This window comes from Streptomyces sp. NPDC002889 (genome assembly GCF_042888425.1).
Taxonomy (GTDB): Bacteria; Actinomycetota; Actinomycetes; order Streptomycetales; family Streptomycetaceae; genus Streptomyces.
Genome location: NZ_JBIAPT010000025.1, coordinates 1 through 113,870, shown reverse-complemented (window position 1 = coordinate 113,870; position 113,870 = coordinate 1). Strand labels below are relative to the sequence as shown.

Annotated in this window: 98 protein-coding genes and 13 pseudogenes (1 of these 111 running past the window's edge); 55 read left to right on the top strand and 56 right to left on the bottom strand. The window is 69.0% G+C overall.

Features of this window, described 5'->3' with window-relative positions:
* Positions 1-3,243: the 5' portion of an ALF repeat-containing protein gene (locus ACFYWI_RS30720; protein ID WP_389238757.1), read on the bottom strand. Its footprint begins 9 nt before the window's first position; only the first 3,243 of its 3,252 coding nucleotides appear in the window; it begins with the start codon at positions 3,241-3,243; the stop codon falls past the left edge of the window.
* Between the two features lie 802 nt (positions 3,244-4,045).
* Here ACFYWI_RS30720 and ACFYWI_RS30715 point away from each other — a divergent pair.
* The 3 genes and pseudogenes from ACFYWI_RS30715 to ACFYWI_RS30705 form a co-directional block, all read left to right on the top strand.
* A complete protein-coding gene (locus ACFYWI_RS30715) occupies positions 4,046-4,543 on the top strand; it encodes a hypothetical protein (RefSeq protein WP_328394099.1) in 498 nt (165 codons plus the stop codon).
* Between the two features lie 134 nt (positions 4,544-4,677).
* Positions 4,678-6,216, top strand: coding sequence for an FG-GAP-like repeat-containing protein (locus ACFYWI_RS30710; RefSeq protein WP_389238754.1), 1,539 nt, complete (start codon positions 4,678-4,680; stop codon positions 6,214-6,216).
* 203 nt (positions 6,217-6,419) lie between these two features.
* A pseudogene (locus tag ACFYWI_RS30705) lies at positions 6,420-7,365 on the top strand (IS630 family transposase); the annotation flags it as partial.
* Here the strand turns inward: ACFYWI_RS30705 and ACFYWI_RS30700 are convergent.
* Positions 7,365-7,625, bottom strand: a pseudogene (locus ACFYWI_RS30700) (transposase); the annotation flags it as partial. The pseudogenes ACFYWI_RS30705 and ACFYWI_RS30700 sit on opposite strands and share 1 nt — an antisense overlap.
* 434 nt (positions 7,626-8,059) lie before the next feature.
* On the opposite strand from ACFYWI_RS30700, the gene ACFYWI_RS30695 reads away from it, so the two are divergent.
* The 3 genes from ACFYWI_RS30695 (at position 8,060) to ACFYWI_RS30685 (ending at position 10,614) form a co-directional block, all read left to right on the top strand.
* Positions 8,060-8,611, top strand: a complete 552-nt coding sequence (locus tag ACFYWI_RS30695) for a helicase associated domain-containing protein (protein WP_389238752.1) — start codon at positions 8,060-8,062, stop codon at positions 8,609-8,611.
* A gap of 135 nt (positions 8,612-8,746) precedes the next feature.
* On the top strand, positions 8,747-10,141 hold the full coding sequence (locus tag ACFYWI_RS30690) for a hypothetical protein (RefSeq protein WP_389238750.1): 1,395 nt from the start codon (positions 8,747-8,749) through the stop codon (positions 10,139-10,141).
* Complete coding sequence (locus tag ACFYWI_RS30685) at positions 10,138-10,614, top strand: HNH endonuclease (RefSeq protein ID WP_389238748.1); 477 nt, start codon at positions 10,138-10,140, stop codon at positions 10,612-10,614. Before ACFYWI_RS30690 ends, ACFYWI_RS30685 begins: the two co-directional genes overlap by 4 nt.
* 174 nt (positions 10,615-10,788) lie before the next feature.
* Here ACFYWI_RS30685 and ACFYWI_RS30680 read toward each other — a convergent pair whose 3' ends face one another.
* From ACFYWI_RS30680 to ACFYWI_RS30635, 10 genes and pseudogenes are all read right to left on the bottom strand, one after another.
* The gene (locus ACFYWI_RS30680; RefSeq protein ID WP_389238746.1) at positions 10,789-11,619 is read right to left on the bottom strand and encodes a hypothetical protein; all 831 of its coding nucleotides are present in this window, start codon (positions 11,617-11,619) and stop codon (positions 10,789-10,791) included.
* On the bottom strand, positions 11,603-12,094 hold the full coding sequence (locus tag ACFYWI_RS30675) for a hypothetical protein (protein ID WP_389238805.1): 492 nt from the start codon (positions 12,092-12,094) through the stop codon (positions 11,603-11,605). The genes ACFYWI_RS30680 and ACFYWI_RS30675 overlap by 17 nt, the downstream gene beginning before the upstream one ends.
* A 110-nt stretch (positions 12,095-12,204) precedes the next feature.
* Positions 12,205-12,498 (bottom strand): annotated as a pseudogene (locus ACFYWI_RS30670) (hypothetical protein); the annotation flags it as partial.
* Positions 12,495-13,664 carry a cupin domain-containing protein gene (locus tag ACFYWI_RS30665; RefSeq protein WP_389238744.1) on the bottom strand — a complete coding sequence of 390 codons (1,170 nt, stop codon included), beginning with the start codon at positions 13,662-13,664 and terminating at the stop codon, positions 12,495-12,497. The pseudogene ACFYWI_RS30670 and the gene ACFYWI_RS30665, both read right to left, overlap by 4 nt.
* A gap of 14 nt (positions 13,665-13,678) precedes the next feature.
* On the bottom strand, positions 13,679-13,813 hold the full coding sequence (locus ACFYWI_RS30660) for a hypothetical protein (RefSeq protein WP_389238742.1): 135 nt from the start codon (positions 13,811-13,813) through the stop codon (positions 13,679-13,681).
* Between the two features lie 64 nt (positions 13,814-13,877).
* Positions 13,878-14,081, bottom strand: a complete 204-nt coding sequence (locus tag ACFYWI_RS30655) for a hypothetical protein (RefSeq protein ID WP_389238740.1) — start codon at positions 14,079-14,081, stop codon at positions 13,878-13,880.
* Entirely contained in the window at positions 14,078-14,251 is a 174-nt protein-coding gene (locus ACFYWI_RS30650) for a hypothetical protein (protein WP_389238738.1), read from the bottom strand. Before ACFYWI_RS30650 ends, ACFYWI_RS30655 begins: the two co-directional genes overlap by 4 nt.
* Before the next feature lie 173 nt (positions 14,252-14,424).
* Positions 14,425-15,203 (bottom strand): annotated as a pseudogene (locus ACFYWI_RS30645) (helix-turn-helix domain-containing protein).
* 96 nt (positions 15,204-15,299) lie between these two features.
* Positions 15,300-15,824: a DUF6879 family protein gene (locus tag ACFYWI_RS30640; RefSeq protein ID WP_389238736.1), complete on the bottom strand. Its 525-nt coding sequence runs from the start codon at positions 15,822-15,824 to the stop codon at positions 15,300-15,302.
* Positions 15,796-16,059, bottom strand: coding sequence for a hypothetical protein (locus tag ACFYWI_RS30635; protein WP_389238799.1), 264 nt, complete (start codon positions 16,057-16,059; stop codon positions 15,796-15,798). The genes ACFYWI_RS30640 and ACFYWI_RS30635 overlap by 29 nt, the downstream gene beginning before the upstream one ends.
* Before the next feature lie 592 nt (positions 16,060-16,651).
* Here ACFYWI_RS30635 and ACFYWI_RS30630 point away from each other — a divergent pair.
* The 7 genes and pseudogenes from ACFYWI_RS30630 (at position 16,652) to ACFYWI_RS30600 (ending at position 23,913) form a co-directional block, all read left to right on the top strand.
* Positions 16,652-17,077: a hypothetical protein gene (locus ACFYWI_RS30630; protein ID WP_389238733.1), complete on the top strand. Its 426-nt coding sequence runs from the start codon at positions 16,652-16,654 to the stop codon at positions 17,075-17,077.
* The gene (locus tag ACFYWI_RS30625; RefSeq protein ID WP_389238730.1) at positions 16,992-18,137 is read left to right on the top strand and encodes a caspase domain-containing protein; all 1,146 of its coding nucleotides are present in this window, start codon (positions 16,992-16,994) and stop codon (positions 18,135-18,137) included. Before ACFYWI_RS30630 ends, ACFYWI_RS30625 begins: the two co-directional genes overlap by 86 nt.
* 46 nt (positions 18,138-18,183) lie before the next feature.
* Positions 18,184-18,468: pseudogene (locus ACFYWI_RS30620) on the top strand (transposase); the annotation flags it as partial.
* A gap of 50 nt (positions 18,469-18,518) precedes the next feature.
* Positions 18,519-21,101 (top strand): transcriptional regulator, encoded by a 2,583-nt coding sequence (locus tag ACFYWI_RS30615; protein ID WP_389238726.1) that lies wholly within the window; start codon positions 18,519-18,521, stop codon positions 21,099-21,101.
* 47 nt (positions 21,102-21,148) lie between these two features.
* Entirely contained in the window at positions 21,149-22,084 is a 936-nt protein-coding gene (locus ACFYWI_RS30610) for a hypothetical protein (RefSeq protein ID WP_389238723.1), read from the top strand.
* Between the two features lie 348 nt (positions 22,085-22,432).
* Positions 22,433-23,035: a hypothetical protein gene (locus ACFYWI_RS30605; RefSeq protein WP_389238721.1), complete on the top strand. Its 603-nt coding sequence runs from the start codon at positions 22,433-22,435 to the stop codon at positions 23,033-23,035.
* A 240-nt stretch (positions 23,036-23,275) separates the two neighbouring features.
* Positions 23,276-23,913, top strand: a pseudogene (locus ACFYWI_RS30600) (HAD family hydrolase).
* A gap of 1,135 nt (positions 23,914-25,048) precedes the next feature.
* On the opposite strand, the gene ACFYWI_RS30595 reads toward ACFYWI_RS30600, so the two are convergent.
* A complete protein-coding gene (locus tag ACFYWI_RS30595) occupies positions 25,049-25,825 on the bottom strand; it encodes a hypothetical protein (protein WP_389238719.1) in 777 nt (258 codons plus the stop codon).
* 11 nt (positions 25,826-25,836) lie between these two features.
* Positions 25,837-26,076, bottom strand: coding sequence for a hypothetical protein (locus tag ACFYWI_RS30590; RefSeq protein ID WP_389238717.1), 240 nt, complete (start codon positions 26,074-26,076; stop codon positions 25,837-25,839).
* Positions 26,077-26,608: 532 nt separating this feature from the next.
* Between ACFYWI_RS30590 and ACFYWI_RS30585 the strand changes: the two genes are divergently transcribed.
* Positions 26,609-27,523, top strand: a complete 915-nt coding sequence (locus ACFYWI_RS30585) for a WD40 repeat domain-containing protein (RefSeq protein WP_389238715.1) — start codon at positions 26,609-26,611, stop codon at positions 27,521-27,523.
* A 718-nt stretch (positions 27,524-28,241) separates the two neighbouring features.
* Here ACFYWI_RS30585 and ACFYWI_RS30580 read toward each other — a convergent pair.
* Positions 28,242-29,363 (bottom strand): hypothetical protein, encoded by a 1,122-nt coding sequence (locus ACFYWI_RS30580; protein ID WP_389238713.1) that lies wholly within the window; start codon positions 29,361-29,363, stop codon positions 28,242-28,244.
* A gap of 425 nt (positions 29,364-29,788) precedes the next feature.
* Between ACFYWI_RS30580 and murF the strand changes: the two genes are divergently transcribed.
* Entirely contained in the window at positions 29,789-31,207 is a 1,419-nt protein-coding gene (murF, locus tag ACFYWI_RS30575; protein WP_389238710.1) for a UDP-N-acetylmuramoyl-tripeptide--D-alanyl-D-alanine ligase, read from the top strand.
* Positions 31,208-31,534: 327 nt separating this feature from the next.
* Positions 31,535-31,906 (top strand): annotated as a pseudogene (locus ACFYWI_RS30570) (transposase); the annotation flags it as partial.
* Between the two features lie 326 nt (positions 31,907-32,232).
* Here ACFYWI_RS30570 and ACFYWI_RS30565 read toward each other — a convergent pair.
* The 4 genes and pseudogenes from ACFYWI_RS30565 to ACFYWI_RS30550 all read right to left on the bottom strand — a co-directional run.
* A pseudogene (locus ACFYWI_RS30565) lies at positions 32,233-32,731 on the bottom strand (transposase); the annotation flags it as partial.
* Between the two features lie 127 nt (positions 32,732-32,858).
* Positions 32,859-33,461, bottom strand: coding sequence for a hypothetical protein (locus tag ACFYWI_RS30560; protein WP_389238708.1), 603 nt, complete (start codon positions 33,459-33,461; stop codon positions 32,859-32,861).
* A gap of 1,053 nt (positions 33,462-34,514) precedes the next feature.
* Positions 34,515-35,102: a hypothetical protein gene (locus tag ACFYWI_RS30555; RefSeq protein WP_389238706.1), complete on the bottom strand. Its 588-nt coding sequence runs from the start codon at positions 35,100-35,102 to the stop codon at positions 34,515-34,517.
* Positions 35,103-35,806: 704 nt separating this feature from the next.
* Positions 35,807-38,239, bottom strand: coding sequence for a SpoIIE family protein phosphatase (locus ACFYWI_RS30550; protein WP_389238704.1), 2,433 nt, complete (start codon positions 38,237-38,239; stop codon positions 35,807-35,809).
* Positions 38,240-38,799: 560 nt separating this feature from the next.
* On the opposite strand from ACFYWI_RS30550, the gene ACFYWI_RS30545 reads away from it, so the two are divergent.
* Positions 38,800-39,030 carry a response regulator transcription factor gene (locus ACFYWI_RS30545; protein WP_389238702.1) on the top strand — a complete coding sequence of 77 codons (231 nt, stop codon included), beginning with the start codon at positions 38,800-38,802 and terminating at the stop codon, positions 39,028-39,030.
* 418 nt (positions 39,031-39,448) lie between these two features.
* Here the strand turns inward: ACFYWI_RS30545 and ACFYWI_RS30540 are convergent.
* Positions 39,449-39,987, bottom strand: a pseudogene (locus tag ACFYWI_RS30540) (RNA-guided endonuclease InsQ/TnpB family protein); the annotation flags it as partial.
* An 821-nt stretch (positions 39,988-40,808) separates the two neighbouring features.
* Entirely contained in the window at positions 40,809-41,795 is a 987-nt protein-coding gene (gene sbnA, locus ACFYWI_RS30535) for a 2,3-diaminopropionate biosynthesis protein SbnA (RefSeq protein ID WP_389238700.1), read from the bottom strand.
* Between the two features lie 716 nt (positions 41,796-42,511).
* Between sbnA and ACFYWI_RS30530 the strand changes: the two genes are divergently transcribed.
* The 4 genes from ACFYWI_RS30530 to sbnB are packed head-to-tail and all read left to right on the top strand — an operon-like array spanning position 42,512 to position 49,768.
* Positions 42,512-45,130, top strand: coding sequence for a Pls/PosA family non-ribosomal peptide synthetase (locus ACFYWI_RS30530; protein ID WP_389238698.1), 2,619 nt, complete (start codon positions 42,512-42,514; stop codon positions 45,128-45,130).
* A 31-nt stretch (positions 45,131-45,161) separates the two neighbouring features.
* Positions 45,162-47,672, top strand: coding sequence for an amino acid adenylation domain-containing protein (locus ACFYWI_RS30525; RefSeq protein WP_389238696.1), 2,511 nt, complete (start codon positions 45,162-45,164; stop codon positions 47,670-47,672).
* A 24-nt stretch (positions 47,673-47,696) separates the two neighbouring features.
* Entirely contained in the window at positions 47,697-48,701 is a 1,005-nt protein-coding gene (locus tag ACFYWI_RS30520; protein ID WP_389238694.1) for a TauD/TfdA family dioxygenase, read from the top strand.
* Positions 48,698-49,768, top strand: coding sequence for a 2,3-diaminopropionate biosynthesis protein SbnB (sbnB, locus tag ACFYWI_RS30515; RefSeq protein WP_389238692.1), 1,071 nt, complete (start codon positions 48,698-48,700; stop codon positions 49,766-49,768). The genes ACFYWI_RS30520 and sbnB overlap by 4 nt, the downstream gene beginning before the upstream one ends.
* A 494-nt stretch (positions 49,769-50,262) precedes the next feature.
* On the opposite strand, the gene ACFYWI_RS30510 is transcribed toward sbnB, so the two are convergent.
* From ACFYWI_RS30510 to ACFYWI_RS30495, 4 genes are read right to left on the bottom strand one after another with little or no spacing between them, the layout of a single operon-like run.
* Entirely contained in the window at positions 50,263-51,591 is a 1,329-nt protein-coding gene (locus tag ACFYWI_RS30510) for a UDP-glucose dehydrogenase family protein (protein ID WP_389238797.1), read from the bottom strand.
* Positions 51,592-51,632: 41 nt separating this feature from the next.
* The gene (locus tag ACFYWI_RS30505; RefSeq protein ID WP_389238690.1) at positions 51,633-53,609 is read right to left on the bottom strand and encodes a glycosyltransferase family 39 protein; all 1,977 of its coding nucleotides are present in this window, start codon (positions 53,607-53,609) and stop codon (positions 51,633-51,635) included.
* Positions 53,610-53,620: 11 nt separating this feature from the next.
* Complete coding sequence (locus ACFYWI_RS30500; RefSeq protein ID WP_389238688.1) at positions 53,621-54,625, bottom strand: glycoside hydrolase family 26 protein; 1,005 nt, start codon at positions 54,623-54,625, stop codon at positions 53,621-53,623.
* Positions 54,625-56,223 (bottom strand): glycosyltransferase family 2 protein, encoded by a 1,599-nt coding sequence (locus tag ACFYWI_RS30495; RefSeq protein ID WP_389238686.1) that lies wholly within the window; start codon positions 56,221-56,223, stop codon positions 54,625-54,627. Before ACFYWI_RS30495 ends, ACFYWI_RS30500 begins: the two co-directional genes overlap by 1 nt.
* A gap of 305 nt (positions 56,224-56,528) precedes the next feature.
* Between ACFYWI_RS30495 and galU the strand changes: the two genes are divergently transcribed.
* Together galU and ACFYWI_RS30485 are read left to right on the top strand one after the other, a co-directional pair.
* Positions 56,529-57,437 (top strand): UTP--glucose-1-phosphate uridylyltransferase GalU, encoded by a 909-nt coding sequence (galU, locus tag ACFYWI_RS30490; protein ID WP_389238795.1) that lies wholly within the window; start codon positions 56,529-56,531, stop codon positions 57,435-57,437.
* 416 nt (positions 57,438-57,853) lie between these two features.
* On the top strand, positions 57,854-58,429 hold the full coding sequence (locus ACFYWI_RS30485) for a hypothetical protein (protein WP_389238684.1): 576 nt from the start codon (positions 57,854-57,856) through the stop codon (positions 58,427-58,429).
* 148 nt (positions 58,430-58,577) lie between these two features.
* Here ACFYWI_RS30485 and ACFYWI_RS30480 read toward each other — a convergent pair whose 3' ends face one another.
* From ACFYWI_RS30480 to ACFYWI_RS30470, 3 genes are all read right to left on the bottom strand, one after another.
* The gene (locus ACFYWI_RS30480; protein WP_389238682.1) at positions 58,578-59,258 is read right to left on the bottom strand and encodes a DUF4230 domain-containing protein; all 681 of its coding nucleotides are present in this window, start codon (positions 59,256-59,258) and stop codon (positions 58,578-58,580) included.
* 253 nt (positions 59,259-59,511) lie between these two features.
* Positions 59,512-59,910: a DUF6221 family protein gene (locus ACFYWI_RS30475; RefSeq protein WP_389238680.1), complete on the bottom strand. Its 399-nt coding sequence runs from the start codon at positions 59,908-59,910 to the stop codon at positions 59,512-59,514.
* A 283-nt stretch (positions 59,911-60,193) separates the two neighbouring features.
* On the bottom strand, positions 60,194-60,427 hold the full coding sequence (locus tag ACFYWI_RS30470) for a hypothetical protein (RefSeq protein WP_389238678.1): 234 nt from the start codon (positions 60,425-60,427) through the stop codon (positions 60,194-60,196).
* A 666-nt stretch (positions 60,428-61,093) separates the two neighbouring features.
* Between ACFYWI_RS30470 and ACFYWI_RS30465 the strand changes: the two genes are divergently transcribed.
* Positions 61,094-62,215, top strand: coding sequence for a hypothetical protein (locus ACFYWI_RS30465; protein ID WP_389238676.1), 1,122 nt, complete (start codon positions 61,094-61,096; stop codon positions 62,213-62,215).
* Between the two features lie 282 nt (positions 62,216-62,497).
* Positions 62,498-62,764, top strand: coding sequence for a hypothetical protein (locus ACFYWI_RS30460; protein WP_389238793.1), 267 nt, complete (start codon positions 62,498-62,500; stop codon positions 62,762-62,764).
* A 55-nt stretch (positions 62,765-62,819) separates the two neighbouring features.
* Here ACFYWI_RS30460 and ACFYWI_RS30455 read toward each other — a convergent pair whose 3' ends face one another.
* Together ACFYWI_RS30455 and ACFYWI_RS30450 are read right to left on the bottom strand one after the other, a co-directional pair.
* A complete protein-coding gene (locus ACFYWI_RS30455; protein ID WP_389238674.1) occupies positions 62,820-64,133 on the bottom strand; it encodes a DUF6777 domain-containing protein in 1,314 nt (437 codons plus the stop codon).
* A gap of 572 nt (positions 64,134-64,705) precedes the next feature.
* Positions 64,706-66,157, bottom strand: coding sequence for a DUF2079 domain-containing protein (locus ACFYWI_RS30450; RefSeq protein ID WP_389238672.1), 1,452 nt, complete (start codon positions 66,155-66,157; stop codon positions 64,706-64,708).
* A gap of 411 nt (positions 66,158-66,568) precedes the next feature.
* On the opposite strand from ACFYWI_RS30450, the pseudogene ACFYWI_RS30445 reads away from it, so the two are divergent.
* A pseudogene (locus ACFYWI_RS30445) lies at positions 66,569-66,622 on the top strand (hypothetical protein); the annotation flags it as partial.
* A 126-nt stretch (positions 66,623-66,748) separates the two neighbouring features.
* Here ACFYWI_RS30445 and ACFYWI_RS30440 read toward each other — a convergent pair.
* The gene (locus ACFYWI_RS30440; RefSeq protein ID WP_389238803.1) at positions 66,749-66,925 is read right to left on the bottom strand and encodes a hypothetical protein; all 177 of its coding nucleotides are present in this window, start codon (positions 66,923-66,925) and stop codon (positions 66,749-66,751) included.
* Positions 66,926-67,088: 163 nt separating this feature from the next.
* Here ACFYWI_RS30440 and ACFYWI_RS30435 point away from each other — a divergent pair, with 163 nt between their 5' ends.
* Complete coding sequence (locus ACFYWI_RS30435) at positions 67,089-67,370, top strand: DUF1232 domain-containing protein (protein ID WP_389238670.1); 282 nt, start codon at positions 67,089-67,091, stop codon at positions 67,368-67,370.
* Between the two features lie 211 nt (positions 67,371-67,581).
* Here ACFYWI_RS30435 and ACFYWI_RS30430 read toward each other — a convergent pair.
* Together ACFYWI_RS30430 and ACFYWI_RS30425 are read right to left on the bottom strand one after the other, a co-directional pair.
* Positions 67,582-67,683, bottom strand: a pseudogene (locus tag ACFYWI_RS30430) (hypothetical protein); the annotation flags it as partial.
* A gap of 223 nt (positions 67,684-67,906) precedes the next feature.
* On the bottom strand, positions 67,907-68,101 hold the full coding sequence (locus ACFYWI_RS30425) for a transposase (RefSeq protein ID WP_389238791.1): 195 nt from the start codon (positions 68,099-68,101) through the stop codon (positions 67,907-67,909).
* A gap of 221 nt (positions 68,102-68,322) precedes the next feature.
* Between ACFYWI_RS30425 and ACFYWI_RS30420 the strand changes: the two genes are divergently transcribed.
* Positions 68,323-68,667 carry a hypothetical protein gene (locus ACFYWI_RS30420; protein WP_389238668.1) on the top strand — a complete coding sequence of 115 codons (345 nt, stop codon included), beginning with the start codon at positions 68,323-68,325 and terminating at the stop codon, positions 68,665-68,667.
* A gap of 648 nt (positions 68,668-69,315) precedes the next feature.
* On the opposite strand, the gene ACFYWI_RS30415 is transcribed toward ACFYWI_RS30420, so the two are convergent.
* Genes ACFYWI_RS30415 through ACFYWI_RS30405 form a run of 3 tightly spaced genes read right to left on the bottom strand, consistent with a single transcriptional unit; the run spans position 69,316 to position 70,305 of the window.
* Positions 69,316-69,693 carry a fic family toxin-antitoxin system, toxin component gene (locus tag ACFYWI_RS30415; RefSeq protein ID WP_389238666.1) on the bottom strand — a complete coding sequence of 126 codons (378 nt, stop codon included), beginning with the start codon at positions 69,691-69,693 and terminating at the stop codon, positions 69,316-69,318.
* Positions 69,693-69,932 carry a hypothetical protein gene (locus ACFYWI_RS30410; RefSeq protein WP_389238664.1) on the bottom strand — a complete coding sequence of 80 codons (240 nt, stop codon included), beginning with the start codon at positions 69,930-69,932 and terminating at the stop codon, positions 69,693-69,695. Before ACFYWI_RS30410 ends, ACFYWI_RS30415 begins: the two co-directional genes overlap by 1 nt.
* Positions 69,933-69,951: 19 nt before the next feature.
* On the bottom strand, positions 69,952-70,305 hold the full coding sequence (locus ACFYWI_RS30405; protein WP_389238662.1) for an ATP-binding protein: 354 nt from the start codon (positions 70,303-70,305) through the stop codon (positions 69,952-69,954).
* 907 nt (positions 70,306-71,212) lie between these two features.
* On the opposite strand from ACFYWI_RS30405, the gene ACFYWI_RS30400 reads away from it, so the two are divergent.
* Positions 71,213-71,548, top strand: a complete 336-nt coding sequence (locus tag ACFYWI_RS30400; protein WP_389238660.1) for a MerR family transcriptional regulator — start codon at positions 71,213-71,215, stop codon at positions 71,546-71,548.
* Between the two features lie 187 nt (positions 71,549-71,735).
* Here the strand turns inward: ACFYWI_RS30400 and ACFYWI_RS30395 are convergent, their stop codons facing one another.
* The 3 genes from ACFYWI_RS30395 to ACFYWI_RS30385 form a co-directional block, all read right to left on the bottom strand.
* Positions 71,736-72,170, bottom strand: a complete 435-nt coding sequence (locus tag ACFYWI_RS30395) for a DUF2267 domain-containing protein (protein WP_389238789.1) — start codon at positions 72,168-72,170, stop codon at positions 71,736-71,738.
* Between the two features lie 112 nt (positions 72,171-72,282).
* Positions 72,283-72,678, bottom strand: coding sequence for a DUF2267 domain-containing protein (locus ACFYWI_RS30390; RefSeq protein ID WP_389238658.1), 396 nt, complete (start codon positions 72,676-72,678; stop codon positions 72,283-72,285).
* A 109-nt stretch (positions 72,679-72,787) separates the two neighbouring features.
* On the bottom strand, positions 72,788-73,222 hold the full coding sequence (locus ACFYWI_RS30385; protein WP_389238654.1) for an Hsp20/alpha crystallin family protein: 435 nt from the start codon (positions 73,220-73,222) through the stop codon (positions 72,788-72,790).
* A gap of 127 nt (positions 73,223-73,349) precedes the next feature.
* Here ACFYWI_RS30385 and ACFYWI_RS30380 point away from each other — a divergent pair, with 127 nt between their 5' ends.
* Positions 73,350-73,997, top strand: a complete 648-nt coding sequence (locus tag ACFYWI_RS30380) for a type III effector protein (RefSeq protein ID WP_389238652.1) — start codon at positions 73,350-73,352, stop codon at positions 73,995-73,997.
* A 44-nt stretch (positions 73,998-74,041) separates the two neighbouring features.
* Here the strand turns inward: ACFYWI_RS30380 and ACFYWI_RS30375 are convergent.
* A pseudogene (locus ACFYWI_RS30375) lies at positions 74,042-74,155 on the bottom strand (transposase); the annotation flags it as partial.
* A gap of 668 nt (positions 74,156-74,823) precedes the next feature.
* Here ACFYWI_RS30375 and ACFYWI_RS30370 point away from each other — a divergent pair.
* Entirely contained in the window at positions 74,824-75,321 is a 498-nt protein-coding gene (locus tag ACFYWI_RS30370; protein ID WP_389238650.1) for a hypothetical protein, read from the top strand.
* Between the two features lie 21 nt (positions 75,322-75,342).
* Here ACFYWI_RS30370 and ACFYWI_RS30365 read toward each other — a convergent pair whose 3' ends face one another.
* Positions 75,343-76,212, bottom strand: coding sequence for an IS5 family transposase (locus tag ACFYWI_RS30365; RefSeq protein WP_389238648.1), 870 nt, complete (start codon positions 76,210-76,212; stop codon positions 75,343-75,345).
* A gap of 28 nt (positions 76,213-76,240) precedes the next feature.
* Positions 76,241-76,714: a hypothetical protein gene (locus ACFYWI_RS30360; protein ID WP_389238787.1), complete on the bottom strand. Its 474-nt coding sequence runs from the start codon at positions 76,712-76,714 to the stop codon at positions 76,241-76,243.
* Positions 76,715-76,765: 51 nt separating this feature from the next.
* On the opposite strand from ACFYWI_RS30360, the gene ACFYWI_RS30355 reads away from it, so the two are divergent.
* The 3 genes from ACFYWI_RS30355 (at position 76,766) to ACFYWI_RS30345 (ending at position 77,790) form a co-directional block, all read left to right on the top strand.
* Complete coding sequence (locus tag ACFYWI_RS30355; protein WP_389238646.1) at positions 76,766-77,089, top strand: hypothetical protein; 324 nt, start codon at positions 76,766-76,768, stop codon at positions 77,087-77,089.
* Between the two features lie 198 nt (positions 77,090-77,287).
* Positions 77,288-77,548: a type II toxin-antitoxin system Phd/YefM family antitoxin gene (locus ACFYWI_RS30350; protein WP_389238644.1), complete on the top strand. Its 261-nt coding sequence runs from the start codon at positions 77,288-77,290 to the stop codon at positions 77,546-77,548.
* Positions 77,545-77,790 carry a type II toxin-antitoxin system RelE/ParE family toxin gene (locus ACFYWI_RS30345; protein ID WP_389238642.1) on the top strand — a complete coding sequence of 82 codons (246 nt, stop codon included), beginning with the start codon at positions 77,545-77,547 and terminating at the stop codon, positions 77,788-77,790. Before ACFYWI_RS30350 ends, ACFYWI_RS30345 begins: the two co-directional genes overlap by 4 nt.
* Positions 77,791-77,996: 206 nt before the next feature.
* On the opposite strand, the gene ACFYWI_RS30340 is transcribed toward ACFYWI_RS30345, so the two are convergent.
* Positions 77,997-78,386: a fic family toxin-antitoxin system, toxin component gene (locus ACFYWI_RS30340; protein ID WP_389238640.1), complete on the bottom strand. Its 390-nt coding sequence runs from the start codon at positions 78,384-78,386 to the stop codon at positions 77,997-77,999.
* On the bottom strand, positions 78,383-78,679 hold the full coding sequence (locus ACFYWI_RS30335) for a DUF1778 domain-containing protein (RefSeq protein ID WP_389238638.1): 297 nt from the start codon (positions 78,677-78,679) through the stop codon (positions 78,383-78,385). Before ACFYWI_RS30335 ends, ACFYWI_RS30340 begins: the two co-directional genes overlap by 4 nt.
* A 630-nt stretch (positions 78,680-79,309) precedes the next feature.
* Here ACFYWI_RS30335 and ACFYWI_RS30330 point away from each other — a divergent pair.
* Positions 79,310-79,651, top strand: a complete 342-nt coding sequence (locus ACFYWI_RS30330) for a hypothetical protein (protein ID WP_389238636.1) — start codon at positions 79,310-79,312, stop codon at positions 79,649-79,651.
* A gap of 71 nt (positions 79,652-79,722) precedes the next feature.
* Positions 79,723-80,538, top strand: a complete 816-nt coding sequence (locus tag ACFYWI_RS30325; RefSeq protein WP_389238634.1) for a hypothetical protein — start codon at positions 79,723-79,725, stop codon at positions 80,536-80,538.
* Between the two features lie 34 nt (positions 80,539-80,572).
* Here ACFYWI_RS30325 and ACFYWI_RS30320 read toward each other — a convergent pair whose 3' ends face one another.
* Positions 80,573-80,710: a hypothetical protein gene (locus tag ACFYWI_RS30320; protein ID WP_389238632.1), complete on the bottom strand. Its 138-nt coding sequence runs from the start codon at positions 80,708-80,710 to the stop codon at positions 80,573-80,575.
* Positions 80,711-80,944: 234 nt separating this feature from the next.
* Here ACFYWI_RS30320 and ACFYWI_RS30315 point away from each other — a divergent pair, with 234 nt between their 5' ends.
* Positions 80,945-81,229 carry a WhiB family transcriptional regulator gene (locus ACFYWI_RS30315; RefSeq protein WP_389238785.1) on the top strand — a complete coding sequence of 95 codons (285 nt, stop codon included), beginning with the start codon at positions 80,945-80,947 and terminating at the stop codon, positions 81,227-81,229.
* A 1,750-nt stretch (positions 81,230-82,979) separates the two neighbouring features.
* Positions 82,980-84,758: an HAD family hydrolase gene (locus ACFYWI_RS30310; RefSeq protein ID WP_389238630.1), complete on the top strand. Its 1,779-nt coding sequence runs from the start codon at positions 82,980-82,982 to the stop codon at positions 84,756-84,758.
* Positions 84,759-84,790: 32 nt separating this feature from the next.
* Here the strand turns inward: ACFYWI_RS30310 and ACFYWI_RS30305 are convergent, their stop codons facing one another.
* The gene (locus tag ACFYWI_RS30305; RefSeq protein WP_389238628.1) at positions 84,791-86,959 is read right to left on the bottom strand and encodes a tetratricopeptide repeat protein; all 2,169 of its coding nucleotides are present in this window, start codon (positions 86,957-86,959) and stop codon (positions 84,791-84,793) included.
* A gap of 823 nt (positions 86,960-87,782) precedes the next feature.
* On the opposite strand from ACFYWI_RS30305, the gene ACFYWI_RS30300 reads away from it, so the two are divergent.
* From ACFYWI_RS30300 to ACFYWI_RS30290, 3 genes are all read left to right on the top strand, one after another.
* Positions 87,783-88,343 (top strand): hypothetical protein, encoded by a 561-nt coding sequence (locus ACFYWI_RS30300; protein ID WP_389238625.1) that lies wholly within the window; start codon positions 87,783-87,785, stop codon positions 88,341-88,343.
* Complete coding sequence (locus tag ACFYWI_RS30295) at positions 88,340-88,768, top strand: hypothetical protein (RefSeq protein WP_389238623.1); 429 nt, start codon at positions 88,340-88,342, stop codon at positions 88,766-88,768. The genes ACFYWI_RS30300 and ACFYWI_RS30295 overlap by 4 nt, the downstream gene beginning before the upstream one ends.
* A gap of 148 nt (positions 88,769-88,916) precedes the next feature.
* Positions 88,917-89,390 carry a hypothetical protein gene (locus tag ACFYWI_RS30290; RefSeq protein WP_389238621.1) on the top strand — a complete coding sequence of 158 codons (474 nt, stop codon included), beginning with the start codon at positions 88,917-88,919 and terminating at the stop codon, positions 89,388-89,390.
* Between the two features lie 148 nt (positions 89,391-89,538).
* On the opposite strand, the gene ACFYWI_RS30285 is transcribed toward ACFYWI_RS30290, so the two are convergent.
* Positions 89,539-89,730, bottom strand: coding sequence for a hypothetical protein (locus tag ACFYWI_RS30285; RefSeq protein ID WP_389238619.1), 192 nt, complete (start codon positions 89,728-89,730; stop codon positions 89,539-89,541).
* Positions 89,731-90,435: 705 nt separating this feature from the next.
* On the opposite strand from ACFYWI_RS30285, the gene ACFYWI_RS30280 reads away from it, so the two are divergent.
* Positions 90,436-90,834 carry a hypothetical protein gene (locus ACFYWI_RS30280; protein WP_389238617.1) on the top strand — a complete coding sequence of 133 codons (399 nt, stop codon included), beginning with the start codon at positions 90,436-90,438 and terminating at the stop codon, positions 90,832-90,834.
* A gap of 31 nt (positions 90,835-90,865) precedes the next feature.
* Here ACFYWI_RS30280 and ACFYWI_RS30275 read toward each other — a convergent pair whose 3' ends face one another.
* The gene (locus ACFYWI_RS30275; protein ID WP_389238615.1) at positions 90,866-91,495 is read right to left on the bottom strand and encodes a class I SAM-dependent methyltransferase; all 630 of its coding nucleotides are present in this window, start codon (positions 91,493-91,495) and stop codon (positions 90,866-90,868) included.
* 497 nt (positions 91,496-91,992) lie between these two features.
* Between ACFYWI_RS30275 and ACFYWI_RS30270 the strand changes: the two genes are divergently transcribed.
* Both ACFYWI_RS30270 and ACFYWI_RS30265 read left to right on the top strand, forming a co-directional pair.
* Complete coding sequence (locus ACFYWI_RS30270) at positions 91,993-92,169, top strand: hypothetical protein (RefSeq protein ID WP_389238613.1); 177 nt, start codon at positions 91,993-91,995, stop codon at positions 92,167-92,169.
* Positions 92,170-92,650: 481 nt separating this feature from the next.
* Complete coding sequence (locus ACFYWI_RS30265; RefSeq protein ID WP_389238611.1) at positions 92,651-94,519, top strand: DNA/RNA non-specific endonuclease; 1,869 nt, start codon at positions 92,651-92,653, stop codon at positions 94,517-94,519.
* 93 nt (positions 94,520-94,612) lie between these two features.
* Here ACFYWI_RS30265 and ACFYWI_RS30260 read toward each other — a convergent pair whose 3' ends face one another.
* A complete protein-coding gene (locus tag ACFYWI_RS30260) occupies positions 94,613-94,828 on the bottom strand; it encodes a DUF6207 family protein (protein ID WP_389238609.1) in 216 nt (71 codons plus the stop codon).
* Between the two features lie 552 nt (positions 94,829-95,380).
* Here ACFYWI_RS30260 and ACFYWI_RS30255 point away from each other — a divergent pair.
* On the top strand, positions 95,381-95,848 hold the full coding sequence (locus tag ACFYWI_RS30255) for a lamin tail domain-containing protein (RefSeq protein ID WP_389238607.1): 468 nt from the start codon (positions 95,381-95,383) through the stop codon (positions 95,846-95,848).
* Positions 95,849-96,116: 268 nt separating this feature from the next.
* A complete protein-coding gene (locus ACFYWI_RS30250) occupies positions 96,117-96,608 on the top strand; it encodes a lamin tail domain-containing protein (RefSeq protein ID WP_389238604.1) in 492 nt (163 codons plus the stop codon).
* Between the two features lie 926 nt (positions 96,609-97,534).
* Here the strand turns inward: ACFYWI_RS30250 and ACFYWI_RS30245 are convergent.
* Together ACFYWI_RS30245 and ACFYWI_RS30240 are read right to left on the bottom strand one after the other, a co-directional pair.
* Positions 97,535-98,614 carry a hypothetical protein gene (locus ACFYWI_RS30245; RefSeq protein WP_389238602.1) on the bottom strand — a complete coding sequence of 360 codons (1,080 nt, stop codon included), beginning with the start codon at positions 98,612-98,614 and terminating at the stop codon, positions 97,535-97,537.
* Positions 98,615-99,228: 614 nt separating this feature from the next.
* A complete protein-coding gene (locus ACFYWI_RS30240) occupies positions 99,229-100,383 on the bottom strand; it encodes a caspase domain-containing protein (RefSeq protein ID WP_389238600.1) in 1,155 nt (384 codons plus the stop codon).
* 192 nt (positions 100,384-100,575) lie between these two features.
* Here ACFYWI_RS30240 and ACFYWI_RS30235 point away from each other — a divergent pair, with 192 nt between their 5' ends.
* The 5 genes and pseudogenes from ACFYWI_RS30235 to ACFYWI_RS30215 all read left to right on the top strand — a co-directional run bounded on the left by ACFYWI_RS30235 (position 100,576) and on the right by ACFYWI_RS30215 (position 103,032).
* Positions 100,576-100,713, top strand: coding sequence for a hypothetical protein (locus ACFYWI_RS30235; protein WP_389238598.1), 138 nt, complete (start codon positions 100,576-100,578; stop codon positions 100,711-100,713).
* 335 nt (positions 100,714-101,048) lie between these two features.
* Positions 101,049-101,984, top strand: coding sequence for an SMI1/KNR4 family protein (locus tag ACFYWI_RS30230; RefSeq protein WP_389238596.1), 936 nt, complete (start codon positions 101,049-101,051; stop codon positions 101,982-101,984).
* Between the two features lie 273 nt (positions 101,985-102,257).
* Positions 102,258-102,356, top strand: a pseudogene (locus ACFYWI_RS30225) (IS5/IS1182 family transposase); the annotation flags it as partial.
* 40 nt (positions 102,357-102,396) lie between these two features.
* Positions 102,397-102,837 carry a hypothetical protein gene (locus ACFYWI_RS30220; protein WP_389238594.1) on the top strand — a complete coding sequence of 147 codons (441 nt, stop codon included), beginning with the start codon at positions 102,397-102,399 and terminating at the stop codon, positions 102,835-102,837.
* 48 nt (positions 102,838-102,885) lie between these two features.
* Complete coding sequence (locus ACFYWI_RS30215) at positions 102,886-103,032, top strand: hypothetical protein (protein ID WP_389238592.1); 147 nt, start codon at positions 102,886-102,888, stop codon at positions 103,030-103,032.
* Between the two features lie 433 nt (positions 103,033-103,465).
* On the opposite strand, the gene ACFYWI_RS30210 is transcribed toward ACFYWI_RS30215, so the two are convergent.
* Together ACFYWI_RS30210 and ACFYWI_RS30205 are read right to left on the bottom strand one after the other, a co-directional pair.
* A complete protein-coding gene (locus ACFYWI_RS30210) occupies positions 103,466-103,636 on the bottom strand; it encodes a hydrophobic protein (protein WP_389238590.1) in 171 nt (56 codons plus the stop codon).
* A 560-nt stretch (positions 103,637-104,196) separates the two neighbouring features.
* Positions 104,197-104,472 (bottom strand): hypothetical protein, encoded by a 276-nt coding sequence (locus ACFYWI_RS30205; protein WP_389238588.1) that lies wholly within the window; start codon positions 104,470-104,472, stop codon positions 104,197-104,199.
* Positions 104,473-104,676: 204 nt separating this feature from the next.
* Here ACFYWI_RS30205 and ACFYWI_RS30200 point away from each other — a divergent pair, with 204 nt between their 5' ends.
* On the top strand, positions 104,677-105,651 hold the full coding sequence (locus ACFYWI_RS30200; protein WP_389238586.1) for a DivIVA domain-containing protein: 975 nt from the start codon (positions 104,677-104,679) through the stop codon (positions 105,649-105,651).
* A gap of 171 nt (positions 105,652-105,822) precedes the next feature.
* Here ACFYWI_RS30200 and ACFYWI_RS30195 read toward each other — a convergent pair whose 3' ends face one another.
* Both ACFYWI_RS30195 and ACFYWI_RS30190 read right to left on the bottom strand, forming a co-directional pair.
* Positions 105,823-105,981, bottom strand: coding sequence for a hypothetical protein (locus ACFYWI_RS30195; protein ID WP_389238584.1), 159 nt, complete (start codon positions 105,979-105,981; stop codon positions 105,823-105,825).
* A 58-nt stretch (positions 105,982-106,039) separates the two neighbouring features.
* Positions 106,040-107,050 (bottom strand): alpha/beta hydrolase, encoded by a 1,011-nt coding sequence (locus ACFYWI_RS30190; protein WP_389238582.1) that lies wholly within the window; start codon positions 107,048-107,050, stop codon positions 106,040-106,042.
* A gap of 535 nt (positions 107,051-107,585) precedes the next feature.
* On the opposite strand from ACFYWI_RS30190, the gene ACFYWI_RS30185 reads away from it, so the two are divergent.
* Entirely contained in the window at positions 107,586-107,927 is a 342-nt protein-coding gene (locus tag ACFYWI_RS30185; protein ID WP_389238580.1) for a hypothetical protein, read from the top strand.
* Positions 107,928-107,960: 33 nt separating this feature from the next.
* On the opposite strand, the gene ACFYWI_RS30180 is transcribed toward ACFYWI_RS30185, so the two are convergent.
* Complete coding sequence (locus ACFYWI_RS30180) at positions 107,961-108,587, bottom strand: hypothetical protein (protein ID WP_389238578.1); 627 nt, start codon at positions 108,585-108,587, stop codon at positions 107,961-107,963.
* Between the two features lie 72 nt (positions 108,588-108,659).
* Here ACFYWI_RS30180 and ACFYWI_RS30175 point away from each other — a divergent pair, with 72 nt between their 5' ends.
* Both ACFYWI_RS30175 and ACFYWI_RS30170 read left to right on the top strand, forming a co-directional pair.
* Complete coding sequence (locus ACFYWI_RS30175; protein WP_389238576.1) at positions 108,660-109,253, top strand: hypothetical protein; 594 nt, start codon at positions 108,660-108,662, stop codon at positions 109,251-109,253.
* A 592-nt stretch (positions 109,254-109,845) separates the two neighbouring features.
* The gene (locus ACFYWI_RS30170) at positions 109,846-113,658 is read left to right on the top strand and encodes a hypothetical protein (RefSeq protein WP_389238574.1); all 3,813 of its coding nucleotides are present in this window, start codon (positions 109,846-109,848) and stop codon (positions 113,656-113,658) included.
* Positions 113,659-113,870: the final 212 nt, after the last annotated feature.

Sequence of the window (113,870 nt, the reverse complement as noted above, 5' to 3'; positions counted from 1 at the left end):
GAAGATGCCGATCACGGTAGTCGTGACGTCGTAGCCGATGTCCACGATCTTCTCACCGATGACCCTCTCGTCGATGCCTGCTCTGCGGAGCATGCTCCTCGTCAGCTTCGAATTGCCGATGAAGCTTCCGCCGAGCACGAAGAGGCCGAGAGCGGAATGGAACTCCTTGCTATCCCAGCCGTATCCCCAGCACGCCAGGCCGGCACTCACTCCTTGCAGACCCCAGGAGGCGAGTCCCGCCCCCGCAGCGATCGGACCCGCGACCGGCGCGGCCGGCGGGAACAGCGCCACGAGGCCGGCGACCGACGCGACAACGCCGGCACCGGTGCTCCAGTGGCCGACCGCCGACGACCAGTCCTTGGGGTCCGTGATGTCCTCAGGCCAGAGGCCGAACCACTTGGTGTCACCGGTCTTGTCGTCGTTCTCCGCGTTGTCGGCGGGGTTCGTCCCCGCCTGCGCCTGCTGCGCGGCCAGCTCGGCCGCCTTGCGTGCCGCCTCCCTGGCTTCCTCCACACGCTTCCTGACAGCGATCGCGCGCGCCTCGCTGGCCGCGACCGCCGCCGCCTTGGCGTCCTTGCCCGCCTGGATGGCGGAGGCCCGCGCCGCGGATGCCGAGGACTGCGCATTCACCGCGGACGCCACCGCCTGGGTGGCCGACGCCGACGCCTTGCGCATCGAGTAGTTGGCGCTCCGGGCCGCACCGCGCGCGGTAGCCGCCGCCGCCTTGGCGGCATTGGCCGACACCTGGGCGGCCGCGGCCGACCTGTCGGCGTCTTCGGCGTTGGTCTTGGCCTCGGCGGCCGAGTCGAGGGCGTCCTTGGCGTAACCGTCCGCCTTCGCCTTCCACTCGAGCGCCTCGTTGGCCGCGTTGCGGGCCTCCGCAGCAGCCTGGGAGGCACGCGCCGCGTCCTCCCGCGCCTTGGCGGCGACCTTCGCGGCGTGCGCGATGGCGGCACGCATGGCCGCCACGTGCGTGAGGTGGTCGTGGTCGAGCTGGGCGACGTAGTGCTTGTCCTGGATCACGAAGGCGCGCCGCATGCGCGACGAGCCCTCGAGGAGGATCTGCGCGGCCGACTTCATGTACGGGCCGCCGGTCTGCTGGAGACTGAGGATCTCGACCCGGTCGTCCTCCTTCGTCGCCTCGGCCCATTCGACGGCGAGGAAGCGGTGCAGGGCCTTGGCGCTGCCGTCGTTGAGGGCGGCCTGGGCCTTGGCCTGGACCGCTCTGCCCGGTGCGCCGTTCAGTACCTTCAGCACGGATATCCGGTAGTGCTCGAGCCCCGCTGCGATGGCGCCGGTGTCGAGGAACCGGGCTGCGGCGCCCGGAGTTTCGTCGACGAGCGTCCGGTGGGCGGCCTCCGCGATGTCGACCACGGACGCCGTCGCGAGGGACAGTACGTTCTCGCGGTCGTCCTGATCCAGGGCCAGGGTGCGGTCGGTGCTGATCCAGTTGACCACGTCCTCGTCCGTGCCGGCGAGCGCGTACTCGGCCGCCTCACGGGTCCAAGTGCCGCTCGAGACCAGCAGCTTGACGGCGGCCTGGCGGCCCGAGTCGACGGCCTTGACCGTGTCCCCGCTCAGCAGCGCCGACTCTGCGGCCGCGACCAGGTCCTTGGTCTCCTGGCTGAGCTTCTCCGCCTGAGTGCGCTGCGTCTCCATGAGGAGCGTGTCGTCGGCCTCGGCCTGCGTCTTGAAGCGGGCCAGCGCGATGCCTATTTCCTCGTCCTCGGTGATCCGGGTGGTTTCCGAGTCCCGGGCCGCCTTCTCCACTGCGATCGCTTCGTTGACCGCTTTAGTGGCCGTGTCGGCCGCCTTCACTGCGGCGGCGGCGTACTCGGTGGAGCGCTTGGCGTACTCGACCGCCTCGCCCGCGTGGGCCGCCGCCTCCTCGGCCGCGTCCGCGGCCTTGTCGGCGTGCTCCGCGGCGCTGTTGGCCGCGTCGCGTGCCACGGCAGCCGCGGACGCGGCACGGTTCGCCAAGGTCTGCGCGGTGCCGGCCGCGCGGGTGGCCCGCGCGGCGGCGGCGTTGGCCTCGGCGGCGGCGGCCCGCGCCTTGGCGGCCTGGGACTTGGCTGCGCCCGCCGCGTTGGCGGCGTCGGCCGCGGCGTTGGCTGCGCCCGCCGCGTTCTGGGCTGCGCCCGCGGCCGCTGAGCCGGCGGACGCCGCCTGCTGGGAGGCGATCGAAGCCTGGTGAGCGGCTCCGGCCGCGGTGCGCGCACGGGCTGCGGCGTTGCGGGCGCCCTGGGCCGCCGAGCGGGCGGCGGCCGCCTTGGACGCGTCCTTGGACGCGGCGATCGCGGCCCGGTAGGCGCGGGAGGCGGCACCGCCTGCGCTGGCCGCGGCTGCAGCCGCGGCCAGCGCCGCCTGCGCCGCGCGCCGCGAGGCGGACTGGGCGGTGCGCGAGGCGACGATGGCCGTGGACGCGGCGGCGGCGGCACCGTTCGCGGCGTTCGCGGCGTTGTTGGCCGCCTTCGCCGACTTCTTCACGTCCTGCTCGGCTGCTAGCGCCTCCGCCTTCGCCTCGAGGGCAGCCTCCTTGGCCTTCGCGGCGGCCTCCTTGGCCTCCTCGGAAGCGGCGACGGCCTTCTCCGTCGTCAGCTTCGCCCGCTTGCCCTCGCGCTCCACGATCTCGACCAGCTGCTCGATCGTCGCGGCCTCGTCGTCGCGGGCACGGGCGATGAACTGGCCGGACATCAAGAACCGGTCGATCGCATCGCGCGATCCGTCGTCCAGGGCGCGTTGCGCGTACTTCTTGACCTCCGGGGAGGCCGTGTTGAGGATGGTGGTGACCTTCACCCGGCTGTCCTCGTCCCGGGCGGTGTACTGGGTGTCCACCAGGAAGGACGTCAACGCGGCGCGGGTGTTCGTGTTCAGCGCCTTGCCGGCCTCCCGCTTCACTGCGGATCCGCTGTTGCTGCTTACCGAAGTCACCGCCACCCGGAGGTCCTCCATGACGGCGTTGGTGAATCCGTCGGCCATGTAGGCGGCGATCGCGCTGTCCCCTCCGGACAGGGCCGCGCTGGCCGAAGTCTGAACTCCCCTGCCCGACTTGGCGAGTCCGGCGAAGAGGGCCAGGCGGTTGTCCTGCGCCTTGGCCGCCGCCAGCTCCTGGCCGAGGAACGTGGAGACGGCAGCCGAACCACCCACGAGAGCGGCGGCGGCTGACTCGCGGACCGTCTGGCCGCCGAGCTTGTACTCCCACACGGCCTTGCCGCGGTCGGTATCGGGCAGGCCGGTGTCCACAGCGGTGGCCCCGGCAGCATGAGCGGGGCCGGCGGCCAGAGTGATGATCGACGGCAGGGCCGGGGCCGCGGCAGCCCCAGCCAGCGCGATTAGAATCCGGCGCCTGCTCCACAACGTTGACGACAAAACAACTCGCCCTTCCTGTGTGAATTACGGCGGTGCACGCGCAAACGGATACTGCGCCCAAATTCATGGCGCCTGCACACCAGCCAAGGCCGTGATGATTACACATCAATTTCTGCGACACATAGGGCGGCGGCTGCAAAATCGCTTTTGGCCCAGATTGCGACGTGATGTCGTTACTCAGCCCGTACGCACAATAAATTGCATCGAAAACCAGCCATCCATCGCCCGGAATCCACTAATCCAACATTTACCAAACCGTTATACGGGCGCATGCAACCAATTGGCGCTCGCAGTTCCCTGGTTTCAATTCTTGATCATTTCATTACCTACTCCAGTACAACCCGTCCGAACTGCCGAAACCTGACCGGGGGTCATGTCAGGAAACCAATGCGATTGCCCCGGTTCATCCAGTGGACATCGCCAAGGGCAGGTGAGTTCAATGGAAATAACGCCACGGCTTGAATGGGGGTAGAGCGCTCGACTCTTGCCTCTTCCTGTCGAGCCATCCAGGCAGCTGGCGCGTTGGCTTGAAGCCGTCCAGTTACTCAACCAAACATTCCGGCAAGCGTTTTCCCTTGCGGTCGTGAGCGGCGCGCTTCTTCATACGGAGTACGGGGCGGTGATGGGCATGGAAAAAACAGGGAAAGGAGCCGTGATCTAAGTGAGGGAACTTCGCATGAAACTCGTCACTCGTGTCCTTGCGACGGCGTGTGCCGCTGCTGTCGGAGCCGTCCTGTGGTCGACTTCCGCCTCCGGTGGGGGCGGCGACGACGTGGCGCCGGTTGCCGAGGGTGCGCCGGGCTACGCGGTGGAGGACTTCAGCTACCCGAACGCCGACAAGATCCTGGCGGAGCAGAACATCGTGCTGAAGCGCGGTGACGGCCGCATCGTGCTGGCCGACTGCGCGAGCGAGGCCGGGCTGCTCGAGGTGTGGGCCCGTGAGAAGGACAAGATCTGCTTCAAGGTCACCGGCAGCTCCGGGTTCCTGACGATGGAGATCCCGGCCGTGTACGGCGTGAAGGGGAGCGCCGAGCAGACCGCCGAGGTCGACATGACCGTCGGAACGGAAGAGAAGTCCTTCGACGTCGCCAAGGGGACCTGGACCGCGGTCGGCGAGAGCGCCGACCCCGAGGGGCGCGACCACATGCTCGTGGAGATCCGCACCTCCAAGTAGCGCCCCGGAACGGGTTGACGCCGCACCCGGCCGGCCTGCGTACCGGCCGACTTGTCTCCTTCCGAACCTGCCATCACAAGGAACCCACTGAAGCTGGTCGAACGCGATCAGCGCTCTACCTTCAGGGACACTTCATGACCGCGAAACGTTCACGCTTGATGTGGGCGACCGGCGCCGCCATCGCCCTCGCCACCGTGGCGACCGCCGCCCCCTCCTCTGCGCTCACCGGAGCTGACGCCCCGGCACAGCTGAATTACGTCGCGAAGATCAACGTCGGTGAGCAGACGGCCTGTACGGGGACGCTCGTCGACCCGCGATGGGTGTTGACCGCGGCCACCTGCTTCGCCCCGGACGGAAAGCCCACAGCCGGCAAGCCCGCCGTCGCCACCACCGTCACCATCGGCCGCACCGACCTGACCCAGACCGGCGGCAGCGTCCAGCAGGGCATCAGGCTCGTCCCGCACGCCGACCGGGATCTGGTGCTCGTCAAGCTCGCCACCAGGATCACCGATCCGGCCATCAAGCCCGTGCGGCTGGCGACCACACCCGCCACTACGGGCGAGGAACTGACGAAGGCCGGATTCGGACGTACCAAGACCGAATGGGTGCCGGACAAGCTCCACTCCGGCACGTTCACCGTCGCCTCCACCACGGGCACGACCGTGGACCTCAACGGCTCCGACACGGCCACCGTCTGCAAGGGCGACGCAGGCGGACCCGCCCTGCGCACCGTCAACGGCACCCCGGAACTCGTCGCCATCAACTCCCGCTCCTGGCAAGGCGGATGCCTCGGCAACGACCCCGCCGAAACCCGCACCAGCGCCATCGACACCCGCGTCGACGACATCGGCGCCTGGGTCGAGCACGCCACCTCCCGCAATCCGGACGACCTCACCGGTGACGGCAACGCCGACCTTGCGGCCGTCAAGAGCGATGGCATTCTCTGGATCTACCCCGGCGCCGGAAACACGAGCGGCAGCACCTTCGGCACCCGCTTCCAGGCCGGCACCAGCTGGCAGAGCCAGGACGTCATCACCGTCGGAGACCTCAACAACGACGGCAGCGGTGACCTCCTGACCCGTCAGGCCTCCGACGGCACTTTGTGGGTCTACCCCGGCACCGGAAAGCCGGGCATGGAGGCCCTCGGCACCCGCTACCAGGTCGGCAGGAGCTGGAAGTCCCAGGACATCACCCGCGCCGGTGACTTCAACAGTGACGGGCTCACCGACGTACTGACCCGCCAGGCCTCCGACGGCACTTTGTGGGTCTACCCCGGCACCGGAAAGCCCGGCATGGACGCCCTCGGCACCCGCTACCAGGTCGGCAACAGCTGGCAGAGCCAAGACGTCATCACCACCGGAGACCTCAACAACGACGGGCGCACTGATGTGTTGTCCCGCCAGGCCTCCGACAGCACCCTGTGGGTCTACCCTGGCACCGGAAAGCCCGGCAAGGACACCCTCGGCACCCGCTACCAGATCGGCAGGAGCTGGCAGACCCAGGACGTCACCCGCGCCGGTGACTTCAACAGTGATGGGCTCACCGACGTACTGACCCGCCAGGCCTCCGACGGCACTTTGTGGGTCTACCCCGGCACCGGTAAGCCGGGCATGGACGCCCTCGGCACCCGCTACCAGGCCGGCACCGGCTGGGGACCGTACCGCATCATCTGAGCGGCGGGGATGATCTCCGATTCTTCCCCGCACCCCTCTCAAGGGTGCGGGGAAGAGCCCCCGCCTTCCACAACTCGATACCCTTGCCACGGTCGGTGGCAGGAATATTGATCAGAAATGCTTTGGGTTCAGGCTCGTGATGGTGTGTGAGTGATCTGGGGGATGCGCGGACCTGGTCGCCGGGCGCGCAGGAGGCTGTGCGGTTGCTTGCGGTGTTCGCGCTGGTGGAGGGCCGGGACCGTGTGGTCGCCGCCCTGTTCAAGGATCGGCCAGGGCCGTGGACAACTGGTGGGCGAAGTGGCAGGCCGGTGGGCGGGACGCACTGCTGTCCCGTACCCGAGGCCGTCGCGCGGGGGAACATCAGGTTTTGTCCGAGGCCGAGCAGGCCGCCATCCGGCAGGCTGTTCTCGATCACACCCCCTGCGACCTGGGGCTTTCCGGTCATCTGTGGACACGCGGGTAGATAGGCGAGCTGATCTAGCTGTACCGAGTCCGCTTCACCGAGCCCGGCGTGGGCAAGTACCTCAAACGCTGGGGGCCTGACCTTCCAACGCCCCGACAAGCGGGCCGTCGAGCAGGATCCGGAAGCGGTCCGCCTCTGGCACGAGGAGACCTGGCCGGCGATCCGGGCCAGGGCGAAGGCGGAGAACGGTGAAGTCCTCTTCGCCGACCAGGTCGGCATCCGCTCGGACCAGGTCACCGGCCGCACCTGGGGTGCCAAAGGCGCGACGCCGGTCGTCCGCCGGACCGGGAACCGGTTCTCCGTAAACGCGATGTCCGCGATCAGCACCCGCGGCCGGATGCACTTCATGGTCTTCACCGAGTCGTTCGACGCGAAGGTCATGTGTCACTTCCTCGCCCGGCTCGTCGGGCACTTCGACCACAAGGTCCACCTGATCGTCGACCGGCACTCGACCCACCGCTCGAAGACCGTCCGGGCCTGGTTCGCCGACCACAAGGACGAGATCGAGCTGCACTTCTTGCCCTCGTACTCACCTGAGCTGAACCCGGACGAGCTGGTCAACGCTGACCTCAAACCTCAAACGCACCCTGCCGCACACTCACCGGGCCAGGAACCGGGCCGAACTCGCTGCTGAAACCCGCAGGTTCTTCCACCGCCGACAGCGCCAGCCCCACATCGTTGCCGGACCGATCGTCCCGACGACGAAGTCCCGCACGTCGTCACGAACCGCGTCCGCGTCCCAGTCCGCCTCGCCCAGCAGGCGCTGCATCCCGATCGGAAGCCGGTCACCGGCCCGCTCCGCCAGCGTCCAGCCGTTCTTCCGCTCCAACGGCGCGATCAGCCCCCGCATATACGCAAGCGCCCGCCCACGCGGCTCCGACCTCACGAAACGCGACGCGAACTGGGCATGCAACCCCGCCAGCACCCCGTCCCACTCCTCAACCAACCCACCCCGAGCTCAGTCACACACCAACTCAACCACACGGTAATGCCGGTCCACAGCCGAGCTCCGCTGCTGAAAGTGATCAAGAGGCCGCAGGGCCGGGACTCATCAGACCAGCCGTCCGCGGAGACGACGTCAGGGCCCTTGGACAGGATCCTGATGCACAGCTCCCGTACCCGATCAGGGCCCATGGTGCCCGCCTCTCTGGCCTGTTCGTACGTATGTCTGGTCACCACCCTAGGCTGGGAGACTGACATCCGCGTGCCTGGCATCTTCCGGCAACGGTTCCCTTCGCATGTGGCACGGACGGGGTAGTGGTCCACCTCAAGGGCCTGAATAACGAAGACGGCCACACGGCCGGCGACAAGGGGGCTCGCCGCGACTGGCGAACGACTCGCCCGCTGGCCGGACCCTAACGGGGCTCCTCGGCCTCCTCAGTGTCGGCGACGGCCCGCTGCCTGGCCGCTGCCTCGGCAGCCCCGTCCTGCCGGTGTGCCGCCCCATGGCAGAGTGATCACGTCGGACTGTCTGTGGTGGGGGAAGCACGTGAAGCGACATCTCAGCTCGGTGGCGGTTGCAACTATGGCCACGGTGGCACTGGCCGGCTGTGGCGGCAGCGGAGAGAGCGGAAGCCCATCGATGAACGGCCCGGACAGGTCTCCGTTCCATCAGGGCCCTACCGGACCCGGACAGCGACCGCGGCGACGACCCCGTCGCCTCCATGGACGACGAGCCTCGGTCTCGCACAGACCGCTGAACTACCCGCCGCCGCAAGGAAGCCGACGGTTCGGAACCGGGAGGGGGGCCTGGCGGCCGCACGCGCCTTCCACCATCGGGAAGGGCATCTCAACGTTCCTCAGCGGCACATCGAAGTCATCGACGGCGACCATGTACGTCTTGGGCAGTGGGTCAGCAACGCCCGTCGTCGTAAGGATCGCCTTCCCCCCGACCGCCTTCGTGTTCTCGATTCGCTCGGCATGCGCTGGTGAACCGCAATTCGGAAGCCGGAGCGGCACGGGCTGTGGGCTGAGCACACTGACAGTCTGCGTAGACACCAGGTTCACCCGTCCCCGAAGTCCACCCTTGTTCACACCGTCTCCTCACCACCTGGCATGATCCTCTCGATGCCGAGCACAACCAACGCCACGAGGAGCGGAGCCCCGCCGCCGTACGCCTCTCTCGCGGATGTCGTACGGCAGTTGGCGGAAGCACAGGGCGTGCCCCGTGAGCAGGCCCGTGCCGCCAACACATCAGTCCGGGCCGCTCTCGCCGCATGCGTGCGCGTCCATGACGAGGAATTCAGCCTGAACCTTCGCGTCGCTCCTGTGCGGCAGGGCCCCGCAGGCGTAGCCGCGTACCTGTTGCACGAATCGGACCGGCTGGGCCGACTGGCGATGAGCATGCCGCGGACACGCGGCGTCAGACTCCAGGACGAAGCCGCATGGACCTCCCTGGTATTCGTGCGCCACACACTCCATGCGGTCTCCCGAATCAGCCGTCGAAGCACGCCCAACCCGCACCCCGGAGGCCGGGCGACACTTTTCGACCAGCTGCCGTACCAGGCACTGCAGGGTCTCGCCCCCGTCGCCGTGTCGATGTCCCACGTGCATTCTGAGCGGGCGCGATGGGAACGTCTGTACAGAGCCCGGGAATCGGGGCTGCTCACAGGTTCCGAGCAGGCCATCATCGACTCGCAGACGTGCGACGATCAGCTCGAGTGGTTCATACATGACGCGAGGTCGAAGCAGCGATGGGCCGCACCGCTTTGGTCCGACTTCACGCCGCCAGATGAAGCAGCGTCCTTGGAGCCGGACCTGCCGACAACCGCACCCGATGCCGTCATCGACGCGCTGGAGGCGGAGGCGGCGCAGACGGCCGGTCTCAGTGTCGCCAAGCTGACCCGTCTGCGTTCGCGGGCGGGTGCGGCGGAATCTGCGACTCTCACCGCGGAAGAGCTGCGGGCCTTGCAGACCGCCGCCGCGAAACTGCAAGTACGCGCCGCAGCAACCGCTCGGCGGAACCCTCAGAGCCGTCCTGCGGACCTCCTTGACACCTACGTCAGGATCGCCCGGGAGAGATCCGTTCGCTTCACCACAAAGGTCGCGCTCGGCATCCTCGACGCCTGCGACGCCGCACCGGAGTCACAGGCCCAGCAGACAGCTTCCCATGCCGCCGCGCGGCACGTCCGCAGCACGCTGCCTGCCGGAAAACTCCAACTCATGTGCGAGGTGGACTACCTCGGATACGTGCGCGAACAGGTGGGCCAGGCACTCGAACACATCGAGCACGTGGTGCAGAGCAAGAGGATCGTGCTCATCAGCTCGCCCGAAGCGGCCGACACCGCGCTCCGACGCCTGAACGAAGCCTTCGGTGGAACATGTGTGCACACGAACGGACTCCTTGGCGAAGCTGTCAGAATTCCGCCCCCGAGCGAGTTCGGCATTCGTCTGCGACGTGCAAGGAGCTGTGACTGCGGGCGGCACACCACCGTCCCGACAACTGTCGAGGACGTCCTGTGACCAGTCCATTCCAGCAGCGCCTGAACAAGCACCTGGCAGACACGGTGCAGACAGCCTGGTTCGAACGCCGTTGCCTGGCGTGCGACTTGCTGCTCGCCCCATCGTGCGACGACGACTACTGCGGTGATTCCTGCTACCCGGTAAACCTCGTCGTTCCTGCCTTCGTCACGAAGACGCCGGCATCCCGCATCGGCGGCTTCCGACGGAGTTCAGCATCGAGGGCTCTTCCAGGAACACGGTTCGAGGACGTCGACCCCCTCGACATCATTGAGGCCGCCGACTGGCACTGCGAACTGTGCGGGGGCGCGATCCCCAAAGACGTCGACCGCTATGACCCGCAGGCAGCCACCGTGGACCATCACATGCCGCTCGCGCTCGGCGGCCATCATGTGCGCAGCAACATGCGGGCGGCACACCGACGCTGCAATACGAGCAAGAACGCTACGCACCCGACCGACCTCGACTACGGGTAAGCAGCGGCTGCCGCTGCACGCCGCCCAGCAGATGGGTCTTGACCGACAACACGGACACAGAGAGCGTCGAGCAGTAGCCGACGATCCATCGCGCCACCCGGGACCACTTTCCTGCACGTGGGTAGGCCCCGGGTAACCGCACCCAACCAGCTGCCCCCAGGCAGGCGCATGTCACTACCACGGCAGTTGGTGTCTCGTCTGGTCGAGAAACTGACGGACAGGCTCAGCGAGAGCGGTGTAGAACGGCGTGCGGTCGGCGGCCTGGAGCACCTGTGTGCAAACGGTCAGCTCGGCGACGCGGGCTTCGGGCCGGTCGAGGATGGGGGCGAGGGTTTCGCGGACGCGGGCGGCGGTCTTTGGAGCCCGGAGGGCGTACAAGTGGAGGAGCGCGGCGTCGAACCCGTACGGGGCGGCGCCCCAGCCCTCCCAGTCCAGGATCACGAGATCGGCGCCGGCGAGGTTGGCCCAGTGAAAATCCCCGTGAGCGGTGGACCATTCGATCGTGCCAACGGTGTGGCCGGTGAACTCGGGGACAGCCCGCCGGATGTACTCCTCGCGGACGCTGACGCGGTCGGTGGGGACAGCCGCGAGAGTCTCGAGTGCGCAGGAGAGATCGGTCAACCAGGGCTCGGGAAGCTCCACTTCGGCGTCCAGGACGGGGCTGCGGGAGTCGACGGCAGTCGGGGTGTACTCGTACAGCTCGGCCCGGTAGCTCCAGCCGTCCGTGCTCCAGTCGTGGATCTGACGGAGAACGGGGCGCGGCACGGTCACCGGGAGGACTTCCTGCGCGGTGCGGGGGCCCTCCCACAGCCTTCCCCCGGCCCGGTCGGCGCGCTCGCTGACCAGCCGGAGCCAGCCCCTGCCGGTGACGGCGCCGGAGAGGGTACGTCCGGCATAGCCCCAGACGGGCTCCTCAGCGATGTCGCGGACGGTGAGCGCGGTGCAGGCGATGGCCCGGGCACCGCGCATCCGGGTGGCGGTGGGTTCCTCAGGCTCCGAGAACATCGATCACCTTCCGAAGAGCGGAGGGAGCCAGCGGCGGCAGCGCGAGTGTGTCGCGGGCGGCGTCCCAGTGTGCCGGGTTGTGCGTGCCGAGGAGAACGCGTGTCACTCCTGGGGTGGACGCCACAACGCGCAGGGCGGCTTGCGCCGGGGTGAGGCCGGGCTCGATGAGGTGCGCGAGTTGGGCCGTGACCATGCCAGGCAGTTCGCCGCCGTGCAAGGGGGAGGAGACGAAGGCGGACAGGCCGCTGGCTCGTGCCTGGACAAGGGGGCCGCGGCCGTCCAGGGTCAGGATGATGGGGCGGGCCATGACGAGACTGACCGGGAGCTGGATCGCGCGCAGGTGATGCTCTCCCCGCCCTGCAGCCTCCCTGGCGAGGGCGAGGAGTTCGACGACGGAGAAGGCGCCGGTGTCCAGGCCCCTCCATGTGGCGACTCCGTACCCGCCGATGCGCCCGGCAGCGGCGTACTCCTCCATAAGTGCGAAGTCGTCCCGCAGGCTGGCGTGCAGCTCTGCGTAGCCGAGGGGGCGTGGTCAGGGTTGTGGACGAACACGATGTCGGCGTGGCCCAGGGTGGCCAGGGACCGGTCTGTCTGCCAGCGCAGAAATCCAGGGTGGAGGCTGTGTCCGGCAGCGGCCTCGTCGCGGGTGAGGACTCCGTGCTCGACCGCGGCCGTGGCTTCATCCCCGGCGAAGAACCCGGTCTTCGTGGACACCCGCACCCCAGGGTGCTGGGCCAGCACCGGGGCGAGCTGGGTGTGGGCGGTTCCGGCGCGGTAGTTGGGGGCGGTGTCGATCCAGGTAGCACCCCGGGTAACAGCGTGGGCTGCCGCCCGGGGAATGTTCCGGCAGTGGTAGGTGCCAAGCGCGAGTTCCGTCACCGGCTGCTCACCGCGGCCACGTCGGCGGACACCAGCTCGGTCACAACAGAGGCGACCTGTCCGATGGTCAGCTCCGCGCACTGGGCGAGGTCGCCGAGCGTGGCCGTTCCACCTGCGACCAGCGGCGCGAGGACGGGGGCGACGGCCGCGGCGAACGTCCACTTCTCACCTCCGGCGGTGAGCACCACCTGACCCTCGCCGTCGCGGGTGATCCGGGCCCGCGCGGTGAGGAGCCGGACCCCAAGGCCGGGCTCGGCGGGGATGCCGTCGAGGAAAGGCAGGGAGGGGACCAGCCGGCCGGGCTCAGTGCCGTCCCGCGCTTCTATGAACTCGTTGATCACACCGTCGTGCAGAGCCTCAGCAACCTCCTTGCGAAGCGCTTCCAGAAAGGACACGTGTTCCGTGCCAGTGCCGAACACTGGAAGATGCGACCGGACCGTCTCCGAGCCACGCAGGCGCTCCGACAGCCAGGCGAGCAGATCCGCCCCAGTAGTCGTCTGGAGCCCGCACGTCAGGTGCAGAGACTGGCCCTCGGTCGCGGCCACAGCGTGCCACCAGCCGCGCGGGAGGTAGAGCATGTCCCCGGCCCGGAGCATGATCTCCGCGAGCGGCTGGCCCTTGGGCGGGGCAGGCGCCTCCAGGTCGCGGTACAGAGGATTGACCCGGGTCGGCCCGTAGATGCGCCATCTCTTGGCGCCCTCTACCTGGAACACCACGACGTCGTGGTCGTCCCAGTGGGTGCCGAATCCCTCGCGGGAGGTCCACGACGCGTACATGTTGACCTGGATATGGGAGCGGAAGACGGACTCCAGGTCGCGGGCGAGGGCTTCGACTGGGCCGTGCAGTTCGTCCACGGCGTCCAGGACGAGCGAGGCCCCGTCGCGTAACTGCTGGTGCAGACGGGAAGGTTGGATACGCTGCCAGACAGTGCTCCGGCGTGTGGTGACCGGGGCCGCGTAGGCCTGCCAGTGGATGAGTTCGCCGTCGCGATGCAGGCGCAGACGCGGAGGCTCGAGCCGGCCCCGGGCCACGATTTCGTTCACGTCGTTCCAGGACAGCAGACCGGAAAAGTCTCCGACAGCGGTCCACACGCGATGCTGGCGGCCGAAAGCCTCGGCGAGGAAGTCCTCGCCGAGGCGCCCGACCACCTCAGAGAAGGCGGTCACGGGATCGGCTCCGTTCAGTCGTTGGTGTCGGAGACACCGGTCGAGCCGCCGTCGGACTCCTGCTCCGCCCGGGAACGGGCCGCGGCGATGGACGTGCGGGAGACCAGCTGACCGTCACCGGCTGACTGCGAGGGAGCGTTCTCGTTCATCCTGTGCTCCTTACTCTTTCGGGGGTTCTCCCACCGGGGACCCGGCGGGAAGTCTGTGTGGATCTCAGTGGGCGGCCCGGATATTCGCGACGGCCGTGGTCCACTCGACGCCCGAAGCGGGACGGACATGGGCGACGGGGACCACGCCGTCGTTGCGGAGTTCGTGGACGACTGCCGTCAACACGCCCTCGCCACGGGATGCGACATCGCGGACTGCCTGGTTCAGGAGCGGGTGCTCCTCGTAGCCGTCGGGGCCGACCCGGTTCACCTCTCAGACTCCAGCCGCTCCTCCATGCAGGCCGGCGCATCTTCAGCGACCCGCTCCAGGAACTTCTCGAATTCCGATTCGGCACGGGCCACCAGGCCGGGGCTCGGGACGCCGTACGGCTCCGAAGTGTTGCCGTGGTCGGGCTTGCGGTGAGGGAGGGGCACGGTCATCGGCTTCTCCTCGGTGGCTGGGGCGAGGACCGCGAGGGAGACAGGCCGGACGGCCCGGCGCCCGCTGGGCTTGAGGTGCACCGCACGGAGGCCGAAGGCACTCCGTGCGGTGCCCAACACGCTAGGGAGCCCGGTGATTTGCTCTCAACGAACTTGCACGGTCTTGCACGGATTCACCCGAGGGCATTGATCGCAGCCGTGATGAGCGCTCGCGCCCTGTCGCCGTGGACGGCCATGCTCGCGAGCCCCGCGAACGCCTTGCGGTAGTCGGCGACTTCCCGAGGCTGGGTCACATTGATCTCCGCAGTGAGGGTCTCCACGAGTGCGCGCTGGTCGTCGTAGACGAAGAACGCTTCCAGCGGCCAGATGGTGCGCTGGGCGGTGAAGGGGATGACGCCGAGCGAGAGGGACGGCAGGGGCATGGCCCTCAGAAGGTGGTGGAGCTGGCCGACCATGGTGTCGCGGCTGCCGATGCGGGAGCGCAGGACCCACTCCTCCCGAGGACGACGAAGCGGTGGTTGCCCTCGTACAGGAATCGGCTGCGCGCGACGCGGACGGCGACGGCTTCAGTGATGTCATTCGGGGTGCCCTGGAAGTCGGTGATGCTGGTCATCAGAGCCGTGGCGTAGGCGGGGGTCTGGAGGAAGCCGGGCACTGCGTTGGACGCGTACGAGCGGCACAGCTCGGTTCGCTCGTGCAGGGCGTAGAAGTCTTCCTGGACCGTGCGCATCCCGGTCGAATGCAAGCGCCGCCACTCCAGATACATCGACTCCACCGCCCGGGAGGCAGCGATCAGGTCGGCGGCATGGTCGTCGGCACCGCAGGCAGCACACCAGGCACGGATGTCGGCGTCCGACGGCGGGGTCTTTGCGTTGATGATCCGGGACGTCTTGGCGTCGCTCCACCGACATCGGACAGCCAGCTCAGTGCCCTTGAGCCCGGCGTCCGTCATCAGCTCGCGCAGTCGTGCTGCTACCGCCTCCCGGGCGGCTTGGGCGCTGGAGGACGGAGACTTGGGCATGGGCGGGCTGTCCGGTGTCGGTGATGGTCAGACGGTGTACTGCTCGTGGGGGATCCCGCGCTCCCACACGGTCTCGAACGCAGTGGAGACCAGCTTGACGACGTCAGGGTCCTCATTGAACGCGTGCCCGGCCCAGTCACCGGCCCCTGTGAACCAGTGGAAGAGGATCGTACGGTCGTCGATCAGCCACAGATCGTTTCCGGGCAACGCGATGTCCGACGCCAGCCGGCGGGGGAGCCAGCGGACCTTCTCACCCACGGCGATGTTGACCGGCGTTAGGGCGTGCTCGTACCGGATGTAGTCGGTGACGGGCTCGGACACCATCCGCGCCCGGCGCATCTCCACGCCGCGGCCGACCGCCTCGCGGACGATCGAGGTCCAGCCCAGCCAGAACGCAGAGTCGGGATCGAGGTCGACCTCACCCGTCCGCTTGAACTGCTCGAAGCTCTCCACCTCGTTGCCCACGCTGTAGATGTCGCGCATCTCGAGGTGGACCGCAGTGCGCTCGGCCCCGCCCAGCAGTTCAGCGAAGTCCGGAACGTTCTGCGACATCGCATGCCTCCCTCAGAATCGGAACCATCCGGGCCGGCACGCGGACGACGGCCTCGTGAGAGGGGACGCCGGTGTCGTGGCCCGGCACCCACTCCGTGCTCGTGACCTCGGCCGTCAACAGCCTGTCTGCCTTCCAACCCTGGATGACGATCTCCTGCTCCTCCTCGTCCACCCACACGGTGGGCGAGCCGCCCCCGGTGGTGTTGGGGTCTATCCCGACGAACCGTAGCGTCATGACGATCTCCCGTGTCGAGCCGATTGCGGAGTTTTGCACGACGATTCCGCCGGGCACTCAGACCGTCAAGGGCGACCTCGGCCAAGCCTGTTGAGGCGCGTTCTGGGTCGCGTGAGCCGACGGCCAACTCTCTCCACTCCCGCCTCCAGCTGACGATCGCGACAAAGCCAAGCACTCGCACAGTGTGCTCGAGAGGCGGTGCGGCCCCAGGCTCTGTACGGTCGTTGACGGGACCCCGAAAAGGACGGGTGCGCCTCGTGGGCCGGTCCCGCGTTCCTTCGCACGTGCGCGGGATCGGCCAATGCCAGACTCTGGACCATCCCGCCGAGGCGAAGAGGCGCGCGTGATGCCGGTTCGCCGAGATTGATTGCCGAGGCAGGACCGTCTTGGGCGGAGCTGTCGGCAGGAGGTCCTCGGCGGCCCGGATGAGTGACGGCATTCCCCGGTACGAATATCGCGCTGCGCTGTACTGTGTGCACGTTCCGTGTCCGGCTCGTACCCCTCTCACGACACTCTGTGGCCTCAGCTCCTCGTTGCGACGGCCAAGCCCGGACGCGAGCAGGGATCCGGCATCACACCGCTTGGGGGGACAGTGCACATCACCGTAGAAGTGAACGACGATCCTGACGGCCGCACGACCGCCGATCTGTACCGTTGGCTGCGCAGTGACTCCGACCTGCGACGGACGGCCGATGTTGCGCTGCGTACGCGCGGCGTCTCCGGGGCGATGGGGGCCGTGGAGATCATCAACATCGTGCTGACCCAGGGCATCGCGGCGCTCAACCTTGCGGTGACCTATGCGTCATGGCGCGTCGCCAGGCCAGCCGCCCCAGCGGTGACAATCGACTTCCCCGGTGGCTCGATCACCGTACGGGACGGCGGCGAGGAAACCGTACGGCGCATCGTCGAAGCCCTGCGCGAGGACCCAGCCGGTGACCGACGCCAATCCGCCAGTCCCCAACAGGATCACCACCGCACGACCGGAGAACAAGATGAACGACGTGGCGGCGCAGCCTGACCCCGGTGCCTCACGTGCCGTCCTCATCGGCGTGACGACCTACCACTCTCCAGAGCTCGACGCGCTGCCGTCGGTGGGCAACAACATCAGGCAACTCGCGGCGCTGCTGACCGATAGGGAACTGTGGGGACTCCCGAAGAAGCATTGCCGCGTATTGCGCAACCCATCGCGCAGCGAGGCTCTCGACACCATCCACGAAGCAGCTTCCCTGGCAGAGGACGCCTTCGTGCTGTACTACGCCGGACACGGCCTGGTGAGTACGCAGAACGAACTGCACCTCGCACTCAGCGATGCCTCCAGCGAGCGCCTCTACCAAGCGCTGCGCTACGACGAGGTCAGATCGCCGATCATCGACGCTTGCTCCGCCCGAAGCAAGGTCGTCCTTCTGGACTGCTGCTTCAGCGGGTGGGCTATGCAGGGCCACATGAGCGGTTCCGCCAGAACACTGCTGTTGGCGGATCACACAAGTATCAACGGCACCTACGTGATGACCGCTTCAGCCGAGACCAAACTCGCCCTGGCCCCGAAGGACGAGCGGTACACGGCTTTCACCGGTGCGCTTCTCGACACCTTGAGTAGAGGGGTTCCCGGAGCCCCTGACCTTTTGGACATGGACACCGTCTACCGAGAGGTGCGCCAGGAACTGAGCGCCAAAGGCCGCCCCGAGCCCCAGCAACGCGCCCGGAATTCCGGCCATCGCATCGCGCTCGTACGGAACCGCAGGGGGCCGTCAAAGCCCGCATCAGGCCACCTAGCGGGCGAGCTGCCCGAGCAAGGGGCGGCTCCCGGCGAGGGCACACAGGAGCGAAACTCTCCCTCGGGCCGGGCGAAGTCCGGGGGGAGTAGCAAAGACTGGTGGAAGCAGTTCGTTCTCTGGATGGTGATGACCTTAGCGGCGGCGCTCATCGCCCTAGTGCTCGCGACGAGCCTGGTCTTCCTGACGGCGTGGTGGGCCCTTGAGACGTTCGCTCCAGTGACCGGCCTCCCCGCGCTGGGAATCGCGGCCACCATCGCACTGCTGGTCGGGGCTCTCGGTGCTCTGCTGTTGTCGCGCTCCTGAACAGAGCAGTCTGACGAGCCACCCGCAGGGCACTCGAGGGTTTCCCCGGCCACCCCGGGCGGGGGATCTTCCGCGGGCCCTTACATGGCTCGTCATCGCAGCCGACACCCAGCTCCGGCTCGTCCGTCCGCCCGCCGCCGACCTGCGACGCCCCTGGGAGAAACCAGCCGAGCCCAGCCGACTCACCCCCGCCCGAGTCCGCCGCGGGTTCCGGAACCTCCGCCCGCATCTCGCCTGCCCGGCCCGCGCACCCAAACCCTCACGGCCCGGCTCGGGACGGCCGGTCGGCGACGTCGCCGAGGCACACGCGATCGGGGAGGTCCTGCGCTGACCACTCTTCTCACCCAGCCGCACCGCGGCCCAGTCCTGGTTGTCGGGACCTTGTGGCACGAGCACTATTCCGTGTTGAGCCAGCAACCCCGTGAGGCCTTGGGGCCGGACCCGCACCAGCAGGCCCGCGCTCTGCTCAACGGCAACATCGTCACCGTGGCAGAGGCCTTCACCGCCGAAGACTTGGCCGCCTTGCGCAGTCGGGTCCGACAGGATGCCCGGCTCGCCAACGCCTTGGACCACGGCGGTATGCGGATCACCCAGTACCTGGCCGGCGCCCGCGAGCTGGTGGGGCGCTATGACCAAGCCCCACCTGAGGCCCGCGCAGTGCTGGATGCAGCCGCCGATGCCCGGCGGCTCGGGGTTGGAGAAGATCTGCCCCAAGCCTTCCTCTATGCGGCAGCATCTGCATACCTCGACCATGACCACTGGAAAGCCCAGACTGACAGCTGGCGCGCTAACTGGTTCACCCGCGCTATTGAGTACACCAGCCGCCCCTGCCGTGGCGTTCCCGGACCTCTGACCGTCGAGGTTCCGCTGCCTGGTCAGCCGCCGACCGAGATGCGCCCCTTTCGGCTGGCTGACTACCTGCAACAACACACCAGCCGCACCCGCAGCCGCATCTCACCCCCCGCCGGGTTGTGGGACGCCGCTGCTGAACACCTCCAGCACCCTTCCGACCTCGTGGCCCTCGGCACGGCAGTTGGAGCGCGGCTGCGGTTTCAAATTTACGACCGTCTCTATCGTGCGGCCGCCGTAGCCGGAAAACCTGGCGCTCTCGCGAGCCTTGCCGCTTGGCGGGAGGAGTCCGGTGATCGGGACGGGGCCGAACGCCTGGCTCGTGCGGCCGCCGACGCCGGAGAGCCCCTTGCCCTCGTCAAAGCGGCGTGGCTGCGGGAGAAGGCCGGAGATCGAGAGGGGGCCGAACGACTGGCTCGTGCGGCCGCCGACGCTGGACGTCCTGAAGCCCTCGTCAGTATGGCCCAGTTGCGGGAGCAGGCCGGTGATGGGGACGGCGCTGAGCGTCTCTATCGCGCGGCCGCCGCCACGGGGGACCCCGAAGCCCTCATCAATCTTGCCCAGTTGCGGGAGCAGGCCGGAGACCCGGAGGAAGCCGAGCGGCTCTATCGCGCGGCCGCCGAGACCGGACATCTTGCCAAGGAGGCCAGAAGGCGGGTGTGGGGGTGGGGACCCCTGGACGAGGCCGAACGGCTGGCCCGGGCGGCCGCCGCCACGGGGGACCCCGAAGCCCTCGTCGATCTCGCGTGGCTGCGGGAGCAGGCCGGTGATCGGGACGGGGCCGAACGCCTGGCTCGTGCGGCCGCCGACACCGGAGAGCCCCTTGCCCTCGTCACTGTGGCCCAGTTGCGGGAGCAGGCCGGTGATGGGGACGGCGCTGAGCGGCTCTATCGCGCGGCCGTAGACGCCGGAGACACCCACACCCTCACCACTCTCGCCCGGTTGCGGAAGCAAGCCGGAGACCTGGAGGGGGCCAAACGCCTGGCCCACGCAGCTGCAGACGCCGGACACTCCTGGATTCTTTGCCTGCTCGCCAGCTGGCTGGAAGAGGCCGGAGACCGGGAGGAGGCGGAGCGGCTCTATCGCGCGGCCGCCAGCACCGGACACACTTACGCGCTCACAAGGCTGGCCCGGTTGCGGGAGCAGGCCGGAGACCGCGACGAGGCCGAGCGGCTCTATCGCGCGGCCGCCGGCACCGGAGACCTCACAAGCCTGGCCCAGATGCGGGAGCAGGCTGACGGGGACGAGGCCGAGCGGCTCTATCGCGCGGCCGCGGACCTTGGAGACCCCGAAGCCCTCATCAATCTCGCCCGGTTGCGGGCGCAGGCCGGAGACCTGGAGGAGGCCGAACGACTGGCCCGCGCGGCTGCCGACGCCGGAGGTGCTGAAGCCCTCATCAATCTCGCCAAGGGACGGCAGGAGGCCGGAGACGGGGAGGGGGCCGAACGCCTGGCTCGTGCGGCCGCCAGCGCCGGAAGTCCTGAAGTCCTCGCCAATGTGGCCCAGCTGCGGGAGGAGGCCGGAGACGGGGAGGGAGCTGAACGATGGGCCCGCGCGGCCGCCAGCGCCGGAGACCGCCACATTTGTTTGGAGTTGGTCTGGTCGCGGGAGGAGGCCGGAGACGGAGAAGGGGCCGAGCGACTGGCCCGCGCGGCCGCCAGCGCCGGAGACCTCGACCCCTACGACAATCTTGTCGCGTGGCGGGAGGAGGCCGGAGACGAAGAAGGGGCCGAGCGACTGGCCCGCACGGCCGGCGACACTGGAGAGACACACTTGCCTACCTGGCCAAGGGACGGCAGGAGGCCGGGGACGGGGAGGGGGCTGAACGACTGGCCCGCGCGGCTGCCGACGCCGGACACCCTGAAGTCCTCGCCAATGTGGCCCAGCTACGGGAGGACGCCGGGGACCGAGAAGGGGCCGAGCGACTGGCTCGCGCGGCCGCAGACGCCGGACACCCTGGGACCCCCACGCAGTTGGCTCGGCTCATGGGCGTCGATGCCGAGCTATTGCGTCGGTACGGGCTGGAGGCTGATGGACGGCCGGCGGAGCCATGGTGGTGATCATTGCACCGATGGAGAGCGGGCTCCGGTGATGCTCGCCGGCGTTCGTCGGTGATCTGCCGCCCGCTATCCGGGGCTCGGCTGGTCGTGCATGATCGGCTGATGGACGATGACTTCTCCCGCGCCCGGCCGGCCGCCCCGGAGCCCTACGGGCCGGATGGCATAGAGGGGTCGCTGCGTCTGCGCAGCGTGGATGAGCACATGTTTACCGTGTTGGCGCCCTCAGGGTTCCCGGCGACGTGCCGTCTGCAGTTGTTCACCGCGCCCGGGGCCCGGTCGGTCGCCGTGGTCATCCAGGTTTTCGGTGAGGGCATGGGGCTGACGAACGCCGCTGAGGCGTTCGCCGGTGCGGTGTGGGAGCGGCACTGTCCCGGCGAGGAACTCCCACCGATATGGGTGCAGTTGCAGCTGGGTCGCGGCGGGGAACCGGGGCTGACAGGTTTCCGGCGGGTGCGGTTCGCCGAAGCCGAGCGGTATCGGCCGCGTGGACCGCGGTGGTCGGCCATCAGCCCCCAGCAGCTGGAAGCCCTGGTCGGGTCGCCTGTGGAGGCCGACCGCGGTTCAGGTTTTGTGCCGCGGCCACAGGATCCGGAACCGCAGCTGGTCTTCGAGCCGTTCGCGGTGGTCCGCCTGGGCCGGCCGCGCCCGTTTCGGGCGCCGGCGTGCATGCTGGCTGGTGTGGGGTGGCGGCGGCGCTTCATGCGGCAGCTGCTGCCGTACCGCGGCCCCGCCCGGGACTGCTGCTGGTACCACGGAGGCGACTGGCACGCAGTGGCTGCCATGGCGCTTGACGTGCTGAAGCGCGCCCGCGCGCAGCGGGTCGCTGCCGACGACATGGAGCAGTACGCCGTGGAGCAAGCGGCTGCGGCCAGGGCCACCGCGTGGCAGACCCAGGCGCTGGCCACGCTGTTCAGTACAGCCGACGCGATCCAGCCCGACAGCCAGGCGGGCTACATCAACGGCCAGCACCGGGCCCAGGCTCTGCTGGAGGCAGGGGTACACCGCATCGTCGTCCTGAGGACCCTCACCGCGCCGTAGCGCGCCAGCGCCCACCACTCTCGCCGTTGGACCGCTGAGCCGATACAGCTTTCGTCGCTCGGTCGCGGCCCCGGCCGCCCGCGCCGTGCTGCCACGCTCGCTCTGGGTCCTGGTGTCCCGGCACGTCCGGTCACCCGTCGTCCGTCTTCTGCTGACCGTTGCCGAGCGGCAGTGCCCCTCCCTGACTTCTGTTGCGTCTCGCTGGCCGACCAACCCCCGCGCCCCATTGACCAGTACTTCCCGCCCTTGTGCGTGGTGTGGCGCGGGCCGGGTGTGGCGGCTGGGCCGTAGCGTGGAGGCCGCAGACGTCGGCGGGCCCTGCCGGTTCGCCGGGACCAGGAGGGGAGCATGGGCGACAGCGGGCCGGGCGGCGTTGCCGTCTGCGGCGGGAGGGGCAGCATGGTGGCGGTGAGCATTCCGCAGACCGTGCTTGGTGCGATGCGTGCGTGTGGTGTTCCCCTGCCGTCCTGGTTTCCTGCCGCCGACCCGGCGAAGGAGACGCAGGACCTTGAGGTGCGGGCGGACTGTGCTCGGCTGCTTGCTCTGGCCGATGTGGCGGGTGAAGCGGCGTGGGAGTGCTGGCAGGCCGCGGGGGAGCCCGAAGCGGACACGGCCGCGGTTGCATGCAGCGACCTGGTTGAGGTCCTGGAGCAGGCCGTGGTGGGCGTGTTGCTGGGCCGGGAAGTCCTTGTCGACGACGTGTGGATGATGACCGACCCCGACGATGATCTGCAGCGCCCGACCGTGCATCGGGGCACCGTCGCCTCTGTACGGACAGCGCCGGTCCTGGAGGTGACGCTGGCCACCGACAGCGGTCGGACTTTGACGGTCAGCCGGCACATGTGGACGGTCTCCGACCGCGCCACCCGGCAGGTCCTATACGGGCCGCGGGACGGGGCCGCCAGTCTTGGTGTTTTCCAGGTCTTCCGCTCGGCGGGACCGAGGGGGTAGGCGACCAGCAACGTCGCTGAAATGACCGCGCTTCGCGAGTTGCTGGCCGCGTCCCGGTCTCCGCGTTTCGTTCGAACTGGGCCCGGTGCCATGGCTGTTCTGCCGCTGCGACAGGGCTGTCACAAGCTTCGGAGATCGCTTGACCTTGCCCCAGGGGGAGAGGCGACGGTGTCTCTGTCGACCACATGAGCGGGCGGTCTGTGCTCGCTGGTCAGGCCAGAACGAAGAGGGGGAGCTTGCGTGACCGCGACCTGCGTAATTCTCGACATCGGCGGCGTGCTGGAGATCACGCCGGAAACCGGATGGGTGCAACGCTGGGAAGTGCGGCTGGACCTGCCACTGGGCACTGTCCATGAGCGGATGCGTGACGTGTGGCGGGCTGGGAGCGTCGGGAGTATCAGCGAGCGAGAGGTGCACGAGCAGGTGGCGGACCGTTTGGGTCTCGACGCCCCCAAGGTCGAAGCCTTCATGGCTGATCTCTGGGCGGAGTATCTGGGGACGCCAAACGAGGAGTTCATCGACTATGTGCGAGGGCTGCGCGGAACCTGCAGGCTGGGCATCCTGAGCAACAGCTTCGTTGGCGCCCGGGGCGGGAGACGACGCTGTATCACTTCGACGAACTGGTGGAGCAGATCGTCTACTCGCACGAGATCGGCATCGAGAAGCCTGACCTGCGTGCGTTCGAGGCCGCATGCGCCAGCTTGAACGTGCAGCCGGAGAATTGCCTGTTCATCGACGATGTCGCAGTCAACGTTGAGGCCGCCCAGGCCGCGGGCATGCAGGCGCATCTGTTCGAGGACAACGCCCGGACCATCACACGCATCGCAGCTCGTCTGGACGCCAGTCCCTGGGCCCCAGGGCGTGTCCCGCTCGGATGACGCCGTCCGGTACGTCACCCCGTACTTGCGCTCCAGGGCTCGCATCGACATACCAGCACGGTGGTCACGCCGGATCGCCGCATACAGCTCGACCTTCGACATCTGCGGCATGACCAGCACCTTTCACCAGGAGCATCCCGATGCTGCCCTGGCAAGAACCGCAGTGCTGTCAAAACTCGTGAACATCACCCGACCGTGGATCGGGGTGCCTCCCAAACCGTTACCCGTGAACAAAGCCATACGGCCGTGTGACCTTCACCGTCACGGACCCCAACTCCCCGGTGATGGTCCCTTCGCCATTCCCTGCCGGAAGGTTCGCGCTGGCCGGAAGGCTCACCGAGAGTCCTCCCCCGACGGTGAAGGTCACAGAGCTATCCGCAGCTGGGGACGAGGACGTCATCGGCGAACGCCTGTGGCATCGCGCTGCACCTGGTGCCCGATACTGATCCGGGCACAGATATCTTCCGCGTCACGATCGCGCACGACGACGACGCCCTCCTTCAGGAAGCCGAGTGCACCCTCAATATCCCGGAGCTCACTCTCACCTGCGGCCCGTTCGGCCCACCGTTCGGGGCGCCGGTTCTCCTCAACCGGGCTGAGTCGGCTGCGCCTGTCGCGCCGCAGGAGCGGGCAAGGGAGCATGCCAAGGGAACGAAGTAGTCACGTGCCTGAATCCGCCTGATTCTGAAGGTGTGGATGGTGTCGTGCCCCGGTTCGCCCGGGCACGGCACGCCTCGAGCCCTCCACGCCAAACCTGAGGTGACAGACGCGCTGTGGCGTGTCTGCGTGCCCAGCTCAAAGAGGGGCAAAGCGCAGCGGTGTTCATCCTGTGGTCAAGCACCACGGCTGTGACGCCTCAGGCTCCGTCTCATTCATCGCCGTGCGCACTTGTTCACCCCGTACAGACGAAGGCCAAGGCCGGCCCGCTGGGCTGAGCGGGTACGACCGCTTCCGGGGACGGTCCCCTCGGACCGCCCCCTTGACGCGTCATCGTCGTGCGCCGCCCTCGCTGTCCTGAACGCCGCGCGGCCGCGTCGGAGAGACCCGGCCATTGCGCGGGTTGCAGACCAGCAGACCGAGGCGCTGCGGAGGCAGTTGAGCTGGACACCTTCCGCCAGCGGCACGGGCGCGCAGGTCAGGTTGCGGTGGCGAGTGCCGTGCGGATTTCTGCGGCTAGGTGTTGGGGATGGGTGGTCGTGGGTGTGGGCTCGAGGTCGATCCACGAACTGAAGATGGTGCTGCCGTCCGGCTGTTGTTTGCCGTCGCTCTCACGGGTCATGTTCCAGGCCGAGTCTCCGCGGTGCAGGCTCCAGATGTGGCCGTCGTGTGTGATCAGGACTTCGCAGCCGCAGCCGAATCCGCTGTCGTCTTCCCGGTAGGCGCCGGGTTCATGGAAGGCGCGGAACTCGGCGTCCGGGCGCAGCAGGCTGGCGACAGCGGCAAGGAGTTCGTGGGCGTCGGTGGGGAGTTCGACGAGCTCGGGGAGGCTCCGGAGCGCGCTGATCACACCAGGTGCGAAGCCTCGGGCGAAGTCGACCGCGGCAGCCACATGCTTGAGCCGGTCACGGGTGGTGTCTGTGAAGGCCGTCTCCTGGCGGGCCTCCATCCGATCGAGGGTGGCCCGGAGGGCATGCAGGTTGGCCAGCACGCCTTCGAGCTGGCTGAAGACGGCGGAGGCGGTGGCCGTGAGCTGTGTGGGCGTGCAGAGCGCCCACTCGCGTTCGAGGGCCTGAGTCAGGGCCTCGGCAGCCTCGGCCCCCGCGATGGACAGGGCGATGGTCTCCACGGGGTCGTGGGCCCCGGTTTCAGTGATCAGCCTGATCCCGTTGCACACGTCATGGACAATGCCGCGGTCCGTGTCGGCGTCCTCGTACGTTGTCCAGTGCGTGCGCCAGTTCTCGGTGTCGGTCAAGGCTGCTGTCCTCAGCTGTACTCGTAGCGAGCGGCCCGGTCATCCATCTCCCGGTCGTACTCTTGGAGCCGGTCGAGGAACGGGGTGAACGCTGTCTGGGCCTGGGCTGCGGTGATCTGGCCGGTCTCGATGGCGGCGAGGAGTTCCAGCACGGCGGGGAGCTCGACGCCGGCGCCTCGACCCGGTTTGTCGGTGCGGTGCTCGGAGTAGATGGCGCCTACCCGGTGGTGCCCGAGCAGGTCCCTCCACACGCGAACGCTTCCCCCGGATCAGCACCAGGCAGCAGATTCACCCTCGCAAAGCACAGTCGCGCCTGGAACGCACCACGGCCTGCTCGTCGGCTGCCGCCGCCTCCACCGACGCTACAAGCGCAAAGCCGACCACTTCCTCGCCTTCGCCGGCATCGCCTTCACCCTCATCTGCTTCCGCGCCCTCACCATGTAGGACACCGTCTTATCCTAAAGACGCCGTGTCCTTTGGCGCGTCGCTGTGTCACTCTTTGTGGATGTCGCTCAGACCGTAGGGCCCATCCCCGTTGGAGAGGACCCTCGATGCGGCGCGGGCAGCCGATGCCGACCGGGAATGGGGTGGTGGATGTGCGTGCTGCAAGGGAGGACCCGGCGGGCGCGCTGGCCGGACAGGGGGAGGCAACGCATGGAAGACGACGTCGTATCAGGTGCTGGCCGACTGCGCCGGATGAGGCGGCTGGGATTCTTCCGTAACCGCCTGCCAACCGGCCCCGCCTCGCACCAGGAGCCGCCCTCGGCCGGGTCGACTGAGGGCTTGCCTGCTGACCCGCCCACGGTCGGGCCGGCAGGTGAACAGATCCTGCACGGGCACACCAGCTGGGTCCACACGGCGACCTTCTCTCCCGATGGCCGGCTGCTGGCCAGTGCCAGTGACGACAAGACTGCCCGGATCTGGGACCTTGCCACCGGAACCACCCGGCACGTGCTCACTGGGCACGCCTCCGGTGCGTACGTGGTGCGGTTCACTGCCGACGGGCACCTGCTGGCAAGCACCGACTGGAACACGGTCCGGCTGTGGGACGTCACAAACGGGCGATGTGTGCGTGTACTTGACCATGCCGCCGCTCGCGGGGTCCGTTCCGCGGCGTTCTCCCCCGACGGCCGGCAGCTGGCCACCACTGATGGCCGGGTCCTGATATGGGATCTGCACAGCGACCGGCCCCCCACGTCACTGACACCCGCCACCGGCGAGGGCTGGTCCGTCGCCTACAGCAGGGACGGGCTGTACTTGGCCGCTGTCTCCGCCACGAATGCTGTGATCTGGGATTCGAAAACCCATGAACGCCTGCGCGAGATGAGCCGGCCCGGTCAACTCGGCCCGTTGGCCTTTGATCCCAGCGGGACCCTGCTGGCCACGGCCTGCGCCCGTAAGACTTGGACCTGGGACGTGGCCAGCGGTGAAAAGCGCACCGAGTTCGTTGGCATCCACCGCGACGATGTGATCGACCTCGTCTTCTCTCCCGACGGCCAGAGACTCGCCACTGCGGGGTGGGACAGCCAAGTGGGCCTTTGGGACGCCGCTACCGGCACTGCCCTGGGCCGCCTCACCGGACATACCAAACCGGTTGTATCAGTCGAATACTCACCCGGTGGCGGACTACTCGCCACGGCCGGATGGGACGATGTCACCCGAGTGTGGAACACAACCGCGCCCCTTGAATGGGGCTGATCTGCTAACTGGCTGTTCTCTATCCGTTCGCGTGGTCGGTCCGATTCGAACGGGGTGCTGGATCGGGTGAGTTGGCCGGTGCGGCGGCATGAAGGAAGGGCCTCTTGGTAGCTCGCGGTTGTTGAGTCCAGCGAGAAGCAAGAGGCCCTGTTGTCGAAGTGTTGCGTGGTCGCGGTTGCCGGGTCCAGTGCGTCCACTCCTGGGTGTGACTGTCTCGCCCATAGGTTCGGGAACGCGGCCGACCGGCCGGAGCGCCGGCCCCGGTACGGCTCGGACATGAGCGATGCCGAGTGGGCATGGGTGCGGGATCTGCTGCCGGTCCGGGATGGCTGGCGGGCCGGGGCGGGCGCCCGGAGGGCTACTGCCACCGGCAGATGATCGACCAATGCCACGAAGTTATGAGCTCAGCGGTGGTGTCAAGGCATCAGGGAGAGTGATCTTGTAGGTGTTCGGTGCCGTGCGGATGAGCCGGCCGTTGCGAGCCCAGTAGCAGAGTTGCGCGGTAAGGCTGCTGAGGGGGCGCCCCACGGTGGCGAGGCCGAGGTGCTGTGCGATGTCGCGGGTGTGCATGGCCTCGTTGGAGTTCGCAGCCAGGATCTGGCAGACCTGGCCCCACCGGCCGGAGGGGGCCCGGCCTGGATCCTGCGCATTGGGGAGGGCCGGTGTATGCACCGTGATCTCGATGGTGGTGATCGGCTTGCTGTCGCGAGGTCGTCCGTCACGATTGCAACTGTTGTAGCGGGAGGTTCCGCACTTCACGATGCGGGTGGACAGTCGCATCCGGCGCCTCGGAAGCATCGCCTGCAGGACGCGGGCGCCGAATGACTCCGACCAGGTCGGAACAGGCACTCGGCCCAGCGGCTGGGCCGCCGGAGCTGACCACCGTGTCGCGCGCGGCCTCCAAAGCGATGGTGAAGCCGGCCCGGCCGGGATCGCAGCCGGATGTTGTCTCCACCGCGGTCACCATGATCGCGCGCAGGGCCTGGTAGACGGTGAGCAGTCCCCACATCTCCTGGATGAGGCCAACCGGGTCCTTCGAACGCAGAACCCTGCCTCTGAGTAGGGTGTGACGAAGCGCCAGGTAGGTGATCTCGATCTCCCAGCGCTCGTGGTAGAGACGCACCAGGTGGTCGGCGGGATCGGCGCGGTGGTCGCTGAGCGTGGTCAGCAGGCGATAGGTGCCGCCGAAGACGCCGCCGTCGGCGGTACGGGAGCGGATCTCGGCCTCGATCACCCGGAGCGGGAGGCCCCCGATGCGGGTCTGGGTGACCTCGGTGCCGGCTGCGGTCAGCGGGTCCTGGTCGATCTTGACGGCGTATCCGGTGATGGCGCTCGTGTCGCTCGCGCTCAGGGTGCCGGTGAAGTCGTCTGTGCCGTACCAGGAGTCCGGGACGGCATGGCTGCTGCTGGTGATCGTCGGGGCCGTGGGGTGCTCGGGTCGACGGTGAGCGTGCGCCAAGAGGACCACGACTTGGACCAGTTGGACCCGTCGTACGCCCGCGCCCGCCACTTGTAGACGCCCGAGGGCAGGGTCGGCGAGGACCAGCTCGCGATCGAGACCGGTGCCAGGTAGGCCGTGTTGCCGGTCGTCTAGCGGGCGGTCAGCTCCGCGTCCCAGACCTCGAAGGTGTAGCGCAGCTCGTCGAGGTCGGTGCGTGGCATCGCTGGTCGACGTGCCGTTGAACGGCGACACGAGCGGCAGGAAGGTGTACGCGCTGCAGGTGAACACGACCCCGGGCATGTCGCGGGAGTCGAACTTCGTCACCGGCGCCGCCCTGTGCACGCTGAGCCACACCGATGTCGTGCGGGCCTTTCTCCACGAAGCGATGACCCGCCCCACATACGATGTACCCCTGCCCATTCCCGGTACTGACCGCGTCAACGAGCGTGCGGGAGACTGCTGCCTGACGCCACATCAGGAGTTCGCTGCTGTGCCCCACGCCCACGATGTGCCCATGGTCCGCCAGCTCGTCGATCCCGCCGAATGGGACCTCCACGGAGGGTGGGCGCTGGGGGACCGGATGGAGTGGTCCAACCGGGCGTGCGGCATGGCAGCGCTGAGGATGATCCTGCTCGCCTACGGCCGTGAAGCGCCGTCGGTTACCGAGTTGCTGAGGCTCGGCGTCAAGCACGAGGCCCTGACCGAGCGGGGCTGGCTCCACGCCGGCATCGCCGACCTGGCCACCGGCTTTGAGGTCCCCGGCCGCGCGGAGCCACCGGACGCGCCATCACCTTCACCCCGCTCACCGTCGGAAGGACCATCCAGTGATCACGCTGACGCTCGCCGAGATCGCCGACGCCACCGGCGGCACCCTCCACAACGCGCCCGATCCCTGGATGCAGGTGACCGGCCGCAGCGCCAGCGACTCCCGCGAGGTCGGCCCCGGCGGCATGTTCGTCGCGGTGGCCGGCGCCCGCGTCGACGGCCACGACTTCGTCGACCAGGCGGTGGCTACCGGCGCCACCTGTGCGCTGGCCACCCGGCCGGTCGGTGTGCCCGCCGTCCTCGTCCCCGACGTCACCGCCGCCCTCGGCCGCCTCGCCCAGCACGTCCTGACCCGCACCGGGGCACGGATCATCGCGCTGACCGGATCGGTCGGAAAGACCTCCACCAAGGACCTCCTCGCGCAGGTCCTCAGCCGACATGGGGAAACCGTCGCCACACCGAGGAGTTTCAACACCGAGATCGGCCTGCCGCTGACCGTCTTGCGCGCCGCGGAGTCCACCCGATACCTGGTCCTGGAGATGGGCGCCCGGCATCAGGGTGACATCGCCTATCTGGCGTCGCTGACCCCGCCGCTGGTCGGCATCGTCCTCAACGTCGGCTCCGCCCACGTCGGAGAGTTCGGTGGCCGGGACGCGATCGCGGCAGCCAAGGGTGAGCTGGTCGAATCGCTTCCGTCGGCGGCCGAGGGCGGTGTCGCGGTCCTCAACGCCGACGACGAGTTGGTGGCCGCGATGGCCGCCCGGACCTCGGCAGCGGTCGTGACGTACGGAACCGCCGACGCCGCCGCCGATATCCGCGCCATCGGCACTCAGGTTACTGCGGGCCGCGCGTCGTTCGTCCTGGACACCCCGGACGGGCGGGCCCCCGTCCTGTTGCGTCTGCTGGGCGCCCACCAGGTCCACAACGCGCTAGCGGTCGCCGCGGCCGCCCACGCCTTGGGCATGGACACCCACCGGATCGCCGAAGCGCTGTGCGCCGCCGAGCCGGTGTCCGCGGGCCGGCTCCAGGTCATGGAACGCGCAGACGGCGTCACGATCATCAACGACGCGTTCAACGCCAACACCGAGTCCATGCGCGCCGGGCTCGAAACACTCAGTTCCCTTGCCGGAGACCGGCGGACGGTCGCCGTCCTGGGAGAAATGAAGGAACTCGGCGACACCGCCGAGACGGCCCACCAGGAGGTCGGCCGGCTCGTCGTTGACCTGGGCATCGACGTCCTCGTCACCGTCGGCACCACCGCCGAGATGACCGCGCTCGCCGACGCCGCGCGCCTGACCACCTCCTCACCTCTGCGCATCGAATCGGCCGACGACCCGGACGTGCTGCTGCCGCTCCTGAACCGCCTGATCAAGAGCGGTGATGTTGTCCTGGTGAAGGCTTCCAAATCCGTCGGCCTGGAGAAGCTCGCGAATATCCTGCACGTCGAAGTACCGGCGCAGGGCGGCGCGGAGAGATGACCACCCCGCGCAAGCTGAGCCGGGCCGAGTGGACCGCCTTCCAAGAGGCCTACCTGGACGGCAACACTGCCGCCTGCCCCCAGTGCGGCACTCGTGGGGAGGCAGTCCTCAGACCGCTGGACCGGACTGTGCGCTTTGCCTGCCGGCACGAGCTGGTTCTTCTGGAGAGCACCGAACCGCTGTCTCAGCCGGTGGCCACGCCGGAGCAATGCTCAGGACCTGTGGATCGGCCTCGGGGTGGCACGCGAAGGGCGTACCTTCCCGAGTGATCGATTGAAAGTCACTGAGTAGGCCGACGCTGCGAACGTCGGCCGGGAAGGCACGCCCGTGCTCAGCGTAGTCAACGCCGATGGCACCACCCCGAACGGCTCCTTGATTGACGAGATTGTCCGTGAAGGCGCACGGCGTATGCTGGCTGCCGCGCTGGAGGCGGAAGTCAACACCTACATAGCCGAGTTGGCAGACCAGAGGGACGAGACCGGCCGGCGTCTGGTCGTGCGCAACGGTTTCCACCAGCCGAGGAAGGTAACCACGGCGGCCGGGACGGTCGAGGTCAGGGCCCCGCGGGTGAACGACAAACGCGTCGACGAGGCGACCGGTGAGCGCAAGCGGTTCTCCTCGGCGATCCTGCCGCCCTGGGCACGGAAGTCTCCGAAGATCAGCGAGGTACTGCCGCTGCTCTATCTGCATGGCCTGTCCTTCCCGTTGCACCCCGAAGCGGTTGGCTTCGCCGGCCACTACGACTTCGACATCGACGTCCTGGCCGCCTACCGTCCCACCGGCAAGGGCAGGGTCGAACGGCAGGTCCTCATCGTCCGCGACCATGTCCTGTCTGGCCGGGCCTTCTCCTCCGTCGAGGAGATGGACGCCGCCTTCGCCGCATGGGTGCCGCAGCGGCGAGCCCAGGGACACCGGACTCACGGACGTCGAGGAAGCCGTCTGGTGGTGGCGGCGGTTCCGGGCCCAGCAGGACGTCAGTCAGCGATCGGGTCACGACCACCGGGGACCCGCGTACCACTATGACTGTCGGTGATGGTGGAGATCGTCTGCCGGGAGACGTCGGCGCCATAGACCTCCGCCAGGTGGGGCCTGCACCTCGCCGGTGGTCAAACCCTTCGCGGCCAGCGAAATCACCATCTCGTCCACGCCGCTCAGGCGCTTCTGCCGCTTCTTGACGATCTTCGGCTCGAAGGAGCCCTCCCGGTTCCGGGGCACGGTTGTCTCCACCGGTCCCACGTCTGTCAGCACGGTCTTGGAGCGTTTGCCGTTGCGGGAGTTGCCACCGTTCTTGCCCGCCGGATCATGCCTGTCATAGCCGAGGTGATCGGTGATCTCGCCCTCCAGGGCGGAGTCCAGCAGTCGCTTGGTCAGTTGCTGCAAGAGCCCGCCCTCGCCGGTCAACTGCAGGCCCTCGGCTTGAGCACGGCCCACCAGCTCGTCGATCAACTGGTCGTCCACAGCCTTCGCCGACACGGCCTCCGCCGACTCGACGGCCTCGCGCTCGGTCACGTTCTCACTGGTCATCGATGCATCTTCCATGATCGGGAGTTACACCGAACGTCTTACAGTCCTGGAGTGTGTGCTGTTTGCTGGGTGGCCCTGCATGGGGTAACTGCAGTGTGGGCTGGTGTGGTTTGGGGGTTGGTTGGTTTCAGGGGGTTGTGGCGGTGGGTGTTTTTCCTTGTTGGGTCTGTTGGATGCGTGTGATTTGCATGCGGGTGACGGTGTTGAGGGTTTGTGGGTCGGGGGAGTGGTAGTTGTGGGTGTTTGTGTCGATGTTGATGGATATGACTGTGGTTCCGACCTGGGCGTGGATGCTGGCGTTGCACAGGCTTTCGACGAGGCAGCCGTGTGTGGAGAAGGCCTGGTCGGTGCCGGGGAGGGTGAGGGGGGCGACGCCGCTGTCGTATTGGGTTCTGCTGAATGTGAGGTGTTCGGTCGCGGTGGTGGTGCTGTGGAAGGAACTGATGCTGAAGGTGACGGTTCCGTCGAGGTCGGGTGCGTGGTAGCCGGCCGTGGCGTGTGCTGTGCGCCCGGTGTCTTGTGGCGTGTCGTCGTGCTGGGGTGTTTTTGTTTTGGTCCATCCGGGCGGCACAGCGTTCGTGTCCGGTAGTGCGGCGGCGACCTGCTTCGTGTCCAGGACGGCTGTCCCCGGCCTGTTGGATGGAGCGCTCTTGGGCTGGGAGCAGCCGGTTGAGACGATTCCTGCCGCGATCAGTGCGGCGCCTGTCTGCCGCCACCGTCTGGTCTTCATCCGTACCATGACACCCCGCCCCTGTTGCTGGTTGCCGATCCTCGCACGTGTGGAGGCTGTGCCGCACCTTCGCCGGGCAGGCCCGGGCTGACGGCTGACGGCTGACGGTTGATGGCTTGCCGGTTGATGGCCTGTGCGTGCGGCGGCGGCCGGTGCCGGTGCGCGGGTGTGGGGATCGGTGCGTGCGGGCCGGCGGTCCCGGGGCGTGGGGCGGTTGCGGGGTGTTTTTTCGGCCGGGAGCGGGTGGGGGGTGGCCGGCGACGGCTGCCGGTCGGTGGGTCTGGATGGCTGGATGCTGCGTGGCGGGGTCGGCAGCCGCTGCTGCTTCGGCTGCGCGGCGGGCGGGCGGGGGGTGTTGGCGACGTGCAGGTGCTGGTTTTCTGGCGGGAGTGGGTGGGGGGTCCGAGGGTCCGGGTGTGGGTATCGAGGCCCTGCTTCCTGTGAGTGGCCGGGCCGGCTGTGGGTGGGCTGTCAGTGGTGCGGGTGGTGGGCCGGGCGGGCGGCGCGTGCTGCGGTGTGGGGGATCGGTGCCGGGGTCTGCGGCGGTAGTGCGGTCGGGGGCGGCGACGGCGGCACAGGGCAGCCTCGGCCGGCGTCCGCCGGCTCCGTGCCGCCTTGTCCGTCCGGTGCGCTCCTGTGCTGCCCCGGGGAGCAGGGGTGCCCGGTCGGGCGGGGCTGTGACGTGGGGTTCGTGGGGTTTCATTACGTGGGGTTCCACGGGGAGCGGGTCAGGCGTACTCGTCGAAGCCGGCGGGGAGTTTGCTGCAGGGGGTGTCTGTGGCGGTGGTGAGTGTTGATGTGGGCCGGTGCCATTTCGCATCGATGGTGGGGGAACCGACGGAATTCGTCTACCTGCGGTTCTGTGCCTTGTGGGTGGTGGCGATCCCGTGTCGTTGACGCAGGATCCCGTAAGGGCGGTCCCGGGCGTCGGTGCCGCTGGTCCGGGCAGCGGCCGGCGGGCACACGGTCACCGTCGGCCTGAGGTCGGCGCCCCGGCAGCTACTTCGGACCGTCCTGGCGCGTTCGTACGATTGCCAGGCTTGGCGAGGAGAGTTACGGCTGGGTCTCTTTCCCCGCCCGGGCCCGGTCGCGGGACCATGCGCCCACGCCAACCAGCACGGCTGCCCCGACCGCGTACACGGGCAGCCACTGGGTCGTCGTGGCTGCCAGGCACACAGCAACGGCGTCATGACTCTGGGCCTTCTGCGCGTAAGCCAAAGCGATGCTGTCCCGACCGGACAGGTTCGCCAGCGCGGCCCCCGCCCGGATGGCCTCGTACTTGCCCATCTCAGTGCACCCCCTACGGGTACCTGACATCGGAAACAGCCAAGCCCAACGCTGCAGCACGGGGGCCAGCGCGATCGCTACGCAGAGGCCGACGACCAGCGAATACGCGGCCAGATTCCGTGCGTATGCAGATCGGATGCCAGGCGTCCATGCCGGCAGTCGATAGAAGGCGAAGACCACCGCAAGAAGCGTCACCCCGATGTAGGTGGCGAACCATTGCCAGGAACCCTGCGCGAGTGCGGCCGCCAGCACGGCGGCGAGTGCGATACCGATGACCCCAGGCTGACCGGCAGTGTTGTGGCCCGCGCCAGCGGATGCCGAATTTGTCGCTCCTTGAGGACCCGGGTCGTTCACGGAAATCTCCTGCAGGGTTCGGAGGCCTTCAGCATCCGGTACATCGTGGCGTCGGCCCCGGCGCCATGCCGGACGGACCCCGGTGCCCCCCGGTTGGCGGGCTGCCGCACGTGGGGCCCGACGCGAGGGGCCCCACGCCCGGCATTTCGTTTCGTCACCCCGGCGACCGCATTTCGTCGCCTCCCCTGGTGTGGCCGGAGGGGGGTGCTTGTGGCGGTTTTCCCGTGTGGGGGACGTTCGTGCTGGTGAGCCGCCGGTCTTGCCGGGTGAGCCGCTGCTGTGCGCGTTCCTGGTCCGTCCGGGCGCTGTCTTTGGGCATGTCCGTGGCCTGCCACCGGTGAGCGAAGCTGCGGATGTCGGTGTCCTTCAGCGATGTGGGCGGTGGAGCGAGGTCCGCGGTGGTGACAGGTGTCCGTCTGCCTGTCGGTGCAGCGCTGGGGGACCGCTCCGGCAGGGGCGTCTCGTTGTGGGTCTGCTGGGTCTGGTCCTTGGGCCTTGCTGCCGCCTGGTCGGGGCTGGCCGCCGGATTGGGCTGGCCGTTCCACACGCGGGGGCCGGCCATGGACAGGGCGGCGACGGGCAGGGCGCCGGCGGCACACAGGATCGAACGGGCGCAACGCTTGGTCGAGCATCCGGCGGCGCATCCGTGGGCACCGCCGTCCGCGGCCGTTCCGCCGAATCCGCAGCGGACCGTTGTGTGGTTGTTAGTTGTGGGGGAGGGTTTGTTCGGCCCAGACGGTTTTGCCGATGGGGGCGTGGCGGGTGCCCCAGCGTTGGGCGAGTTGGGCGACGAGGAGCAGGCCGCGTCCTCCTTCGTCGAAGGTGCGGGCGCGTCGCATGTGGGGGGCGGTGTTGCTGGAGTCGAAGACTTCGCAGATCAGGGTGTGGTCGGTGTGGATGAGGCGTAGTTGGATGGGGGGTTGGCCGTAGCGGATGGCGTTGGTGAGGAGTTCGCTGACGGTCAGTTCGGTGATGAAGGCGGCGTCGGTCAGTCCCCAGGTGGCGAGTTGGTCGGTGGCGTTCTTGCGGGCCTGGGCGACGACGGCGGGGTCGCTGGGCAGGTCCCAGGCGGCGACTTTGTCGGCGTGCAGGGCGCGGGTGCGGGCGATGAGTAGGGCGATGTCGTCGTCGGGGGGGTGGGTGAGCATGGCTGCGAGGATGCGGTCGCAGACGGTTTCCAGGGTTTGGGCGGGGCGGGCGAGGGCTTGGAACATTTTGTCCAGGGCGTCGTCGATGTCGTGGTCGCGGGTTTGGAGGAGGCCGTCGGTGTAGAGGGCGAGGAGGCTGCCTTCGGGCAGCTGGGTCTCGAAGGTTTCGAACGGCAGGCCGCCCAGGCCCAGCGGCGGGCCGGGTGGGACGTCGAGGAAGTGGACGGCGCCGGTGGGGGTGACCACGGCCGGCGGGGGGTGGCCGGCCCGGGCGGCGGCGCAGCGGCGGGAGACGGGGTCGTAGACCGCGTACAGGCAGGTGGTGCCGATGCCTCCGGCGGTTTCGGTGGTGTCGTCGGTGCCGGCTTCGTCGGCGGACAGGTGGATGACGAGGTCGTCGAGGTGGGTGAGGAGTTCGTCGGGTGGCAGGTCGACGTCGGCCAGGGTGCGTACTGCGGTGCGCAGTCGGCCCATGGTGGCCGAGGCGCGGATGCCGTGGCCGACCACGTCGCCCACGACGAGGGCCACCCGGGCGCCGGACAGCGGGATCACGTCGAACCAGTCGCCGCCCACGCCGGCCTGGGTGCCGGCGGGCAGGTAGCGGGAGGCGATCTCGAGTGCCGGCTGATCGGGCAGGGTGTGGGGGAGCAGGCTGCGCTGCAGGGTCATGGTGGTGGTGCGCTCGCGGGTGTACCGGCGGGCGTTGTGGATGCTGAGGGCGGCTTGGGCGGTGAGTTCCTCGGCCAGCCACAGGTCGTCCGGTCCGAAGGGCTCTGGGCGCCGGTGGCGGCTGAAGAGGGCCACGCCGACGGTGATGCCGCGGGCCCGCATCGGCACCACCATCACCGAGTGGGTGCCGGCCTGGCGGATCCAGGCGGCCTGGGGGTCCTGGGCGGCCCACCGGGTGATGGCGGGGTCGCTCCCCCCGTACAGGGTGCCGTGGCCCTGGGCCAGGCACTGGGCCACCGGTGACAGTGCCGGGTAGAGGGTTTTTTCTCCCGCCGCGGGCCGGGGCGGGGGGCTGTCGCCGGGGACCGACCGCACAGCGGTGCGGGCCATGGTGAGGGGTTGTGCCGGCGCAGGCGGGGGCGGCTCGCCGCCGTGCCGGGGGGCATCCAGCAGGTCGACGGCGGCGAAGTCCGCGAGCCGGGGGACGGCGGCGTCGGCCAGTTCCTGCGCGGTGCGCTGGATGTCCGGGGTGGTGCCGATGCGGGCGCCGGCGTCGTTCAGCAGGAGCTTTTGCTGCCGGGCGGAGTACTCCCCGGATCTGGAGTGCGCGCCCAGGCACACGGCGCGGACCGTGCCGTCGGGGTCTTTCAGCGGGGCGAGACAGGCCGGCCAGCCGTGCTCGGCGCTGATGCCCGTGGGGCGGATGTAGGCCTCCACGTGCTGCGGCTCGCCGCTCTGCAGTGCCAGGCGCATCTTCGTCTGGGCCTCGTCGCTCACGGGATGCGGCGCGATTTCCGGCAGGCGCAGTCCGCGCATCTGGTCCTCGGTGAGGGAAAGCGCCTGCTCCATGCCGGCGTTGGCCTGCACCAGCCGCAGGTCCGCGTCGAAGACCGCCAGGATGTCGGGGGACTGGTGGAACGCCCAGTCCCTCAGCGCCTCGCCCCCGGGTGTGCCCGGCCTGCCCGCCACGGCGGACACCACGAGCCACTCGGCGGCCGGGCCGTTCGGTGTCCGTCGGTGCGCGAGCAGTTGCCGCCGCAGGCGGTGGCCGTCCCGGTGCCGCAGCGCCAGGGTGCCGCTCCACCTCGTGCGCCCGGCCGCATCGGGCCGTGTCTGCTCGCCGGCGTCGTCGGCGAGCAGCCGGGCTGCGCTCTGGCCCACGGCCTCCGAGGGCAGGTAGCCGAGCAGCCGCCGGGCGCCTTCGCTCCACCCCGTCACGATGCCCTGCTCGTTGACGGTGGCCGTGGCCGTGTAGGCCGACTGCAGGGAGGCGTCCGACTCGTTGGGCCGCTCGCCAGGAGGGGTGGGAAGTCGCTCCATCGCCGCTCATCTCGCCCTTCGGGAACCTGCACGGCCGGGGCTCTTTCGACAAGCATGATCCTCAGGGGCGGGGAGCACCAACCCGGCGCTGTCACCAGGGGCCCGCCCTGCCCCCTGCCCTGCCCCTGCCCTGCCTCCGGCAGTGCCCCGGGAGGCGGCCGGCGGCCCGGGAGCCGGCGCCCGCCCGGCCGTGGCCGTGCCTGCGGTCCCCGGCCGTGCGGGGCTGGGACAGGGAATGTGCAGCGAGTGTGCGACGGGGCAAAACCGGCAGACCCGGCCGTCCCCGCGCGAAAGAGGCGGCCCCCCGCGGGAGGTCTGCGGGAGGCCGGCCCAGGGGGCGGCGGATCACGTGCGCAGCCGTAGGGCTCCTTGCCGTGACCGCGCTGCGGTGCGCCGTGCGGACGGGCCCTGTGACACGCCTGTGACAGTCGGCGGACACCGTCATGAAGTCCCCCGGGCACGCTTTTTGAAAAGGGACAAACCGCAGCATTCAGGCACATGTCCCCTGCTTCCGAGGGTGTGAGCAGTGATGACCGAGCCGATCCGTCGGAGGAAATCCCATGAGCCTCGCACTCACCACGCCGTACGCCGAAGCCCCCGCGTCTGTGCTGGCCCCGCGGGAGAAGGAGACACTGCGGCATATCGCCGCCGGGCGTACCTACCTGCAAACGGCCCGCCACATGGGGCTCTCCAAGCACACGGTCGACGCCTATCTCCGCCGTATCCGGGCCAAGCTCAACATCACCAGCACGGCCGAACTCACCCGGCTGGCCATCTCCCTGGGGCTGTGACGCCCGCCCGGGCGGGTGGCCGCCAGGAAGGCGGTCCGGCGCCCGTGCATGTACGGCACACGACATCGCTGCACAGCGGGTGAGCGCCGCGGGCCCTGCCCGCCCCCGCCACCGGTGCCCGCCGCCCGGGCTGCCGGCGAAAAGCCGCGGCCTGCAGTTTTTCAGGGTTTCACAGGCAGGCCCGTGAGGGTGCCGGGAGAATCCCGCCTGCAGCGCAGCCGGCCCGACGGGACTGCGCCCGGGGCGGGCGCGTGGGACCGGGCGCAGGCAGGTGTGCCGGGGGGTGTTCAGACTGCCCGAAGGGCGGACCGGGTCCGGGGTCCGGCCATGGGCGTCCACGGCCGGCCCAGCGGCGTTCACGTCCTGGAATTGAAGCGCTCTCCTCCCTTCTTGAGCTCAGGATGGAGATTCCGCCCTGCCTTGCGGTGGGAGGCTTGACGCGACGAGCGCGCCTGGCGACTGCTCTTCCAGCAGCCGGGATGCCACGAGGCCGATCCGGTACAGGTGCAAGATGTTCCGGGCTGCGTGGTGGTCGGCGTTGGCGAACCGGCCGCAATCGGGGTTCCTGCACACGAACGTGGCCTGGTCTTCCCGGCTGCCGGGCGTGGTGAAGCCGCATGCTGAGCAGCGCTGGGAGGTGCCGGGGGCGGGGACTTCGACCAGGGTGCCGCCGTGCTGGGCGCTCTTGTACGTCAATCGTGACCGTGCGGTTCCACGCCTGGGATGCGATGGTGCGGTTCAGCCCGGCCTTCTGGGCAACGTCTTCCCCGGCTTCCCGATGGTTCCCTTGGCCGACGTGACCATGTTCGTGATGGTGAGTGCTTCGACCACGACCGTGCCGTAGGTGCGGGCGATGGTGGTGGTCCTGTGGCGCTGCCAGTTTGCTGCTCGTCGCTCGGCTTTCGCTTCGAGCCGGGAGATCTGGTCGTAGGTGCGGTGCAGGCGGCGCTGCGTCCTGCATCCCGAGCACGTGCGTACGTACCCCTACCAAGCTCTGCTTCCAGTGACACCGAAGGCGGTCATCGAGGAGTGGGAAGGTTCGCCCGGACAGTGGCGGGAGGGGCGTTTCTACCTCTGATCTTGGCCAGTGCGCCGCCCTTCAGGACGCTGCCGGCACCCGGTCCGCCCCGGCCCATCGCCCGCCCGCGGCGCCCGCGGGGACGGTGCGCGGCGGCGGGGATCCGCCGGCCTGCGGCCGGCTGCCTTGCGGTCGGGGACCGGATCGTGCCGTGGCTGTCCCGGTGTCGGTGCCCGCCCGGCGCGCCGGCACGGACGAACGGGGCGCAGCGCCGGCCAGGGCGTGCCACGCGCTGCGGCTTCGCCCGCAACCGGCAGGGCGGTCAGGGACGCGGCGGTGCCGGCCGGGGGCATGCCGGCGCCGGCGAAGCCCGCGACGGCGGTCCGGCTGTGCGCCCTGCGGTGTGAGCGCCGCCGGGCGCGGGCCTCCTGCGGCGGCGTGCCCGGCGTGCCCGGCGTGCCCGGGGGCCGGCGTCGAAGTACTGGCCGATGCCGCGCCCCTGGCGCCGGTGCCTGCGGTGCTGTGTGCCTCGCCGGTCGTCATCGGTGGCCCGCGCCGTGCCGGCGGCGGGCGGATCGGTGGGCAGGAGGGCGGGCAGGCCCGCGCGGGCGGCGTTCCCGGCGGCCGAAGAGGCCGGGGACCGTGCGCAGGCCGTGGGGACCGGGCCTCCTGGTCGCGTGCCCGGGGTGGCCGGCACGGCGTCGCAGGGCCTGTGCCGCGGGGGTTTTGCGGTGGGCGGGGGGCTTCGCGCGGGCGGGGGTCAGGCTGCCCGGGATGCGGTGGCCGGCGCCTGGGGGGCGGGGAGGTCCTGGCCGTACAGGCTCTGCACCCAGGTGTTGTCGTAGACGGTCTCCAGATACCGCTCGCCCAGATCGGGGGCGATGGCCACCGCGGTCAGCTCCTGTTCCTCCTGCCGGGCCAGCCAGTCCATCGCGCCGCTGACCACGGTGCCGGTGGAACCGCCGAACACGAACCCACGCCTGGCCAGCCGGTGACAGGCCCGGATGGTGTCGGCCTCCGCCACGCACACCACATCGTCGACAAGGGACTCGTCCAGCAGCGGCGGGCGCCTGCTGGTGCCCAGGCCGGGGATCATCCGCCGGCCCAGGGCGCCCCCGAAGGTCACCGAGCCCACGCTGTCGACGGCCACGATGCGCACCGGCCGGTGCCACTGGCGGAAGTAGCGCGCGCAGCCCATCAGGGTCCCGGTGGTGCCGGCCCCGACGAACAGCACATCCAGGTCGGGGAACTGCCGGGCGATGGCCGGGGCGGTCCTGCGGTAGTGGGCCATGCCGTTGCTGGGGTTGGTGTACTGGTCGAGCCACACATAGCGGTCGTCGTAGGCGCACAGGGCGCGGACGTGGTCGATGCGCGCGCCGAGGAAGCCGCCGTCCGGGTCGGGCTCGGTGATGACGTGGACCTGGCTGCCCAGGGCCTCCATCATCATCCTGGTCGACAGGTTGCAGCGGGAGTCGGTCACGCACAGGAACCGGTAGCCCCTGCTGGCTGCGATCATGCTCAGGGCCACGCCCAGGTTGCCCGAGGACGACTCGACCAGGACCGAGTCCTTGGTCAGCAGGCCGTCGCGTTCGGCGGCCTCGACCATCTCGGTGGCGGCCTTGAGTTTGATCGAGCCGGCGAAATTGAATCCCTCGCACTTGAGGAACAGCGACTTCCCGAGGATTTGCTCGAGGTCGACGTAGAGGTCGTCCTCGTTGAAGGCCTGGGGAGCGGATATGACGGGCATGGTCGTCTCCTCGACTGAGGCACTTTGCCTCCCGGCCGCGGATCCGTTTCGGCGCGGCCCGGGGAAAGAATCCGGCGGCGAGTTGCGGCTCGCCGGAACATCTCCAGTACGCCCGGACCGGAGCAGCCTTGTCATGCCACCAAAATTCGGGACTTGACAGGCACCCTGTTCGCGCACAAGCGGGCCGGCCGGGCCCGGGACAGGGGCTGAACCGGCCACCGGCACCAGGGGAGTCCCCCGGTTCCGGGCCTGGCCGCAACCCTGTCCCGCCCCCCGGTTCCGGGCCTGGCCGCAACCCTGTCCCGCCCCCCGGTTCCGGGCCTGGCCGCAACCCTGTCCCGCCCCCCGGTTCCGGGCCTGGCCGCAACCCTGTCCCGCCCCGGCCCCGCGTGATCTGCCCCGCCGGGGTATCCGCCCTGGGCCCAAAACGCGCTGGACCGCGCGGGGTGGCCGGCGCAATTCCCGGGCGGTTTCCCCGCGGATTGAACGGGTGCCTGTGATACGCGGACGTCAGCCGGGCGACGCGCACAGAAAGCAACAGAGAGCAAGGGAATGCAGGGGGGACGGCCGGCAGAGCGGTCGGGCTATCAAGACCGGTGCGGTGCGTCAAGCCCCGAAATTCAGGGGCAGGACAGGAATCCTGCGGCCGGGCCTACTGGAGAGGCGGGCATCACGCATCCGTCCGCGCCGACCGTAACGTCTTTCAAGGAGCTCACGTGCCAGGGAAATCTGTGGAGGTCTTGACGGCCGGCCGGGCCGGCATCCCGGCCCTCGGGGACGGCCAGGACGCCGGCCCGCAGGCCGGTACCGAGAGGCTTCTGGCCCAGGTGCTGGCCGGCGTGGTGGGCATCGAGCAGGTGCCGGCCGACAGTCACTTCTTCAACGATCTGGGCGCCGATTCCCTGGTGATGGCCCAGTTCTGTGCGCGGGTCAGGAAGCGGGCGGACCTGCCGGCGGTGTCGATGAAGGACATCTACCGCCACCCCACGCTGCGGAGCCTGGCCGCCGCGCTCGCCACCACCGCGCCCACCACCGCCCCCGCCCCCGTCCGGGCTGCGCCGGTGCCGGCACCGGCGCAGACACCGCCCGGCGCGGGGGCAGCGGCCGGGGCGGGGGCAGCGGCCGGCACACGGCGCTACATCGTCTGCGGAACATGGCAGTTCCTGTTCTTCCTGGGCTATTCCGCCCTCGCCGCCCTCGTCGCCGCCGAAGGCTGTGCGTGGATCTCGGCCGGCTCCGGTCCGGCCGGCCTGTACCTGCGGTCGGTCCTGTTCGCCGGCGCGGGCTTCCTGGGCCTGTGCGCCGTCCCGGTCGTGGCGAAGTGGACCCTCATCGGCCGCTGGCGGCCGGGCGAGTTCCCCCTGTGGGGCCCGGCCTACGTGCGTTTTTGGGTCGTCAAGACCCTGATCCGCACCAGCCCCCTGCGCCTGTTCGCCGGTTCACCGCTCTACGTGCTCTACCTCAGGGCGCTCGGCGCGCGGATCGGCAAAGGCGTCACGATCCTCTCCCGCACGATCCCGGTCTGCACCGACCTGCTCACCGTCAAGGAGGGCACGGTCATCCGCAAGGACGTGCTCCTGTCCTGCTACCGCGCCCACGCCGGCCTGATCCAGACCGGCCCGGTCACCCTCGGCAGCAACGTGCTCGTCAGCGAGCACACGGTCCTGGACATCGGGACCTCGATGGGCGACGGCGCGCAGCTGGGCCACGCCTCCTGCCTGCACACCGGACAGCGGGTGCCCGCCGGCGAACGCTGGCACGGCTCCCCGGCGCAGCCGGCCGAGGTGGACTACCGCACCGTCGGCCCCGCTCCCTGCCCCACCGTCAGAAGGGCCTTCTACGGCGTGGTGCAGCTGCTGACCCTGCTGGGGGTGTATCTGCCGCTGGCGATGGGCGGCGTGAGCATTGTGCTCGCCGGCGTCCCGCAGCTTCATGCGCTGCGCACCGCGCAGCCGGCGGCCTTCACCAGCCCGGCGTTCTACGCCGATGCCCTGACCGCCTCCCTGGTCCTGTTCTTCGGCTCCCTGCTCGCCGGCCTCCTTCTCGTGGGCACCGTGCCGCGGCTGCTCAACCGGGCCATCAAGCCCGGCAAGGTCTATCCGCTGTACGGCTTCCACTACGGCATCCAGCGGACGATCGCGCTGATGACCAACAGGAAGTTGTTCACCACGCTCTTCGGCGACAGCTCCGGCATCGTCCACTACCTGCGCTACCTCGGATACCACCTGTCCGGCATCGAGCAGACCGGGTCGAACTTCGGCACCGAAGTGCAGCACGAGAACCCGTACATGAGCTCTGTCGGCACCGGCACCATGGTCGCCGACGGCCTGTCCCTCATGAACGCCGACTTCTCGAGCACGTCCTTCAGGGTGTCGCGCACCTCGATCGGGCCCCGCAACTTCCTCGGAAACCGCATCGCCTACCCCTCGCGCGGCAGGACCGGCGACAACTGCCTGCTCGCGACGAAGGTCATGGTCCCCATCGACGGACCGGTGCGCGAAGGCGTGGGCCTGCTGGGCTCACCCAGCTTCGAGATCCCGCGCACGGTGATGCGGGACAACAAGTTCCACCACCTTCACAGCGGCGACCGGCTGCGCCGCCGCCTGGCGGCCAAGAACAGGCACAATGCCGCAACGGCCGGCCTGTACCTGCTGGCGCGGTGGATCCACTTCTTCGTGGTCACCCTCATCGCCCTGGGCGCGGCCGGCCTCTACCCCGTGCTCGGCGCACCGGCGATCGCACTGGCCGGCGTCCTCACCCTCGCGTTCACCGTCGTCCACTTCGCGCTGATCGAACGGGCCGCCACAAGATTCAGGGCCCAGAAGCCGCTGTACTGCTCGATCTACGAGCCCTCCTTCTGGCGCCATGAACGCTTTTGGAAGATGGCCTCGGCCCACTACATCCAGCTCTTCGACGGCACCCCCTTCAAGAACGTGATCTGGCGGCTGCTGGGGGCCCGGATCGGCAAGCGGGTCTTCGACGACGGCTGCTTCTTCCCCGAGCGCACCCTCGTGAGCGTCGGCGACGACAGCACGCTGAACGCCGGGACCGTCATCCAGTGCCACTCCCAGGAGGACGGCGCCTTCAAGTCCGACCGCAGCACCCTCGGCAGCGGCTGCACCCTGGGGGTCGGCGCCTTCGTCCACTACGGCGTGACGATCGGCGACGGCGCCCTGCTCGCCCCCGACTCCTTCCTCATGAAGGGCGAGGAAATCCCCCCGCACGCCCCGTGGGGAGGCAACCCGGCCCGCGAGATGCCGCCGACCACCACCCCCCGTCAGGACCGTCCGGAACACAGCCCCGCCCCCGCCGCCCCGGCACACGACACCAACTGACGGCACCCGCAACCAGCAGAGGAAATGACCGATGGCAACGCAGGCGAGCCGCACCCGCAGCACCCGGCAGTACTGGCGCGGCGTACTGACCGCCGGCGGTTTCACCCCGGCCCCGCGCTGGACCCCCCACCCGGTGACCGGCGTGGGCCAGTACGAGACACCGCTGCCCGACGACACCGCCGGCGGGCTGCGCCGGCTGGCGGGCGAGCTGGCGGTGCCGCTCGCATCGCTCCTGCTGGCCGCGCACGCCAAGGTGCTGGCGGCACTGTCCGGCGAGCAGGAGATCACCACCGGCTACGTCACCGAGGGCGGCCGTCTGCTGCCGTGCCGGCTGACCTGCGCACCCGCCTCATGGCGCCAACTGCTGCACCACACCCACAAGGCCGCCGCACAGCTGCTGGCACACCAGGACGTCCCGGCCGGGGACATCGACGCTCTGCGGCGCGAACTGGGCCTGACCGGACCGTTGTTCGAGACCGTCCTCGATCCCGCCGGCGCCGGCGCCCACCTCCCCCAGGACACCGCGCTGCGGGTGGGCATCATCCGCGGCCACGACGGCCGGCTCGTACTGCGGCTGGGCTACCGCACCGAGATCCTCGACGCCCACAGCGCCGCCCGTATCGCCGGCTATCACCTGACCGCGCTCGCGCTGATCACCGCCGACCCCGATGCCGCACACGCACACAAGAGCCTGCTGTCCGACCAGGAGCTGCACTTCCAGCTCGAGCAACTGGCCGGACCGCAGCGCACGTTGCCCGATGCGCGGGTGCACGAGCTGTTCGAGGACCGGGTGCGCAGGCATCCGGATGCTGTCGCCGCCGTGCACGCCCACAGGCAGTGGACCTACGCGGAGCTCAACGCCCGGGCGAACCGGCTGGCCCGCGCCCTGCTCACGCGGGGCCTTGGCCGCGAAGGCGTCGTCGCGGTGGTGAGCGAACGCAACCTCAACTGGCTGGCCGCCGTCCTCGCGGTCTTCAAAGCCGGAGGCGTCTACCTCCCCATCGAGCCGCACTTCCCGGCCGGACGCATCGCCGCCGCCCTCTCCCGCGCCGCATGCACCCTGGTGCTGACCGAACCCGGCAGCACCACCACCCTCGACCAGGCACTCCACGCCCTGCCCGCAGCCCACAGGCTCTTCGTCGAGGAGGCCTGTGAAGAAGACCACGCCGACGACGACCTGGGCATCCACGTCACACCCGACCAGCTCGCCTACATCTACTTCACCTCCGGCTCCACCGGGGAGCCCAAGGGCGCGATGTGCGAACACGCCGGCATGCTCAACCACCTCTACGCCAAGATCGACGACCTGCAGGTCGGCGAGGGACAGGTGGTCGCCCAGACCGCACCGCAGTGCTTCGACATCTCCCTGTGGCAACTGCTCTGCGCGCTGCTGGCCGGCGGGCGGACCCTGCTGGTCGAACAGGACGCCATCCTCGACGTCCCCCGCTTCCTCGACCGCATCACCCACGGCAGGGCCACCGTCCTGCAGGTCGTCCCCTCCTACCTCGAAGCCGTCCTGACCGAGCTCGAACGACGCCCCCGCACACTGCCCCACCTGCGCTACGTGTCGGTCACCGGCGAGGCGCTGAAGAAGGAACTCGCCGAACGCTGGTTCACCGCCCAGCCCCGGATCCACCTGGTCAACGCCTACGGGCTCACCGAGACCTCCGACGACACCAACCACGACGTCATGGACCGGGCACCGCAACGCATCCTGCTCGGCCGCCCGGTCAACAACACGCGCATCTACGTCGTCGACGAACACCTCGCACCGGTGCCCCTGGGCGCCCCCGGGGTGATCGCCTTCTCCGGGGTCTGCGTCGGCCGCGGCTACATCAACGACCCCGAACGCACCCAGGCGGCCTACCTGCCCGATCCGCACCGCGAAGGCATGCGGCTCTACCTCGGCGGCGACTACGGCCGCTGGCACCCGTCGGGAAAGCTGGAGTTCCTCGGCCGCCGCGACGACCAGGTCAAGATCCGCGGGTTCCGGATCGAGATCGGCGAGATCGAGAACACCCTGCTGCGCCTGCCCGGCATCCGCGACGGCGCGGTGGTGGTGAGCGAACACGCCGACCGCAGCAAACACCTGGTCGCCTTCTACTGCGCCCCCAAGCCCCTCGACACCAAGACCCTCAACCGCAAGCTGGGCGCCTCACTGCCCGCCTACATGATCCCCGCCGCCTTCCACCGGCGCGAAAGCCTGCCCCTGACCCCCAACAGCAAGATCGACAGGAAGGCGCTGGTGGCACTCGCCGCGGAACTGAGCACCACCGAAAAGACCCACGAGCCGCCGGCCACACCGACCGAGCAGCGCCTGGCCGCCGCCTGGGCAACCGTGCTCGGCGTCCAGCAGATCGGCCGCCGCGACCACTTCTTCGACCGCGGCGGCACCTCCCTGTCGGCGGTGAAACTCGCCATCGCCCTGGACCGCGCCGTGTCCCCCAAGGACATCACCGCACACCCGGTCCTCGCCGACCTCGCCGCCCTGCTCGACAACGGACCCCAGCGCCGGGCAACCGAACCAGCGGCCTCCTCCTGAACCACATCGAAAGGAAGAAACACCATGCCCTACCCGACGCCGGCGTCCCTCCTCGAAGTGGACCTGCACCCCGGCAAACCCCCGATCCTGCACACCGGCACCCCCCACGACGCGCCGGCCTGGGCGGCCGGACACCGCCACGCACTGCGCACCCTGGTCACCGAACACGGCGCACTCCTCATCCGCGGCCTCGGCCTGCGCGACGCGGACCGGGCCGCCGCCGTCCTGCACCACCTGGCCCCGGACCTGACGACCGACAGGGAAGCCTTCGCCCCCCGCCGCACCTACACCCCGGGCGTGTACTCCTCCTCGCAGTGGCCGCCGAACCAGCCGATGTGCATGCACCACGAACTCAGCTACGCCCTTCAGCCCCCCGGCCTGATGCTGTTCGCCTGCCTGAGCGCACCCACCACCGGCGGGGCCACCGCCATCGCCGACGCCGCCACCGTCCTCGACGCGCTGCCCACCGAGCTGGTCCACCGGTTCGAACGGGAGGGCTGGCTGCTCACCCGCACCTACAACGACGAGATCGGCGCCCCCTGCGCCGAGGCCTTCGGCACCGAGGACCGGGCCGCCATCGAGGACTACTGCCGCACCCACGCCATCGACTTCGCCTGGCAGCCCGACAACAGCCTGCGCACCCGCCAGCGCCGCCCCGCCGTGACGGCCCACCCGGTCACCGGCCGCCGCTGCTGGTTCAACCAGATCGCCTTCCTCAACGAATGGACGATCGAACCCGAAATCCGCGAGTACCTCATCGACGTCCACGGCGCCGACGCACTGCCCTTCAACACCCGCTTCGGAGGCGGTGACCCCATCGGCCCGGACATCATCCAGCTCCTGGGCGACACCTACACCGCCCACACCGTCCGCGAGTCGTGGCAGGCCGGCGACCTCATGCTCGTCGACAATGTGCGCACCGCGCACAGCAGGGAGGCCTTCCAAGGACCACGCGAGGTACTCGTCGCCATGGCCGAGCCGCTGCGCCCGGCCCCGTGGCCGCCGACCGCCGAGGTGAGCGCCGGATGACCACCCTCCGTTCCACCGCACTGGAGGCCGCCATGTCCCAGCCGCACACCGTGCCACCGTTCGCGGTGATTTCCGGCGCCCAGGTCCAGCACGCCCTGCGGGACCGGGAACAGCAGATCGTGGACCTCATCGAGGCCACCTACCGGCTCCACGCCGCCGGAGAGTCGGTCAACCCGCCCTCCTACTTCCTGCGCTTTCCCGACCGCCCCTCCTCCCGGATCATCGCCCTGCCCGCCTCGATCGGCGGCCAGGTCCGCGTCGACGGCCTCAAATGGATCTCCAGCTTCCCCGGCAACGTCGAAGCAGGCATCCCACGCGCCTCGGCCGTGCTCATCCTCAACGACCACGACACCGGCTACCCCTTCGCCTGCCTGGAAAGCTCCATCATCAGCGCCACCAGAACCGCCGCATCCGCGGCACTGGCCGCCGACCACCTCACCCGCAGCCGGCAACGCCCCACCCGCATCGGGTTCTTCGGCACGGGCCTGATCGCCCGCTACATCCACACCTTCCTGACCGCCGTGGGCTGGACCTTCGAGGAGACGGGCGTCCACGACCTGTCCCCCGACAGCGCCGCCGGCTTCCGCGGCTACCTCCGGCACACCCCCGCCGCCGGACACATCACCGTGCACGACAGCCCCGAGGAACTCATCCGCTCCAGCGACCTTGTCGTCCTGGCCACCGTCGCCGGCGAGCCGCACATCAGCGACCTGGCCTGGTTCGGCCACAACCCCCTGGTCCTGCACGTGTCCCTGCGCGACCTCGCACCCGAGATCATCCTCGCCTCTGCCAACATCGTCGACGACGTCGACCACTGCCTCAAAGCAGGCACCTCCCCGCACCTGGCCGAACAGCTCACCGGCAACCGCGGCTTCCTCACCGGCACACTCGCCGACGTCATGAGCGCACGGGTGACACCCCCCACCGGCCGGCCCCTGGTGTTCTCACCCTTCGGCCTCGGAGTACTCGACCTCGCCGTCGGCAAATACGTCTACGACGAGACGGCCCGCTCCGGCCGGCTCCACGTCATCGAGGACTTCTTCCACGACCTGCGCCGGCACGGATGACCGGCCCCCAACGCCCTGTTCCGCAAAGCGGGAGGCAGGCGGGGCCCCTCGTACCGGCTGCCCAAGCCCTCGCACGGCCCGGCCGCACCGTGGCAGGCTCACGCGGTCCTGAACCCATGAGGCCGCCGGTCGGCGGCCGGCCGGCATACAGTTCGAACGATCGTGCGACTGGGGCAAGTGGGGGCTGTCATGGGGCTGTTCGGGAACGTGCCGGCGGTCAGACCGCCCCGGCCGCCACGCGCTTCGCCACCGTGTACGCCGTCTGCGCCCACACGCGCCGCTTCCGGGAGTCGCCCGCGGAGCCGGAACCGGCCTGCACGCCCGCCTGCAACGCCGAACTGCCGGCGGCGCGCATCCCGGCGCCGGCGCACCGGCCGGCCCCGCGGCGTTGCGGGCGGGCCCGTACGCCCGGCCCGGGATTCACCCTGAAGCATCTGCGGCCCTGAGCCCGTCCTGATCCGGTCCCGGCCCAAGGGTGCCTGCGGCGCCGCGGGTCAGCGCACCCCGGCCGGCGGGCGGCCCAGCACCCGCACGTGCCAGCCTGCGGCGGCCCATCGGGAAGCGTCCAGGGTGCCGCGCCCGTCCACGATGCGGGCGTGCGAGGCGAGGGAGGCCAGGCGGTGGGGGTCGAGCTCGGCGAACTCGCGCCACTCGGTGAGATGGAGCACCACGTCCGCCCTGGTCACCGCCTCTTCGGCCGAGAGGGCATAGCCGAGGAGGGGATACGACTTGCGGGCACTGTCCATGGCCTTGGGGTCGTAGACCGTCACGTCCGCGCCGTCGAGCTGCAGCCGCGCCGCGACGTTCAGGGCCGGTGAGTCACGGATGTCGTCCGAGTCGGGCTTGAACGCGGCGCCGAGCACCGTGACCCGGTGTCCGTGCACCGAGCCGCCGCACAGCTGGCGGGCCAGCTCCACCACCCGGTCCCGGCGGCGCATGTTGATCGCGTCGACCTCCCGCAGGAACGCCAGCGACCGGCCGGTGCCCAGTTCCTCGGCCCGGGCCGCGAAGGCGCGGATGTCCTTGGGCAGGCAGCCGCCGCCGAACCCGACACCGGCGCGCAGGAACCGGTTGCCGATCCGGGCGTCGTGCCCGATGGCCTCGGCGAGCACGGACACATCGGCGCCCGCTGTCTCGCACAGCTCGGCCATCGCGTTGATGAAAGAGATCTTCGTGGCCAGGAACGCGTTCGCGGCCGTCTTCACCAGCTCGGCGGTCGGGAAGTCGCTGGTGACGACCGGCGTACCGGCCGCGATGACCGGCGCGTACACCTCGCGCAGCCGCGCTTCGGCGGCTGCCGATCGTATGCCCAGGACCAGCCGGTCGGGGCTCAGGGTGTCCTGCACGGCGAAGCCCTCGCGCAGGAACTCGGGGTTCCAGGCCAGCTCCACGGCGGATGCGGCCGGTGCCAGCTCGGCCAGGCGGGCGGCGAGCCGGTCGGCGGTGCCGACCGGCACGGTGGACTTGCCGACGACGAGCGCCGGCCCTCTCAGGTGCGGTGCGAGGGACTCGATCACCGTGTCGACATAGGTCAGGTCGGCGGCGTCGGAGCCCTTGCGCTGCGGCGTGCCGACGCAGGAGAAGTGCACCTGGCCGAATGCCGCTGCCTCCTCGTAGGAGGTGGTGAAGCGCAGACGGCCGGACTCGGTGTGCTTGACGAGCAGTTCACCGAGGCCCGGCTCGTAGAACGGGACCCGGCCCGCGCGCAGCGCGGCGATCTTCTCGGGGTCGACGTCGACCCCGAGGACCTCGTGCCCGAGCTCGGCCATGCAGGCCGCGTGAGTGGCCCCGAGATAGCCGGTGCCGATGACAGTGAGCCGCAGCGACATGGCCCCTCCTTGCGTGATGGTGCCGGCCTTGGGCATTACGCCTTGACCCAGATCCGGTATGTGCCCTGCTGACCCCCGGCCGTGAAGGGGATGCTGCCGAGCAGGCGGTACTTGCCGCTCTTCTTCAGCGCGTCGATGACGACCTCGTCCATGGCGGGGTTGGCCACGCCGTCCAGGACGACCATGTCGAACCAGCCGTCCTTGATGGCGGTGCGATAACCGGCCTCACCCCGGTGCATCCGGCCCTGGGCGTCCTTGTAACCGATGCCGTAGAGCGAGGTCCAGCGTGACTGGTCGGTCTGCTCGCGCAGGTAGTAGACGGGCACGTTGGGCGTCGAGGCCAGATACCGGCCCTGGGGAGTGACATGCTCCTTCAGGGCCTTGGTGAGCTGCGTGGCCTGCGGCCAGGACGCGAACCGCTCGACGGACTGGGCCAGGCCCGTGCACAGCACGGCGACCCAGAGCATGATGCCGAGCTGCGGGTAGCGGAAGTGGGCTCCCACCAGGCGGCTGATCCCCACGCCTGCCATCGGTGCCGCGAAGAGCAGCCCGAACCCGAGGTGCTTGTACAGGGCGACGGTTGTCGACAGGTGGGCCTGGTAGAGCGGCGCGAGCAGTGCGGTGGCGCACAGCACGAGGCCCAGCACGGCCCGCCAGCGCCAGCCGGGTCCGCTCATCTTGAAGGAGAGCGGGGACTCGTTCATCCGGCCGCGGCGCGTGTACGAGAGGGCACCGGCGCAGGCGGTGACGAACATCAGGCCGCCCCACAGTGCGGACTTGGTCCACACCTCGGCCGCGGAGTCGCTGCCGGCGTCCCGGTCGGTGGTGGTGGCCCGCACCCCGTCCAGCACATCGCTGAACGCCAGCCCGGCACCGAGCAGCAGGGCGATGCCGGCCGCGAGCACGATGCCGCGCAGCACGCTGCCGCCACGCCGGTGCGGCCAGGCCGTCAGGACGGCGAGGGCGATCAGCGTGGGCAGGTACAGGCCGGCGGCGTACTTCACGCCGACCGCCAGCACCGCCACGGGGGCTGCCGCCAGCACGGCCAGGGCCGGCGCGCGGTCGGTGCGTACGACGATCCAGGCGGCAAGAGCCAGCAGGAAGACCGCGGGTGCGTCGTAGGTGGCGAACCAGCCCAGGACGACGGTCGACTGGACCACGGAGAACAGCGCGGCCCCCGCCAGCGCGACCCGCTCGTTGAACAGGCGGCGCGTGATGGCGTAGAGCAGGGCTGTGGTGCCCAGCATGAACACAAGGCTCAGCACCCGGGCACCGGTCAGCCCGAACTGTGCGTCGACGAGCGCCGCCAGCACCGGGTAGAGCGCGGGCGAGCCGGAGAAGTAGCCGGCGTAGTCGCTGCCGGCGCCGGTGCCGTCGAGCTGTGCGTGGCCCGCGGAGAGATAGAGCGCCTCGTCCTGGAAGGCCGTGTTGTCCAGCCGCAGCGACAGCACCATCTGGATGGCGAGGATGCACAGCAGTACGGCGCGGCTGACCCAGGCGCGCCTGCGGCTGGCGCCCATGTCCCAGCCCGCTTCCGGGGTCTGGGGGATGTGGTAGGCGCGCTCGGGCTGCTCCTTCGGGCTGTCCGGCTCGGGGCCGGGCACCGCCTGGGTAGCCCAGGGCGCGGTCGGGGCGTGCGTGGCGGGGCCGGCGGGGGCCGGCTGCGGCGCCTGGTGCTGTTCCCCGTACGAGGGCCACGGATGCTGGACGTACTGGGTCCGGCCGTAGTGGTCCTGGATGTACTGGCCCTGCGGGTAGCCCTGGCTGTACTGGTGCTGGGCGTAGGTGCCCGGGGCGTAGTGCCGGCCGTACTCGTCCCGGCTGTACTGCTCCTGGTCGTACCGGCCGGGTGCGGGCGGGGCCGTGTCGCCGGCGCCGGTGCCGGTGCCGTTGCCGGGGAACCAGGTGAAGGCGTCACTGCCGGGGTGGTCGTCGTAGGGGTCGTGCGGCCGCGGGGTGTGGACGTGCTGAGGGGGCACGGCGCCGCGTCGCTCGTTGCGGCGGTCGTTCATGTCTGGCTCCATCAGGGTGTCCGTACGTCGAAGCCGAACAGGCCGTCGGCGGCGAGCCGCTTGAACTCGGCGAGGGCCAGGGGGCTGGCGGCAAGGCGCCAGTCGGCGCGTTTGCGGTAGTCGAACCAGACGAAGCCGACGATGCTCTCGTCCTTCTCGACGCCGGCGAAGAGGTTGCGGATGTCCGCACGGCGGCGCGGGCCGGGCTCGGCGGCGGTCTCGAGGATGAGCAGCGGCTTGTCGGTGAAGGTGCGGACCTTGGTGATGGTCGGCCCGAAGACGCTGGAGAAGGCGTTGTCCTCGTTGCCGGTGAAGTAGCCGATCATCCCGACCCAGTCGACGTAGGCGTCACCGGGGTAGTACTTCTCGATGTCGGTGCTCTTGACCGGGTTGATGATGTTCGGCGCCCAGGTCCAGATCACGTTCGCGGCGCCCGCCTCGGCGAAGATGTCGTGGATGTGCCTCCACGCCCGCACGTACTGGGCGGGGGTGGTGCGCTCGGTGCCCCACTTCTCCCACTGGCCGTTCATCTCGTCCGCGAAACTGATCGCGACCGGAAGGTTCAGCTTCCGTACGGCGCTCGCGTACTGCGTGATGTACGCGTCCGCCGAGCCGTCGGCGATGTCGGCGAGCGGTGTCGTGAACGGCTCCCAGGACATGACCGTCAGGGCGCCCTTGTGCCAGGCGTTGCGCACGCCCTGGGCGTGGAAACCGTCGCCCCAGGCCGCGTAGTACTCGACCAGGTTCGGCTGCTTGCCCACCTGGTCGGTGTACGGCTGAAGCTTCGCCATGTCGGTGGGGGCACCGTCCACGGCGGCGCCGAAGTACTTCTTCCCCGGCTTGATCAGGGGCCGGACGTCGAAGGGGACGCCGGTCCCGTCCTCGGCGGCCCTGGCCCCGGGTGTGACGGCGGGAGCGCGGTCGCCGTCCTGGCCCAGAAAGGAGCAGCCGGTCACGGCGAGGACGGCGGCGGCGAGCAGCGCGCAGCAGGCCGTCCTCGTTCGGGCGAGGAACATCAGGCGGCACTTCCGGTTCGAGGCTGGACCAGGACGCGCGCGACGACCAGCGCGTAGAAGATCCCGGAGGAGAGAACAAGCGCGAAGTCGGGCGCGTTCATGGTGAACATCCGCCAGACGGCGGCGCCCACCCAGATCAGGGCGGTGCCCCCGCTCCAGGCCCACATCCCGATCCAGAAGCGGCGGGTCTTGTTCTTCTTGGCCCCGGAGGAGCCGGTGGGCTGCCAGCCCATACGGTTCTTGCGCAGGATGTCCCAGATCGCGAACACGTGCGCCCAGCCGTACATCATGCGGGCGGCCCAGGCTTCGAGCCGGTACGGGGCGCGGTGCCACATGGGGAAGATGACCGTGGTGTAGATGATGCTCGGCAGCACCAGCCACAGGTGCTCGACCTTCAGCTTCTGCGGCATGTCCAGCAGCAGCACGATCGGGATGACCGGGGCGGCGAACGTGAACAGAGCGGTGTGGATGTAGTAGAAGAAGCCGGACAGGTAGCAGAGCCGGCTCGACATACGGATCCTGGACTGCCAGAACTTGCTGCTGGCCAGCAGGCTCATCGATCCGGAGCACCAGCGGTACTGCTGGTTGAAGAAGGCGCCGGCGCTGTCCGGGCAGACGCCGGTGGACACCGCGACCGGCACGTACCGCAGGTCCCACCCCAGGCCGCGCAGGTCGAATCCGGTGTGGACGTCCTCGGAGTGCTCGATGAGCGTGGTGCCGCCGTTGGTCTCCAGCGCCGCGCGCCGGTAGACGGCGCAGCTTCCGACGCAGATGGCGCCGTCGCTGCCCTGACGGGAGACCTGGACCGAGCGGTAGAAGAGCTCCTGGACCGCTCCGGCCCCTCGCTCGATCCAGTTCTGCGAGTCCAGGACGCGGAAGTACTGCGGCGACTGGACGATGCCGATCCGCTTGTCCGCCTCCATGTACGGGAGCAGTTCCTCCAGCAGGTCGGCGCGCGGCGTGAAGTCGGCGTCGAGGATGAGGATGTACGTGCCGTCGGACTGGCCGAAGCCGAAGTGGAGGTTGCCGGCCTTCTTGTACCAGCCCCGGTTGGGGCGGGTGCCGTAGCGGAAGCCGAAGTCCGCGGCCATCGCCTCCAGTTCGGGACTGGCGGAGTCGTCGAGCACGAAAGGAACGCACGTGCCCGGGTAGCGGTCGGCCAGGGCCCTCACATGCGTCCAGGTGTTGTGCAGCACCTCGATGGGTTCGCCGCACACCGGCAGGAACACATCGACGGACGGGTAGACCGCGGGGCGCCATTCGCGCGCCAGCCGGCGGTGGTGCTTGATGTCGAAGTCGCGGGTGAACGCATTGACCCGCAGGGACACCAGGTAATAGATGACCGTGAAGACGAGCAGCGGCGTGTATATCCACAGCAGTGGCGTGGACTGCGCCAGCTTGAACTGACTGAGCGTGAGACAGCAGAAGCTCACCAGCGAACTCAGGGTGAGAACCCAGAGATGACGCTTGGCGTATGAATACTTCTCGGCATCGGTCGGCGGCAGCGGAAGCAGACCGAGGGGTTCCCGCCCCGTTCTCCTGCGCGCACGCCGGCGAGACCGCTGTCCGGGCACCCGGACAGGGTTCACTGCACTCATTCGGACACTCCCCGGGCGATCAGCCCCGAATACCCCACCTGACCCAGTCACCCCATAGCGAACACTTGACCGGGCGACGAAAGCATATATGAACGACTGTTCGCCGGATGTGACCAAGATCCCTCCAACGTCAACCTTTTCCGCCCGTGCGTTACAAGAATGTTTCGTTTGGCCTGATTAAAGGAGTGAACACGACAAGAACGGGCAAACCGGACCGAGGTGCGGGGGTTCGGCATCTATCATGTGCGCGCACTGTGAAGAGAATGAGGAGGGGGCGCGGCCATGTACTGGCCGTGCGTACGTACATGAGCCTTCGCGATACCCACGTCCAGCCTGTGGTCAAGGCGGTCGTCCCGGCCGCCGGCCTCGGCACCAGATTCCTTCCGGCGACGAAAGCCACGCCCAAGGAAATGCTTCCGGTGGTGGACAAGCCGGCAATCCAGTACGTCGTCGAAGAAGCCGCTTCGGCCGGTCTCACCGATGTGCTGATGATCACGGGACGGAACAAGCGGGCGCTGGAGGACCATTTCGACCGCGCCCATGAGCTGGAATCCCTGCTCCAGGAAAAGGGAGACACGGCAAAGCTGGAACTGGTCAGGAAATCCAGCTGTCTTGCCACCGTTCACTACGCGCGCCAGCAAAACCCCAAGGGGCTCGGACACGCAGTGCTGTGCGCCGAGGCGCACGTGGGGGACCAGCCGTTCGCCGTGCTGCTCGGTGACGACCTGATCGATCCCCGCGATCCCCTCCTCGCCCGGATGATCGAGATCCGGCAGCAGCTCGGCGGCAGCGTCGTGGCACTGATGCCCGTCCCGGACGACCGGATCCACCTCTACGGCGCGGCCGCCGTACAGCCCTCGCCCGCCGGCGACGACGTACGCCGGCTCACCGCACTGGTGGAGAAGCCGGCCCCGGGCAGCGCGCCCAGCAACCTCGCGGTCATCGGCCGCTATCTGCTGGACCCCGAGATCTTCGCCGTCCTGCGTGAGACCCCGCCCGGACGCGGCGGAGAGATCCAGCTGACCGACGCCCTGCACACGCTCGCGTCCCACGACTCCCACGGCCCCGTCCACGGGGTCGTGTTCGAGGGCCGCCGCTACGACACCGGCGACCGGGGCGACTACCTGCGGGCACAGGTCCAGCTGGCCGTTGAGCATCCCGAGCTCGGGCCCGCGTTCAGTAACTGGCTGCGCACGTACGCCACCGCGCTCTGACCCGCCGGGGCCCGGCGGCTCGCTGCCCGGCCGGGCAGCGAGGCCGGCGCCACCCGACGCCGGCCGCCGGCCCGCCCGGGCGCCCGCCATGACCGAAGGCCGCCCGGCCCGTTCACGGCCGCCGGCCGCCGGCCGCCGGCCCGCCCGGCACCGGGACGCTGCCCGGCCGCCGCGCCTTCCCCGGCGCCCAGAGGCATCCTGACGGCACAGGCCTGCACGGCCGGGAGCCTTGACGCCCGGCGGGGGCTGCACCCGAGGCCGGCTGCCGGATCGGTGCGCGGCGCGATGGTCTGCCGTTCGCGCATTCACGACAATGTGGCGCTGTCGGTGGCCGAAATGCGGAAGCGGCGCAACTCGCGCGCTGCCCGGCCGTCTCACTGCGTGTACCTGTACGTCTCAATGTCGAGGAGTGGGTCATGAAACGGTTGTGGGCAGCGGGCGCGGCGCTCGTGCTGGCGGGAGCGGGCCTGATGAGCGCGGCGGGGACGGCCGGCGCCGCGCCGCACCGGGCGGAGGCGCCAGCGCCGGCCACCGCCTGCTCGACCGTCTGGGGCAGCGGCGTCAAGTCGGCCACGGACGCGGACGCCAAGCCCCTGAGGAACATCACCACGAGCCGGACCACGTGCTACGACCGCATGGTTTTCGACATCAGCGGGGCCACGGGCAGGCTCGGCTATCACGTCGGCTATGTCGAGGCGTTCCATCAGGACGGCTCCGGTGACCCCATCCCGGTCCGCGGGGGCGCCATTCTCCAGATCTACCTCTCCGCACCCAGCTACGACCCGGTGACGCTCCGCCAGACCTACACCGGCAGGGCCGGGAAGCCGCTGCCGGGTGTGAATCTCACCGGGTACCAGACGTTCACGGACACCAGGTTCGGGGCGAGCTTCGAGGGACAGACGCAGGTCGGCCTCGGCGTCCGGGCCAGACTGCCCTTCCGGGTGCTCCAGTCGGGCGACAAACTGATCGTGGATGTGGCCCACAGGTGGTGACCCTCGCCGGCTGACGCCACGGGTCCCGGACAGATCACCCGATCCCGTCCGGGGCCGCTGCGGTGCTCCACCGGATACGGCACTGACGACCGGTGCGGCCACTGTTGGCGACGGAAGGCCCCGGGCCGCCGGACCAGGCCGCCCGCCGTCACCCGTACACGACGCTCACCTGCCGGAATCCGAGGGAGCGCAGCAGGCCCTCCAGCATGGACGCGGTGTTCTTCTCCGCCCGCGCGGTGAGCCCGCTGTCCTTCGCCGCCTCGCCGATGCGCTGTGCCGCGAGCCGGTTCACCGCGCGTTCGTCGGCGGGGTTGTCGGAGAACAGATCTCCGAGACGGTCCAGGAGCCCGCGCTGCTTGGACACCGCGTACGACCGTTCGGGGTCGAGGGCAGGCGCCCCCAGACGGGCGTGCGGAAGGCGGAGTGTGGCCGCCGTACGGTCCTTGTCGACACTGACGCTGTCCTGGCCGAGCGAGCCGAGATCCACGTACGCGCTGACGCTGCCCGCCCCCACGTACAGGGTGCGGGTGCCGCGGATCGCGTCCGGGAGGAACCTGGCGTCCTTCTCCAGGTCCACGACGATCTGGAAGTTGCCCGACGCTCCCTCGTAACGGTTCATGTCCTTGATGGACTTGAGCAGGGCGGGCCCCGACCGGTCCTTCGTCTCCTCGCCGAAGACGTCGTCGAATCCGGGCAGCAGACTGAAGCGTCCGGCGAGGACCACCACAACCAGGACCAGCAGCAGGGCGGCCGGCACGGACAGCCACCACGGCAGCCGCAGCCGGCGGGCGGCGCGCGGGCGCTCGGTATCGCAGGCAGGTGTCGTCACCCTCTTCGTGTGCCCCGGGCCGCACGCGGCACGCAGCGGACCGTCGGACGCGATACGCGTGGTACCCCTCGTCCCGGGGGAGGCGGCCGCCGGGCAAGGGCGGCCGGGCCGAAGTCCGGCCGCGGCGCCCGGTGTTCGGGTGCAGCCGGGGCTGCCCATGGCCGGGGGAGGAGCCGGCAGGGCGGTGAGGCTCCGAGGAACAGGGGGACACCGAGCATCATCACCGTTCGGGTTCCTCATACCTGTGCGGGCGTCATCGGATGAACCGGGGGAGCCATTTCGCTTTGTAGTCCGGGTGCCAGGCGTATTCGGCGGCCAGTTGGCGTACTGCGAAGCCGAGTCCGACGGCACGGCCGGAGGTGTAGTCGTCGTCCGGGCGGTCGGTGTCCCGGTCGGCCACTTCGGTGTACTCGCCGAGCAGGACGCGGCTGGTTTCGATGCGGGCCAGCGTGCGAGCCGGGTCCTGGAGCGCGATGTGCCGGTCGTAGCCGGCTCCTCTGACCGTGAACGCGATACCGGAGGTCCTGTCGTGGACCTCTCCGGGCACGTCGGCCGGGCACCTCCAGCTCGCGCCGCCGGCGTCCCGCGCGACCTGCTCCTCCTCGGTGAGCCGCGCCTCGATGAAGGCCACCATGTCTGTGTTGCCGGCCATGCGACGGTGCTTCCTCTCGTGACGTGCTGTGCGGTGACTGCCGGGGTCATTGTGGGGGACCGTGGACCTGGTGATCCAGTCGTCTCCCGCGCACGTCGACGGCCGGCGCAAGATGGCCAACAAGGGCGGCCGGCCAGTACCCGCTCGCGGTGCTGTCCGGCTGCGTCGTCTACGCCGGCCCGGGCCCTCGCCGCTGGACTTCCTGCCCCGCACCCCGGACGGCAAGCCGTTGCCCGGCAGCAGATCCGGTGGGTCTCGGATCGGGGTTGTTCGTGCTGGCTCCCTAGTCTCCGGGCCGGTGTGTGATCTTGATTCGGATGCGGTGTCCGTCTGCTCGCTGCTCGATGACTTCGACCTGTCCTGCTTCGGCGATTGCTTCGGCGACGGCGGCCAGGTGCTGCCGCTGGACCTGCTCGTGCCGGGTTCGCCACCGCAGGCGCAGCCACAGGGCCATCAGCACACAGGACTTGCCGGCAATGACGGAGACGATGGTGACAATGACCGTGGCTGTGTCCATGGGCGGTCACTCCTTGTTCAAGCGCGGCCCGAGCCCGCGGTGGGGCGCGGCGTGGGCCGTGAGTCGGAAAGGACGTCAGGGGCGGACCGGCCGACGCAGAGCAGCTCGGCCCGATGGGGCTGAGCGCGATCACGGTGACGTGGGAGGCAGGCCGGGGGTTCGGGCGGGTCGGTGGGTGAACGGCGGCCGGAGCACGCCCCGGAGCTCTTCCGGCTCTCGCGGGTTCGACGCGCACGGCGCATCGGGCCGAAGCGGCGCGGGGTGAGGAACTGGCTGGGCATGATGGGCTCGTACCTTTCCGTGCAGTGACTGCTCCGTTGAGTCACCACAACGGTGGGGCCCGGCCCGGCAGGTGCGTCAGCGGGATCAACCGGAAATCTTCGCGCGCCAGGGGGGAATCAACCGGGCGCGGGTTACGGGGGGAACAGCGTGGCCGAGCCGCCACCGCAGAAGGCGCGTAGGTATCGAGGCACGGGACGGCCGACGAACCCTGTCGACCCGGACCTGCCGGTGGAGGTCCGCAGCTGGGTGCAGGAAATGCGGGACCTGGTCATCTCCCCTCTGCACGCTCACGGGTGGCCGCTGGAGCGTCTTGCTCACGAGCTTGCGCGCCGGGTCCGCACCACCGGCGGTGACGGGCCGGCACCGGGCGAGAAGCCGAGGGGCGTGAGCAAGACGACGCTGCAGCGGTGGGTCGCGGGAGCCCGGCTCCCCACCCGCGACATCGTGCAGCACCTGGTCGATCTGGCGGCCGAACATCTCCCCGAGCCCCCGGGCCCGGCCGAGTACGAGGGGCTGTGGAAGAGCTACGAGACGGCTCTGGCCAAGAAGAAGCCCGTCCTGCACCAGTTCTACGTCCTGATGCGAGCCCGGGACGAGGCGCTGGCCCGGGCGGTGAGCGCCGAGGCTCGCAGTGCCCGCCTGACCGCGGACATGGAACGGGTGGAGCGGGAGCTCGCCGCCGTGCGCAACCAGCTGGACCGACAGCGTCAGGCCACCGACTCAGAACTCGGGACGCTCGGCAGGCGCCTTGGGCAGATGCAGGAGGAGTGCGCCCAAGCGCTGCGTACGGTCGAGGGCTTGCAGCACCAACTGGATGCTGCCTCCCGGGAGCTGACGGCGGCACGGCAGACGCTGATCGAGCGGGACGCCGAACTCGCCCGGTGGATCCAGGAAACCCGGCGCAGCGCCCTGTGGAGACGCATCTGGCGTCTTCGCCCGGCCCGCGGGCACGCGGCCGACGGGACGGACGTACTGGAGGACATCCTGGACGAGTACAACGCCGGCGCCCTGCCCGAGGCCCTTGTCCCCGGCCCGGGAACTACCTCCGGCCCCCTTCTGCCGGCCCCTGACAGCGGCACCCGCAGCAACCTGAAGAAGTACACCGGCTCCTTGGCGAGGAGCTGCGCCGGTGTGACACTGACTGCCGCGGTACCCGTGGTGGCCGGGGTGGGGGGAGCCGGATTCTCCAGCCTGCTCCCCATCCCCAACGCTGCCGGCCTGGCCGCGGGCTTTCTCGGGCTCCTGGCCAGCACGCTCGTCTTCTGCAGCTTGTTGGCAGTGCCGGGCTTCGCCGTCATGATGAGCCTTCTGGGCGACGACCTGGCAGAGCGGACACTCCCGCTGCTCGCCCGGGCCGTGGTGGGCACGTCTGTGCTCGTCTTCGTCCTTGGACTCGTGGAGCCGCAATGGCTGGGACCGCTGGGGGACTGGGCGAGGACTCTGGCCACCGCCGAGCAGACCTCCAACCCGTCCTGCATATCCGGCCCTTACCGGTACTGGTGCTGACTACCGTCGAACTCGAAGCGTTGCCTGCGCCCGGCTGTACCCCGATCTCGGACCCGCTACCACTGTCCAGATGCAGGGCGCTCGGCGGCCGGGACAGGCCTCCACGTCCCGGTCGGCAGCTTCCGAGGGCGGGGCCGCCTGCACCGGCCCCTGGGCACGCGCCACCGGGCAGGGCGGACCGAACCCGGCCGGGATGGGCCTGGGATGCTGTGGGCGGCGGAACCTGCCGACGTGGCCCGCTGCGGCCGCGGCTTGTCAGTGGTGATCGCGATGCTGGTGGACATGGACGAGTTGATGCGCGGCCGGGTGTACGGCGCCGACCATGAAGATCCCGATCCGGGCCCGCAACCGGGGCATGTCTACCGGGAGTTGGTGGCAGGTCCGCTGGACGGGCTGCTGCTGGACGTCACCGGCTGGAGCGCGGCAGAACTCGCCGCCGGCGCGGCACTGCGCACCGAGATCGGTGCGTTCGGGGCCGGCGGCAGAGCAACGTACGGGCCACGGGCCGGTGACGGGCGACTCTGGGACTGGACCGGTGACATCCGGTAAGCGCCGGGGCCGTCGGTGAGCAGGCGGCGCTCCCCGTACCCCGGGGCCGCCTCCTTCAGTTCGACGGCGCAGCCGGGGTTTGTGGCGCAGCCGGGGTTTGTGGCGGGGCCGGGGTTTGTGCCTCGTTCGGGGTGTGCGGCTGGGTGAGGCGTTGCGGGTCGCTCGGGGTGTGTGTCTGGTCCGGGGTGGGTGTCTGTTCCGGGGTGTGCGGGCGGGTGAGGTTGTGCGGATGGTCCGGGGATTGCGAGGGGGAGGGGGTTTGCGGCTGGCGCGGGGACAGCGTGTCCTCGTCCTTCGCCTTGCCCTTCTCTTTCTGCCTGCCCGTCTCCTTGCCGGTGGGCTCCTCGGGCGATCCGGGAGAGGACGGGGGCAGCACCGGGAACGGAGATCCGGGGGGGTGGTCCTTCGGACGGGGGACCTTCCGGTCATTGCTGCCGAGCAGGTCTCCGCTCGGGCGTTCGAACCACCCCTTGCGGTCCTGGTCGAACATGGTGACGGTCTTCATGGGCTTGCCGGCGGGTGTGACCGCAACGAGGCGGGAGGGCTGGAACGACGACCACTGCCGGCCGGTGTACGTCGGCGTGTCCTTGCCGGCGACGGGCCGGGCCAGGGGGTTGCCGCAGGCGCAGCGGACGCGCGGTACGCCGCGGTCGTCGACCAGCACGGCCGTGCCGGCCTGCAGGACCGCCTGGTAGTCGGCGGCCGCGCCGTTCTTGTACCCGTGGTTGGTGACCCGGGTGTCCCACTCCAGCCGAGCGGACGTCAGCGACCTCAGATAGGAGGGGATTTCGGGCTGCCGGATGCCCAGGGCGCCGGCGAAGGCCTTCCCTTTGCCCCTGTTCTGCGCAAGGAACTTGATCTGCTTCTCGACGTCGCAGCTCGCGACGCTCTGCGTGCCCCCGTACAGCCCGGGGTGCGAACCGCTGACCTCGAGGGAGCCGGTGCCGTTCACGTCGGCCGTCCACCTGCCACGGGTTGCCGGCGGGGCTCCGGCGCGCTCGGCTTCCCGCACGGTCGATGGGGTGAACGGATCGCGGTCGGCCGCCGAGGCGGGCTGGAGGAAGATCTCCCCGCCGCTCTTGTCCCCGCCCAGGAGTGTGAAGGAGAGGATGAGCCCCGTCACCACGACCACCGCAGTGCCGGCGCACACCAGGGTGCCGCGCGCCCGCCACCAGGACGACTGCCCCTCGTGGCGCCCGCCCGGGCCGCCCGGTTCGCCGGCGACGACCGGTGGGCCGGGAGGCCCTGGTGGGGGCGGAGGCCCCGGCGTCCCCGACGGCTGCACATGTGCCGGCCGGCCGGACGGACCGGACAGCGGACCGGACGGCGGGCCGGTGGGGCGCTCGGACGGAGGAGGTGGGGAACTCACGAAACTCTCCTCGAACTCGGGGCATCGGAAAATGACGATGATGCGGGGAGGGCCACCGCTCTGAGCGAGCCCACGTCTCAAGTAAGCCGAGGCCCCCGGATCGCGTCATGCCGCTGCTTTTCGGGACTTGACAGACGGCAGCGGTCGCGAGAGGCGCGACATGACCACCGGGCCGGGCCCGGGCGCGCCCGGCCGCCCGGCCATCGCCCCGGGACGCCGCAGGGCCTGCTGCACCGGTGCGGCGTCTGCCGCCACACGCTGCACGACGGGTGCGCCGGCGTACCGCGCTGTGTGCTGCCAGCGGTGACCGGGGTGGGTCCGGCTCCGCAAAGCCGCCGCTGGTCACGCAGGTGCCGGCCCCGGGCCGTGCGCAGTCACCTCGCACGGGCGCCCGAAGAGCACGGCTGCGTCCACGACGACGACGGACGCGTCCCGAGCCGCAGGCGCCGGGGGTTTTCGCACCGCACAAGATCAAGCGCTCAGTCAGGGCACCCGCGCCCTGCCCCGGTGGCCGGGCACGCCGCTTTCGCGAACCGGCCTGCGCGCGGTGACCGGTGGTCCTCTTCAGGGCGCTACGGCCGGTGCAGCAGCAGATAGTCCCCGGCATGTCCCTCACGACGGTAACCCCGGGCCATGGCCTGCTCGATCAGCCGGGCCTGCTGCTCGCTGCCGACAGGAAAGTCGCGCGGGGCGGTGGTGTCGACGATGATCCACTGCGGGTCGGGCCGGCTGCCCGGCAGGCCGAACTCGGTGACGGTGGTACGGCCCGACAGCTGGGGGACCAGGAGGTTGGAAGCCGCGACGGTGGCCCCGTCGGGGATGCGGGCCAGGAGCTGGCGTGCGGCCGCGACCCGGGCGGGGGTACGCCAGGTGCCCGGCTGGACGGCCTGGAACAGCGGGAACGGCGGCAGCAGCAGCGCGGTCACCACCGCGACCACGATCAGCGTATGCCGCAGCAGCCGCCGGCCGACGGGCTTGCGGACGAGGCCGTCGACCAGCGCCGCGAACACGACCGGCATCAGCACCGCGCTGTACTGGAAGCGGGTTTCCCAGTACAGAAAGTTGTCCGACGAGAAACGCCACAGCAGGGTGGGGGCGGCAGCCCATACCAGCGGCGACCTCAGGGCCATGAAGGCGGTGGGGGCCATCAGCAGCACCAGCGTGGTGGATTTGGGGTCGGGAGCGGCGACCAGGCCGACCGTCCAGCGGTAGACCAGCGACGCGAAGCCGCCGGACACCCCCGACACGTAGTCCAGGTAGGGGTAGTGCCCGGCGGGGTTGAAGGCGGGGATGACGACCAGGACCTCAAGGAGCGTGCCGGCAACGCCCGCGAGGGCGGTCGCCGTCCCAAGCCTGCGCCCGCCGCGCCACGCGATGAGCAGGCCGATGACCGCGACGGTCAGCCCGAGGTCCTCCTTCACCAGCAGCAGCCCCAGCGCCCACAGCGCAGCCGCCCGCAGCCGTCCCTGCCCCAGCGCGCACAGCGAGAACGACACGAGCGGCACGGCGAAGGCGATCTCGTGGAAGTCGAACCCGACCGCGGAGGCGATCCCCCAGGACAGGCCGTAGCCCAGGCCTACGATCCACGCGGCCGCCGGCCCCAGGGCCCGCAGCGCCCACCGGGACAGCGGCACCACGGCTGCCGCCATCAGCAGGGCCTGCGCCAGCAGCAGCACGTACGGGGAAGGCCACAGCCGGTAGAACGGGGCCAGCGTGGCCACGATGGGGGAGAAGTGGTCACCGAGCCCGATGTAGCCGGGCCCCTTCAGCTCCACCACCGGCAGGTGCCCGTGGGCGTACGAGCGCACCGTCTGCTCGAAGATTCCCAGGTCGTAGCCGGACGTCAGCATCCGCTGGTGCATCCGCACCGAGACGGCCGCGTACACGGCAGCAAGGAATCCCAGCAGGGCCCACGGCGACCAGCGGACCCACCCCCTGGCCGGCGACAGGTACCTCCGGCCGGCAGCAAGGACCTCGGCCAAACGGCCCTGCCCGCGGCGCGGCAGCCCCGGCTCAGCAGGCACGCCGGACCTCCCAGGCTCGGAAGCAGGCGCAGAGCAGCCGTGGCCGCTTCCCGGGTTCATCCGATCGTCAGCACCTCGGCCCGCGCAGATCCGACTGCCCCGCCGGGTAGGAAGACCCGGGCCGGCGCCTGCCGGAGGCATCGCGCAGGAATGACCACCCGGGCGGGCAGCCGCACGCCCCCGGGGCCGGCGAAGGGCGCCGTCGGAGCCTAACTGTTCGACCGGTGCACACCGGCCATTGCGGTTCTCGCGTGTTCGACGGCAGAGTCCCGGCCTGCGGTCGGGCGCGGGCGATGCGGCCGAGTTGCCCGGCATCATCAGTGCCGGCCTGCGTGAGCACATCCCGGTGCGCGACGTGCTGGATGGCAGCGGAGTTCGTGGATTACCGCGAGCCGGTACGGCCCGACCATCGTGTGCGGCACAGGGCACGTCGGCGGCTACCCGGTCGGTGTGCTGATCAACGACGGCTTTCTGTTCCCCGAAAACGCTCAGAAGGCCGCCGACTTCATCGCGCTCTGTGTGCAGCGCGAACATCAACGGCTTCATGGTGGGTGCCGAGTACGAGGCGGCCGGTATCGCCAAGCACGGTGCCTAGCTGGTCAACGCCGTCTCCTGGGCCAAGGTGCCCAGGTTCAGCGGCAGTTTCGGGGCCGGGAACTTCGCCAGGTGCGGCCGTTCGAGGGGGCCGCGGATGATGGCGATGTGGCCACTCGATGTGGAGTACGTGGCTGTCCACGCCGAGTTGCTCTCCCCCAACCTGACGCGCATCGAGCACACGGCGCGCGGGCCAGCGGGGCACGGCCGCCGATGCCTCGCGCCGGAGTCGGCACCGCTCCCTGTACCACCGCGTCCTGCCGCCGAGCGGGTGAAAGCGCTCAAGGGTCCGTGGAGTGGGCCGACTCACCGCACTCGGCCGGGGTACAGGAAGCTCATGGATGACGTCCTCTGGTGGGTCCTCGGCACGGTCGTCCTCGCCATGGCGATCGGTGCCGCCTGGTTGCTGTTCCGTGTGGTCAGGGCTCGCAGAGTGCTGCTCGATGCCGGAGTGCCGTTCAGGGACAAGGCCCTGTTCTGGACGGCCGTGCTCTACACCGTGTCGCCCGTCGACGTGCTGCCCGACCCGGTGTACCTCGACGACATCGGCGTCCTGATGCTTGCGCTCCGCGCCCTGCACGCGGCCGCTCGGCAGGAGACGCGGGAGAAGCACGGATGACGATGTCCTGACGGGGCATCCGATGCACGCACCCGAAGGACGCTGCCGCGCCCCGTGCCCGACGCGGTACGTCGTGGATGCAGTCGCTCAGACCGCCGTGTGCTGCAGCAAGTGGCGGACCGTGATGGTTGGAAGTGTCGTTCCCCGCTCCGGGCACCACCCCGGGCAGCAGGCCCTCCCCAGTCCGGTCGAGGGACAGCCTGCCCTCACCCGCCAGTTGCAGCACGACGGTGGGGATGAACGTCTTGGTGGTGCTGCCCAGACGCAGGTCGCCGGCGTCCGGAACCGGGCGGTGCGTGACCAGGTTCCCCACCCCGGAGCGGTCCGCGACCGTGCCACGCGGAGCCTCGAGGCGAACGCCGCTCCGGCGACCCCGGTATCCCGCAGCGCGTCGGCGTCACGCTGCCCACTCCACCTCGCGGCCAGGGGGAGACGCGGCTTGTTCGCAGCGGTGACCGCGACCACCGGGAGCAGGCCGAGACAGCCTTGCCCGAAGGCGCGAAGCGCCGGAGTTCGCTGCGCCTGCGCAGTGACGGTCAGACGGGCCGCTTCTGCCCCTCGATGTACTGGCGGATCACCGTCAGCGGTGCTCCGCCGCAGCTTCCGGCGGAGTAGGAGCGGGACCAGAACACCGACCCCATGCCGATGCGGTTGATACGGCCGGTGTACTCGGCGCGCAGGTACCGGGAGCTGACTCCCTTGCGGCTGTTGATCAGCTTGGACAGGGCAATCTTCGGCGGGTCGCACGGACAGGCAGTCGCGGGGTGCCTGCCGTGCCCCGGCCGTGTCGGAGGGTTTTGGCTTCTATCAGGGGCCCCTCCCGTCCGTCAAGTCCCGAAATGCAGGGTCATGACCGGTGTGCCCGGTTCAGGGCTTACTGGAGTCACGGGTTCACCGGAGCAGCCGGACCACCTGGAACCCCCATTCCCCCACACACACCAAGGAGACCACCATGATCCGCACCACTCGGACCCAGCGCCTGGCCGTCATCACCGCCACCACCGCCCTGGCCGCCGGAGGCGTCATGCTCTCCTCCACGGCCCAGGCCGCCCCGGCCCACACCGCCCCCACGACCACGATCAGCAACCACCACGATGACCACAAGGACTGGTCCAAGAAGAAGCACAAGCCCAAGAAGAGCACCAAGAAGACCACCGTCACCAAGCGCACCACGATCATCCGCCCTGACGGCACCGTCATCATCAAGGAGAAGACCAAGACCACCGAACGCAGCAAGGGTCTCCACAAGTCCAGCGCCCGCCTCGGCGACGACCGCACCACCAAGAACAGCCGCTGACCCCACGGCGACCATGTCTCCGGGCCGACGGACCACCACCGCCGGCCCGGAACGCTGCGCGGAGAGCCGGACGAGCAAACCGCCCATCACCAGGTTGACCAACGTCCCCGGGCAGTACACCTAGGACAGCCTCCCTTGTCGTGCTGGTGCGGGGGGGCCCGTTCATGGTCGAGGCCCTGGACCGACGGCCAGCCCGGCGGCTCTTTCGAGAAAATCGCAGCCGAGCACGGTCACACGGCACTGCCGGCTGACAAGGGCGCCCACCGCGGCCGCAGTCCGGTCTCGCGGCCCAAGAGTGCGCCGCACGACATCGTCCAGCATCGGGCCGGGGTGCTGCGGTGGAAGCCGGGGCTGGAGTCTTTGATCGTGCCGGCTTTCCTAGAGCAGGGCGAGCAGCCGGAGGGGATATTCACCTCCGGGAGTTACCGCCGACAGGAGGCAGGAGGCAACAGTCGTGCCGGGCCCGGAGGCTAGGAACCCCGTTTCGGGCCACGAAGAAAGTAACGGGGTGGCACCCCGGCACCTGTGCCGTTGTCGGGAGCAGGAGGTTGCCCGCGGCCCAGAGCGTTGATCCGCGGGCCTCACGATCATGCCCCGAGCCGGACGCTTCTGTCTCACGCTCGGCCGGATCAGGAAGACGGGACGTGATCAGGTGGCGGTGGGCCAGGAGCGCAGCAGTGCGGCGATCTGCGCGGCGGTGCAGGAAGGGTCAAGGAGCAGGTCCCGCAGGGCGATTGCGTCGTCGCGGGTGGGTTTGGCGGGGATGCCGGCGGCTTCCAGATACATGACGCCGGTGGCAGCCGCGACGGCCATGTTGGAGCGCTCGAGCCAGCGGCACCGCCCCAAGGTGTGCACCAGTGCGGCAGCTTTGGCGTAGGGGCCATCGTAGACGGGTTGTTCGAACAACTCGGCTCGGTGGCGCGCGACGGCGGATACAGGGACTCCGTAGTCGTCGGGGGCGGGGTCGTGCGCGCCGGCCACCTCGGCGACCTGCAGGATCCAGGGGACGTCGATGTGCAGTTCCATCAGGCGGCGCAGACTCCCGCAGAAGTCTGCTGGGCGTCCTCGGCCTCGTCGAAGACGTCCTGGTGCTCGGCAAGGAAGCGGGCGGCCGCATCCACCGCGCGGGCGCGCAGGCCGCTGGCATCGTCCTGCACGAGGCGCGCCAGGTAGTCCCCGATGCTCAGACCGAGGTCTGCGGCCCGCTGTTTTGCGAGTTCCGCGACGTCCTGATCGACGCGTGCGCCCAGCTGTGTCTTCGCCATACGCAAATGGTAACATCTGTTACCAGGCTGGGGGTACCTGCAGTCCGCGCATGTGGCGTCGCCGGTCGGCCCGCATCGGCCAGCGCGGTCTTCCGGGCACGCCGTGGATGTCGCTCAGACCGGCCTGAGGGCTGCGGTCGTGCACGGCCACCTCGATGCTGTCCGGGTGCGCGGTCAGGTCCAGGGTGCAGGTGCCGCCGCCGTGACGCAGGGCGTTGGTGACGAGCTCCGAAACGACCAGGACCACGGTGTCGGCGGCCTCGGCTGCAATCGCCGGTACGAGAGCTTCGAGGAAGTCCCGGGCGCTGTCGCGTGCGTCGGCGACGGATGTCGCGGAGCGGAGGGTTGCGACGTTGACGCTCATCGGGTCCATCAGGTCACTCTGGTCTCTGGATCGTCAATGCCCGGTCCTGTTTGCCCGGGACCTGTGCCCCGGCCTGCGGCCCCTCAACCCGGCTTGCTCCCGCCCTCCATCGCTGTTCGAGGTCGATTACCTCACCGCCGAACACGCGAAAATCTATGTCGGCCGGAGTAGACATTGGGCGGAGGTGTCGTTATGTTTTCTCTCGTAGCCCAGAGAGACCGCAGAGCCCGGCAGAGACGAACTGCCGGGCAGCAGTACCCGCAGTTGCAGTTCGCAGGACGGTGCGGTGGTGGAGTTCCGAAGCCAGGGTTGTCGCAGGAAGGCGACGGGACTGACGACCGGACCGGGTGGCCCGCAGTGATCAGGGGCCGCCGTGAGCAGGACCGCAGTTAACGCAGTGGCAGTACCCGCAAGTGCAGTTCGCAGTACCCAGCAGTGAAGTCAGTGAGCAGCACCTCGGTGAAGGCGTCGGCTGCGGACGCGCGCACCGGGAGGTTCGGCAGTGGGGTTCTAAGCCAGAGCAGACGCAAGAGAGGCGACGGGGCTGGCTGTCGAAGAGTGGCGCTCTCGCAGGCCACTGAGCAGTTCGCATCACCAGCAGTACGCAGGAGAGCAGTACCAGCAGTACGCAGTCCCCGCTTGGTAAGCAGTTATCACCGAGGGAAGAACGGAGGAACCCGCGCCATCAGGATCGCCCGGGCGGAAGTCATGAGCCCGGGTACCGCAGGACATCGATAGTGAGGTGGTCTCCGGTCAAGCAACCGCGATCCCCGCATTCCCCGTCCTCTCCCGGGCGGGCGTGCGGACACAGAAGGCCGGCGCAGTACCAGGGCCGGCAGATGGTGTAGCAGTTCCTTCGGGGCCCTGGTGCCATAACGGCACCAGGGCCCCTCCACGCGTTCCACAGAGAGGTGCAATGACAGCAGACGACTCGTACGGCCGTCTCGACGACGACGACTACCCCGCCTACACCATGGGCCGGGCCGCCGAGATGCTCGGCACCACCCAGGGCTTCCTCCGCGCCATCGGCGAAGCCCGCCTCATCACCCCGCTCCGCTCCGCAGGCGGACACCGCCGCTACTCCCGCTACCAGCTGCGTATCGCGGCCCGCGCCCGGGAACTCGTCGACCAGGGCACCCCCATCGAGGCCGCCTGCCGCATCATCATCCTCGAAGACCAGCTCGAAGAAGCCCAGCGCATCAACGCCGAATACCGCCGCGGTGTCGAGCCGCGCAGCACGGCGGACACCTGATCCGTCGCCAGTCAGAAAGCCGGCAGGGCGTATCCCTTGACCGCGCACGGCCGACGGCAGAATGACGGCCCGGCCGGCCGCAGCCCGCAGGAAGGGCTCCGACCATGTCATCGTCGGAGCCCCTTGTCAGTTCAGACCCCGCCCTGGGCCACTACTGCCGGCCCGCCCCGTTTCTGCCTGGAACCGGTCATGCGGCCCGGGTGAGTTCCGCGCGGCCGAACAGCAGGGCGTACCCGGACGGGAGCTGGGCGAGGACGCGGTCCAGGAGGCCGGGGCCGGCCAGGTGGGCGACGACGGCGAGGACGGCTCCGGTGTCCCAGCGCCCGGTGGCAGGGGTGCCGCCTGTGCGGGTGGCCAGGTCCTTGACGAAAGCCCAGCCGGTGAGCGGTTGACGGTCGGGAATCTGGCTGGTGAATTCGAGGGCGGCCTCGGCGGGGAGGCAGGCGGCGAGGTCGGCGCGTTCGTCGCCGGTGAGCTGACGGCCCAGGGCCGCCAGCACCGCACGCGTGACGTCCTCGGCCCGCTCCCGGCTGGGATACGCGCCTTCGTACCGGATCCTTTCCACCATCTGGTGAAACGTCATGCCGGGCCGGGCAGCGGCCGGTTCACGCAGCGGAAGCATCGGAGGCTGGTTGCCTTTCTCGTCCAAGGGCGTTTTCGCCGGCGGGGAGGGCCGGCCGGGTGAGCGTCGGCCGGCCCTGCTGATGGTGCGAGCGGGTCACGCTTTTCTGGGCTCAGGTGTGCTGGGGGCGGCCGAAGAGGAGGTCGTAGCCCGGTGGGAGCTGAAGCAGGATGCGGCGGGTGAGTTCCTCGCCCGCCGCATCGGCGGTCACACTCAGCACGGCGCTGACGTCCCAGGCCGCGGTCCGTTCGGTGGCTCCCTCGATCCACGCCGCAGTAGCCCGCAGGAACCGCTCCGGCGCGAGCGGCTCGGTGGCCTGCAGCGGATTGAGCAGAACCAGGGCGAAGGTCTCCGGGAGCCTGGCAGCCAGCTCCGCCCGGACCTCACCCACCAGATGCGCGCCCAGCAGCGCCAAAACCGTACGCGCAGCCCGCTCGGCTTCCTGGGGTGTGGCGTACTCGCCGCGTTCCTGCACGTGATCGAGGAATGCTTCCCATCGCATAGCCACCACTGCCCCCTTTTGCATCGTGGTGCGAAGGACGGAGTGCGGAGGACGGGACCAGAGGGGGAGATCGATGCCCGTCCTCCGCCGTCGGAGCGGTCGAGAAACCGCTTCCTCAGCCGCTGATCTGCTTGTGCTCGGACTCCCCGCCGATCGCAATCTTGCGGGGCTTGGCGCGCTCGGCGATCGGGATGCGCAGGGTCAGCACCCCTGCCTCGTAGTCGGCCGTGATGCGCTCGGTGTCCAGGGTGTCGGCCAGCACCAGCTGGCGGGAGAAGACGCCCAGCGGCCGCTCGGAGAGCTCCAACTGCACGTCGTCCGCCTTCACGACCGGGCGGCGCTCGGCCTTGACGGTGAGCATGTTCCGCTCGACATCGATGTCGATCGCGTCCTTCGCGACACCGGGCAGGTCGAGGGCGATCACGTACTCCTCACCCTCCCGGTAGGCATCCATCGGCATTGCCGAGGGCCTGGTCCAGGTGCCGGTCACCCCCGTCAGCTGCTGAGCGAGCCGGTCGAGTTCGCGGAACGGGTCAGTGCGCATCAACATCGCGAAAACACCTCCACAGGTCTGGCAGGAACTGCCAATGCGCTTCGTCTGACACCGTTGTAACATGTCATCCAAACGATGACAAGAGACACGTCATCCAAAGGGTGACACTCCTGAAAGGGCCTCCATGACCGCTTCCTCCGCGCCCCGTGACCCCACCCCGTTCTTCGCCGCCGCGGCAGCGCTGAACACGATCGACCAGGCCGTCCGCACCGCCCAGAGCGGAACCGGAACGCACCCGCAGGACGGGCAGGCCAGTGCGGACCAGGCCCTGGCCGCACTCCTCCTCCTGCGTGAACTGCGCGACCAGCTCGCAGGATGGGAACCCGGCCTGATCGAGGCAGCCCGGGCAGCGGGCTCCAGCTGGGCGGACCTGGCCCATCCCCTGGGCGTCGCCAGCCGCCAAGCCGCAGAGCGGCGCTACCTGCGTGTCCGCCCCGGAGCCCCCGGCGCCACCGGCGAACAACGCGTACAGGCCACCCGCAGCCGCCGCGCCGCCGACCGCACCGTCACCGCCTGGGCCCGGACCAACGCCGCCGACCTACGCCAACTCGCCGGTCAAATCACCGCCCTCACCGACCTCCCCGCCCCGGCCCACGCCCCCCTGGCCCGTCTCGCCGAAGCCCTCGCCGACAACGACGCCGCCAACCTCATCGGCCCACTCGCTGACACCCACACCCATCTCAAGGCCAACCACCCCGACCTCGCAGCCCGCATCGACACCATCACCCACAACGCCGACCGGCTCCGCCAGGCCGACAGCGACCACCGCTGAACCACCCACCTGACATCCGGCACGGGGACCCGGATACCACTATCACTGTCGGTGATCGTGGAGATGGTCTGCTTGGACACCTGAGCCCCGTAGACCTCGGCCAGATGCGCGGAGATCTCCCCGTGGGTGAGGCCCTTCGCGGACAAGGAGAGCACCAGGGGGCACGGCGGGTGGCATCAGGCGGTTGCAAACGGGGGTTGGACGCCCCGGGTGAGTAGCCGGTGAAGGCCCACAGTGCGTCGCCGACGGTGGCGAAGAGCGGCAGGCGAATAAAAAGTTCCTTGACCGCGGAATACGTAGAGGGGATGTGTTTAGGTTGGCAACCCGCCCACAAGACCCCTGACTTGGGCGATCGCAGCGATGACCTGTAGGTGCACCGCAGTTCGGGTGTGTTTGGTGGGGTGGTTCACCTGGGAGGTGAACACCTGGGACCGGTGGCTGTGGTGCTCTGCGGGTGTTGGTCACGTTCGGTGCGTGGACAGATCGTTCGTGGCTGAACGTGGCCCCATGGGTGTCAACTGACCTGTCCAGGCGGGTGGTTGTCGATTCCCGAAATGCGCAGCCGCGTCGTCTCGTGGTCAGGAATGGGACAGGTGGTGGGGGAGTCGAGTGAGGATGAGGCGGGCATCGGCGCGGACGTTGCACTCGCTGACGATGCGGCGGTACTGGTGAAGCTGCCCAGTTCTAGGGCGTGTTTCAAAAGCGTCGGCCAGTCACCGATGTCATCGTCCGCTACGAGGCCATAGCGTGCTCTGACACGCCAACATGCACCGATGCTATGTTCCCATCGCGGATCGAACGGCAGTTGCTGGGCACGGGGGCTGGGGTGGCTTTGCTGGAAGCGCTGATCGCGACCGCTACGGGAGCGGCCTCGGCGACCGTGGGAGTGCTGGTAGGCGGGGTCGTCACCAGACGAGGCCAGGACCACCAGTGGTCGCGGGATCAGCAGCTGGTTGCTTACCAGGAACTCCTCAGCCACTACGCCAAGTTCACGATGGTGATCAAGCGCGCACACGCCGACCGTTGCGGCTGGGACTACGACTGGGCCGAATGGAGCGCCGTTCTGACGCGGGTCAGCTTGGTCGCTCCCGCAGAGGTTGCGGCAGAGGTCGACAGCTTTGGTCAGTCGGTCGACCGCTTCTTGGACCGCGTCGCGCGAGAAGTCGATCCGGTCCGTACGCCACTCGGCGAAGAGGAGTTCCGGGAGGCCAGCGCGGAGGTGGCTCAGGCGCAGATGCGTCTGGTCAATGCGATGCGGCGGTCGCTGGGAGGGAGACGGAAGGCGCTGACCTTCTGGATTGGAGGGTCACACGCTGGCCCATAGATTCGCGGATCGTTGTAACGATCACAGCCATTCGTTGATGACGATGGTGACCGTGGCCTCGTAGCGGACCGCCAGCTTGTCGTACCTCGTGGCCACGGCTCGATGACGCTTGAGGCGGTTGATCCCGCACTCGATCGCGTGGCGCTCGCGGTAGTCGGCCTTATCGAACTTCGGCGGGCGACCGCCGCAGGCACCGAGCTTCTTGCGGTTGCGGATCTGGTCGGTCTTCTCTGGAATCGTGCAGCGGATCCCGCGTCTGCGCAGGTAGTCGCGGTTGGCTCGGGACCCGTAGGCCTTGTCTGCCCGCACCCGGTCCGGTCTGCGGCGCGGTCTGCCGACGCCTACGCGGGGCACCTGGATGCGCTCCAGGACTGGCTGGAACTGGGGACTGTCGTGCCACTGGCCAGCGGTGACCAGGAAGGAGAGCGGCTTCTGTCCGTGCTCGACCGCCAGATGTACCTTCGTGGTCAGTCCACCGCGTGAGCGTCCGAGCCCGTGGTCGGCGGGCTCGACCACGACTCCGCCTGGTTTGTCCCGCTGCAGGTCCCTTTTACGGGCGCCGGCCGCATGCTGATGCGCCCGCGCGACCGTGGAGTCCACGCTCACATCCCAGGTGATCAGGCCTTTCGCGTCGGCCTGGGCCTGCAACTGGGTGAGGATCCGGCTCCAGGTGCCGTCGCGCTGCCAGCGTCGGAAGAGACCGTAAACGGTCTCCCACTCTCCATAGCGTGCGGGAACGTCGCGCCAGGGCGCACCAGTCCGCGTCCGCCAGCGTATGCCGTTGATCAGCTGCCGCTTGGACCAAACCGGAGGCCGCCCTGGCTTCTTGCCCACCGGCAACAGCGGCTCCAGCCTGGCCCATTGCTCGCTCGTCAGATCTCCACGCCCCACGAGTGGATCATGACAGACCTTGATCCACTTATGAAACAGGCCCTAGTTTGCAGGCGCAGGGTGACGGTGCCTTCGCCGATGCCCCGGCGGGGGCCGTCCTGTTCGGTGTAGAGGCGGTAGAGAGTGTTGGGCCAGTGGCCGGGGTCGGGGTCCTGCCGCCCATAAATGGATCAGATACTCCGGCCGGGACACGTGCGTGTTCTTGAAGGCTGGTCTTGAGGTCTGAGTGGCTGGATGGGCGATGTCTCACCCAGACCTTCATCTGACCATCATTCCGCTCAGCGGCCGCCGCTGGTGGCGAGGGCGCTGATGAGCGTCTGGCGGAGCTGCGTCGTGCGGCGTGGTCGATTCCGGCGAAGACTTCCGCCTCGACGGCTGCCGCGAGGGCGTCTGCCTGTTCCAGGAGTCGCGTGCCGGTGTCGGTGAGGGTGATGCTCTGCCGCCGGCGGTCGCGCGGGTCTCGCCGGCGCTCCAGCAGGCCGCGCTGTTCGAGCTCGTCCATCAGGGTCACCACGATCGCGGGCAGCACGCCGAGAGCAGTGGCCAGTTCCAGTTGGGCCACCAAGGCCTTCGTCTGTCGTACTCCGAAGCCCTCTGGGCCGAGACGCGTGCCTGCGGTGTGGATGTGCTGGCCCTGTGCCCCGGTGCGACCCAGACCTCGTTCTTCGACGTCGTGGGCACCGACGCGGGGTCTGTCGGCAAGCGGCAGACCCCGCAGCAGGTCGTGGCCACCGGCCTGCGTGCCCTCGCCCGCCGTCGGCCATCCGTCGTCAGCGGCCGCGCCAATGCCCTGCTGGCCAAACTGCCCCGGCTGTTCCCGCGAGTGGTCAGCGTCAAGGTGGCGGGAGGCAGCCTGCGCCCCGCCAAAGCAGCGTGACCGCGCCCGGCCGGACTCACGCGCGGCGTAGGCCACCACGCATGCCTTCGGGCTGGCCACCACGGGAGACCACGCCCACCTGGCGAGGCATCTACTAGGCGATAAAGGGCAATCCGCCCTCATTGAACGCCCTCTGAGCGGGCGGCAAGCGCAACGAAGGGCGTGGCAAGAAGTGCACACTTCCGTAAGCTGGTGTGCATGACTGATATGACCTACTCGATTGTGGAAGCCCGTGCCCGACTGGGTGCCATCGCGCGCGAGGTCAGCGCCACCCGTGAGCCGGTCGCCATCACCGATCACGGACAGACCATCGCGGTACTGATCAGCCCCGCCGACGCCCTGGAGCTGCAGGAGATGCGGGCGCTGGCCGCCTACCGCGCGCGCCAGGCCCGGGGCGAGAGCGCAGGCGTCCCGCACGACGAGGCGTACCGCCGCGTGTTCGGCGGAGCTGAGGCGTGAGCTACGAGGTCATCTGGGAGCCGGAGGCCCTCGCCCAGGCGGAGCGGTTTGCCAAGGACGATCCCGCCGGGGTGCGGCAGGTGTTCGCCGCCGTCGATCGCCTCGCTGACGAACCGCGGCCCGAGGGCGCGTTCGGCAGTACCGACGTGCTGCGCATCCACGTCGGGATCTACCGCGTGATGTACGAGATCAGCGACCAGCAGGTCCGCGTCAGCGTCATCCACCTCGGCCGCCTGCGCTGAACGCCCGAGGGGGGCGGCCTCGTCCGTGAGGCCCCTCTTTCGCGTTTTGTTCCCCGGCTCAGAACAGGAGAGGGGGCGGGGCTGGAAGGAGTAACCGGTCCCTTTGACCCGGCGTGCTCGATACGGGGCGACCACACGAGGCGAACCGCGGGTTCTTCACGGGCGCCGGCGCGGCTTCTGGTCTTCGCTGCTGTTCGCTGGACAGGTCAGCCGTTGGTCCAGTCGCGGAGTTGACGGGCGATGCGGGGGACGCCGAGTACGCCTTGGGCGGCGTCGCGGACGAGGGCGAGGGCGTCCTTGGGCTCGTAGGTGAGGTGGCGTCCGTTGAGGGCGAGGTAGGCCTCGGTGGAGTGCCAGGCGAACGCCTCGTTCGAGTGTTCCAGGCAGGGGAGCTTGGCCAGGGTCTGCAGCAGGGCGGCGGCCTTGAGGTTCAGGGTGGCGTAGATGTCGCGTTCCATGGCGCGGGCGTTGACCCGCGCCACCGCCGCGTACAGCGGGCCGAGGTCGTCGACCTGCGGGTCACCGGGCAGGAGCTCGGCGGCGTGGAGCAGGTAGGCGACGTCGAGCAAAAGCGGTTCGGGTTCGGGCTGACTCACGCGGCCCGGCCCTGCTCCGACTGCTCCAACTCGGCGAAAGCCTGCTGCTCGGCGGCCCGCTGCTCCGCCGAGGGGTCGGTGGTGCTGGGCTCGGCGGCGAACACCGCGCCGCTGCGCGCCATCGACGCCCGGAAGCTGTCGAGGAAGCGGCCTTCGACGGCGGTGGCGCGGTCGTAGGCGGCGGAGAGGATGTACTCCTGCATGCTCACCCCTTCCTGCCGGGCGGCGGCGGCGATCGCGGCCCGCTGCTCGGGGTCGGGGAAACGCAGGTTCATGGCCTTCTGCTCCGTCATGACACCAACGGTACCAGCGGTACCACGCCGGGCCCAGGGTGTTTCCCGGAGCCACCCCGTGACCCGCCGCGCCCTGTGGTTCGCAGACGGGGGAGCGCATGCAACGTCTGGGATTCAACGGTGGAAGGGCGGGCGGACCGCCCGTTTCGTAGCCGGGGGTGTGGCTCGTAGCGTCGTGGGAGTGCCTGGACAGGCCGGGCGACCGGGTGCGAGGAGCTGGCGGGATGGGACGCATCAGCATCGGCAGTGATCGTCTGGGGCGGCTTCTGCCGGGTGGCGCCGGGGGATACGGGCGGTCGTATCAGCAGGCGTACGCCGAGATCGCGGCCACGCACCGGGCCCGGCCGGTGGGGGAGATCCTCCCCATGCTGCGCCGGGCCGCGGACGTCGCGTTGCTGGGGTTTCACGGAATCGGAGCTGCTGGAGCAGGCGCGGTGCGCTGCGCCGTTCGTGCTGTTCGGCGGTACGGTCCGCTTCCTCCGGGCCCCGGCCCGCGCTGACCGAACTGGTGTCGTGGGCGTGACCGCTGTCAGTGGTCGGGGGAAAGATTCCGATCATGACCATGACTGGGCCCTGCCCGCTTCACTGGTGGACACCCATCGTGTCGATCTGACCGACAGGTGGGCGTTCATGACGCACCACGTCGTGGCGACGCCGGCCGGGGACACGTACGCGCTGTCCGGGGCACGGCGCTACCGCGCGGAGGCCGTTGGCTCGACTGACCCCGCCGAGCAGAACTTCGGCTACCAGATGATCACCCGATACGCCCCCGACGGAACACCCACCGCCACCGCCCTGTTCGGGCAGCCGCGGCCGGACGGCAGCGCGTCGGCGATCGCGGAGGGAGAGGACGTGAACGTGGCGGTCCTCCCGGACGGGACGGTGGCTGTCAGCTCGACGCCGGGAAGCACCCACCTGATCTCCTCCGATCTGAGCCGGGTCCTGGCGTCCTGGCCGCTGCCCTGGGGCTGAGAGGAGGAGAAGGCGAGGACGGGCGATCCCTACGCCGCGTCGATAGCTGTCCCACCCTCGGGCCGCCTGCTGTGCAGACGTCCGAGTACGGGCTGAGCAACTGGGCCGGAGCGCACCTCAACGTCATCGCCCTCTCCGAACCCGGCAGCAGTCTTACCCCCGGCTCCAAGACCCCACTGCGGGCCCTCGCGACCCATGACTCGCGCACCGCCCGGCAGACCGACGCCGACCAGTACCCCCACGTCCGCTTCCGCAACGCGCCGGTGGGGCGCGGCAACCGCCCTTCGCCCTCGCTGACCGAGGTCCTGTCCAAGGACTCCCACAGCCCCTACGACTACCTCGACTCCACGATGGGCCGGCCGGCGCTGCTGGGCGACGACCTGCTCGTCGTCCCGGTCTTCGGAAAGATCTACCGTTCGGGCAACCGGGGCCAGGTCTTCTCCCTCGTGCGCTTCGACGACCAGGGAGCGGTGCGGGGCCCTCTGGAGGGGCTGGACCTGTACAAGGACAGCCCGTTCACCGGCTTCTGCTTCACCGTGGTGGCCGATCCGCACCGCGCGCGAGCCTTCCACCTCAACCGCTACGGCCTGTACGCGTGGAGCGCCGACGGCCGGCTGCGGTCCAGGATGTCCACCGAGGACAAGCCGTTCAAGGCCCTCACGCACTTCGCTCTGCTGCAGTGCACGCCCGCCGGCGAACTCCTCCTCGCCCACCGCAAGCAAAACCTGCTGCTCCGCGTGCCGGTGCCGGAGAACCTCGACGGCTTGACGGCCGCGGTGGAGGCCGCCCTGAAGGGCTACGGGACCGGGCGTACCGCGCTGAAGAAGCAGTGCAACCCGGTGAACTGGCACTGGGTGGATAACTCCGCCCAGGTGCACCACCTCTGAGACGCCCCCAGTGTTCTAGTCGGCACCACCACCCCTATGGCCGGGAGGTGGCGTCCGTACCGCCGCTGGCGGCCCGTGGTGGCTGCGGCGTCCGCTCGAGCTGGTACGCCTGGTACTGCGCGACGACGCGCAGCTTGTATAGGCGGGAGAGATTCGGCAGCGGCTCAGGCACCGGGGTGCGGTTCTGTGTGCAGGGCTGGGCTTCGCCGCGGACGCGGCCGAGCACGGCGCAGGCGGGCGGCGAGTCGGATCGACCCGTGGTTGAACGGCTGGCCGAGCGTGGTCGGCACTGGCCTGCGTGGTGTCGGCCAAATTTGCCGGGGGTGAACCGGCGGCGCTGTGGGTCCGTATTTACCTGGACAGCGGCGCGGGCTCGCCGCACAAGGCCTTGACGAGGAAGGACGCGATGACGCTGCGGTGGAGTGAACGGGCGGCCTGTCGTAGTGCGGATCCGGAGGAGTTGTTTGCCAAGGCACCGCAGCAGAAGAAGGCCAAGGCGGTCTGTGTCGCGTGTCCGGTACGGATCGAGTGTCTGGCCGAAGCGCTGGACAGCCGGGTCGCGTTCGGGGTGTGGGGCGGCATGACGGAGCGGGAACGCCGCACGCTGCTGCGCCGTAAGCCTGGTGTCACCTCCTGGCGCAGCGTGCTGGAGGGCGCTCGGCGCGCACACGAACGCCCACGCGCCGGCTGACCGCCCGCCGGTCTACCGGCTACCAGCGGGGTGTGTCTGGCCGGTTGCGCGGTCGTCTCCGCCGCCCTGCCGGCCGCCGCCGCAAGGCTGCGTCCGGGGTAGCCCGCCCGCTCCGTTCCTGTCGCGGAGGCCGGCCGCTGTCCTCCTCCTCGGGTGCGCGGCGGGTACGGGGCGCGGCGCCTTCGCGAGCGGCTGCCGCATCCGCTGGATGGTCCGCCGCCACCCGCCAGGGTGCTGCTCGCCCGGGTCGCAGCAGCCGGTGACCTGGGGGACCCAGGCGCGCTGCGGGAGGCACTGCACTGGTTCGGAATGCGTCGGCGGGGCCCGCTCGCCCAGTTGGGCCGCCTCGCACCCACCCCGACCTCCCGGGCCCGGATGCTGACGGCTCCGGGGATTGAGAGACTGCCCGCCGCACTGGCCTCTGGAAAGGGTGGACGGCCTGCACCCCCGAGGTTGCAAACCGCCTTGTAATGACAAGGCTCTGGTCCGAGGAACTGTGGCTGGGGGAGGCCAAGAGCAACGACTCTCTCGGCCTCGGCGACGGCGTCGCTGCACCAAGATCGGTTCCCACGGGTCGTCTTCACGTTCAATGGCTGCACGGAGGATGGCCGCGCACGACTCCCCACCCCCATGGCCGCTTCGACGCCCCTCGCGGTCAGCAGGCGGCTGTCACCGCCCAACGGCAACATCCTCGAGATCGGAACCCTGTACGGTGTTCGCCTCCGCCCTGGTGCGGATGGTTCACCGGGCCCGACGAAGCCCAAGCCTGAGCCGAAATCCAGGCCTGAACCCACGGTCCGTCTCACGGGGCTGACTTCTGCATCGGCGCTGAGCGCGGACCGACGCTTGTTGGCGTAACAGCTCCTCGGCCGGGGCTGAGCACGTTCGTGTGTATGGCGACCAACTTGGTGCTGTACTGCGGCCCGTCGGGTTTCAGTCGCTCGCCCCTGCAGGGCTCCCGCCTCCGACCCTGATGGGTGGGGCAGCGCCGACGATGAAAGGATTTTCGAAAACCGAGCTAACTCGCGCTTTAGATCTGAATCTCGAAGTAATGCCAACTCCAAGTTAATTCATCTTATGTGATTAAAGGTCACGGTGTGGTGTCGGTGTGTCGCGCTCGTTGTAGTCGAGTTGATGCCGGATGTTCTTCCTCCGCATGTGCGTGTGGCGGTTCGTACCCCTTCTGAGCTGCGTTTTTATGGAGCGGGGGCTGGAGGTTGCGGGGCTCGGATGCGACCGCCCACGGCGACAAACGCTGATGGTCCAGGCGTTGTATAGGGTGAGTCCGTACTTCCCCCCGTGGTCGGTTGTCTACGGCCGTGTCAGCCGGACACGAGAGGGGAGGGACAGCAGATGGAGATCCTTCCGGCGGACCCTGAGCCGCAGGAGGGTGATCAATACACCGGAGGGACGTAGTTCCGGATCTGGCTGCTTCGGCAACCAGAAAGCCCCCCCGCGGCAACGGGGAGGCTCTGGTGTGGCGCTCGCCGCTCTGCAACGGGAGACTCCGTGTCCTTAGCTCTGGCTGGCACCGGGCAGGGACCGGGGTCTCTTGTGTTATCCAACGCCTGTCGGCACCGCTTGGCGGGTCGACAGGACTAACTTGGACGCACAGCGAGGCAAGGAGGCGCGCCGCGTCCACTAAGTTGTGAAGGCCAGCAGCTCAGGCCTGTTCGCCAACTCAAGTTCGCGTCACCCCGCCTAACGAGCGAGCCAGTAAAATGTATCGCGCTGATGGGGGGAGGATGCGATGGCGCGAGGCGTGGCAGTTAAGTTCAGCGGCAAACGCATGCAGAAGATGCGAGAAGAGGCAGACGGCGGTCGGGGTATGAGCCGCGCTCAACTGGCCCAGAAGATTTCCGTGACGGAGCGGCTGATCCTGGCCTACGAGACCACAGACCGCCGTCCGGATCCCCAGCGGATCAAGGAGCTGGCAGATGCGCTGGGCGTTGCTCCGCTCGCATTCACGGTGGACGCTAAAGAGACCTGGACGCTCGCAGAACTGCGCAGCGCCAGTGGCTGGCGTGCCGCGGACCTCAGCCAGAAGCTGGGCGTCTCGCTGCGCAGCTACCGCCGTGTCGAGGCAGAAGGACTCGTGCACCCCAAGCAGTACGGCCTGCTGGCCGAACTGGCCGCCTGCTTAGAGGTGGACCTTCAGGACCTCGACACCTACCTGGGCAACATCCCGGAGGTCCAGCACCGCTTGAGCGCCGCTGCCGAGCACCTCGAGGCGCTGCTCACGCGATACATCCGTCCTGGCCTGTTGACCACCCCCACGGCGGAGGAACCGGAAGCCATCGCACTCGCGGCCCTGTACGCACGCCCTGCCCTCACCATCGCACGGATCGTGGCACACGAGGTGACGCGGATTCGTGGAGCCATGCGGCGGCTGATCAACTTCTCCGCCGCCGCTGACTACGGCGCCAGTGCCGCGGAACAGGCAGGTGCCCGCAAGGCGGTGCAGGACCAGAAGCGCCGGATCAAGGGTGTCCGCAGGTCTCTTCCTGCACGGATGGACTCCTTCTTCAGGTGCCAGCTACCCGCGGAAGCCTGGCGCGCGCTGGCGGTGCTGCAGACCATGAGGAATCTCGGCCCGTGGCTCTCCCCGGAACAGGTGAGCATCGAGCCGGCCGTCATGGCCTGTCTCCCGCCCAACCTCTGCAGCATGCGGGCTGTGGGTTCACGGGAGTACTTTCAAGTCAGCCCGCAAGGCGCCTCGTACGTCGCACGGTTCCGGTCCTGGTACGACGCGCTGTACCCGAGCGTCGGAGCCGCGCTCGCCGAACAGGAAAGTCAGTTCTCCGGATTTGTTTCCAGCACCGAGTTGCAGGGGCACTTCAGAGCCGCCGAGACGGTGCTCTTCAGTTTCGACGGGCTCTTGTGCCGCCTGTTCGCCACCAACCTGCAGACCGTCTCGGACCAACTCGTCCAAGCAGCCCACTCGATGCGGTTGAACGTCGGCCCGAACACACCCACAGACCCTGTCGGAATGCTGCGCTATCTGGTGCGGCAGGGCACGATCACCCAGATCCGCCGGCTGGACCATGTCCTCACCACGCACGAGGCCGAAGCTGCACGGACTGCGCAGCCCCTGCCGGGAGTAGACCATCTGCTGCGTATCCTGACCGAGGGCCAGTGGCGGCTCGCTGTCGTCACCGATCATTCAGGCGCCGCTGTCGAGGCCTTCCTGGACAACATGGCTCCGATGACCGGTCACGAGCGTGTTGAAGTCTTTGGACGCCCCGCAGACCCTCGGCTCATGAAGCCGCACCCCCATGGCGTCGCTCTTGCCGTTTCAGCCCTCGGCGGCCCCAAGTCCAGGGCGGTCCTCATAGGGGAGTCCGTGGCGGACGCGCTTGCCGCGCAAGCGGCCGGGGTGATGTTCATCGGTGTCGCCGCGACCCGACGAAAGGCCCATATGCTCCGGGACGCCGGCGCCAAGATCACCGTGAAATCGCTGCGCGAGATCATCGCAGTCGTGCGCTCACTGGCACGGGAGCCGACGCCGCCCGTGATGCATGGCGAATGATCCAGACGGCCACCGGTCTCCGGGCCCTCGTGTCAGCCCCGGTGTTCCGGCCGGCCTCCTGGGTCTTGCTGCTCCGTCCATGCTTGGAGCATGGCCTGCGCGCGAGCGGTGTCGGGGTGTTCTTGTCCCAGCCCCCGGCCACTGGCGGCCAATGTCTTCACCAGCAGCTCATGGGCCTGCTCTGCCTGACCTTGCTCGCGAAGCACGCATGCGAGTTTGAATTGCGTCGACAGCGTGCGGGGGTGCTCCTGGCCAAGGACACGCGAACGTGCTGAGAGCGTGCGCTCGAATTCGTCCCGGGCCTGTTCCGGTCTGCCTCGGTCCTTCAAAAGACATGCCAGGTTGTGCCGCGCGGTGAGTGCCCGCGGGTGCTCTGCTCCAACCGTCTGAACGCGCACCTCCAACACGGCCTCGTACTCCGCCTGCGCCTCGTCCAGGCTCCCCATATCGTGCAGGACGCGCGCCAGTTCATGCCGTGCTGCAAGAGTATGAGGATGGCCCTCCCCTTGTAGCTGACACCGCGAAAGCAGGACGGCCGCCAGATGCTCTCTGGCTGCTACCAAATGACCTTGATCGTGCAGCACGCGCGCAATCTCGTGCTGGACTGTCAGCGTGCTCGGATGGTCCTCTCCTCGGACACGGCGGCTGACTGCCCAGATGTCCTCGTACGCGGTGAGCGCCTGCGTCAGGTCTCCCAGATCGTGCAGAACGCTTGCCAGGTGGTGCCGACTGCTGAGCACCTTGGGGTCTTCCTCGTCCAGCACAGTTCTGCGCACGTGGAGGACCACTTCGTACTCACTACGCGCCTGCAGGAACAGCCCGCGGGCCTGAAGGTACCGGGCAGCCAATTCTGCGATATCGGCGACGGCCAGTCGTACGTCTTCGGCAAGCCCCTCCGACCGACGCGCCAGGTCGAGGGCGTGAGGGGCGAGCGCCTGCCATGCCTGCCAGCACTCCGGCTCTTCCGGGGCCCCGACCTCCTCGAGCTGCATTGCGTGCCCCAGCAAGGTGATAGCTGCCGCCGGCCTCTTGCGTGCCTGACAGCTGTCTCGAATGAGCGGGTGCATCGTCAGGGTCGGGGGCGCAGAGGCGTCTTCAGCAGACGAAGGCAGATCGACGAGGCCGAGGTCGGCCAGCTCCTGGAGCATGCGCCACAGCGTCGGTCCGTCCAGTTCCTCGAAGCCTTCCACCAACGACGCCACCATCGCAGGACGCAGCGCCAGCGTGTACGGGATCGGGGCATCTGCGAACGACGCCAGCAGATCCAGTACTGCTCCGGCGAGGGGCAGGCCACGAGAGTGCAGCAGCTCCACTGACATCGCCCAGGTCCCGGCAATGACCTGCGCAGGATCTACCCGGCCGCTGCGCTCATCCAGTGCGCGCCGATAGGTGGCGAAGTCGACCGGAGTGTTGGGCTCCCGGAAAGCGCCCGGCATACCATTCACCTCCGCTAAATAGGAACCGGCCATTCGCAGCGCCAGGGGCAGTCTGCCCAGCCGGGCGGCCAGCTCCTCCGCCTCGGCGGCAGTTCCCACGTTCAGCCCCGCATGGTCCAGTAAGATCTGCGCGGCGTCAGCGATTTCCAGCATCCTCATAGGGTGCAGCACGGCGCTGGCCCCCCACGCCCGCGCCGTTCCCTCCCGCGCTGTGATCAGGACCAAGCCGCCTGGGCACGAGTGCGGCCTCACCCATCCGGTACCCGCTGACAACCGGCCCGGCCCGTCGAGCAGCGCAGGATCGTCGACGTTGTCGACCACCATGACCCAGCGATGTGCCATCTGGTCCAGACGGTTCCACAAGACATCGGCAGCATCCTCACTGCGCATCTCGCCGTGCCGAACTCCCGCCTGCCGTGCCACCGCCCGCAGGCCGGCCTCCAAGCCGACCCCGTGACGAGCATCCACCCACCACACCAGCACGTGCCCACGCACTTGGTGCACCACTTCCAGGACCAGGGATGTCTTCCCACTGCCCCCCATGCCGTGCACGACATGCAACCGGCCGTCCCCGCGCGAGAAGCACAACGCCACCAGCGATTCCACCAGCCCCCCGCGTCCCCGCAGTGGATGCCGCGGATCACGCTCACCGACCGGCGGCGCAACAGTGACGGCGAACGCTTGACGATGCGCGGCACTGCGATCGACGACCAACTGCCCGATCTGCATGTGAGCGGCAGCCAGACCGCCGAAGTGAGCAGACACCCCCTCCGTGGTCGCGTTGCGCGCGAACGCAGACGCACTTGCGTTGTCAGTTACCCCCTTTCCCGCCCCCTGCTGGAAGGGAAAGCAAGGTGCACACCGCCCTCGACATGCACCACGCCGCCGGCCAGGGAACCGCGATCGGCTCCGATGGTGATGTCGGAACCAGCCGTCACACCCGCATCTCCGGTGGAGACCGATTGACTGGGAGGCTCAGGACGCCCGGCCACGAGCATCTTCAACTCACCCAAGGCGATGGTCTGTTCTTGACCCGAGAGCGAGTCCATGTAGGTCTCCAAGCGAACCTGCCACGCACTTTCGAGGCGGACCCGCTCGTACCCTGTAGATCCGTAGGCTCGTAGAGATCTCGCTGTCTGATCAAGCCGTGCCAACTCGCTCAACTCGCGCTGTGCATCTCCTTGTGCCAGCAGCCGAGCCAAACCAGTGCGCAGGCCTGGCCAAGAACTCGTTCCCACCGCCTGCACCACCGCCGCCCCTGCGGCCGCGGCAGCCCTCTCCAACGACTCACTCACAGATTCCCCCCGACAGACAGCGCCGCTGCCCTGACCCGACACGTACTTCTTCCCCGTCCACCCCGAGCGGGCACGCCAGATCGAAATTCTGTCCTGTTCGCCACCCACGGGTGCTCAAGATCCTGCAGAAGAAGATCAATTACGAAGGTGTTCTACCAGGCAGGAGCTCCAGTGTGCCGGAAAACGCTCCCAACCACCCACCTGTGTACGGTTGTTGGTGAACCGAAGAAAAGCGCCACGGCTGTCCCCCTCATGGCCCACGAGGGCAGCTCACCCGCCAGAAGGGGGCCGTCTTGATCCGTCCTAAGCCCGGCCGCAGACGCAGGGCCGAGCGTGCCAGGCGCCGCGAGGAGCAGCGCGCCCAGTACCTGAAGCAGGTGGGCCCTCTTCGTATCTATCTGCTCATTGAGTGCGCTCCGCTCGTCGTCGATCCGTTCGACATTGCGGACCAGGCATTCAAGCGGGCGTTCGCTGATCCCGACCGCGACTTCGCCTATGGAGAGATGCAGAAGATCGCGAAGGGCATCGTGCGGGATCTCAAGATGGAGGGAAAGGCGAAGAAGGTGGCCGAGTACTCACTGGAAAAGATATTCGACCCCTATCTTACCGCAGGGCTCGAGCCGGTGCGTGAGGTTCTTCGGGCTGTGGATGGACTCAGTCTCCGCGAACGTGCAGTGATCGAAGGCGAGTTCTTGCATCTGCTTACCTCCGATTACATTGCAGAGACCATTGGTGTCACGCAATCGACCAAGAGGGGGCAGAAAAGAAGCGCCCTCGCTAAACTTGCCGAGAGTAATGCAAACCTGGAGCTGTTGGACGCGTTCTTCAAGAATTTGAGGGGGGAGACACCTTGACGACAACGACTGACAATGATCTTGCGCTCAAGCTGTACCGGTCTTGGGTGGTCATGAAGATCCGCTTGTCGGCGAACCGGGAAGACCTCGACAGACGCTTCGACAGCATCATGAGCGAGATCGACAGCGAGCAGGAGCCGCCACTTTTCTCCACTGCCAAGCGTCTCGTCGGTGCCGCATGCAGGCATGGAGTGCACGCCGGCTGGCGCTTTGTTCAGTCGCAGTTGGTCAAGGTGGGCGCCCTCGGCGCCGGTGCCGCTGCAGTGGGTGGCTACATGACACTGAGAATCGAGGGAGCTCTCAACTTCATGGTGGTCCCCCTGGCCGGAATCGCCATCGCCATGGGCGGAACGGTGCTCATGGAACCCCGCAGGAGAGGCCGCGCCGCCAAACGCGATTCCGTCCCCTCCACAGCAGCGAAGTAGACCGCTGTGGAGGGACGAGTGTGCGCTCGGCCGGCGCTCCTGCCGCACCGCCCAGCAGCTAGAAGCAGCCGGGCTGGTACACCACCGGGACGCCCTGGCGTCAAAGCGGACTCAAGATGTGAGCAGGGAACGGCATGAAGGGGCGTGAATGCTTACCGAGGCATTGACCGCACTGGCAGCAGCCGGTGGATCGGCCGTGGTACAAGCGGCAGGCACTGATGCCTGGGCGACACTACGGCAGCGCGCCGCCCAGCTGATCGGTCGTGGCGACGACGGACGCGAACGAGCAGAACTGGAGCGCCTCGATCGCACGGTCGCCGAACTCGAGGAGTCGTGCGACGAAGCAGCAGACAGGACCCGGGTTCGGCAGGAATCTGCCTGGCGCACGCGATTCGAGATCCTCTTTGAAGGGTTGGATGAGTCCGAGCAGCAGCACGTGGCTGCCGAGTTGCAAAGGCTCATGACCGACCTGGGCCTCTCCCCAGCGACCGGGGCATCGCCCACCGGCGGAATCTACGCAGGACGTGACGTGAGCATTCGGGCCGACGGAGGCGTCGCTGCGGGCGTAATCCACGGAGGAGCGCACCTCAACAGCCCTCCCGCTCGACCATCGCATGGCTGAGAAGCGGCCCTCGCAGTGAGAGCACCAGCCGATGCCGAACAGGGCAGGTGGGCGGGCACCGGACAGCCAACCTTCTACACTTGATGCCCGCACGTGCCTCCACGATGGGCCGCAGCGCTCTGGAGGGCCGGGGCCTGGTGCCCGGTGTTCAGATCCAGGTGATGTCTTCCTGGGCGGGGTCGAGCAGCCAGGTCTTCACCTGACCGGCCTGCTGCAGATGCTCCATCAGGAGAGCAAGCTCCTGTGGGGCCAGGGCGCAATCCCGGCAGAGGCGACCAACTTCGGCCATGCCGTGCGTCGAGTCGGCTGGGCGGTGGGCGGCGAGGGCGAGAGCGAGCAAGCCGCCCTCCCCCGAAAGGCGCCGGATGCGCGGCGCGCGGACGGTCCGCAGCGCCCAGTCAGCGGCACGAAGACGATCACGACGAGCGGGAAGAGGTCCGAAGTGCTCTAGGAGGTCGGCCTCGACAGCAGACGGTTGGCCCGGGCCTGAGCCATCGTGTCGAGGTTGCCGGGGCGTCGTACGTCCGGCTCGAGTTGCTGCATGACGGCCTTGGCGGTCGGTTCGTCGGCGGCGGCGATGCGTACGCAGCCTCATGCCAGGCATGGAGTCCAATGACCCGGCGCATGTCGCCGAGTCCGGCCTCGTCGTCCTCGACGCATAGATGCGCACGCTCGCGCCCGGTTTGCCGGGGCGGCGGCGTACGGGGCTGGTGCCGGAGGTGGCCCCAGCACTGGGACTGCGCGAAGCGGCCCGCTATCTAATGGCAAGGCCCTTGGCGCCGGTTCTCGGTCCGCTGTTCCAAGCGCCGCCAATTGCATCCGATGCGTACTCGCGACGGTTCGCGAATCGTCGTAGGCAGCCGTGACAACCAGTCCGCTGACCACGGCAGTTGGCCCGGTCTGCTGGTGGTGTCGGTAGCGGCGGGCTTGATGATGACGCCAGCCGGTGTCACTCGTCCGGCTGACTGACCTGCGGTTTGTCCGCCGACTCGCATCAGATGCGGTTTTCTCGCATGCGATGCGAGTGACGGAGGGTGGTGGACCGGTGGGGTTCAACGGGTCGGTCCCAGGTGCGGCGAGGCTGCATCTGGTGGACGGGCTGCTGCTGGCGTACATCGCGGACCGCGACAACATGAACACTGCCACCAACCAGGCATCCCGCTGGCTCTTCCCCGGCCGCCGGGCAGGCCAGCCTGCCCGTCCCGACCACCTGTCCGCTCTCTTGCGCGAGATCGGTATCCCGGTCGCCGCCGCCCGCGGCGCCGCCATTCGACAGCAACTCCCTGAGCTGCCTGCCCCCGTCGTCGCGGACGCTCTGGGCTACCACGACAAGACCACCAGCCGCCTCCTCAGGGAGACCGGCGGAACATGGAGCCGATACGCCGCAGGGGATCACGGAAGGTCACCAGCAGGCTGGACTCCCCGGGGAACCATCGACCGTTGAATACGAGAGCCCACCAGTAGAAGGCCATCCTCTAGCGGAGGCGGGCCAGCAAGTGGGCATCGAGGAAGCCCCGCTCAGAGGCCGGGTCGTGGAGCAGTCGGGCGAACGTGACGAGCCCGGCCCCGGCCAGCAGCTCGGCGAACCGGTCCGCCGGCCAGCTATAGGCCGGCGTCACCTTGTGGTCGAAACGGACCGGCTCGGGCGCGTCTGTCGCGAAGAACGAGACCAGGAGCAGCCCACCCGGTGCCAGGACACGCGCCTGCTCGGCGAGCAGCGCGGGTAGTTCCCCAGGAAGAGTGTGGATCATCGAGTAGTGGGCCAGCACGCCGCCGAGCGCGCCGTCCTCAACTGGGAGGGCCTCCATCCGCGCCTCGTCGAACTGCAGCGCCGGATGAGCCCGCCGGGCGTGGTCGACCATGGCCGGGGAGAGGTCGAGCCCGAAGGCATCCAGCCCCAGGTCGTGCAGCATGGCCGTCAGATGTCCGGGCCCGCAGCCGACATCGGCTGCCCGCAGGTTCCCCGTCCCGCGCACCAGCTCGGCAAAGATGCCGATCATGTTCCGTGAGAACGGCTGCGTCTCCAGCCGATCAGCGAACATCGACACATACAGCTCGACGATCCCGTCGTAGGCCGTCCTGGTCTCGTCCTGGTGCTCCACCACGGGAAGGAAGTTAACACCCGCCGTTCGCAGCTGTTCTCCCGCCCCGTGCCGAATCCCGCGCCCGTCGCCGCGGACGCTGACCACCCGGCTCCGCAACGAGGCCGGTGGGACCTGGAGCCGATACGCCGCTGGCGATCACAGTCGGTCACCAGCTGGCTGGGTTCCTCGGGGAACCGGCGACAGTTGATTAGGCGATCACACCAGTACGACCCCCCACTACGCGGTTGCGCCCGAGGCGGGCGGCGCGGAGGCCGGTTCTTGTCGGGTGCGGACCAGTTCCTGGAAGCGTTTGTTCGGCCGGAGTTCCATGAAGCACGGGTCGCCCTGCGCATCAGTCCTGTCGGCTTCGGTCACCAGGGCGCGCTGGACGTCGTGGGGGCGTTTTCCTGTTGTTTCTGGCCGGTTGCGTGGTCCAGGCCGGGCTGCCGGGAGATGATCATGTGCAGGCAGGCTTAACAGGCCCTTGCGTGTCGGGGGAGCGGGAGTCGCTTATCACCGTGGGGGAGGGACACGCGCTGGTGCGTCTGCTCGCCCTGCTCGCCGACGGTGAGGGAGAAAAAGCCGCGGTGGCCAGTGAGCTGCGCGTCCGGCTCGGACTTCCCTGCTCGGCCGAAGCATCTGCTGGCCCGGCGGTCCGCCCGGGCCATCTCGGCAGCGATCTCCCGCTGTACTGACCTTTGAATGCTCGGCCGACTCATCCGTGAGCGGGCAGGTTCCGCAGCGGGTTCACCCGCGTGGGCCGGTCGTGGGTGGGATGTCCGCATGCAGCCGCCCAGGGGGAGCGGAGTGGCACGCAGGCAAGGGCCTGCGAGTCACCACGCGGCAAGTCTTCGGCTCCCTGCCAACTTGAGTGAATCCTGTACGACTTGACGGGACTTCGCACGTTCGGGCGCACGTCGCTGTGCGCGTTTCGTGCACCTCGCTTCTAGACTCCGATGTGCGGAAGGCGTCATTCCGCACGATGGGCGACTGAGGCAGTGGCTGCCCCCTGATAGGCACCACGGCAGCTGTGCGTGGCACACGGGTGGCTCGCGCTTGAAGCGGCAAGCCGCGCACGACACCGGGCGCTCGGCCCGGCCGACCGCCGCACCGTCCCGGTATTCCGCTTCCCTTTGACCGACCTGCGGCGACAGTTTCGTGAACGGAGTGCCTTTCATGGCCACCAAGCAGAAGAAGACCGCGTCGTCCAAGGCCACCGGATCGGGGCAGGACAAACTCACCACCTCGCTGAGACAGTTCATCCGCACCCAGGGTCCGGGCTATCTGAAAGACCCGAACATTACGTCGGTCGGCATCGGCTACAAAGAAAAGAGAGACGGCAGCCGGAGCAAGGAGATCGCGCTGCAGTTCACGGTCGGCAAGAAGCGCGGGCTCGAGGAACTGGAGGGCCTGAACACCGAGCCGATCCCCGCCACGGTCGTCGTCGACGGTACCGAGGTACCCACCGATGTCATCGAGCGCAGCTACCAGACCCAGTTCCGGGTGGTGGCAGAACCGGAAAGCCCGGCCCGCAAGACCCGCCTCGACCCCATCTTCCCCGGCGCCAGCATCGGGCATGTGCAGGTCTCGGCCGGCACCATCGGCTGCATCGTCTTCGACAAAAAGAACGGCACCCCCTACGTTCTGAGCAACTGGCACGTGCTGCACGGCAACCGCGGTGAACTGGGCGACACTGTGGTCCAGCCCGGCCCGCACGACGACAACCGCATCGCCAGGAACCGTCTCGGCGTCCTGAAGCGCTCGCACCTGGGCATGGCCGGCGACTGCGCGGTCGCCACCATCGACGGCCGGCAGTTCACCAGGGACATCCACGAGCTCGGCGTGATGCCCGACGAACTGGGCGAGCCACAGCTCGGCGACAAGGTCATCAAGAGCGGCCGGACAACCGGCGTCACCCACGGCATCGTGCGCCGCATCGAGACCCTCGCCATGATCGACTACGGTCCAGGTATCGGCGAACAGACCATCGGCTGCTTCGAGATCGAAACCGACCCCGACAATCCACCGCAGGACGGAGAGGTCAGCCGCGGCGGTGACTCCGGCTCCCTGTGGATGTTCAAGACCAACGGACGCCCGGGCAAGATCATGGCCGGCCTCCACTTCGGCGGCGAGGCAGGCAGCAACCCCGACGAGCACGCCCTGGCCTGCCTACCCGCCTCGGTGTTCGAAAAACTCGAAATCAGCCTGACCCCCCCGGCCGTCGTCGAAGCCGAAGTCATCCCCGGCTACAACCCCGACTTCCTGACCAAGCGCATCGACGTCCCCAAACTCGGCGCAGCCATCAAGAACGACGCAGTCAAACTCGACAGCTCCGAAGTCATCCCCTACACCCACTTCTCCCTCGCCCTGAGCGAGTCGAGAGGCTTCGCCTACTGGGTCGCCTGGAACATCGACGGCGGCTCCATCAAGCGCCTGAGCCGCAACGGCATCAAGTTCGACAAGGACCCACGCCTGCCCGACGAGGTCCAGATCGGCAACGAACTCTACGAGGACAACCCGCTCGACCGCGGCCACCTCGCCCGCCGGGCCGACCTGCTGTGGGGAGGCCCGGCCGAAGCGAAGAAGGCCAACATCGACTCCTTCTTCTACACCAACATCACTCCCCAGATGGACGACTTCAACCAGAGCAGCAGGAACGGCCTGTGGGGCCGGCTCGAGGACGCCCTGTTCGCCGAGGTCGAAGTCGACGACCTGAAAGTCAGCGCATTCGCCGGACCGGTCTTCCAGGAAGACGACCGCCTCTACCGCGGCATCCACATCCCCCGCGAGTACTACAAGGTCATCGCCTTCTCCGAGCAGGGCGAACTCAAGACGAAGGCCTTCCTGCTCACCCAGAACCTCGACCAGCTCGAAGCTCTCGAGCTCGACGAGTTCCGCGTCTTCCAGGTGAACCTCAGCGAAATCGAGAACCGCTGCGGCCTGCGCTTTGCCCCGGCCCTGCGCCAGGCCGACACCCTGGAGGTGCCCGAGGCGCTGGTCGACCGCGCGCCGCTGGAGAACCTCGCCGACATCCAGTGGCACTAGCCTGAAACCGGCCGGAACACCGAACGGTCGTCCAGTACACGCCCGCACCGTAGGAGCAGTCCGCCGGACCGGGTGGTACGTGGCCCGGTGGTCTCAGGTGTCGAGGCTGCCGGGGCGTCGTACGTCCGCGTAGACGCGCACACTCACACCGGGCTCGCCGGGGCGGCGGCGGACGGGGCTGGCGCCGGAGGTGGCCCAGCACTGCTCAAGGCCGTGCATGACGGCCTGCGCGGTCGCTTCGTCGGCGGCGGTGATGTCGAGCACGACGAGGCCGGGCTCGGCAACATGCGCCGGGTCAACAGTGTCCATGCCCGGCATGACGGCGCGGCCCGCGTACGGGTTCGGTGCGGGGCCTGCGGTTCGCCTGGACGGGGGACACCTGAACTCCTTCGGAGTGCGGGGCGTTGACGGCCGTGGCCGGGGCAGACGGGGGTGAGGGCTCCTGTCGCGTCCCCCCGTCGCGGCAGGAGCCCCCTTGGCGCCCGCGCTGTTGTCCGAAGTCGGCTTGGGTATGCGAAGAAACGTGCAGAACGGCCGTTACCAAGATTGCGTCCGCTGTCCGGATGATGCGCCGGGTGGCGCGACCGGGTGTGCGCCGGAGCACACAAGGGCTCGCTGTTGATCATTCAACGGGTCGGTGTAGCGCTCAGTGAATGTCAGGGCCACGCCCGCCGCACATACATGCCTCATGCAGGCGACAGTTACAGAAATGTCCGCATACGGTAACCGGCTCCGGTCGGCGCGCCGCAGGCTCCATCGAAGCTCCACAGTTTGGGTCCTCGGCCTGCACCGGGCCGGGAACCGCACCGCCACCTCCAGCCTGTATCGGCTGGTGGAGCACTGTTCTTGAGGGGACATCACATGTCTGCTTCTTCGACCGCCCGCCGTTTCGCGGCGACCGCCCTTGCCGCCGGCGCCGTCGTCTCCGCCGTCGCCCTGCCGGCCTCCGCCCACGAGGGCGAGCGCCATCGCCACCCGCGCGTCGAGATCAGTGCCGTGCAGGCCGACAGTCCCGGACGCGACAACGGCTCCAACCGCTCCCTCAACCGGGAGTGGGTCGAGGTCACCAACAAGGGCCGCCGCTCGGTGGACCTGGACGGCTGGACGCTGCGCGACCGCGACGGCAACCGTTACCGCTTCGAGGACTACCGTCTCGCCGGCCGTGCAACCGTCCGCATCCACACCGGTATCGGCCGCGACACCCGCACCGACCTCTACCAGGACCTCCGGCACTACGTCTGGGACAACCGCTCCGACACCGCCACCCTGCGCGACGACCATCGCCGCACCGTCGACACCGAAGCGTGGGGCCGCCACCACCGCCGTTAGTCGAACCGGCCGGTGACGGGGTGTCTGTCCCTGGACATCAGGCACCCCGCCCCGCCCCGCCGGCAGCCGTGAATGTGTGGGCCGGGCAACCTGACCCTTCCGGCCCGCACCCCGTTCCACCGCCCCGGCTCGCCCGGCACCGGCCCCATCCGGCTCCACTACACCGTGACGGCAGTCGCCTGGACCAAAAGGTTGAAACGGCAACAGCGGCTCGTCCTGTCTGTAGGCTTCTGCCCGTTCATCAGCACTCTTGAGGGGGGACCTCACCTTGCGTACCCATGCCGTCATCACCGCCGCCGTCGTGGCCGGAACGTTCGCCGCACTGACCGCGAGCCCGGCCCAGGCCGCCGAATACTCCTCCGCGCTCAAAATCCGCGGCATCCAGTACGACGCACCGGGCAGGGACTCCAACAGCTGCTCCACCGGCAACACCCGCGACGAGTACCTGACCGTCAAGAACTACTCGTCCTCGGCGACGGTCAACCTCAAGGGCTATGTCGTCAAGGACGCGGCGGGCAACCGGTTCACCTTCACCGCCAACCACTACCTGCAGCCCGGGGACTACGTGAAGCTCCGCGGCGGCAACGGCACCGACTCCGACGCCAATAACGTCGTCTACCGCGACAATTGCAACTTCATGTGGAACAACGACCGGGACACGATCTACCTCTACAAGCCCTCCGGAAGCCGCGCCGACGTCCACTCCTACACCAAGAGCGGAAACGACCGCGACGGCAACGGCTACGTCAGCTTCCACTGAGCGGCACAACCAGCTCTGGCCTCGCCGCCAGCGGGCGGCGGAGCCAGAGGCCACCCGCATCGGGGGCAAGAGCAAGTAAGGCTCGGGCGGCGCTCAGCGGCGTTTGCGTGCCGCCCCGCGCTCCTGAACACGGAGTTGGTACCTCAGCGGCTGAAGGAGGTTCCTGCGGCGGCCCCGCCAGGTGCCCGCCCGTATCCGATCGGTGTTGCTACGGCTGCTGACGCTGTGTTTGGTGAAAGTCGTACCGCTTGGCGTGGTTCGCACGTTTGGGCGCAGGTTGCTGTGGCGTGTGGGGCTGGCCCTCCACTGCGTCGGGTACAGGTAGTAGCGATTTGATCACGTAGGGCCGCCTGGGTGGTCTTCGTGGAGCGCTACGGCAGTCCCAGGTGCACGCTGCACGTGGCTCGTCACGAAGCACGCTGCTCCCCTCGCTGAGCCCATGCCCGAGAACATCCCCACGCGCGCCGAGGTCTCGGACGGCCGTTGAGCGGCCGGATTTCCCGCATCCCGAACATCTGGTGACATCGACTCCGCAAAGGAGCCCCTTTCTGTCACCAAGCATGAAGAAGGCCGCGTCGTCCAAGGCCTCTGGCAACGGGCAGGACAAGCTGATCGCGTCGTTGCGGCAGTTCATCCGGACTCAGGGGGCGGGCTATCTGAAGGACCCGAATGTGACGTCGGTCGGCATCGGCTACAAGGAGAGGGACGGGAGGCGGGGGAAGGAGGGGCGCTTCACGCTGCTGCCGGAAGGAGGCTGGTGCCTGGCCGGCCAGCGGGGGCGTCCCATGAAGCCAGTGCCTGTGGGCAGGGCCGTCGGGACCTCGGCTGAGCACCTTCGGCAGGGACGGCGGCGGCCGGGCCCTTCCACCTCTACTTTTCTGGCCGGGGTCGAGCGTCCGCTTGCTGCCATGCGGCCTGATGGGGGCTCACTGGAAGCTGAGACGGTGTGGGTGGGTTGGGTCGGTCGGGCAGGTGTGGACGCGCATCTGGCCGCGGCCGAGATAGACACCGACGGGATCGATGACTCCCGGGTCATCGTCGGCGCTCTCCTCGATGGGCAGCCAGCTCCGTGAGCCGCCGTCGCACTCCCATTTGTCGACGGTGAGCAGCGGCGGCATCGGCGTCCCGCACTGGGGGCAGTCGACGGGGGCGGGGTCGGTCAGGTGCCAGGAGGCGTAGCCGCCGACTTTCCAGCCGGGGGCGATGGAGAGGTCGCTCATGTAGTCGATCTCGTCCGGTTCCTCGGCGCGGGCGGCGGCCATGGCCGCTTCGTACTCCTCGTAGGTGGCGTAGCTCGCCGGAGCTGAGGAGTCGTAGGCGTCCTCGGCGTCTTCCTCGTCAAGGAGGCCCTCTTCCCACTCGGCGATCTCCTCCTGGAGGTCCTCACCCAGCAGGCCGAGGTACTCGTGCTCCACGACCTGCTCCGGGTGGAGAACGCACGTGGTCGGGACGCACTCCTCGCGGCCGGCAACCGGCGGTTCGGGCTGCGGCGTCAGTACGGTGCCGACATCCTCCGCACGCCGCCACTTGAGGACCACGTCGATCGTGCGGTCCTGGCCGTGTACCTCGAAGGGGCACCAGAACACCTGGAGCAGGTCGCATCCGTCGGGCCCGACGAGGTCCGGCACGTCCCGTGCGTAGAGCTGGGCCACAGCCAGAAGCGGCAACGGGTCGGCGTCGCCCAGATCCGGGACGTGGAGTCCGGACGTCATGCCCTCCAGGAGCAGCTGCTCCTCGTCGGTGTAGTCCCGTCCCCGCGCCTCGTCCTGGATGCGCCGCCGCAGGTGCACGTCGGACAGGAGGTGGCCCGTGCCCCTGGGGTGGACCGCGGTGCAGACCGGCCACGGTTCGTCGGCCGGCCACAGCAGCGGCCCGGCGAGCGAACTCTCCTCCGTCTTGGGCACACCAGGGCGCGGGTGCAGCCGTGTCGCGGTCCGCCGGTGGGCGGCGAGTGCGGGGAAGACCGCCTCGACGTCGACAAGGCGCGGTGGCGTGGTGCGCGTCACGCAAGTCCTCCAGGGCTGTTCGGCGTCGATGCTATCTGCCGGTTCGGACGTTGCCGGCTGATGTGGTACTGAACCACCTCCTTGTTCTTGGTCACCTGATCGAAGATGACCTGCTCCACCTGGTCGCGTTGGTCCGGCGAGTTCGTCGGATTGTTGGTCTGCGTGACCAGGTTGTGCCAGGCGAGGCGGCCCTTGCCGGCGCCGCCCAGGCGATCGGCAAGGAGGTGGCCGCGGGCCTCGTTGAAGGCGTTGCCGTCGCCGCGCCAGCCCGGACCTCGTCACCGCAGTGGCCCTCACCGCCCTGATCGGCCTCGCCTCTCGCCTCACGCCGAAACTGGCTGACCCTGCTCGGCGGCACGCCTGCACAGAAGGATGCCAGTGCACGTTGTCCTCGCCTCCGGACCCGACGGCACGGCACTGGCAACCGAACTGGTGAAGCGCGGTCATGCCGTACACCTGGTCGACCGCCGGGGGAGCGGCCCCGCACCGGAGGGTGGTGGCCGGTGCCGGTCGTCGAAGGCGTTACCGCCGCGCCGTCATCCGACGGAGGATGCCCTGTCCGAGGCACTGCTCAGACCTCACAGCCGGGTAGGCCGTCGCTGGGCCCTGCTGAGTCAGGGGTGGCGGTAGGCCGGGTTGGCTGCGAGGGCGAGACCTCCCACAGTCCCGCGGGAGCGGAACTGTGGCTCCGGTCGTGCCTTCGCCCGGAGCCGGTTCTGCAGCTCACGGAAGATCAGGTCGATGCCCAGGACCGGTGGACCGTCTGGAATTCCGTCTTGAAGGATGCGGATGAGTTCGCCGGTGAAGGTTGGATAGGACTCGCCGAGGGGTGCCATGGCGAGGCTGCCCTGCGCTGTCGCGGTCAGCAGAGCAGTCCCCTCGATCGTGGCCATGTCCGCATGGCCGCCGCTCATGGTCCCGGCGAAGGCCCGTCCGCTGAAGCAGCAGTCAAGGATGACCACTTTGCGGCGGGCGGTGCTGTCCAGGAGAGAGCGGCGGATCCACTGGTAGGGGACGGTCGTGTAGTACTCGGCTCCGATCCGGGTGTCGGGCAGAGCCAGCTGCAAGTCGCCGCTGTGGTCGTCGACGAGGCCGTGTCCCGCAAAGAACAGGAGCAGGGTGTCCGTGGCCTGGGCACTGGCGGAACGGATGGACTCCAGAACCTCCTCCGCGCTCCCCGGTTCGAGCAGAAGATGCGAGCCGGCTTCCGAGAATCCTCCGGTATGGCGGTTGGTGAGAGCAGAGGCGAGGTCGCGTGTGCCCTGGTCTACCGTCGGCAGCGGCGTCAGCGTCGTGTACTGCGAGATTCCGACGAAGACGGACCGGGAGGTTCCCCGGTCCGGCAGCATCTGATCACGGTCCGCAAAGGTGCCCCAGTGGACGGCCTGCTGATCCGGTCCCGCCTCCGCACCCCGCGGGGGCAGATCGGCGGCGGTGACGCGCGGATCGAGGACGAGCTCGTCGTCCGCGACGGTCCACAGATGATGGAACCGGTCTCCCTCGGCCTGGGGGTCCAGTCCTCTTGCCCGGTTCGCCAAGACCTCGACGACACACATGGTGAGCCGCCAGTCAGGTAAGCGGCCCTTGGTGAACAGGTCATAGACGCGCGTATGGCTTGGGGGAGGGTCGAGCTCGCCCTCCAGATCCGCCGCGATCTCCCTGGTGCTGGGCCGTCCTGCCTTACGGAGCAGGTCGTGCAGTGCGTCGTTGAGATCCTTCAGCGCCCCTTCCTCCAACGCCGGCTTCGCCAGGTGTCGTCGGCTCGTCACCTCGTATCTCCCCCCGGTGTTCGTGTGTGCTGATGGTCTCTCAGAGCGCTGCTGCTTGTCAGTTCTTGTTGCACAGCGTCGTACGCCGTCAGGCTTTGTCAGCCGGCGCCTGATCCCGTCAGGCACGAAGAAGCCGCCCTCAGCCTGGTCTTCCGGTCACCCGCCGGGACCATCCTGTAGGGGAGGAGCATCATGCACGTGTTTTGGGAAGGGCTGCTGACCAACCTCCCGGCCTCGCTGGTGAGTGCCGGGGCCGTGGCACTGGCTTCGGCGCTCATCCGCGCGAGGTCGCGGCGCCGCCGCAGGGCGGCGGACGACACGGGCGAGTGAGCGCTCGGGCGTCGGCCATCCGACGCACCACCGGTGCGTCTCCGGTCACCGCGCCGTGCTGGCGGCGCCGTCCTCTCGTCCTCCGCCATCCCGGGGCGGCGCCCTGCACAGCCTCGACCTCGACCAGCTCGAAGCCCTCGACCTCGACGAGTTCCGCGTCTTTCAGGTCAACCTCAGCGACATCGAGGACCGCGGAGGCTTCCGTTTCCCCACCGCCTGCGCCCGGCAGACACACTGCAGGTGCCCGAGGCCCTGGTCCGCGCACCGCTGGAGCGCGGGCGTCCTACTGTGTGAGGGGCACTGCCCTCCATCCGACCAGCAGGGAGCATCAGGCCGTGAACGTCGAGGTTCCCCCGCACATACGCGACACCGCCATCCAGCTCGGGGCCGGCGTCCCCTACGCCCTGAAGGTCCTGGCCGGTCAGCTGGCCGACGACCCGGACATGGGCCGGCCCTCGGGTCTGCCCGGCATCCTCACCGTGACGGTCGACGGCGACCTGTTCGAGGACTGCCCCGCCCTGGCCATCGGCTACATCCGCGAGCCCGACCGGATCGAGATCCGGTACGTATCCCTGGCGCAGCCCGCCACCCCGGCAGAGGACGCCCATGCCCAGGCCCCGGGCCAGGAGCACAATGCCGGCCGCGACGAGCTCGCCGCCCGGCAGATCGCCGACGCCTGGCAGCGCATCGCCGCCTGGCTGGCCGCCAACGCCCCCGCCTCGCACGCGGCGCTCCGCGCCGGAGCGAGCGAGGATGCCATCACCGCCCTCGAACACGACCTCGGTCTCCGTGTGCCCGCCGAGCTGCGCGCCCTGTGGCGGCTTACCGCCGGGGACAACGGCGTGGACGGGACCGGGTGCCTGCCGGGCAACAAGGCCCTCATGCCGCTGGATGCGGTGCCGGTGTTCTACCGGGAGCAGCTGGAGCACCAGGCCGACCAGGACACCCTCAACGCCCGCCGCGCCGAAGGCGACCGGGTCACCGTGTGGAAGGCGTCCTGGATTCCGGTGATCTCCTTCGGCCCTGCCGATCGCACCTCGGGCCTGTACCTGGACACCGAGTCCGGCTTCCTGGGCCGCTGGTCCCGCTACGCAGACACGCACCTCGACGAGCGGGACACGCTGGTTACCTACCTGGAGGAGATGGCCGACATGCTCGAAACCCCCGCCCTGGCGGCGCGGGACAAGCCCGGCCTGGTGGGTGAGGCGCTGGTGTGGGGCAGCATGCTCTACCCCGCGCACGAGGCCATCTGGCAGCCCCTCAGCGGCTGACCAGCCACACACACAAAAGGGGGCCGGGCCCCTTCGCTGTCCTCGCCCGCCATCCGGGGAAGATCAGCCGATCTTCTTCCAGGTGTAGGTGGTCGCGACCGACGTGCAGTGCTCGAACCCGGGCATGGTCACGAAGAACCCGTCCCCGTCGAGCATCCGCCACGCAGGCACCGGGAACCCGGTGAACGCCCGCTGATTCTGAAGGCTCGGAATCGCAGCACGGCCGCAGCGCTCCTTGCCCGTCCGGCCCTTTCACGGCGGTGCGGGGCCGCGCTCATGGCCCAGGCCGACGCCGACGAAGACGTCAACTGGGCCGTCTCGGTGGACTCCACGATCGTGCGCGCTCACCAGCACGCGGCCGGGGCCCGCAAAAAGGCCCCGGCCAGGCCTCGTCCTGGCTGTCGGACTCGGTGTGTCGACACAGGCGTCGGCACAGGCGTCCGTCCATGCCCCCGCAAAGGTGTCCACCGCCGCACAGAAGTCGGTCAGCGGCACGTCCGGCCAGGCGGTGACCCGGGTCGCCGACTTCTACGGCACGTACGTCGACGCGAAGGGCGATTACACGGTCCCGGACGTCACGCTGACCGCGGCGCTCCGCAAGCACTACCTGACGCCCGCCTTCGCCAAGCGGCTGGCGGCCTGGGAGAAGAAGAATGGGGCGGACGGCATCCTGCGTGCCCAAAACGTCCCGGCGCGGTGGATGGTGTCCGACAACGGCACCGTGGGTAACGGCCATGAGGTCATCGTCACCTTGACCTTCGGCAGCGGAGAGACGACGCAGAAGACCAAGCTTTTCGTGCTGCTGGAGCGGTACAACCACATCGTCGACATCGACACCACGAGCGCCCGCTAACGGCAGAGCCACCCCGGTGCCCCGTCCCGTCCGGGACGGGGCACCGGGGTGGAGAGCCGCGACCAGGCCTTGGGGCTGGTCGAGCAGGGGCACTGTCAGCTGATCATGCACATGGCGCCGGTCCCCTTCTGTGACTCCTCCGGCTTCAACGCCCTGATCGGCATCCTGCGCGGTGCCATGGGAGCCGGCGGGTAGCGCTTGGCCCTGGCCGCGGTCCCCGGCCGGGTGGCGCGGCTGCTGGACCTGACCGGGGTCCGCCAGCTGATGCCCTGTCATGCCAGCGAAATGCGGAGCCGCCCACGAGGCGACCCACCGTCAGGATATGGCCCCCTCCCCGGGACCGGAACGCGAGGATTCCGGCGGCCTGTCACCACCAGCCGAACGACCTCTGGCGCGCCCGGAGAGGCAAAAGGGAAAGCAGCCGGGGCGGATGACGCTGGAGGCGCAAGGTTCCCTGCGTATACGCCACCCTCCCCGGCCACGCTCATACGTCTGCCCCGGAAGCACAGCCCTATTGACCCGCTTTGCGTTTCCACGTCTTTTTCATCCACCGGGTAGCGGCTGGACATGCGTGTGGGGCCGAGCCGGAGATATCTCCGGCTCGGCCCCACACGCATGGTGAGCTGCTCTACCAGCGGTACCAGCGGCCCTTGCGGCCGCCGTGGCCCACGGGGCGAACCACGAAGCCAAGCAGCCAGACCACCAGCACGATGACGGCAATCCACCACAGGGCCTTGAGAGCGAAGCCGGCGCCGAAGAGAATCAGCGCGAGAAGCAGAACGAGAAGCAGGGGAACCATAATTATCAACCTCCGAGCAGTCGTATGCCCTGCCGGAATCCCGCCATGCCCGAAAGCCTGTGCGTTTATGCGGGCCTTACAAGGGAATTCGCATTCGCCGCGCATGGCGTGCGCCATAGGCCCGCCGTGCGGCGGGCGCCGGGTCACAGGAACCGGCGGATCGGCAGGCGGCCACTTCCCGGGCCCGCTGGGCGACAGAGCGCCTCTTCCACCGGCCCGCCCGTATCAGTTCAAGCACCCCTAGAAAGCCGATGCGGCAGCCGCTCTGCTCCCCACCACACTCATTCGCGCCTACCGGTCTTACCCGCGACGACAGCCCCGAGCGGTCTCGATGTGAGGTCTCAGGACCTCCGCCGTCTGTGCTGCTGGCGGTGTCAGGGTGACTGTCGTCATCCGGAGATAGCCCCGAGGTTGACGACACGCTCCGTGGCTACGGCGATGCCGGCACCGACGCGGAGCGACCACACCGGCCTCGGCCACTGCGGCAGAGTGAGTACAGCGGGACCGAATGACCCACGCGTGGCGGCGGCCCCGGAGACGGTGGTCGCCGGGCTGGTCGACTATCGGCGGATGATGTTGACGGTCACTGTGGCTGCAGTGCCGCCGAGGAAGACAGCGCCGCCGAATGCGGCGACTGCTGCGATCGGATCGGTGCGACCGGTGACGATCAGCGGCAGGATGCAGACGGCGGCCAGCAGGGCCACGAGGTTCGGCAGCCACTGGCTGGCCGCGCGCAGACGCCGCGGAACGGGCTCTCCCTGTGGGAGTGGTGCCGGCGCCCCGGGGTCGCGGGGCAGGTCGGGCTCGGGGTTCTGGGAAGTGGTGTCGATGTCCATGCCCCCAGCAGAACGTCGCCGCAGCCCGCATACCTAGAGATCCGTACACCCTCGCATGCACCCGGACACGGCTACGCCGCCGCTGTACAGCAGCTGCCCTGTACTGAACGCCGGGGGCGTTCAGCAACGTTCAACACAATCCGTAGACGTTCAGAGCTGGACCGCTCTATGTTGGGCTTCTTCGTCACGCTGAGGGGGTATCCAGTGACGCAGAGCAGTCCCGGGGTGGATCCGAAAGACACCGCCGCTATCGCCGCTTCTGACGAGGCACTCCGCGACTTCACCGCGGAACTGAACCGTCTGCACATCGCCTTCGGCGCACCGTCTTACGCCGCCATCGCCAAGTTCTCTGTGCGGCCGAAGCTGACCAAGGCCGGACTCAACGAGGCGCTGTCTGGTAAGCGATTGCCCTCCCTGGAAGCACTGCTGGAATTCGTCCGAGTCGTCAGCAACCCGCTGCCACCCCTACCCGATGCCCCTGCCACCTTCCGCGCCTCTGCGGAACTTCGCGACGCCTGGCGCACCCGGTGGCAGCAGGTCAAGTTCTTGCAGCGGCAGGCCCAGGGCCCCTGGAAGCACGTACGTGCCACGGCGCAGGAGACCCTCGACCAAGCCCTCCGCGAGGCAGAGGAGATCCGCGCCGCGGCCCATGAGGAGGCGGACCACATACGCGCCGAGGCGCGTAAAGAGGCAGAGGCCGCCTGTATCGAGGCTCGAGAAGAGGCACAGCGCATCGTCCAAAGCGCCCAGCCCCAGGACGCCCGACTTCGGGAAAACGCAGAGCGCATCCTCAAGGAAGATAGGTACGAAGCAGCTGAAGAGCAGGAACAGGCTGCGGAGAACACTGACCTTGTCCAAAGTCCGAGGACCCCCCCGGAAGAGGACGATGACTGGAGGGCCTCGCTCTATGACGAGAGCCTGACCGCCGGGGCTGAGGGTGTCCAACCGCAGGCACACCCTGGACGCCCTGCTTCCCAAGGCATCGACGAGTTACCCGCTTGGCTGAGTCCCTCCCGCCCACGCCTGCCCCAGGATGCTCGGAGCAAGAAGGCAGCCCGTGAACGAAGCCGGGCAGCGAAGGACGCCGACAGCGCACGCACTGCTCCCCGTGGCTTCGTTCAAAGAGTGCTGATCTACTGCGGGCTGATCGAGGATCCAGACTACGAGTTCGAGGTTTGACGACACGCTCCTCGGCCGCGGCGATGCCGGCACCAACGCGGAGCGACCACACCGGCCCGAGCCCCATCGCGGCAGCAGCCAGCTCCCCATCGGCCACGGCCGGGCGGTGCAGTCGACTCACGCACAACTGTGACCGGCCGAGGCCCGCGCGGGGCCCCGGCTGGTCGGTCGCTACCGGACCCGGCTGATGGCCTTCAGGACCTCAATGGCTGCCGCAGCCAGCTGGGAGGAGACCACGCTCGCTGGCGAGGACGTCGTGGTCTGGGCGGCGTAGATGACGGCGGCCAGCGCTGCGTCGCTGTCGCGTGCCACGTTGGGCGGCGAGGTCACCCGGGATGGTGCTGGTACCGGTGGGTGACGCGCTCGGACCGGGCCCAGCAACATCCAATCAGGGTTTGGTGAGTACGCTTCGCAGGGCATCGAGCATGTTGTTCCGGAAGGCGGTCATCGAGGGTGCTTTGCCGTCGAACAGTGCGTCGGCGCCGTGGTACATGCCCGGTTCGACGCGCAGTTCGCACTCGACGCCGGCCTCGCGCAAGCGACGGGCGTAATCCATGTCTTCCGGGTAGAACAGGTCGAGATCGCCGACGCCTATCCACGCGGGTGGGAGTCCGGTGAGGTTCGCACGGCGTGCGGCGGCGGTGTAGGGGCGGTCGTCCCACTCCTGGGGTGGGTGGCCGAGGTAGGCGGTCCAGGCGAAGCGGTTGGACATCGGCGTCCAGGTGTAGATGGTTCGCTTGTGGGGTTCTGCACGCAGGACGGTGCGATCGTCGAGCATCGGATAGACCAGCAACTGGAAGCGGACCGGGAGGCCTGTGTCGTGAGCGCGTTGGGCCAGGGCGGCAGCCAGTCCGCCGCCGGCGCTATCGCCGCCGACGGCGATGCGGGCGGGGTCGATGCCAAACTTGATGGCGTTGGCGTGCAGCCAACGCAGGGCGCGGTAGCAGTCGTCGAGAGCGGCGGGGTAGGGGTTTTCCGGCGCGAGGCGGTAGTCGACGCTGACAACGAGCGCGCCGAGTTCGTCGGCGACGCGGCTGCACCAGGCGTGGCCTTGCCGCACGGTGCCCATGACGGTTCCTCCGCCGTGGATCCACAGCAGTGCTCCGCTCGGCTCGCTGCGTGCGGGGGCCTGGTAGGTCACTACGGTCAGGGCCGGATCGGCGGCGGTGACGGTGATCTGTTCGGCTCGGATGCTGGGCCTGATGGAGGAGTCCACCGCGGGCAGGCGGCGGCCGATGGCCAGGGTGACGGCATCGATGAGGTTCAACGGCAGGTAGAGCACAGGGTGGCGCAACTCCGGCGAGACCGCGGCGAGAGCGCGGCGGCGTGTGGTGATCCGCCAGGCGGCGACAAGGGCCACCACGGCTCCCAGTCCGCCAAGGACGCGGCGCAGGGTCATGTGCTCGTGCCTTTCATAGAGGGATGACGGAGAGATTTTGAGCGGTGTTCAACGTTATTGACGAGCGGGCTTCCAGGTTGCGTCGGCCTACCGAGGCCGGTGTCGATGGCAGAGCCGGACGAGGCGGGGCGAGCGCGTGGCCTGGGCGAAGGCCAGCCCGCTTGGGGATGCGGCCGAGCGGATTGGCAGGCAGGCGACCTCCTGCGGAGGGAACCGGGGGCCGCATCACGGTCAGCCGTTTCGACCGGTACCCGATTACCGACTTGGACAAGCTCGCCGCCGAGGCCGATGGCGATCAGATCTCCTCGCGAGCCGACAGCATGAGCGGTGTTCGCGGCTGGCATAGCGCTAGACGCCTTTCCAGGTGTGGTGCACATGGGAGGCGTCGCAGAGCGCCCAGACGGGGCGTTTCGTGGGGAGCAGTTCCATGCGCGACTCAGGAGAATGGGAAGGGGCATGGCGTCCACGAGAGCTGGCTCCTTTCAACAGTGACAGCACTCTCCCTTCTCGGTCCCGGTGTGGCGGTGTTCCGGCAATGAATCTGTCAGGCCGCACGCCCTGGAAGGAAGCCGCCAGCCTCGACGGCGGCCCCGCCTTCCGTGCCGTCGACCAGTGGGGCAACCTCTCCGACAGGCGGCTCAGCCCCGACGGCTGCCGCCAGGCCCAGACCCGCGCCGCCGAACGCGCCGGGCTCTCATCCCGGATCACCGGCCACTCCTACCGGGCCGGCCTCATCACCACCGGCCGCAAGAAGGGCAAGCGCGTGGAGAAGCTCCGCGCCCAGTCCGGCCACGCCGAGAACAGCCCCGTCTTCTGGAAGTACGTCCGCGACGGCGAGAAGTGGGAGGACGCCGCCACCGACGGCATCGGCCTGTAGGACAGGGAGCCGTTGCCTCATCTTGAGCTATCCCTAAAGCGTCTTGAAGAGCCATGCGCCGGCACTCGCTGCGGCCAGGGCAAGCGGAAGACCAAAGAACAACCTTCCCCAGAATGGGGGCGCTGGGAAGAGCAGGTCGTCCGTCTCCTTCACATCGACGTCGACCAGGGTGTGCTGGCATGAGTATTCGGGTCGACCGTCGACGAGAACGAGGTAGGTGACCGACTCCTTGCGGCCGAGCCGACCGGGTCCGATACGCAGTGTCGTCCCCTGCGCCGCCGCTTCAGGAGCGGCAGAGATGGGCGGATGCGACTCGGTGCCGAGGAGTTCGAGGATCGGGATGCCGAGGTCCATCACGATGGGGAGGTCCCGGTCGAACGCAGCGCTACTGATGTCGCGGCGTCCGGTGTTGACCAACTGCACCCGGACAACGCGGGGCTCACTTAGAAAGGTGCCGTGCCGGCGGATCTCTAGCGAGTCGAGGTGATCGGAGGCCACAAGGCGAGTGCTCCCCATCCAGTAGGCGAGTCGGCGCTTGGGATTGTTCGCTCGCAGAGTCGCCCACATCGCACCGACGCCTACGCCAAGGGTGGCGAACACGGCGGCAGCGGCCCAAAAGGTGCCTGACTCATAAAAGGGCGCCGCAGCGGTGACAAGCATGCACTGATCCAACCAGGCGAACACTCTTCGCGTGGTCCGTTCTCGCAGTCTCGTTCTGGCTCCCGGCAAGTAATGCCCGACGACCCCGAGGACCCGATGCGCACCGCCATGCGCCAGATGATGGGCGTCTTTGCCCAGCTCGACCGAGGCATGACCGTGGCCATGCTTCGCCGCGGCCGCCGCATCAAGGGTGAGAAGGACCAGTACGCCTATGGAGCCCCGCCCTACGGCTGGCAGGCCCACAAAAAGGAACTAACCGAGGAGGAGATGGAACAGGCCGGCCGCGCCCGCGCCCGCCAGCTCCGCCCGGGCGCGGGAGGAGGCCGCACCGACATTCACATCCAGGCGGCCGACCCCTCCCACAACACGGAGCCGTTCACCGTGATCATCGAGGCCAAAGGCTGCTGGAACCGAAGTCTGCCCACCGCCCTCGCCGAGCAACTGGTCGCCCGCTACCTACGCCGCCCCCGCACCGTCGGCATCTTCCTTGTCGGCTTCTTCGACTGCGACCAGTGGCACTCCGAAAAACGGCCGCGCTGCTCGCCCCGCCACACCCGGCACCAGATCGAGCGAGAACAGGTACACCAGGCCGCACAGCACGCTTCCGAAGTCCGCGTCAAAGTCCTCGACTGCCGGCCCCCTGGCGTACAGACCGACCACGAGTAGTAGTCGGGGAGGCAACTGCCCTCGACCTGCCGGAGGCTGGGAAGATCGCTTCCGCAGCGGCAAAACAGGAGCGTGTCGGTTCTCTGGAAGGCGCCCCTGGCCAAAGCCACCTGCCCGGGAGGGTGTGGCCGGCCACGGCCGCTCAAGGTCGTACGTGCTGGCCTGCGGATGACGGGCCGGACGGCTCCCGCACCGGTGCTGTCAGTGCTGACCTCTACGCTCGGTGGCTGTGACGACAGCTGCATTGCCGGGAGTGGTCTATCCCTGGGCGAGGAAGACGGTGCCGCTAGCGGATTCCGCACTCCGAGGGGATTGGACCAGCTTGCCCGCTGCGGGGGAGGGCGGCCATGGCCGGCGGCTGGAGGAGTTGCGGGATGTGCCGGTGCTGGCGTTGTTCGGGGAGCGGGGTGCGGGCAAGTCAGTGGCGCTCCTACAGGAGTGCCAGGCATTGGAGGCGGGTCAGACTGCTACGCGATGGGTGAACTTGGGGCGGTGCCAGACTGAGTCCCAGGTCAGGTCGGCGCTGGCTGATGCCCCCGCGGCCCCGGAGGCGGGGGAGTGGTGGGTCTTCCTGGACAGCGTCGATGAGGGCTTGAATGTCCTGCCTGCCCTGGGCGGGTTGATCGCCGACTGGATCGACTCGCTCCCCGCCGACCAGCGAGGCCGCGTGCGGTTGCGGTTCAGCTGCCGTACAGGGCGCTGGCCCGACGTCCTTCAGGACACGCTCACGCGGCACTGGCCCGAGCGGCTTCAGGTGCAGCACATGATCCTGACCCCGCTCAGCGCCAGCGACGTTGCCGTTGCCGCTGAGGACTACGGTCTGGACGCCGGTGTCTTCACCACGGTGCTGCGCGAACGCGGTCTGACGCAGTTGTCCAGGGCTCCGGTCACACTTCTGCAGCTGCTCGAGTACCACCGTGTTCATGGGACGTTGCCCGCTACTGCGGCCGATGCCTACGAGCAAGCCTGCCTGCTGCTGTGTTCCGAGAGCAGGCGTCCGAACGACATCCGTGAACTGCGTGCCCAGCCAACGGGGCAACGCCTGCTGCCGGTCGCCGCCCGCGTGGCGGCGGCCATGCAGTTCGGTGCCCAGAACGTGCTGAGCGATGAATCCCAGCAGCTCCCCGGCAGCGGGGAGATCACCCTGGCCGAGCTGGAGGGCGGGCAGGAGCCCGGCCTTCAAGGCAGCGAAGTCCCGTGCACAACCGACGAACTGCGCCGGCTGTCTGAGTCCCATCTGTTCGAACCTGTAGGCCTGTTGCGGTGGACCTTTACACACCGTAGCTACCAGGAATTCCTGGCCGCTCATTATCTGGGGGCCCACCAGGTCGACCCGCGCGCTCAAGCCGGCCTGCTGTGGGTCGGAGACGGCGCGGCCCGGCACATCTACCCCGCTCACCGTGAAGTGGCCGCCTGGCGCAGCGGCAGCGACAGCACCCTCTTCGAAGACATGCTGCGTGAGGATCCGATGGTGCTGCTGCTGGCCGACCTGCCCGCACGGCCGTCCGCCGACCGTGCCCGGGTCGTCGACGCCCTCTTCAACCTGGCACAACGAGACGACACCCTCGACTTCGACGACACCACCCTGCACCGCCTCGACCACCCCGGACTGCCACAGCAACTCCTGCCCCGCCTGCAACCAGACGCGGACAGACTCGCGCTGCACATAGCCCGACGCTGCCGCCGCCCGGAGCTGACCGACGCCCTGCTCCGGGTCGCGGAGACGACCAGCCTGTCTCAGGAACGACGCGCTCTTGCCCTGCAGGCCGTCGCCGACTTCCGTCCCCCGGATGTCCAGACAGTGGATCGGATCAGCCAACTGGCCGCCCATGACCCCTCCCCGGAAGTCGTCGCCGCCGCCCTCGACCGGCTGTGGCCCACCCACCTGACCCTGCGCGAGCTGCTCGACTTCCTGCGCGATCCGGATCCCGACTACTACGGTGGCGCGTGGGTGCTGCGCTCGGAAATACCCGATCAACTGACCGCCGCCCAGACCGCTCAGGCTCTGCTGTGGGCCCGCGACACGCTGCAACAGCCTCTGCCCGGGCGCAGCATTGTCCTAGCCACCACCCTGATCGGCCGCGCGGTCACCCTGGCCGGCACCCACGGACTTCCCGGACTGTCCCATCCTGAGACCCTCATCGGTGAGGCCCTTATCGCACTGGCCAACCACAGCGCTGTCCTGCACAGCCTCGAAGGCCGCACCGAGCAACAGACTCTGGGCGACGCCCTGCGCGCACAGCACAGCCTGCGCCGCGCCGTGACGCATCACCTGCTCACCCACACCAGCGCAGATCAGTTCCTCGGCGTCCTGGTTGCCGTCCCGCGCGGCTGCCTGACCACATACGACGACGCGTTCTACTGGATGGAGCACTGGGACAAACTCGCCGACGTGCCACCCGCACTCGCCCGGCTCGTCGTATCCATCACCCCGCCGGCCGACCCCGAGCTGCAGGCCCGGGCTGAAGCAGCACGCCGCACCCATCCCACCCTTCGAGAGCTCACTGCGAGATGGGACCAAGACCCCGACCCGCACCCCCAGCAACACACCGACACCGCTCCCGACGACAGCCGCACCTACAGTGAGGCACGGCTACGCGAAGCACTGGGCGCCGTCCGCACCGCCAGCCCCGAGACCATCCGGCGCGCCTGGGGTGCCGTCATCGACCAGATGCGACGCACCCAGGATGGAACCGAACCCCCTCACCTGTGGGCAGAGCCGCTGCTCCTGTCGGCGCATCACACCCCCTCCCGCCCGGCCCAGGGCAGTGACCTCGATGCGGAGTTGAAGGCCGCCGCCCGGCATGTCCTGACGACCGTGCCACCCCTGCCAGCTGAGCTGTTGGCCTACGGCCAGCGCGCCAATCCGGTGCGGATGCTGGAGCTCAGCGCTTTCGCCATCCTGGGCACCCCGAACGAACTCCCCCCGGCCCCTCCCGATCGCTGGGCCGGCTGGAGCCTTGGCTTGGCCACCACGCACGCCTACAACCCTGCTGCCCAAGCCATCCGGAACGCCTTCCTGCCTGCCTGCGCCGAACACGCCGGCCCGTCACTGATCCCGCTGCTCGACGACGTTCTTCGCGACCCCCATACCGATCCCGCCACCACGCATGACCTGGCCCGCTCTCTCGGCGCCCATGCACAGCCAGACGTCCTCGACGCTCTCACCGTCTGGGCCGACCACCCCGACCGCAACCTCGAACACTGGCAGAGCATCACCAGCGCCCTGGCCTTCACCGGGCACCCCAGCGCCCCCGCACGCCTGCAATCGGTCCTCGAGAGCAACCCGTCGGGGCCTGCGGCGACACCCGGCACCCTGAACCGATGGCTCATGGCGGCACAGATTCTGCTGCACTGCCCGGCCCTGCCAAGCCTGTGGCCGCTCGTACACCAGCGTCTGACCGACGACGCTCTCGCCCAGGCCTACATCGACCGGCTCGGCCAGCGCCCCGCCCTCCACCACACGCAGCCCCACCAGCTGGCCAGCCTGAACGAGGAAGCCCTCGCCGAGCTCTACCTCTCGCTCGCCCGACATGTGGCGGCAGAAACGCTGGACCCGCCGCTGCGCTCCGGCTGGAGCGGTGATGACCACTTCGGCGAGCTGATCCGGTCCATACCGCCGCTTCTGGAAGCCAAGAACACACCGCAGGCAGCCCACCAGCTGCGCCGGATGGCCACCCAGACAGAACTGTGGCGCCTGCGCCACCTAGCCCGGCGCACTGCCTTGGCAGCCGCGGAGTCGCTGCACACCCCCGTAACGCCGCCTCAACTGCGGGCACTTGCAGAGCAGTCCCAGCAACGGCGCTGGGTCACGGACGAAGGGCACCTCCTGGCGCTCGTGCTGGAGGCCCTCGGCCGCTTCCAGTACGCCCTGCACCGCCCCAACGGCTTGAGCATCGCCCTGTGGAACCGATCGGAGGCCTCCGCGGCCCGGGCCGAGTGGTGGCCCTGCTGGGAGGAGGATCTGAGCGACATCCTTGCCGTGTTCCTCGTGCAGGACATTGGTGGCCACCGCGTGGTGGTCAACCGTGAAGTCCAGCTCGACCGGCCGGGCCTTGCCGGCCGGCGCACCGACATCCAGATCGAGGTCCCCGCCCCGCCGGACAGCGGACACGATCCCGTCAAGCTGGTGATCGAGTGCAAAGGCTGCTGGAACAACAGCCTGTCCACGGCCTTGGAGCACCAGCTCGTCGACCGCTACCTGCACACCCCCCGAACCGCGGGCATCTTGCTGACCGGCTACTTCGACTGCGACCGCTGGACGGACACCAGGCGACGATCGTGCCCCGCAACCCATCACACACTCGTGTCCGTTGACCGCCACCAGCAACAACAGGCCCAGATACAACGAGACTTCAAAGGGGTCCCAGTCGCAGCTTTCACCCTCGACTGCACCCTGCCCTGACCGATGTCGCAGAAGCCGGGCGGCCGACCTCGACCCCCGCACCGGCTGAGAGACCGCGTCGCCGTTTGCGGGCTGCCCTTGCTGCGGCGAGGAAGGCAGGGGGCGGAGCGGGGCTCGCTAGGAGTTGTCGTCAAAGTGTCACGCCCACATCAGCAGCGAGGCGAGGGTTACGGCTGCCTGGTAGGACTCGGCGGTTTTGTCGTAGCGGGTCG

Excerpts from the sequence above, each read along its gene's own strand:
- ACFYWI_RS30715 (WP_328394099.1), top strand. The coding sequence starts at position 4,046 with ATGAAACTCGTCACTCGTGTCCTTGCGACGGCGTGTGCCGCTGCTGTC.
- ACFYWI_RS30710 (WP_389238754.1), top strand. The coding sequence starts at position 4,678 with ATGACCGCGAAACGTTCACGCTTGATGTGGGCGACCGGCGCCGCCATC.
- ACFYWI_RS30690 (WP_389238750.1), top strand. The coding sequence starts at position 8,747 with ATGCCGAGCACAACCAACGCCACGAGGAGCGGAGCCCCGCCGCCGTAC.
- ACFYWI_RS30680 (WP_389238746.1), bottom strand. The coding sequence starts at position 11,619 with ATGTTCTCGGAGCCTGAGGAACCCACCGCCACCCGGATGCGCGGTGCC.
- ACFYWI_RS30675 (WP_389238805.1), bottom strand. The coding sequence starts at position 12,094 with ATGGAGGAGTACGCCGCTGCCGGGCGCATCGGCGGGTACGGAGTCGCC.
- ACFYWI_RS30660 (WP_389238742.1), bottom strand. The coding sequence starts at position 13,813 with ATGAACGAGAACGCTCCCTCGCAGTCAGCCGGTGACGGTCAGCTGGTC.
- ACFYWI_RS30650 (WP_389238738.1), bottom strand. The coding sequence starts at position 14,251 with ATGACCGTGCCCCTCCCTCACCGCAAGCCCGACCACGGCAACACTTCG.
- ACFYWI_RS30640 (WP_389238736.1), bottom strand. The coding sequence starts at position 15,824 with ATGTCGCAGAACGTTCCGGACTTCGCTGAACTGCTGGGCGGGGCCGAG.
- ACFYWI_RS30635 (WP_389238799.1), bottom strand. The coding sequence starts at position 16,059 with ATGACGCTACGGTTCGTCGGGATAGACCCCAACACCACCGGGGGCGGC.
- ACFYWI_RS30610 (WP_389238723.1), top strand. The coding sequence starts at position 21,149 with ATGGACGATGACTTCTCCCGCGCCCGGCCGGCCGCCCCGGAGCCCTAC.
- ACFYWI_RS30605 (WP_389238721.1), top strand. The coding sequence starts at position 22,433 with ATGGGCGACAGCGGGCCGGGCGGCGTTGCCGTCTGCGGCGGGAGGGGC.
- ACFYWI_RS30560 (WP_389238708.1), bottom strand. The coding sequence starts at position 33,461 with ATGAAGACCAGACGGTGGCGGCAGACAGGCGCCGCACTGATCGCGGCA.
- ACFYWI_RS30550 (WP_389238704.1), bottom strand. The coding sequence starts at position 38,239 with ATGGAGCGACTTCCCACCCCTCCTGGCGAGCGGCCCAACGAGTCGGAC.
- ACFYWI_RS30545 (WP_389238702.1), top strand. The coding sequence starts at position 38,800 with ATGAGCCTCGCACTCACCACGCCGTACGCCGAAGCCCCCGCGTCTGTG.
- sbnA (WP_389238700.1), bottom strand. The coding sequence starts at position 41,795 with ATGCCCGTCATATCCGCTCCCCAGGCCTTCAACGAGGACGACCTCTAC.
- ACFYWI_RS30525 (WP_389238696.1), top strand. The coding sequence starts at position 45,162 with ATGGCAACGCAGGCGAGCCGCACCCGCAGCACCCGGCAGTACTGGCGC.
- ACFYWI_RS30520 (WP_389238694.1), top strand. The coding sequence starts at position 47,697 with ATGCCCTACCCGACGCCGGCGTCCCTCCTCGAAGTGGACCTGCACCCC.
- sbnB (WP_389238692.1), top strand. The coding sequence starts at position 48,698 with ATGACCACCCTCCGTTCCACCGCACTGGAGGCCGCCATGTCCCAGCCG.
- ACFYWI_RS30505 (WP_389238690.1), bottom strand. The coding sequence starts at position 53,609 with ATGAACGACCGCCGCAACGAGCGACGCGGCGCCGTGCCCCCTCAGCAC.
- ACFYWI_RS30500 (WP_389238688.1), bottom strand. The coding sequence starts at position 54,625 with ATGTTCCTCGCCCGAACGAGGACGGCCTGCTGCGCGCTGCTCGCCGCC.
- ACFYWI_RS30495 (WP_389238686.1), bottom strand. The coding sequence starts at position 56,223 with ATGAGTGCAGTGAACCCTGTCCGGGTGCCCGGACAGCGGTCTCGCCGG.
- galU (WP_389238795.1), top strand. The coding sequence starts at position 56,529 with ATGAGCCTTCGCGATACCCACGTCCAGCCTGTGGTCAAGGCGGTCGTC.
- ACFYWI_RS30485 (WP_389238684.1), top strand. The coding sequence starts at position 57,854 with ATGAAACGGTTGTGGGCAGCGGGCGCGGCGCTCGTGCTGGCGGGAGCG.
- ACFYWI_RS30475 (WP_389238680.1), bottom strand. The coding sequence starts at position 59,910 with ATGGCCGGCAACACAGACATGGTGGCCTTCATCGAGGCGCGGCTCACC.
- ACFYWI_RS30470 (WP_389238678.1), bottom strand. The coding sequence starts at position 60,427 with ATGGACACAGCCACGGTCATTGTCACCATCGTCTCCGTCATTGCCGGC.
- ACFYWI_RS30460 (WP_389238793.1), top strand. The coding sequence starts at position 62,498 with ATGGACGAGTTGATGCGCGGCCGGGTGTACGGCGCCGACCATGAAGAT.
- ACFYWI_RS30440 (WP_389238803.1), bottom strand. The coding sequence starts at position 66,925 with ATGCGCGTCAGGTTGGGGGAGAGCAACTCGGCGTGGACAGCCACGTAC.
- ACFYWI_RS30435 (WP_389238670.1), top strand. The coding sequence starts at position 67,089 with ATGGATGACGTCCTCTGGTGGGTCCTCGGCACGGTCGTCCTCGCCATG.
- ACFYWI_RS30420 (WP_389238668.1), top strand. The coding sequence starts at position 68,323 with ATGATCCGCACCACTCGGACCCAGCGCCTGGCCGTCATCACCGCCACC.
- ACFYWI_RS30415 (WP_389238666.1), bottom strand. The coding sequence starts at position 69,693 with ATGGAACTGCACATCGACGTCCCCTGGATCCTGCAGGTCGCCGAGGTG.
- ACFYWI_RS30410 (WP_389238664.1), bottom strand. The coding sequence starts at position 69,932 with ATGGCGAAGACACAGCTGGGCGCACGCGTCGATCAGGACGTCGCGGAA.
- ACFYWI_RS30405 (WP_389238662.1), bottom strand. The coding sequence starts at position 70,305 with ATGGACCCGATGAGCGTCAACGTCGCAACCCTCCGCTCCGCGACATCC.
- ACFYWI_RS30400 (WP_389238660.1), top strand. The coding sequence starts at position 71,213 with ATGACAGCAGACGACTCGTACGGCCGTCTCGACGACGACGACTACCCC.
- ACFYWI_RS30395 (WP_389238789.1), bottom strand. The coding sequence starts at position 72,170 with ATGCTTCCGCTGCGTGAACCGGCCGCTGCCCGGCCCGGCATGACGTTT.
- ACFYWI_RS30385 (WP_389238654.1), bottom strand. The coding sequence starts at position 73,222 with ATGTTGATGCGCACTGACCCGTTCCGCGAACTCGACCGGCTCGCTCAG.
- ACFYWI_RS30380 (WP_389238652.1), top strand. The coding sequence starts at position 73,350 with ATGACCGCTTCCTCCGCGCCCCGTGACCCCACCCCGTTCTTCGCCGCC.
- ACFYWI_RS30360 (WP_389238787.1), bottom strand. The coding sequence starts at position 76,714 with ATGGACGAGCTCGAACAGCGCGGCCTGCTGGAGCGCCGGCGAGACCCG.
- ACFYWI_RS30350 (WP_389238644.1), top strand. The coding sequence starts at position 77,288 with ATGACTGATATGACCTACTCGATTGTGGAAGCCCGTGCCCGACTGGGT.
- ACFYWI_RS30335 (WP_389238638.1), bottom strand. The coding sequence starts at position 78,679 with ATGACGGAGCAGAAGGCCATGAACCTGCGTTTCCCCGACCCCGAGCAG.
- ACFYWI_RS30330 (WP_389238636.1), top strand. The coding sequence starts at position 79,310 with ATGACGCACCACGTCGTGGCGACGCCGGCCGGGGACACGTACGCGCTG.
- ACFYWI_RS30315 (WP_389238785.1), top strand. The coding sequence starts at position 80,945 with ATGACGCTGCGGTGGAGTGAACGGGCGGCCTGTCGTAGTGCGGATCCG.
- ACFYWI_RS30310 (WP_389238630.1), top strand. The coding sequence starts at position 82,980 with ATGGCGCGAGGCGTGGCAGTTAAGTTCAGCGGCAAACGCATGCAGAAG.
- ACFYWI_RS30290 (WP_389238621.1), top strand. The coding sequence starts at position 88,917 with ATGCTTACCGAGGCATTGACCGCACTGGCAGCAGCCGGTGGATCGGCC.
- ACFYWI_RS30265 (WP_389238611.1), top strand. The coding sequence starts at position 92,651 with ATGGCCACCAAGCAGAAGAAGACCGCGTCGTCCAAGGCCACCGGATCG.
- ACFYWI_RS30260 (WP_389238609.1), bottom strand. The coding sequence starts at position 94,828 with ATGGACACTGTTGACCCGGCGCATGTTGCCGAGCCCGGCCTCGTCGTG.
- ACFYWI_RS30255 (WP_389238607.1), top strand. The coding sequence starts at position 95,381 with ATGTCTGCTTCTTCGACCGCCCGCCGTTTCGCGGCGACCGCCCTTGCC.
- ACFYWI_RS30235 (WP_389238598.1), top strand. The coding sequence starts at position 100,576 with ATGCACGTGTTTTGGGAAGGGCTGCTGACCAACCTCCCGGCCTCGCTG.
- ACFYWI_RS30210 (WP_389238590.1), bottom strand. The coding sequence starts at position 103,636 with ATGGTTCCCCTGCTTCTCGTTCTGCTTCTCGCGCTGATTCTCTTCGGC.
- ACFYWI_RS30205 (WP_389238588.1), bottom strand. The coding sequence starts at position 104,472 with ATGGACATCGACACCACTTCCCAGAACCCCGAGCCCGACCTGCCCCGC.
- ACFYWI_RS30190 (WP_389238582.1), bottom strand. The coding sequence starts at position 107,050 with ATGACCCTGCGCCGCGTCCTTGGCGGACTGGGAGCCGTGGTGGCCCTT.
- ACFYWI_RS30185 (WP_389238580.1), top strand. The coding sequence starts at position 107,586 with ATGAATCTGTCAGGCCGCACGCCCTGGAAGGAAGCCGCCAGCCTCGAC.
- ACFYWI_RS30180 (WP_389238578.1), bottom strand. The coding sequence starts at position 108,587 with ATGCTTGTCACCGCTGCGGCGCCCTTTTATGAGTCAGGCACCTTTTGG.
- ACFYWI_RS30175 (WP_389238576.1), top strand. The coding sequence starts at position 108,660 with ATGCCCGACGACCCCGAGGACCCGATGCGCACCGCCATGCGCCAGATG.